This window comes from Sphingobium wenxiniae (genome assembly GCF_007830065.1).
In the GTDB taxonomy this organism is placed as follows: Bacteria; Pseudomonadota; Alphaproteobacteria; order Sphingomonadales; family Sphingomonadaceae; genus Sphingobium; species Sphingobium wenxiniae.
The window spans coordinates 56,930-140,825 of the sequence record NZ_VLKK01000003.1; the positions used below are offsets into that span (position 1 = coordinate 56,930).

At 64.3% G+C, this 83,896-nt stretch carries 73 protein-coding genes, 5 tRNA genes and 6 pseudogenes (1 of these 84 only partly in view); 36 read left to right on the forward strand and 48 right to left on the reverse strand.

Features of this window, described 5'->3' with window-relative positions; translation table 11 throughout:
* Positions 1 to 668, forward strand: partial view of an Asp-tRNA(Asn)/Glu-tRNA(Gln) amidotransferase subunit GatB gene (gene gatB / locus IQ35_RS04595; protein ID WP_145072110.1) — the final stretch only. Its footprint begins 835 nt before the window's first position; 668 of the gene's 1,503 nt are visible here — the last part of the coding sequence; its start codon lies beyond the left edge, outside the window; it ends in the stop codon at positions 666 to 668.
* A gap of 269 nt (positions 669 to 937) precedes the next feature.
* Here gatB and IQ35_RS04600 read toward each other — a convergent pair whose 3' ends face one another.
* From IQ35_RS04600 to IQ35_RS04620, 5 genes are all read right to left on the reverse strand, one after another.
* Positions 938 to 4,159 (reverse strand): autotransporter outer membrane beta-barrel domain-containing protein, encoded by a 3,222-nt coding sequence (locus tag IQ35_RS04600; RefSeq protein ID WP_145072111.1) that lies wholly within the window; start codon positions 4,157 to 4,159, stop codon positions 938 to 940.
* A gap of 94 nt (positions 4,160 to 4,253) precedes the next feature.
* Positions 4,254 to 6,686 (reverse strand): TonB-dependent receptor, encoded by a 2,433-nt coding sequence (locus IQ35_RS04605; protein ID WP_145072112.1) that lies wholly within the window; start codon positions 6,684 to 6,686, stop codon positions 4,254 to 4,256.
* Positions 6,670 to 7,608 (reverse strand): FecR family protein, encoded by a 939-nt coding sequence (locus IQ35_RS04610; protein ID WP_145072291.1) that lies wholly within the window; start codon positions 7,606 to 7,608, stop codon positions 6,670 to 6,672. The genes IQ35_RS04605 and IQ35_RS04610 overlap by 17 nt, the downstream gene beginning before the upstream one ends.
* A gap of 55 nt (positions 7,609 to 7,663) precedes the next feature.
* Positions 7,664 to 8,176, reverse strand: a complete 513-nt coding sequence (locus IQ35_RS04615; protein ID WP_145072290.1) for an RNA polymerase sigma factor — start codon at positions 8,174 to 8,176, stop codon at positions 7,664 to 7,666.
* A 94-nt stretch (positions 8,177 to 8,270) separates the two neighbouring features.
* Positions 8,271 to 8,489, reverse strand: coding sequence for a hypervirulence associated TUDOR domain-containing protein (locus tag IQ35_RS04620; RefSeq protein WP_021246730.1), 219 nt, complete (start codon positions 8,487 to 8,489; stop codon positions 8,271 to 8,273).
* A gap of 125 nt (positions 8,490 to 8,614) precedes the next feature.
* Between IQ35_RS04620 and IQ35_RS04625 the strand changes: the two genes are divergently transcribed.
* The 5 genes from IQ35_RS04625 to rnr all read left to right on the forward strand — a co-directional run bounded on the left by IQ35_RS04625 (position 8,615) and on the right by rnr (position 14,494).
* Entirely contained in the window at positions 8,615 to 9,793 is a 1,179-nt protein-coding gene (locus IQ35_RS04625; RefSeq protein ID WP_021246729.1) for a glycosyltransferase family 4 protein, read from the forward strand.
* A 28-nt stretch (positions 9,794 to 9,821) separates the two neighbouring features.
* The gene (locus IQ35_RS04630; protein ID WP_021246728.1) at positions 9,822 to 11,132 is read left to right on the forward strand and encodes a replication-associated recombination protein A; all 1,311 of its coding nucleotides are present in this window, start codon (positions 9,822 to 9,824) and stop codon (positions 11,130 to 11,132) included.
* Complete coding sequence (locus tag IQ35_RS04635; RefSeq protein WP_145072113.1) at positions 11,129 to 11,983, forward strand: hypothetical protein; 855 nt, start codon at positions 11,129 to 11,131, stop codon at positions 11,981 to 11,983. The genes IQ35_RS04630 and IQ35_RS04635 overlap by 4 nt, the downstream gene beginning before the upstream one ends.
* A 26-nt stretch (positions 11,984 to 12,009) precedes the next feature.
* Positions 12,010 to 12,084 (forward strand) — tRNA-Thr (locus tag IQ35_RS04640).
* 79 nt (positions 12,085 to 12,163) lie between these two features.
* Positions 12,164 to 14,494 (forward strand): ribonuclease R, encoded by a 2,331-nt coding sequence (gene rnr / locus IQ35_RS04645; protein ID WP_145072114.1) that lies wholly within the window; start codon positions 12,164 to 12,166, stop codon positions 14,492 to 14,494.
* Positions 14,495 to 14,497: 3 nt separating this feature from the next.
* Here the strand turns inward: rnr and IQ35_RS04650 are convergent, their stop codons facing one another.
* A complete protein-coding gene (locus IQ35_RS04650; protein WP_021246725.1) occupies positions 14,498 to 14,953 on the reverse strand; it encodes a universal stress protein in 456 nt (151 codons plus the stop codon).
* 193 nt (positions 14,954 to 15,146) lie between these two features.
* Between IQ35_RS04650 and IQ35_RS04655 the strand changes: the two genes are divergently transcribed.
* The 4 genes and pseudogenes from IQ35_RS04655 to IQ35_RS21790 form a co-directional block, all read left to right on the forward strand.
* Positions 15,147 to 16,454 (forward strand): pyruvate dehydrogenase complex dihydrolipoamide acetyltransferase, encoded by a 1,308-nt coding sequence (locus tag IQ35_RS04655; RefSeq protein ID WP_021246724.1) that lies wholly within the window; start codon positions 15,147 to 15,149, stop codon positions 16,452 to 16,454.
* Entirely contained in the window at positions 16,454 to 16,855 is a 402-nt protein-coding gene (locus IQ35_RS04660; protein ID WP_021246723.1) for an acyl-CoA thioesterase, read from the forward strand. The genes IQ35_RS04655 and IQ35_RS04660 overlap by 1 nt, the downstream gene beginning before the upstream one ends.
* A gap of 30 nt (positions 16,856 to 16,885) precedes the next feature.
* Positions 16,886 to 18,301 (forward strand): dihydrolipoyl dehydrogenase, encoded by a 1,416-nt coding sequence (lpdA, locus tag IQ35_RS04665; RefSeq protein WP_021246722.1) that lies wholly within the window; start codon positions 16,886 to 16,888, stop codon positions 18,299 to 18,301.
* A gap of 283 nt (positions 18,302 to 18,584) precedes the next feature.
* Positions 18,585 to 18,836 (forward strand): annotated as a pseudogene (locus IQ35_RS21790) (phosphatase PAP2 family protein); the annotation flags it as partial.
* Positions 18,837 to 18,890: 54 nt separating this feature from the next.
* Here the strand turns inward: IQ35_RS21790 and IQ35_RS21390 are convergent.
* From IQ35_RS21390 to IQ35_RS04725, 11 genes are all read right to left on the reverse strand, one after another.
* Positions 18,891 to 20,375, reverse strand: coding sequence for a DUF2142 domain-containing protein (locus tag IQ35_RS21390; RefSeq protein ID WP_145072116.1), 1,485 nt, complete (start codon positions 20,373 to 20,375; stop codon positions 18,891 to 18,893).
* A gap of 224 nt (positions 20,376 to 20,599) precedes the next feature.
* Positions 20,600 to 21,550: a hemolysin family protein gene (locus IQ35_RS04680; RefSeq protein ID WP_145072117.1), complete on the reverse strand. Its 951-nt coding sequence runs from the start codon at positions 21,548 to 21,550 to the stop codon at positions 20,600 to 20,602.
* 8 nt (positions 21,551 to 21,558) lie between these two features.
* Positions 21,559 to 22,071, reverse strand: a complete 513-nt coding sequence (gene ybeY, locus IQ35_RS04685) for an rRNA maturation RNase YbeY (RefSeq protein ID WP_145072118.1) — start codon at positions 22,069 to 22,071, stop codon at positions 21,559 to 21,561.
* Positions 22,064 to 23,062 (reverse strand): PhoH family protein, encoded by a 999-nt coding sequence (locus tag IQ35_RS04690; protein WP_021246718.1) that lies wholly within the window; start codon positions 23,060 to 23,062, stop codon positions 22,064 to 22,066. The genes ybeY and IQ35_RS04690 overlap by 8 nt, the downstream gene beginning before the upstream one ends.
* 102 nt (positions 23,063 to 23,164) lie before the next feature.
* Complete coding sequence (gene miaB, locus IQ35_RS04695; protein ID WP_145072119.1) at positions 23,165 to 24,526, reverse strand: tRNA (N6-isopentenyl adenosine(37)-C2)-methylthiotransferase MiaB; 1,362 nt, start codon at positions 24,524 to 24,526, stop codon at positions 23,165 to 23,167.
* Between the two features lie 9 nt (positions 24,527 to 24,535).
* On the reverse strand, positions 24,536 to 25,294 hold the full coding sequence (locus IQ35_RS04700) for a lysophospholipid acyltransferase family protein (protein ID WP_145072120.1): 759 nt from the start codon (positions 25,292 to 25,294) through the stop codon (positions 24,536 to 24,538).
* A 4-nt stretch (positions 25,295 to 25,298) separates the two neighbouring features.
* Positions 25,299 to 25,721, reverse strand: coding sequence for a Fur family transcriptional regulator (locus IQ35_RS04705; RefSeq protein ID WP_021246715.1), 423 nt, complete (start codon positions 25,719 to 25,721; stop codon positions 25,299 to 25,301).
* A gap of 111 nt (positions 25,722 to 25,832) precedes the next feature.
* Entirely contained in the window at positions 25,833 to 26,255 is a 423-nt protein-coding gene (locus IQ35_RS04710; protein WP_021246714.1) for a Ros/MucR family transcriptional regulator, read from the reverse strand.
* Between the two features lie 108 nt (positions 26,256 to 26,363).
* The gene (locus IQ35_RS04715) at positions 26,364 to 26,843 is read right to left on the reverse strand and encodes a GNAT family N-acetyltransferase (RefSeq protein WP_145072121.1); all 480 of its coding nucleotides are present in this window, start codon (positions 26,841 to 26,843) and stop codon (positions 26,364 to 26,366) included.
* Positions 26,840 to 27,466, reverse strand: a complete 627-nt coding sequence (gene tsaB, locus IQ35_RS04720) for a tRNA (adenosine(37)-N6)-threonylcarbamoyltransferase complex dimerization subunit type 1 TsaB (RefSeq protein ID WP_021246712.1) — start codon at positions 27,464 to 27,466, stop codon at positions 26,840 to 26,842. The genes IQ35_RS04715 and tsaB overlap by 4 nt, the downstream gene beginning before the upstream one ends.
* 63 nt (positions 27,467 to 27,529) lie before the next feature.
* Complete coding sequence (locus IQ35_RS04725; RefSeq protein WP_021246711.1) at positions 27,530 to 28,105, reverse strand: NifU family protein; 576 nt, start codon at positions 28,103 to 28,105, stop codon at positions 27,530 to 27,532.
* A 102-nt stretch (positions 28,106 to 28,207) separates the two neighbouring features.
* Here IQ35_RS04725 and IQ35_RS04730 point away from each other — a divergent pair, with 102 nt between their 5' ends.
* From IQ35_RS04730 to IQ35_RS04740, 3 genes are all read left to right on the forward strand, one after another.
* Entirely contained in the window at positions 28,208 to 28,678 is a 471-nt protein-coding gene (locus IQ35_RS04730) for a pyridoxamine 5'-phosphate oxidase family protein (RefSeq protein ID WP_021246710.1), read from the forward strand.
* A gap of 243 nt (positions 28,679 to 28,921) precedes the next feature.
* Positions 28,922 to 30,295 (forward strand): DEAD/DEAH box helicase, encoded by a 1,374-nt coding sequence (locus IQ35_RS04735; protein WP_021246709.1) that lies wholly within the window; start codon positions 28,922 to 28,924, stop codon positions 30,293 to 30,295.
* A 211-nt stretch (positions 30,296 to 30,506) separates the two neighbouring features.
* A complete protein-coding gene (locus IQ35_RS04740; RefSeq protein WP_145072122.1) occupies positions 30,507 to 33,395 on the forward strand; it encodes a M16 family metallopeptidase in 2,889 nt (962 codons plus the stop codon).
* A gap of 41 nt (positions 33,396 to 33,436) precedes the next feature.
* On the opposite strand, the gene IQ35_RS04745 is transcribed toward IQ35_RS04740, so the two are convergent.
* Positions 33,437 to 34,024, reverse strand: a complete 588-nt coding sequence (locus IQ35_RS04745) for a TetR/AcrR family transcriptional regulator (RefSeq protein ID WP_021246707.1) — start codon at positions 34,022 to 34,024, stop codon at positions 33,437 to 33,439.
* A 122-nt stretch (positions 34,025 to 34,146) separates the two neighbouring features.
* Here IQ35_RS04745 and IQ35_RS04750 point away from each other — a divergent pair, with 122 nt between their 5' ends.
* The 6 genes from IQ35_RS04750 (at position 34,147) to IQ35_RS04775 (ending at position 42,021) form a co-directional block, all read left to right on the forward strand.
* On the forward strand, positions 34,147 to 35,295 hold the full coding sequence (locus tag IQ35_RS04750) for an efflux RND transporter periplasmic adaptor subunit (protein WP_021246706.1): 1,149 nt from the start codon (positions 34,147 to 34,149) through the stop codon (positions 35,293 to 35,295).
* A gap of 3 nt (positions 35,296 to 35,298) precedes the next feature.
* Positions 35,299 to 38,451, forward strand: coding sequence for an efflux RND transporter permease subunit (locus IQ35_RS04755; RefSeq protein ID WP_145072123.1), 3,153 nt, complete (start codon positions 35,299 to 35,301; stop codon positions 38,449 to 38,451).
* Positions 38,452 to 38,458: 7 nt separating this feature from the next.
* Positions 38,459 to 39,886, forward strand: a complete 1,428-nt coding sequence (locus IQ35_RS04760) for an efflux transporter outer membrane subunit (RefSeq protein WP_021246704.1) — start codon at positions 38,459 to 38,461, stop codon at positions 39,884 to 39,886.
* A gap of 33 nt (positions 39,887 to 39,919) precedes the next feature.
* Positions 39,920 to 40,411 (forward strand): methylated-DNA--[protein]-cysteine S-methyltransferase, encoded by a 492-nt coding sequence (locus IQ35_RS04765; RefSeq protein WP_145072124.1) that lies wholly within the window; start codon positions 39,920 to 39,922, stop codon positions 40,409 to 40,411.
* Between the two features lie 313 nt (positions 40,412 to 40,724).
* Positions 40,725 to 41,120, forward strand: coding sequence for a hypothetical protein (locus IQ35_RS04770; protein WP_158636582.1), 396 nt, complete (start codon positions 40,725 to 40,727; stop codon positions 41,118 to 41,120).
* Positions 41,121 to 41,205: 85 nt separating this feature from the next.
* Positions 41,206 to 42,021, forward strand: coding sequence for a universal stress protein (locus IQ35_RS04775; RefSeq protein WP_021246701.1), 816 nt, complete (start codon positions 41,206 to 41,208; stop codon positions 42,019 to 42,021).
* A 20-nt stretch (positions 42,022 to 42,041) separates the two neighbouring features.
* Here IQ35_RS04775 and IQ35_RS04780 read toward each other — a convergent pair.
* The 5 genes from IQ35_RS04780 to aroA form a co-directional block, all read right to left on the reverse strand.
* Positions 42,042 to 42,127 (reverse strand) — tRNA-Leu (locus IQ35_RS04780).
* A gap of 46 nt (positions 42,128 to 42,173) precedes the next feature.
* Positions 42,174 to 42,461, reverse strand: coding sequence for an integration host factor subunit beta (locus IQ35_RS04785; RefSeq protein WP_145072126.1), 288 nt, complete (start codon positions 42,459 to 42,461; stop codon positions 42,174 to 42,176).
* A 162-nt stretch (positions 42,462 to 42,623) separates the two neighbouring features.
* On the reverse strand, positions 42,624 to 44,336 hold the full coding sequence (gene rpsA, locus IQ35_RS04790; RefSeq protein WP_021246699.1) for a 30S ribosomal protein S1: 1,713 nt from the start codon (positions 44,334 to 44,336) through the stop codon (positions 42,624 to 42,626).
* 176 nt (positions 44,337 to 44,512) lie between these two features.
* Entirely contained in the window at positions 44,513 to 45,145 is a 633-nt protein-coding gene (locus tag IQ35_RS04795) for a (d)CMP kinase (RefSeq protein WP_145072127.1), read from the reverse strand.
* Positions 45,142 to 46,482: a 3-phosphoshikimate 1-carboxyvinyltransferase gene (gene aroA, locus IQ35_RS04800; RefSeq protein ID WP_145072128.1), complete on the reverse strand. Its 1,341-nt coding sequence runs from the start codon at positions 46,480 to 46,482 to the stop codon at positions 45,142 to 45,144. Before aroA ends, IQ35_RS04795 begins: the two co-directional genes overlap by 4 nt.
* 149 nt (positions 46,483 to 46,631) lie before the next feature.
* Here aroA and IQ35_RS04805 point away from each other — a divergent pair, with 149 nt between their 5' ends.
* The 3 genes from IQ35_RS04805 (at position 46,632) to IQ35_RS04815 (ending at position 47,271) form a co-directional block, all read left to right on the forward strand.
* Positions 46,632 to 46,967 (forward strand): TIGR02300 family protein, encoded by a 336-nt coding sequence (locus IQ35_RS04805; RefSeq protein WP_021246696.1) that lies wholly within the window; start codon positions 46,632 to 46,634, stop codon positions 46,965 to 46,967.
* A gap of 91 nt (positions 46,968 to 47,058) precedes the next feature.
* A tRNA-Ala gene (locus tag IQ35_RS04810) sits at positions 47,059 to 47,134 on the forward strand.
* A gap of 61 nt (positions 47,135 to 47,195) precedes the next feature.
* Positions 47,196 to 47,271, forward strand: a tRNA-Ala gene (locus tag IQ35_RS04815).
* A gap of 233 nt (positions 47,272 to 47,504) precedes the next feature.
* Here IQ35_RS04815 and IQ35_RS04820 read toward each other — a convergent pair.
* Positions 47,505 to 49,781 (reverse strand): ATP-dependent helicase, encoded by a 2,277-nt coding sequence (locus IQ35_RS04820; RefSeq protein ID WP_145072129.1) that lies wholly within the window; start codon positions 49,779 to 49,781, stop codon positions 47,505 to 47,507.
* A gap of 104 nt (positions 49,782 to 49,885) precedes the next feature.
* On the opposite strand from IQ35_RS04820, the gene IQ35_RS04825 reads away from it, so the two are divergent.
* On the forward strand, positions 49,886 to 50,281 hold the full coding sequence (locus IQ35_RS04825) for a GFA family protein (RefSeq protein ID WP_021246694.1): 396 nt from the start codon (positions 49,886 to 49,888) through the stop codon (positions 50,279 to 50,281).
* A gap of 132 nt (positions 50,282 to 50,413) precedes the next feature.
* Positions 50,414 to 50,776, forward strand: coding sequence for a hypothetical protein (locus tag IQ35_RS04830; RefSeq protein WP_031292096.1), 363 nt, complete (start codon positions 50,414 to 50,416; stop codon positions 50,774 to 50,776).
* Positions 50,777 to 50,854: 78 nt separating this feature from the next.
* On the opposite strand, the gene rsmD is transcribed toward IQ35_RS04830, so the two are convergent.
* Both rsmD and IQ35_RS04840 read right to left on the reverse strand, forming a co-directional pair.
* Positions 50,855 to 51,394: a 16S rRNA (guanine(966)-N(2))-methyltransferase RsmD gene (gene rsmD, locus IQ35_RS04835; RefSeq protein ID WP_021246692.1), complete on the reverse strand. Its 540-nt coding sequence runs from the start codon at positions 51,392 to 51,394 to the stop codon at positions 50,855 to 50,857.
* Between the two features lie 88 nt (positions 51,395 to 51,482).
* Positions 51,483 to 52,397: a pseudouridine synthase gene (locus tag IQ35_RS04840; RefSeq protein WP_145072130.1), complete on the reverse strand. Its 915-nt coding sequence runs from the start codon at positions 52,395 to 52,397 to the stop codon at positions 51,483 to 51,485.
* A gap of 172 nt (positions 52,398 to 52,569) precedes the next feature.
* Here IQ35_RS04840 and IQ35_RS04845 point away from each other — a divergent pair, with 172 nt between their 5' ends.
* Both IQ35_RS04845 and IQ35_RS04850 read left to right on the forward strand, forming a co-directional pair.
* Positions 52,570 to 53,028, forward strand: coding sequence for a response regulator (locus IQ35_RS04845; RefSeq protein WP_145072131.1), 459 nt, complete (start codon positions 52,570 to 52,572; stop codon positions 53,026 to 53,028).
* A 68-nt stretch (positions 53,029 to 53,096) separates the two neighbouring features.
* The gene (locus tag IQ35_RS04850; RefSeq protein WP_021246689.1) at positions 53,097 to 54,422 is read left to right on the forward strand and encodes an AmpG family muropeptide MFS transporter; all 1,326 of its coding nucleotides are present in this window, start codon (positions 53,097 to 53,099) and stop codon (positions 54,420 to 54,422) included.
* Here the strand turns inward: IQ35_RS04850 and IQ35_RS04855 are convergent.
* The 7 genes from IQ35_RS04855 to IQ35_RS04885 all read right to left on the reverse strand — a co-directional run bounded on the left by IQ35_RS04855 (position 54,407) and on the right by IQ35_RS04885 (position 60,696).
* On the reverse strand, positions 54,407 to 54,847 hold the full coding sequence (locus IQ35_RS04855; protein ID WP_021246688.1) for a DUF6628 family protein: 441 nt from the start codon (positions 54,845 to 54,847) through the stop codon (positions 54,407 to 54,409). The two genes, IQ35_RS04850 and IQ35_RS04855, sit on opposite strands and share 16 nt — an antisense overlap.
* Positions 54,848 to 54,911: 64 nt before the next feature.
* A complete protein-coding gene (locus IQ35_RS04860; protein WP_145072132.1) occupies positions 54,912 to 56,234 on the reverse strand; it encodes a bifunctional folylpolyglutamate synthase/dihydrofolate synthase in 1,323 nt (440 codons plus the stop codon).
* Positions 56,235 to 56,263: 29 nt separating this feature from the next.
* Positions 56,264 to 57,115, reverse strand: coding sequence for an acetyl-CoA carboxylase, carboxyltransferase subunit beta (gene accD, locus IQ35_RS04865; protein WP_021246686.1), 852 nt, complete (start codon positions 57,113 to 57,115; stop codon positions 56,264 to 56,266).
* Complete coding sequence (trpA, locus tag IQ35_RS04870) at positions 57,112 to 57,933, reverse strand: tryptophan synthase subunit alpha (RefSeq protein ID WP_145072133.1); 822 nt, start codon at positions 57,931 to 57,933, stop codon at positions 57,112 to 57,114. Before trpA ends, accD begins: the two co-directional genes overlap by 4 nt.
* The gene (gene trpB, locus IQ35_RS04875) at positions 57,930 to 59,159 is read right to left on the reverse strand and encodes a tryptophan synthase subunit beta (RefSeq protein ID WP_145072134.1); all 1,230 of its coding nucleotides are present in this window, start codon (positions 59,157 to 59,159) and stop codon (positions 57,930 to 57,932) included. Before trpB ends, trpA begins: the two co-directional genes overlap by 4 nt.
* Positions 59,156 to 59,800, reverse strand: coding sequence for a phosphoribosylanthranilate isomerase (locus tag IQ35_RS04880; protein ID WP_145072135.1), 645 nt, complete (start codon positions 59,798 to 59,800; stop codon positions 59,156 to 59,158). Before IQ35_RS04880 ends, trpB begins: the two co-directional genes overlap by 4 nt.
* Before the next feature lie 32 nt (positions 59,801 to 59,832).
* Positions 59,833 to 60,696 (reverse strand): lysophospholipid acyltransferase family protein, encoded by an 864-nt coding sequence (locus tag IQ35_RS04885; protein ID WP_021246682.1) that lies wholly within the window; start codon positions 60,694 to 60,696, stop codon positions 59,833 to 59,835.
* A 52-nt stretch (positions 60,697 to 60,748) separates the two neighbouring features.
* On the opposite strand from IQ35_RS04885, the gene IQ35_RS04890 reads away from it, so the two are divergent.
* Positions 60,749 to 61,864 (forward strand): glycosyltransferase, encoded by a 1,116-nt coding sequence (locus IQ35_RS04890; RefSeq protein ID WP_021246681.1) that lies wholly within the window; start codon positions 60,749 to 60,751, stop codon positions 61,862 to 61,864.
* A gap of 62 nt (positions 61,865 to 61,926) precedes the next feature.
* On the opposite strand, the gene IQ35_RS04895 is transcribed toward IQ35_RS04890, so the two are convergent.
* Together IQ35_RS04895 and gyrA are read right to left on the reverse strand one after the other, a co-directional pair.
* Positions 61,927 to 62,274 (reverse strand): DUF952 domain-containing protein, encoded by a 348-nt coding sequence (locus tag IQ35_RS04895; protein WP_145072136.1) that lies wholly within the window; start codon positions 62,272 to 62,274, stop codon positions 61,927 to 61,929.
* A complete protein-coding gene (gene gyrA / locus IQ35_RS04900; protein ID WP_145072137.1) occupies positions 62,271 to 64,976 on the reverse strand; it encodes a DNA gyrase subunit A in 2,706 nt (901 codons plus the stop codon). The genes IQ35_RS04895 and gyrA overlap by 4 nt, the downstream gene beginning before the upstream one ends.
* Before the next feature lie 266 nt (positions 64,977 to 65,242).
* Here gyrA and IQ35_RS04905 point away from each other — a divergent pair, with 266 nt between their 5' ends.
* Positions 65,243 to 66,511 (forward strand): hypothetical protein, encoded by a 1,269-nt coding sequence (locus IQ35_RS04905; RefSeq protein WP_145072138.1) that lies wholly within the window; start codon positions 65,243 to 65,245, stop codon positions 66,509 to 66,511.
* Between the two features lie 108 nt (positions 66,512 to 66,619).
* Positions 66,620 to 67,861 (forward strand): hypothetical protein, encoded by a 1,242-nt coding sequence (locus IQ35_RS04910; protein ID WP_242003283.1) that lies wholly within the window; start codon positions 66,620 to 66,622, stop codon positions 67,859 to 67,861.
* Positions 67,862 to 67,952: 91 nt separating this feature from the next.
* Here the strand turns inward: IQ35_RS04910 and IQ35_RS04915 are convergent, their stop codons facing one another.
* Positions 67,953 to 68,426 carry an Lrp/AsnC family transcriptional regulator gene (locus IQ35_RS04915; protein ID WP_021246675.1) on the reverse strand — a complete coding sequence of 158 codons (474 nt, stop codon included), beginning with the start codon at positions 68,424 to 68,426 and terminating at the stop codon, positions 67,953 to 67,955.
* A gap of 211 nt (positions 68,427 to 68,637) precedes the next feature.
* Between IQ35_RS04915 and IQ35_RS04920 the strand changes: the two genes are divergently transcribed.
* The 3 genes from IQ35_RS04920 to IQ35_RS04930 all read left to right on the forward strand — a co-directional run bounded on the left by IQ35_RS04920 (position 68,638) and on the right by IQ35_RS04930 (position 71,504).
* The gene (locus IQ35_RS04920; RefSeq protein WP_221442089.1) at positions 68,638 to 70,320 is read left to right on the forward strand and encodes a sensor histidine kinase; all 1,683 of its coding nucleotides are present in this window, start codon (positions 68,638 to 68,640) and stop codon (positions 70,318 to 70,320) included.
* A gap of 45 nt (positions 70,321 to 70,365) precedes the next feature.
* Complete coding sequence (locus IQ35_RS04925; protein WP_021246673.1) at positions 70,366 to 71,403, forward strand: polysaccharide deacetylase family protein; 1,038 nt, start codon at positions 70,366 to 70,368, stop codon at positions 71,401 to 71,403.
* Positions 71,404 to 71,428: 25 nt separating this feature from the next.
* Positions 71,429 to 71,504 (forward strand) — tRNA-Ile (locus IQ35_RS04930).
* A gap of 473 nt (positions 71,505 to 71,977) precedes the next feature.
* Here IQ35_RS04930 and IQ35_RS04940 read toward each other — a convergent pair.
* Both IQ35_RS04940 and IQ35_RS04945 read right to left on the reverse strand, forming a co-directional pair.
* Positions 71,978 to 72,208: pseudogene (locus IQ35_RS04940) on the reverse strand (transposase domain-containing protein); the annotation flags it as partial.
* Complete coding sequence (locus tag IQ35_RS04945) at positions 72,199 to 72,522, reverse strand: hypothetical protein (RefSeq protein ID WP_145072141.1); 324 nt, start codon at positions 72,520 to 72,522, stop codon at positions 72,199 to 72,201. The pseudogene IQ35_RS04940 and the gene IQ35_RS04945, both read right to left, overlap by 10 nt.
* On the opposite strand from IQ35_RS04945, the gene IQ35_RS04950 reads away from it, so the two are divergent.
* On the forward strand, positions 72,521 to 72,706 hold the full coding sequence (locus tag IQ35_RS04950; protein ID WP_037487474.1) for a hypothetical protein: 186 nt from the start codon (positions 72,521 to 72,523) through the stop codon (positions 72,704 to 72,706). The genes IQ35_RS04945 and IQ35_RS04950 overlap by 2 nt on opposite strands.
* Positions 72,693 to 74,762 (forward strand): recombinase family protein, encoded by a 2,070-nt coding sequence (locus IQ35_RS04955; RefSeq protein ID WP_037487473.1) that lies wholly within the window; start codon positions 72,693 to 72,695, stop codon positions 74,760 to 74,762. Before IQ35_RS04950 ends, IQ35_RS04955 begins: the two co-directional genes overlap by 14 nt.
* A gap of 27 nt (positions 74,763 to 74,789) precedes the next feature.
* Here IQ35_RS04955 and tnpC read toward each other — a convergent pair.
* Positions 74,790 to 75,536 (reverse strand): annotated as a pseudogene (gene tnpC, locus IQ35_RS04960) (IS66 family transposase); the annotation flags it as partial.
* 71 nt (positions 75,537 to 75,607) lie between these two features.
* Here tnpC and IQ35_RS04965 point away from each other — a divergent pair.
* On the forward strand, positions 75,608 to 76,645 hold the full coding sequence (locus tag IQ35_RS04965) for an IS110 family RNA-guided transposase (RefSeq protein WP_047820959.1): 1,038 nt from the start codon (positions 75,608 to 75,610) through the stop codon (positions 76,643 to 76,645).
* A gap of 220 nt (positions 76,646 to 76,865) precedes the next feature.
* Here IQ35_RS04965 and IQ35_RS04970 read toward each other — a convergent pair.
* The 8 genes and pseudogenes from IQ35_RS04970 to IQ35_RS05005 form a co-directional block, all read right to left on the reverse strand.
* Positions 76,866 to 77,450: pseudogene (locus IQ35_RS04970) on the reverse strand (transposase domain-containing protein); the annotation flags it as partial.
* 60 nt (positions 77,451 to 77,510) lie between these two features.
* Complete coding sequence (gene tnpB, locus IQ35_RS04975) at positions 77,511 to 77,858, reverse strand: IS66 family insertion sequence element accessory protein TnpB (RefSeq protein WP_145072142.1); 348 nt, start codon at positions 77,856 to 77,858, stop codon at positions 77,511 to 77,513.
* Complete coding sequence (locus IQ35_RS04980) at positions 77,855 to 78,238, reverse strand: transposase (RefSeq protein ID WP_145072143.1); 384 nt, start codon at positions 78,236 to 78,238, stop codon at positions 77,855 to 77,857. Before IQ35_RS04980 ends, tnpB begins: the two co-directional genes overlap by 4 nt.
* A 191-nt stretch (positions 78,239 to 78,429) precedes the next feature.
* Positions 78,430 to 79,926, reverse strand: coding sequence for a DUF389 domain-containing protein (locus IQ35_RS04985; RefSeq protein WP_158636583.1), 1,497 nt, complete (start codon positions 79,924 to 79,926; stop codon positions 78,430 to 78,432).
* A gap of 452 nt (positions 79,927 to 80,378) precedes the next feature.
* Entirely contained in the window at positions 80,379 to 80,705 is a 327-nt protein-coding gene (locus IQ35_RS04990; protein WP_145072145.1) for a type II toxin-antitoxin system RelE/ParE family toxin, read from the reverse strand.
* Complete coding sequence (locus IQ35_RS04995) at positions 80,702 to 80,941, reverse strand: ribbon-helix-helix domain-containing protein (RefSeq protein WP_067104890.1); 240 nt, start codon at positions 80,939 to 80,941, stop codon at positions 80,702 to 80,704. The genes IQ35_RS04990 and IQ35_RS04995 overlap by 4 nt, the downstream gene beginning before the upstream one ends.
* Before the next feature lie 706 nt (positions 80,942 to 81,647).
* A complete protein-coding gene (locus tag IQ35_RS05000; RefSeq protein WP_221442156.1) occupies positions 81,648 to 82,676 on the reverse strand; it encodes a site-specific integrase in 1,029 nt (342 codons plus the stop codon).
* An 80-nt stretch (positions 82,677 to 82,756) separates the two neighbouring features.
* Entirely contained in the window at positions 82,757 to 83,218 is a 462-nt protein-coding gene (locus IQ35_RS05005) for a GNAT family N-acetyltransferase (protein ID WP_145072146.1), read from the reverse strand.
* Between the two features lie 168 nt (positions 83,219 to 83,386).
* Here IQ35_RS05005 and IQ35_RS21395 point away from each other — a divergent pair.
* Positions 83,387 to 83,590: pseudogene (locus tag IQ35_RS21395) on the forward strand (hypothetical protein); the annotation flags it as partial.
* A 106-nt stretch (positions 83,591 to 83,696) separates the two neighbouring features.
* On the opposite strand, the pseudogene IQ35_RS21310 reads toward IQ35_RS21395, so the two are convergent.
* Positions 83,697 to 83,896 (reverse strand): annotated as a pseudogene (locus IQ35_RS21310) (integrase); the annotation flags it as partial.

Sequence of the window (83,896 nt, forward strand, 5' to 3'; positions counted from 1 at the left end):
AGGAAGACGCGCATGATTATCGCTATTTCCCCGATCCCGACCTGTTGCCGCTGGAACTGGACGACGCGTTTCTGGAGGAATGCCGCCAGTCGCTGCCCGAACTGCCGGACGCCAAGCGCAAGCGGTATGAGAAGGATCTGGGCCTTTCCGCCTATAATGCCGCCGTGCTGACGGCCGAGGCGGACACGGCGCGCTGGTTCGAGGCGCTGCTGGCCGAAGGCGCGCGGGTCCAGAAGAAGAGCGAGGGCGAAGTCGCCAAGGCTTCGGCCAACTGGCTGCTGTCGGAGCTTTATGGGGCGCTCAACCGGCTGGGCCGGACGCTGGAGGACAGCCCGGTGACGCCGGAGGACGGCGCGGAACTGCTTGCACTGGTCGCGGACGGCACGATTTCAGGCACCATCGCCAAGCAGGTGTTCGAGATCATGCTGGAAAGCGGCGGCAAGCCCGCGCAGATCGTCGAGGAAAAGGGCCTCAGGCAGACGTCCGATACAGGCGCGATCGAGGCGGCGGTGGCCAAGGTGCTGGCCGGCAATGCCGACAAGGTCGAGCAATATAGGGGCGGCAAGGAAGCGCTGTTCGGTTTCTTCGTGGGACAGACCATGAAGGCGATGCAGGGCAAGGCCAACCCGCAAGTGGTGAACGAATTGCTGAAGAAGGCGCTGGCCTGACGGAGCGGTCCACGGTGCACGATGGCTGTTTTGGGCCATTTTCTGCCGTTCAGTGAAGAGAGACGGTGCAACGTCCGCAAACCACGCAAAGCCGCCGTCCAACGCACGGGCCGTGCCAAGCTGCATAATCCCTAAATAAAGAAAGGGCGCCGCCATGGGGGACGGCGCCCTTTCCGTTTCAAGGCCATGTCCCCGGGGGCGGGGGCATGGCATGATCGGCGAACCGGGAGGGTCTGTGGGGTCTGGCCCGCCGATCCATTCCCAAGACGTCACAGGATGAAGTTTACCGTCGCGCGAAAGGCGATGGCGACGTGATTTTGCTGTTCTTCGGCGCTGAACTCTCCGCCGACGCGGAAGCTGTCATTGCCGCCGACCAGCCGCGCGCGTCCGGTCCAGCCGTTTGTGCGGTCGTCCGGGATCAGCGTGAACTGCTCGCCGCCCTTGAAATAGGCGACGGTATCGCCCAGCGATCCGCCGATGATCTGGCGGCGCCCGCCCTCCAGTTCGAAGCGGACCCAGCCATCCTGCGGGTCGAGGCTGCCGAAATCATAGCCTGCGGTGATCGTGCCGTTGGCGGTCAGTTCATCGCTGGTGCGGCCCAGCACGGTGAGGTTGAACGCATCGCCGCCGCCGCTTTCGGAATAGCCCTTTTCCTTGAGGCGGTAATAGTCGATCCCCGCCGCCGGACGCAGCGACAGGCGGCCCATGCGCTTTTCCCAGGAAATGCCCGCCATGGCGGAATAGAGCTTGCCCGACCAGTCGCCTTCGGCCGAGCGCGATACCGTGCCGCTGGCGAAACGGCGCGTGCCGTTGAAGTCGATATGCGCGGCCGAGGCGCGAGCGAACGCCTGGACCGGGCCGAAATCGCCGCGCCAGTGCGCCGCCAGTTCGAACTGGTCGGAATCGACGGCCAGATTGCTGCCGCCCTTGGAATCGCTCCCATGGATATAGGCGAAGGAACCGCCGAATGCGCCGATGCCGGTCAGATATTCGACGCCGGCATTCGCGCCCCAGCCGTTGATGTCGTAGGATGCGGTGCTGCCCACGCTCTTGGAACTGCCGAACGCCACCTGTTGCAGCCAGAAGCCCAGCCGCCCGTCCTTGGCGCGGTAGATGCCGCCCGGATCGGACAGGACGCGCGCGGTGGCGCGGGAACCGGACGTGACCGCTTCGAACGTGCCGCCCGCATGATCCGGCAGCATCTGTTGCAGATTGGCCTTGAGCGCTTCGCCGTCCGCCACGGCCAGATAGGCATTGGCGACCGCGCTGTCATTGTCGAGCGCGTTGAAGACCGCCTGATAGGCGCGCGCCTGAGAGCCTGACAGGCCCAGTTCCGCCACGCTTTTCGCCGCGACGCTCAGGGTGACTTCGCCCGTGCCGTTGTCGGCGGTTACGCTGCCCTTGAACATATAGGGAAGCAGTGTCGTGCCGGACAGCGAGGGCGAACCGCTGAGCGATCCGGCGCGGACGATGACATAATCGCCCGCCGCGCCCTTGACGTTGGTCATGGTCGCCTTGACCTGCGAGCCGTCCGCGAAGCTGGCCGCGCCCGCCACGTCATAAGTGGTGTGCGTGCCGTTCGCGCCGTCGATGGTCACGCCGAGGACGGAGCCGGACCCCGCCTGAAGCGAGCCCAGCGCCACCGATCCGGCGTTGGTGGCATTGAGCGTGCCGCCGTTCAGCACCAACGCTGTCTGGCCGCTGTTCAGCAGCTTTCCGGTGAAGATCGCCGTGTCGGACAGCGTCATGCCGCTGCCCTGACCCGCGAAGTCGATATCGCCTGTCACCTTTGACGTGTCGGCAAGGCTGAGCGCGCCCGTCCCCGCGCCGAAAGCGATGTTGCCGCTGTGGCTGGCGCTGCCCGACAAAGCGAGACTGTCATCGCCCGCGCCCATGCCGATGTCGCCTGCGATCGTGCCCGCCGAGACGGTCATGACGTCATTGCCCGATCCCAGCCGGACATCGCCGACGATGGACGGCGCGGCGGCATCCGCCGACGCGAGCGATTGCCCCAATGTCACGCCGGAGCCGTTGGCGCTGAGGTCGATGGCGACGTTCGATCCCGCCTTGCCGCCGCTCGCGCTGATCTTGCCCGTGTTGGTGAGCGTGGAGACGGTGCCGGAGGAATCGAGAATGGCGACGGCCGCGCCTTTCTCGCTGCTGCCCGCCGTGGCCTGCACCGTGCCGCTGACCGCGATGGCGCCGCTATGCGCGCCCGCGTCGATCACGATGGCGCGGGCGGCGGTCCCGTCCTTGCTGGAGCCGGTGGCGCCGACATTGCCGGAGATTTCCAGCCGGTCGGCGCGCGCGCCCGACCCAAGGCGCAGTGCGGTGGCGTTGCTGTCATAGGAGACCGCCGAGATGGTCCCGGCGATCAGCGCGCCCTTCGTGACGGTGACGCCGCCGCCGAGACCGCCGATGACAAGACCGTTCGCGTCCACCCCGTCATAGACGCCGTTGGCTCCGATCCCGCCCTTGACGATCAGGCCGTAGCCGGAGCTTTCGGTCGCGACCGCGCCGATGCTGGTGTCGCGGTCCGCCGCGCCAACCTGGACGGCGGCGGCGGAACCGTAGGTGACGATGGAGGCGCTGCCTTCGCTGCTGTCGGTCAGGCCGTCATTGTCGATGTCGGTGTCGTCCTCGTCATCCTCGTCGGTGCGGGTGGGGGGAATGTCGAAGATGATGCCGCCCGTCACGTTGCCCGCGATGCGGACCGCCGACCCGCCCTGGAGCAGATCGTCCGCGTCCAGCTTGCTCGTGTCGGTCGGACGAGTGGTGGAGCGATAGCCGGTGCTGGCGATCGTGCCCTGGATCTTGACCGCGCCGTCGACATCGCCCAGCAGCGCCGCGCCCACGCTGCTTGCGCCCTGCACCGACGTCGTTCCGCGCAACGTGACATTGCCGGTCACGTCATTGGCGATCACGCCATAGCCGTTGTCGCCCACCACATTGATGGTGCCGCTGGTTGAAAGATTGCCCGTCAGCGGCGCGTCGACGCGAATGCCCGCCGACTGGTTGCCTTCGATGGAGATGGTGCCGCTATGGTCGATGGCGCCGGTATGGGCCGCGCCCGGCTGGACCCAGATGCCCTTCTTGTTCGATCCCTTGGCGAAGGGGCCGTCCAGGTCGCCGTCATCGTCGTCATCCTTGGCCGTATAGTCTTCGGTCAGCGTTATCGTGCCGCTGTCGGTGATCGCGCCCGTGGTGCCGGGCGTCACCGCTATGCCGGTCACGTTGTTGGCGTCGTTGATCGTCAGCTTGCCTGCGTTGGTGATCTTGTTGCTGCTGTCCAGCGTGATGGCCGCGCCGCCGGTGAGCGTGATCGAGCCTTTCGCCGTGACGTTGACGTCGTCCGCCGCGCCGTTGGCGGCGGTCGACGTCTTGACCGGGGCGGTGGTGCTGGAATCGATCTTGGTTTCGGCCGAAGCATGGGTAGCGGCCAGCGCCGCCAGAACCGGCGTGATGGCCGTGCAGGCCAAAAGATGTCGCATGATGTCTCCTCTGCGTGGGCGCTGTTTTCTGCGCGCCTATGCGGGAGTGACGTTGCCGTCCGGGCGTTCCCGTGCCGAAAAATTCACCTGTCGTTCAGAAGGCGAAGTCGAGGCCGATCCTGACGGTGCGCGGGCGCAGCGGCGTGTAATAATCCGTCCGCAGGTCGAACGGCGTGCCCAGCGAGAAGCGGTTGCCGTTGCTGTCCAGCAGGTTGGCGAGGGACAGCGACAGTTCGGCCGGCCCGCGCGTCAGGCTGGCCGACAGGGCGGTGTCGACATAATCGCCCTGCTCGCGGCCCAGGATCGGGCCGACGCCCAGCCGCGACTTGCCGACGTAGCGCGCCGAGGCAGACAGATGGAGCGACAGGAGGCCGTTCACCGGCGTGCGATAGTCGACCGCCAGCCGCCCGCTGAGATCGGCGACATTGGGCAGCGAAAGCCTGCGCCCGTCATAGGAGAGCATCCGCAGGAACTGCGCCGGCTGATCGAGGCGGCTGTCATTGTAGATCATGCTGGCGTCGAGCGTGATCTTCGGCATGGGACGGAGCACGATGCGCCCCTCTATCGTATAGATGCGCCCGTTGCCGACATTGGCCGTGGTCGGCAGCCCGATCCGGTCGGTCACGTCCGCCTGTATGTCGCGCCAGTCGGTATAGGCGAGGTTGGCGGAAATCGCGACGGGATCGCGGCCCGGCACGCCCTTGCGGAATCCCGCCTCCAGCGTGGAGACGCGGTCATTGCGGAAACGCTCGATCCGCTGATCGTCCATGGCCAGGCCGCCGGGACGAAACCCCTGCTGGAACCGGGCATAAAGCGTGACGCCGGGGATCGCGTCGGTCAGCAGCGAGGCGGAGGGCAGGAAGATGGTTTCGCTGCGGTCGGCCTGCGCTTCGGCATAGGCGATGTCGGCGGCGGCGAGCGTGGAGATCGGATCGTTCGCCTCGCCCGACAGGCGGCTGTTGGTCAGCCGCCCGCCCAGCGTGGCGATCAGCCCCTCGACCGGCTCGAAGGAGGCTTCAGCGAAGATCGTGGCTTCCTTGATCCGGTTGCGCACGCCGGTCGTCGTCGCGGCCATGCCCCGGCCCAGCATGGGGACGCCGGGAATGATCTGATGCTGCGATTCCATGATGCCGTAGGAGGTCAGCGAGCGATGGATGTCGGACGTGCTTTCCAGATAGGACGCGCCCAATATCCAGCCCAGCCCATTGTCGAGATCGCGCACCAGGCGGTTTTCGGTCGAAAATATCTCCACCTTGTTCCTCTGACGGAACAGGGCGGGCGGTCCGCCGGGCTGGGTCGCGTCATAGCTTTCGGACAGGATGTCGCGGACATAGCCGGTGGACGACACGAAGCGCAGGTCGCCCCATTGCCGCTCGACCCGCGCGTTCAGCAGCAGATAGTCGGAATGATAGGGCTGGGCGACGCTGGAATCGCGAGTCAGCCGCCCCGCGCCGCGGGTCGCATATTGGGCGTCCCTGCCGTCGATCCGCTGGTAAAGGCCGCTGACGTCGATGGTCCAGTCTTCGTCCGGGACAACGCGCAGCGCCGCGCGCGTACCGTAGATGCGGGTGCGGTTGACGTCCCGCCGGTCCCGCGCCCGGTCGTCGATATAGCCGCCTTCCTGCACGCCATAGCCGACGACGCGCAGCGCGATCTTCTCGGGCAATATGGGCAGGTTGAGCACGGCGGACAGGTCGCCGCCCGGATCGCCATGCTGCGTGGCGGAAAGGCCGGTCGACATCTGGCCGCCGGCCTCGCCCAGATTGGGCGCGTTGGGGATCATGCGGACGATGCCGCCCAGCGATCCCGCGCCGTAAAGCGTGCCCTGCGGCCCTTCCAGCACCTCCACCCCGCGCATGTCGTAAAGGCGCAGGTCCGGGTCGGGCGCGGCGTAGTTGAGGCGCATGTCGCCCAGATATTGCCCCGTCGTCGCCTGGGTCGGGCCAGCCACGCCCGAATCCGCCATGGCGCGGATGAACAGCTTGTTGCGGCCCGCCCCGGCATGGGTGGAACTGAGGCTCGCCACGCGGGAGAGGAGCGCCGCCGTTCCGCCCGCCGCTTCGCCGCCGTCGAACAGGGAAGCGTCCACCAGATCCACCATGCCCGCATAGCGCGGCAGCGGCAGGTCGCGCTTGGAGGCGGTGACGACGATTTCCGCTGGCGGAGGGGGCGGCGGAACTGATGCGGCGCCGGTGGGATGGCGGGGCGCCGGGCGCGCGGGAGGGGACGCGCGCACGATGCGGAACGTCCGCTCGTCGATCCGCTGGATGGAGGCGTCGCTGCCCTTGAGCAGGCGCTTGAGCGCGGCCTCCGCCGACATGCGGCCGCGCACGGCGGGCGTGGCGATGCCCGCGAGCGACTGGTCCGACATGCCGATGCTGGCGCCCGTTTGACGGCCGAGCGTTATCGCCGCCTCGCCCAGCCTGCCGGGAGCGAGGTCTATGGTCTGTCTGTCCGCCGCCCGCGCGGGCGTTGCGGCCGCTATGGCGAGGGCGGTGACGAAAAGGACGTCAGCTTTGCGGACCATCCCCTTCTTTCAGCAGCCATCCATCCCCTTGGCGGACGGCGGTAAGGCCCATCAGCGGCGCGGCTCCGGCGAAGAAGCGGACCGGATCGCGATCCAGCGCGATGGTGCCGGTGAAGCGCATCGCCGCCGCGCCGGGCGTGGCGGAAAGGCGGATGCCGATGGAGCGGGCGATATCCTCGCCTATGTCGCCGATCCTGGCATTGGCATAGACCAGCCGGCCGCCGCGCCAGCTCGCCACGGCCTCAGGCGCGATGTTCATGACGTGGATGCCGGCCGCATCCTCGGTCAGCGCGCGGCCTGCGGGAAGGGCGATGGCCTGCGCGGAGGGGTTGTAGATCACCTTGCCTTCCGACACGCCGATGCGCGTGGACGTGCCGCTGCGCACGATGTTGAAGACGGTGCCCGCATCCTCGAACACAGCGTCGCCCACGTTCACGCGGAAAGGATCGGCTTCGTCATGCCGCACGGTGAAGGCCGCTTCGCCCTTGTCCAGCGCGGCGAAGCGCAGGTCCTTCCGATCCAGCCGAAGGGTCGTGCCGCCGTTCACGTCGATCCGCGTGCCGTCGTCCAGCGCGACGGTGCGGGTCTGGCCGGGCGCGGTCGTGACGGTGTAGATATCGCTGCGGTTCATGACGCCGAGCGATACCGCCCCCACCAGCGCCGCCGCCGCCGCGCCGCCGCCGATCCAGCGCATCGGCCGCCAGCGGCGCTCGCGCGGAGGGCCGGCATCGTTGGCGGGGGCAGGCATGTGCACGGGGTCGGCGGGGATCATCTCCCCCAGCGCCGCGTCCTGCGCCATCAGCGCATCATAGGCGGCCGCATGGGCCGGATCGACCTCCAGCCATGCGGTGAAGCCTTCCCAATCGGCAAATTCCGGATCGCGCGTGCGGATCATCCACATGAGCGCATCCTCCTGGATCATGGCATCGGCCCTGTTCATTGTTCACCCCTTGCAGGCTGTGACGCCGCCGCCGCGCTCATTCCGTATCCAGCCTCTGCTTGAGGGCCAGCATGGCGCGATAGGCCTTCTGCAAATCCTTCTCCACGGTGGTGAGGCTGACGCCCAGTTCCTGCGCGATCTGGCGCTGGCCCACGCCTTCGATGCGGAAACGGCGGAATACCAGTTCGGCGCGCGGGCCAAGGCCGCGCAGCACGGCGCGCGCTTCCTCCAGCCGTTGCGTCAGGATCATCCGTTCGTCGACGGCGATGTCGCCGGCGGGATCGGCCATCACGCCGCCCGCGCTCTCCGCCCAGCCCTGCTCGCGCCTTTCGCGGCGGATGGCGGAGCGGTAGCGGTCCAGCATGAGATTATTGGCCATGCGGTAGAGATAGGGCAGCGGATCGGCGACCGGACCCAGATCCTTCGCCTCCAGCTTCATCCACATATCCTGCAACATATCCTCCGCATCCTCGCCCGCGCCGCGCCCGCGCAGGAAACGCAGCAGGGCAGGGCGGTTCTGGAGGAAGATCGCGGAAAGGCCGTCGGCCATGTCCATTCAGGGTCCAGTGCTTGCCGTTCAGGCGCGATGCAATAGAGGCGCGGGCGGGGTCTTGGCAAGCTGATGACGGTTTGCCGGAGCGCAATCAACCGGCGCTCAGTTCCGACCGCAGCTTGAGCACCTGCGCGCCCGTGTCCGTGATGACGAGGCAGGCCGGATCGTGCCGCGAGCCGTTGCGGCGCACCCGAACGCCCTCGATCGTCCGTTCGACCTCATGATCGAAACATTCCGAGATCCGCCCTCGGGCGACGCCCTGACCGCGGTTCCATCTGACGCGCATTCCCTTGCGAAGGCTGTCGAGCATGAAGGACCATCCTTTCCCGACGGGGCATCGGCATTTCCATCATCCTTTGCGCCGGCGTCGGGAAAATGTCCGAAGACGGGACCGGTTCCCTTGGGTTTTGGGTCCGGCTGGGTTAAGGGGCCGGGATGGATGCAACCGGGCTGCGCGTGGCGCTTTTCAGCGGCAATTACAACTATGTGCGAGACGGCGCGAATCAGGCGCTCAATCGTTTCGTGGGCTATCTGCTGCGGCAGGGGGCGGCGGTCCGCGTCTATTCCGCGACGATCGACACGCCCGCCTTCGAACCGACCGGCGATCTGGTGAGCGCGCCCTCCATCCCCGTTCCGGGGCGCACGGAATATCGGATTCCCTATCGCATGTCGGGCGCGATGAGACGCGATCTGGCGGCTTTCGCGCCCAATCTGGTCCATGTGTCCAGCCCCGACCCGCTCGGCCATCGCGCGGTGAGCTGGGCACGGCAGCGGGGATTGCCCGCCGTCGCCTCCGTCCATACCCGATTTGAGACTTACCCCCGCTATTACGGACTGGCCTTTCTGGAGCCGGTGATCGAATCGATGCTGCGCCGTTTCTATCGCCGGTGCGACGCCATCGTCGCGCCGTCCGAATCCATGGCGCAACTGCTGCGCGAACAGCGGATGAGCTATGATGTCGGCATCTGGACGCGGGGCATCGACCGGGAAATCTTCCATCCGGGCCGCCGTGACATCGCCTGGCGGCGCGCGGTCGGGATCGAGGATGACATGCCCGTCATCGGTTTCGTCGGGCGGCTGGTGATGGAAAAGGGGCTGGACGTCTTTTCCGACGCCATCGACCAGCTCGTCACGCGGCAGGTACGGCATAAGGTGCTGGTGGTGGGCGAAGGCCCGGCGCGGGAGTGGTTCGAGAACCGCCTGCCGCGGGCGATCTTCACCGGATTCCAGAAAGGCCCCGACCTGGGCCGCGCGGTCGCCAGCATGGACATGCTGTTCAACCCGTCCGTCACGGAAACCTTCGGCAATGTGACGCTGGAGGCGATGGCCTGCGGGCTGCCCACCGTCGCGGCGCGCGCGACGGGCAGCGAAAGCCTGGTCACGGACGGCGTGACGGGGCGGCTGATCCGGCCGGGTGCCATCGGGGCCTTCGCCGACGCCTTGCAGGGCTATTGCACGGACGGCGCCGCGCGCGCGCAGGCCGGACGGGCGGCGATGGCGGAAGCGGAGCGTTATGGCTGGGATCAGGTCAATCAGGCGCTGGTCGACACTTATCTGCGGATCATCCGTCAGCGCGCGCACGGCGCGATGATGAAGGCCAGCCCGGTTCCCTGAACGGCAAAGCATCCCTATATCGGGAGCGATGGCAGATCTTTTCGCACAGGATGACGTTTCGGCGGAGGCCGAGGGCGGCCCGCTGGCCGACCGACTGCGCCCGCGCACGTTGACCGACGTGGTGGGGCAGGATCACCTGACCGGCCCGGACGGCGCGATCGGGCGGATGGTGGCGGCGGGGCGGCTGTCCTCCATCATCCTGTGGGGACCGCCGGGGACGGGCAAGACCACCATTTCCCGCCTGCTCGCAGATGCGGTGGGCATGCGGTTCGAGCCGATTTCAGCGGTGTTTTCCGGCGTCGCGGACCTCAAGAAGGTCTTTGCCGCCGCGAAGGATCATGCTCGGATGGGGCAGCGGACATTGCTGTTCGTGGACGAGATCCACCGTTTCAACCGGGCGCAGCAGGACAGCTTCCTGCCCTTTGTCGAGGACGGCACGGTCACGCTGGTCGGCGCGACGACCGAGAATCCGAGTTTCGAGCTGAATGCCGCGCTTCTTTCCCGCGCGCAGGTGCTGATCCTGCGGCGGCTGGACGCGGCGGCGCTGGAATTGCTGCTGGACCGGGCCGAAGCGCTGATGGAGCGCCCTTTGCCGCTGGACGCCGCCGCACGGGAGGCGTTGATCGCCAGCGCGGATGGGGACGGGCGCTTCCTGCTCAATCAGGTGGAGACGCTTTATTCCATCGATTTGCCCGAGGCGCTCGATCCGGCGGGGCTGTCGGCGCTGCTCCACCGGCGCGTCGCCGTCTATGACAAGGATCGGGAGGGGCATTACAACCTCATCTCCGCGCTGCATAAATCCTTGCGCGGGTCCGATCCGCAGGCGGCGCTTTACTATCTCGCCCGGATGCTGACGGCGGGGGAGGAGCCGCTCTATGTGCTGCGGCGGCTGGTGCGTTTTGCGAGCGAGGATATCGGCCTCGCCGATCCGCAGGCGCTGGTGCAGTGCCTTGCGGCGAAGGATGCCTATGACTTCCTGGGCAGTCCCGAAGGCGAACTCGCCATCGTGCAAGCGTGTCTCTATTGCGCCACCGCGCCCAAATCCAACGCGGCCTATAAGGCGATGAAATCCGCGTGGAAATCGGCGCGGGACACCGGATCGTTGATGCCGCCGCAGAATATCCTCAATGCGCCGACCAAACTGATGAAGCAGGTCGGCTACGGCAAGGGATATGAATATGACCATGACGCGGCCGACGGCTTTTCCGGCGCGAATTACTGGCCGGAGGAAATCGGGCCGCAGACCTTCTACGAGCCGACCGAGCGCGGCTTCGAGGCGCGGGTGGCCGAACGCATCGCCTATTGGAACAAGCTGCGGCGGGAGCAGGGAGAGGCGTGACGCCCCGTTTTGAACGGTTCGTCGCGATTGACTGGTCGGGCGCCAAGGGCGCGCGGCATAAGGGGATCGCGGTCGCGGCCTGCGAAGGGGGCGGCGCCCCTGCCATGGTGGAAGCCCCCGGCGGCGTCTGGTCGCGGATTGATGTCGCGGACTGGGTGATCGAGGCCGCGAAGGACAAGCCAACGCTGTTCGGCTTCGATTTCAGCTTCGCGCCGCCCTTCGTGGCGCGGGGCGGCTATCTGCCGGGAGAAGCGACGCCGGAAAGCGGACCGGACTTCTGGGCCTATGTCGACCGGATTTGCGAGGATATCGACCTGGGCGCGGCCAGCCTGCTGGAAAGCACGCATCGCCGCCATTTCTATTTCGGCAAGGCGGATGGGGTGAAGGCCGACTTCATGCACAACCGCGTCTGCGAAGCGCATTACAATGCGGGCGGCGGCGGCAAGCCCTCCACCGTCTATGACGCCATCGGCGCGGCGCAGGTGGCGAAGGCGAGCTTTGCGGGAATGCGCCTGCTGCACCGGGTCCGGCCGCATGTGCCGATATGGCCTTTCGATCCGCTTCCGGGCCAAGGCTCGCTGGTGGTCGAGATATATACCAGCATCGCCGCCCGCGCCGCCGGACGGCCCAAAGGGCGGACCAAGATGCGCGACATGGCGGCGCTGAACGACGCCCTGTCGGTGCTGGGCTGCGCGCCCTATGCCGGGCCGGCGCCGGACGATCATGGCGCGGACGCGCTTCTTACCGCCGCATGGATGCGCGGCGCGGCGGGAAGAAGCGCGCTTTGGCGGCCCACGCCGCTCGATATGCAAATCGCCGCGACTGAGGGCTGGACGTTCGGCGTCATCTGATAGTATGGGCGTCCCCGGACAGCGAGGCCGGATTAGCACAGCGGTAGTGCAGCGGTTTTGTAAACCGAAGGTCGGGGGTTCGATCCCCTCATCCGGCACCATCTTCAAATAGCCTGGCGCTGTCCGTCTTTATTCCCCGTCGCACTGGCGCGGGGGCCGGGCGCTCCCTATAGCAGGGCCATGGCATCTACCCAGAAGCAGAAGAAATCCGCGCCTCCGCGCGACAAGGTGCGCCCCGCCGGATTCCCGACCCGCGATCAGGTGATGGAATTCATCACCTCCTCCGACCAGCCTGCGGGCAAACGCGAAATTGCCAAGGCGTTCGGCCTCAAGGGGCAGGAGAAGATCGCGCTCAAGGCATTGCTCAAAGACATGGCCGACGAAGGGCTGATCGACATCGGCCCCGCGCGCGCCTTTCACAAGATGGGCGGCGTGCCCAAGGTGACGGTGCTGCGGATCGTCGATGTGGACGACACGACCCTGATCGCCACGCCCGAACGCTGGGAGGCGGAGGGCCAGCCCGCGCCGCGCCTGCGCGTGGTGGAGCGAGGGAAGCGCGGCGCGCTCACCATCGGCGACCGGATATTGGCGCGCACCGAGGAAGCCGGGCGCGGTTGGGTCGCGCACCCGATGAAGAAGCTCGCCAAGGCCAGCGAGGAACTGCTGGGCGTGGTGGAGGAAGGGCCGAAAGAACAAAATGGCGTCGGCAAGCTGTGGCTGCGCCCCGTCGACAAGCGCATCCGCCGGGATACACCCATTTCCGACGCGGGCACGGCCAAGCCCGGCGATCTGGTGCTGGCCGAGCCGGTCGGACGCCCGCCCCGCATCACCGCGCGGGTCACGGACATATTGGGCGATCCCTTCGCGCCCCGCAGCTTCAGCCTGATCGCCATTCACAAGCATGGCATCCCCCATGTCTTTCCCGAACAGGCGGAGGAGGAGGCGGTCACGGCCTCGAAGCTGCCGCTGCATGAGGACAAGCGCGAAGACCTGCGCCACCTGCCCATCGTCGCCATCGACCCGGCGGACGCGCGCGACCATGACGATGCCGTATGGGCCGCGCCGGATGACGATCCCGCCAATCCGGGCGGCTATCGCGCCATCGTCGCCATCGCGGACGTCAGCTATTATGTCCGCCCCGGCAGCGCGCTCGACCGGGAAGCGCGCAAGCGCGGCAACAGCGTCTATTTCCCCGACCTCGTCGTGCCGATGCTGCCGCACCAGCTTTCCTCGGACATGTGCTCGCTTCGCGCGGGGGAGGACAGGGCGGCCATGGCCTGCCACCTCGTCGTCGATGCAAAGGGCAAGGTGACGTCATGGCGCTTTTCCCGCGCGGTGATCCGCGTGGCGGCGGTGCTCGCCTATGAGGACGCGCAGGCGGCGATTGACGGGACGAAGGAGCACGACCTGCTGGAACCGGCGCTGAGGCCGCTTTGGGCGTGCTGGGCGCTGCTCCGCAAGGCGCGGGAGAAGCGCGATCCGCTGGCGCTGGACCTGCCCGAACGGCGCGTGGTGCTGGACGAATGGGGCAAGATCACCAGCGTCGCCGTGCGCGAACGGCTCGACGCGCATATGCTGATCGAAGACTATATGATCGCCGCCAATGTCGCCGCCGCCAAGGCGCTTGAGGCCAAGAAGGCGCCGGTCATGTATCGCGACCATGAACCGCCCAGCCGCGACAAGCTGGTGGCGCTCAAGGATTATCTCGCGACCTTCGACATCGATTTCGCGCTGGGGCAGGTCATCAAGCCGTCCACCTTCAACCGCCTGATCGAGCGTGTCGGGGAGGCGGAGGAAAAGCCGCAGATCATGGAGCAGATCCTGCGCAGCCAGACGCAGGCCTATTACAGCCCGCAGAATATGGGGCATTTCGGGCTGGCGCTGGGCAGCTACGCGCATTTTACCTCGCCGATCCGCCGCTATGCCGACCTGCTGGTGCACCGGGCGCTGGTGGGCGCCCATGGGCTGGAACTGCCCGCGCCCAAGGGCGGCGCGCTGCCCGACCGGACCGCGCTCAGCGGCGAGGATTATGAGAATATGGGCCGCGTGGGCGAGATGATCAGCCAGCATGAACGCCGCGCGATGGAGGCGGAGCGGGAAACCGTCGACCGCTATGTCGCGGCCTTCCTGGCGGCCCATGTCGGCGAACTGGTCGAGGCGCGGATCACCGGCGTCCAGAATTTCGGCTTCTTCGCCACGGTCGAAGGGCTGGGCGGCGACGGGCTGGTGCCGGTATCGACGCTGGGCGACGAGCGTTTCTATTATGACGAAGCGGCGCGCGCGCTCGAAGGCGTGGAAAGCGGCGAGCGTTATACCGTGGGCCAGCGTCTGCAATTGCGGCTGGCGGAGGCTGACCCGATCAACGGCGCGCTGCGCTTCGCACTGCCCGATGCGCCGCCGCAGCGGCCGAGTTTCAGGAAGGATCGCGCGCGGCCGGGGGGCATCAAGCGCGGCCGCCCCGCCAATATCCGCCATATCGGCAGCGCGCGGGGCAGGCACAAGAAGCGCTGAGGATCAGCTCAGCCGGTCGATCGCCTCCGCGTCCAGCCCGCCGGGGATGACCATGATGGGACAGGGCAGCTTGCCCGCGTCCGCGCCCGCGAAGTGCGACACGAGCTTGCCCGGATTGCCGCTCGCCGCCGCGCCCAGCACCAAAGCGGCGACATCGTCCATTTCGTCCAGCGTCGCGCGGACGACGGCGACGGGATCGCCCTGCTTGACGGTGATGGTGGGGCGGATGCCGGATTCGTCGGTCAACGTGCCCGCCGCGCTCGTCACCAGCGCTTCGGCGCGTTGAAGCGCTTCGTCCTCCATCGTGGCCTGCACGCCGCCCCATTGCACGAATTCCGAAGGCGGGACGAGGGCGAGGATGCGGACCGATCCATTGGTCTTCGCCGCCCGGCGCGCGGCGAAGCGCAACGCCGTTTCCGCTTCGGGCGATTCGTCCACGACAACCAGATATGTCCGCACAATCCATGCCCCTCAAATGCCGCCGACTGCCCCAAAACCCCTCTGCGTCGGCCCGGCGAACCAACTGGGTGAAATGTGCTGCATAATCGCACCGGGCGCAAGGCGCGCCCTTGACCGCTTCCCTTAAAGGGCCGAAACGACCTGTGAAGGCTTTGAGCTGACCGAATATGCGACAAGAAAAAGGCCCCACCGCATGAGCAAGACGATCCAGATGCCTGCCCTGTCCCCGACCATGGAGGAGGGGACACTGGCGAAGTGGCTGGTGAAGGAAGGCGACGCCGTGTCATCGGGCGACCTTCTGGCGGAGATCGAAACGGACAAGGCGACGATGGAGTTCGAAGCCGTCGATGAAGGCACCATCGCAAAGATATTGGTCGCCGAAGGGACCGAAGGCGTGAAAGTCGGCGCCGTCATCGCCATTCTGGCCGAAGAGGGAGAAGATGTGGCCCAAGCCGCGAAGGACGGCGGCCAGCCGGACGCCGCGCCCGCGCCCAAAGCGAAGGCCGCCCCTGCGCCCAAGGCTGAGGAAGCGCCCGCCGCTGCGCCCGCGCAGGCGGCTGCTCCGGCCCCCGCGAAGCAGGACGGCGACCGGGTCAAGGCCAGCCCGCTGGCCCGCCGCCTGGCGCAGGAAAAGGGTGTCGATCTGGCCAGCGTCGCCGGCTCCGGTCCCAATGGCCGCATCGTGAAGGCCGATCTGGAAGGCGCGAAACCCGGCGTGGCCGCGCCTGCCGCCGCTCCCTCCGCACCCGCTCCCTCCGCGGCGCGCGCGCCCGCCACTGCGGCCGCGCCTGCCGCCGTGCAGGACTTCGGCATCCCGCACGATGTGGTCAAGCTGTCGAACATGCGCAAGACCATCGCGCGCCGCCTGACCGAATCCAAGCAGCAGGTGCCGCACATTTACCTGACCGTCGACATTCAGCTCGACAAGCTCTTGAAACTGCGCGGGGAACTCAACGACGGATTGGCGCCGCGCGGGGTCAAGCTGTCGGTCAACGATCTGCTTATCAAGGCATTGGGGGTCGCCTTGATCCAGGTGCCCGAATGCAATGTGCAGTTCGCCGGCGACCAGATGCTGAAGTTCCAGCGCGCCGACATTTCCGTCGCGGTGTCGATTCCGGGCGGCCTCATCACCCCGATCGTGACGCAGGCGGACAGCCGGGGCGTCGCCGCCATCTCCACCGCGATGAAGGACCTGGCCGGGCGCGCCAAGGAAGGGAAGCTCAAGCCGGAGGAATATCAGGGCGGCACCGCGTCGCTGTCGAACATGGGCATGTTCGGCATCAAGCAGTTCGAAGCCGTCATCAACCCGCCGCAGGGCATGATCATGGCCATCGGCGCGGGCGAGAAGCGGCCCTATGTCGTCGACGACAGCCTCCAGATCGCGACCGTCATGTCCGCGACGGGCAGCTTCGATCACCGCGCCATCGATGGCGCCGACGGCGCGCGCCTGATGCAGGCGTTCAAGCAATTGGTGGAAAATCCGCTGGGAATGCTGGCCTGATGCCGCAGGCGGAAGAACAGCCCCCTGCCGGCAGTCCCGCCGTCCGCGTCATCGCCATGCCCGCCGACACCAATCCCTATGGGGATATTTTCGGCGGCTGGCTGATGAGCCTCATGGACTCCGCCGCCGGATCGGTCGCGGCCCGCCATTCCAAAGGGCGCGCCGTCACCATCGCCGTGGAGGGCATGACCTTCCTGCGCCCCGTCGTCGTGGGGGATGAAGTCTCCGTCTATGCCAAGCTGGCGGGCGTGGGCCATACGTCGATGCGGATCGACGTGGAGGCATGGCGGCGGACGCGGCATGACGACCGATCCTATCGCGTGACGCGGGCGACCTTCACCTTCGTCGCCATCGGCGAAGACCGGAAGCCCCGCCTTGTCCCGCCGATCCCGGCTGAATGAAACAACCCGATCAAGAAACGAGTGTGATCTATGGCTGAGAATTACGATGTGATCGTTCTGGGTTCCGGTCCCGGCGGCTATGTGGCCGCGATCCGCTGCGCCCAACTGGGGCTGAAAACGGCGATCGTCGAGCGCGAGAATCTGGGCGGCATCTGCCTCAATTGGGGCTGCATCCCGACCAAGGCGCTGCTGCGCTCCGCCGAAATCTTCCACTATATGCAGCACGCCAAGGATTACGGTCTTGCCGCCGAGAAGATCAGCGCGGATCTGGACGCCGTGGTGAAACGCTCGCGCGGCGTCGCGAAACAGCTCAATCAGGGCGTCACGCACCTGATGAAGAAGAACAAGATCGCCGTGCATATGGGCGACGGCAAGCTGACCGGCAAAGGCAAGCTGTCCGTCACGAAGGACGGCAAGAGCGAGGAACTTGGCGCAAAGCACATCATCGTCGCCACGGGCGCGCGCGCGCGCGACCTGCCGCGGCTCAAGGCGGACGGCAAGCGCGTGTGGACCTACCGCCACGCCATGACACCGCCGGAAATGCCGGGCAAGCTGCTGGTCGTCGGTTCAGGCGCGATCGGCATCGAGTTCGCGAGCTTCTACAACGACATGGGCGCGGACGTCACCGTGGTCGAGATGATGGACCGGATCGTGCCGGTGGAGGATGCGGATGTGTCCGCCTTCCTCGAAAAGGCGCTGATCAAGCAGGGCATGAAAATCCTGACCGGCGCGAAGATCGAGAAGATCGAGACCGGCGACAAGGGCGTGAACGCGACCATTAAAGACAAGGCGGGCAAGGACATCACGGCCGAATATAGCCATGTGATCGTCGCCATCGGCATTGTCCCCAATGTCGAGAATCTGGGTCTGGAAGATGTCGGCGTGGAGCCGGATCAGCGTTACCACATCAAGACGGACGCTTTCGGCCGCACCAATGTCGACGGCATCTGGGCCATCGGCGACGTCACCGCGCCGCCATGGCTGGCGCACAAGGCGAGCCATGAAGGTGTCATCGTTGCCGAGGCGATCGCGCAGGCGCTGGGCAACAAGGATGTGCATCCCCATGCCATGGACGTCCGCAACATTCCCGGCTGCACCTATTGCCATCCGCAGATCGCCTCCGTCGGCCTTACCGAAGCCAAGGCGAAGGAAGCGGGTTATGAGGTCAAGGTCGGCAATTTCCCCTTCATCGGCAACGGCAAGGCGATTGCGCTGGGCGAAGCGGAAGGGTTCGTGAAAACCGTGTTCGACGCCAGGACCGGCGAATTGCTGGGCGCGCACATGATCGGCGCGGAAGTGACCGAGATGATCCAGGGCTATACCATCGGCAAGACGATGGAGACGACCGAGGCGGAACTGATGGAAACGGTGTTCCCGCACCCGACCATTTCCGAAGCCATGCATGAAAGCGTGCTGGCGGCTTATGGACGCGCGCTCCATATCTGAGGGGCGGGCATGGAAAAGGGGCGCGGGGGCCTTGGCTCTGGCGCTTCTTTGTATTGTCCTCATCGCGCTGCTTCATCGGCAAGGCGCGCTCGCTGGGCTGAATGAGGGGGTGATGACGGAAGCCGGCCGCCTGCGAGACAGCGCGGCCGGACAGCATTTCACCGCCTTCATGCAATTCGCTTCGGCGATGGGAGGCACGGGCGGGCGGCTGTTGTTGCTGGGCATCGCGCTTGCCGTGCTGATCTGGCGTGGGCGGCGGCGCGGGGCGGCATGGCTTGCTTCGATGGCGGCGGGAGGAACGCTGCTTAACCTTTTGTTGAAGCAGATTTTTTCCGCGCCGCGTCCCGATCTGTTGCCGCATCTGGATATTGTGCACAGTTACAGCTTTCCCAGCGGCCATGCGGCGGGAAACATGATGTTCTTTGGCGCGCTTGCGATTCTGGCGGGACGGTGGCCCGCTTATGTTGCGGCGTCCGTGGTCATTGCGCTGATCGGCGCCAGCCGCGTATGGCTGGGCGTGCATTGGCCCAGCGACGTGATCGCGGGATGGATCGAAGGATTGGGCTGGCTGGCCCTGTGCCGCGTCTGGCTACCAGCGGGGGGAGGGCAGGAGGAGCGCCCGCACCAGACTTTGATGCGGAGGCATTCCGTCGGTGGTGACGAAGCCATGGACCCAGAAGCTGTCCACCACGCACAGCGCCGCGACCGCCAATAGGATCATCGCCGCCCCGGCAAAGACCGCGCGCGCGCCCCGCACCGGATCGCCGGGCATGAGGGCGAGCAGCACCAGCGGCAGAACCGGCAGGAAATAGCGCCCCTGCGTCCCCTGGATATAATCCGCGCCGAGCGCCGTGCCCGTCAGATACATGGCGGTTTCGACCAGCAGCGCGACCCCCGCCGCGACAGCCAGCCACCATAGCCTCTGCCCGAAACCGAAGCGCGCGCCCGACCCGCTCAACACCGCCGCGCCAAGCATGACCGCGCCCAACGCATAGGCTGCAAGCGGCAGCAGGATGGCATTCCACCCGAAACGCCCGACGATCTGGAGTGCATAGACCGGTGCACGCTCGACCACGCTGGAACAGAGGATGCGGACATAGGCAAGTGGATCATGCAGGATCACCGCCAGTTGATCGGCCAGCGGCGCGGTCGTGACCGCCTCGCCGGTCTTGCGCGAAACGATGTGATAGAGCGCCTGGCTGCCGCCCGACATCTTCATCCACAGCATGAAGGCCGCGCCGCCCGCCGCTATCGCGGCGATCAGCAGCAAGGCGCGGCGGTCCCGCCGCCCCTGCGGCCAGCGCAGCCCCGCCATCATCAGCGGCAGATAGACGCCCTTGGCCAGCGCCAGCAGCGGCGCGATGGCAAACAGGCCCGCCGAACGCAGCGGCGCGCTGCCCATGAATCCCACCCGCAGCGCCAGCGCCAGGCCCAGAAAGCCGAGGCCGTTGATGACGGCATCCGGCGACAGCGATCCATTCTGATAGCAGAATGTCGGCAGCAGGGCCGTCGCGAGCAGGGCAATCCGGCCGAAAGGCAACAGGCGGAGCGCGGCAATCAGCATCGCCAACGCCGCCAGCGCATTCACGAACCGCCCGGCATAGAAAGCGCCCAGCCGCGGCAGCCCCAGCGCATCGCCCGCGACCAGCCCGAGCGCGCCCGGCGCATAAAGCGTCGGCGCATAATTGGCGACATTGGGGAAATCGGCAAAATATCTGCCCGGCCGCGCGGCATCGGCCGCCCAGGCATGGGTGAGCGTTCCCCGCTCGAAACGGCGCGGCGCGGGCGGCACATCGCTGGGGAAATCCACGGCATGAAGGTCCAGCGCCGCGCGGGGAAGCTCAGCGCCGATCCTCTCGCCGCGCTGCTCCGCCAGCGTCCGCCCCTCGGACAGCAACAGCGCCTTCATATAATGCTGATTTTCATCGGGAGCCTGGAAAGGCGGCGTCACCAGCGCGAAAAACAGCGTCGCGGCGCAGATAACGGCCAGCAGCAGCTTTTCCAGCGTCGACCATGCCGGCGCCACCAGCATATCCGCCCGCGTCGCCGCCCAAGACATCCGCTCCTGCCGCATCACCCCGCTCCCCAAACACCGCCAGTGCGGTCATCCGGGCGAATGGTAGGGCGGAAATCTTAATATTTGGAAATGGCGATTATCGCGTTTGCACACCCAAATGCTGCGATGGCCGATTGCGGCCATTTGCGGTTATTTGTTTTATCGTCATGCTGAACAAGTTCAGCATGACGACCGGATATGGCGGCAGCGGCAGGAACGTCCTTCGCGGCAATCCGAAGCCTCTACACCTCCCCCAGCTCCACCCGTTCTTCCGGCGGATGCAGCCGCAGACGCGTCACGCGGCGGCCGTCGCTGGCCAGCACTTCCAGCCTCCAGCCGCTTTGCTGATGCTCCATGATTTCGCCCGGTTCCGGCACATGGCCCGCCAGCACGAAGGCAAGGCCGCCCAGCGTGTCGACATCTTCCTCGACGTCGCCCAGCTTCTCGTCGATTTCCTCGGCCACGTCGTCCAGTTCGGCGCGAGCGTCCGCTTCCCACAGGCCGCCTTCCAGCGGCACCAGCATCGCTTCGGGCTCCTCGTCATGCTCATCCTCGACCTCGCCGACGATTTCCTCGACCAGATCCTCGAAGGTCAGCAGCCCTTCGGTGCCCGAATATTCGTCCAGCACGATGGCCAGATGCGTCCGCTTCGCCCGCATTTCGGCGAGCAGGTCCAGCGCCCCCATGCTTTCAGGCACATAGAGCGGTTGCCGGATCAGCGGCTCCAGCGTGTCCGGCACCGGCGACTTGCCCGCCATTATGGCGAAGGCGTCGCGGATGTGGATCATCCCGACGATGGTGTCGAGTGTTTCCCGATAGACTGGGATGCGGCTGTGCCCGGCTTCCGCGAACAGTGCGGCAAGGTCCGCGAAGCTCGCCTTTTCCTCGATGGCGATGATGTCCGCGCGGGGGACGGCGACGTCATCGACCGTATGTTCGGAAAAATGCAGGAGATTGCGGACCATCTGCCGTTCGATCGCCGACAGGTCGCCTTTGGAGGGGGAGGGCGCGCCCTGCTCCTCATCCTCGTCATATTCGTCGAGCGCTTCCTCCAGCTCGCGCCGGAGGCTATGCCCCTCATCCTCGCCAAAGAGCAGCGCCTTCAGGCCGCTCCATAAACCGCCCTCATGGCTACTACTGTCCGGTTCCTTGGAGCCGTTGCCATTGCCGTCCTTCGGGCTGCCCTCAGCCATAATCGTCCCTAGTCCCCTGTTTCGCGATCCCCATAGGGATCAGGCAGGCCAAGATTGGCAAGCGCGCGGATTTCCAGCGCCTCCATCGCCTCGGCTTCGGCATCGACCATATGGTCATATCCCAGCAAATGAAAAGTCCCATGCACGATCAAATGCGCGGCGTGATCGGCGATGGAGATGCCCTTGCCCTGCGCTTCACGGGCGCAGACGCCTTCGGCCAGCACGATATCGCCCAGCAGCACCTCGCCATCGTCGGTATTCGCGGTGCCCTCCAACAGGTCGCGTTGCACCATGGGGAAGGAGAGGACGTTGGTCGGCTTGTCCTTGTCCCGATAGGCGCGGTTCAACTGATGCACTTCCTCGTCGGACGTCAGCTTGACCGCGATCTCATAGGTGGCCGCGCTGTTCACGAAGGCGGCGTAGGGGCTGTGCGCGATGGCGGCGGTCACGGCCCGTTCCGCCAGCTCTTCCCAGTCGATGCCTGGCCAGCCGTCTTCCAGCAATATGGCAATATCAAGCATCAGGGCCCTCATAAGCCTGAACAATCCGGCCGACGACTGGATGGCGCACGACATCGCCGACATTGAAGGGCACGATCGCGATGCCCTCCACGCCCTGCAAACGCGACACGGCATCGGCCAAGCCCGAAATGCCCGGCTGCGGCAGGTCGACCTGTCGCGGGTCGCCGCAGATCACCATGCGGCTGTTCTCGCCGAAGCGGGTGAGGAACATCTTCATCTGCGCGACGGTGGTGTTCTGCGCCTCGTCCAGCACGATGAACGCGTTGGAGAGCGTCCTCCCGCGCATGAAGGCGAGCGGCGCGATCTCGATCTCCCCGCTCGCGATCCGCCGTTCCACCTGTTCGGCGGGCAGCGTGTCGTAAAGCGCGTCGTAGATGGGCCGCAGATAGGGATCGACCTTCTCCTTCATGTCGCCGGGCAGGAAGCCCAGCCGCTCGCCCGCTTCCACGGCGGGGCGGGAGAGGATGAGGCGGTCGACCGAGCCGGAGATAAGCTGGCTCACCGCCTGCGCGACCGCTAGGTAGGTCTTGCCCGTGCCTGCCGGTCCCAGCGCGAAGATGATGTCGTTGCGCGTCAGCGCCTCCATATAAGTGACCTGCGTGGCGGAGCGCGGCACGATGGTCTTCTTGCGCGTGCGGATCATAACCTTGGGCGGTTCGGCGACGTCATGGCGGATGATGCCGTCCAGCGTCGGTTCGGCGGACATGGCGATGACGGCCTCCACCGCGCCGCCGTCGATCTCCTGCCCCGCGGCGATGCGGTTGTAGAGGCCGGTCAGCACGTCGCGGGCGCGGGCGGCGGCTTCGGCGTCGCCCTCGATCTGGAGCTTGTTGCCGCGCGCGGCGATATAGACGCCCAGCCGGTTTTCAATGGCCACGAGGTTCTGGTCATATTGCCCGAACAGCGCGCCCAGAAGGTGCGGGCGCTCGAAGGTGACTTCGAGCCGCGCGCGTTCGCCCGCTTCGGCCCGTTGATGCGGTTTCTTACTCATGTCAGCAGCCTCCCTCGCTCGTCTTCCATCTCTGTGTCAGGGCGCATCGCCATGGTCGGGGGAGATGGTTTCCCGCCGGTGCGGGATTGACGAGGCTTTGGTTCAAGCGGCTTTCCTCCTGCTGGGTTCACCGGCCAGACTGTTGGGGCCGGCGCTGACGATATCGACTTCCACCATGTCGCCGATGGCAAGGTCCGGCGCGGTGACATGGACCGACTGGAGCCACGGCGTCTTACCGATGAGCTGGCCGGGATGACGGCCTTTGCGCTCCAGCAATATGTCCGTGCGGCGGCCTATGGCGGCGGTGTTGAACGCCACTTGATGCTGGTTGATGAGCGCCTGAAGCCGCGCCAGCCGCTCGTCCATCACCTCGGCCGGAATCTGGCCGTCCATGTCGGCGGCGGGCGTGCCGGGGCGGGGGCTGTATTTGAAGGAATAGCATTGCGCGTAACGCACTTGCTCGACGATCTTCAGAGTATCTTCGAACTCCGCGTCCGTCTCGCCGGGGAAGCCGACGATGAAGTCGCCCGACAGGGCGATGTCGGGCCGCGCTTCCCGCACCCGCTCGATGATCCGCAAATAACTGTCCGCGCTGTGGCTGCGGTTCATGGCTTTCAGGATGCGGTCATTGCCCGACTGCACCGGCAAATGGAGGAAGGGCATCAGCTTTTCCACCTCGCCATGGGCGGCGATCAGGCCGTCGCTCATGTCGTTGGGATGGCTGGTGGTGTAGCGAATGCGTTTAAGGTCGTTGACCTTCGCCAGTTCGCGGACAAGGCCGTCCATGCCCTGCATCCGGCCCTTGCCGTCCTCTCCGGTCCAGGCATTGACGTTCTGGCCCAGCAGCGTGATTTCGCGCACGCCGCCCTCGACCAGCGCCTTCGCCTCGTCAAGGATCGCATCCCACGACCGGCTGATCTCAGCGCCGCGCGTATAGGGCACCACGCAATAGGTGCAGAATTTGTCGCAGCCTTCCATGATGGTGAGGAAAGCCGTGGGCCGCGCCTGCTTGGTCCGAGCGGGCAGGGCGCCGAATTTGGACGCGAGCGGCATGTCGGTGTCGACCGCTTCCTCACCGCGACCAGCCTTGTCGATCAGGTCGGGCAGGCGGTGATAGGCTTGCGGGCCGACGACGATGTCGACGCTTCTGGCGCGGCGGCTGATCTCTCTGCCCTCGGCCTGCGCGACGCAGCCCGCGACCGCGATCATCGGCCGCGTGCCGTCCTCCCGGCGCAGGCGGCCGATATCGGAGTAGACCTTGTCCACCGCCTTTTCGCGGATGTGGCAGGTGTTGAGGATAACGAGATCCGCGTCCGTGCCCTCGGCTGCGGGGGTCATGCCGCGCTCGCCCAGCATCTCGGCCATGCGCTCGCCATCATAGACGTTCATCTGGCAGCCGAAGGATTTGACGTGGAAGGTGGCCGGGGCTTTGTCTGGCTTTGGGGGCGTGTCGTTACGATTCATGCGGTCCAGCTATACAGTGCCATCGTGCGGAGCGGAAGGCGGCAGGTGCATTGCGATGCTCGCCACGATATGTTCGCGCGCGATGGCGGCAATGACCTTGCGGTCGCCGCAGCGCGTGGGGTCGAAAGGCTCCAGGAAACGCAGCGTCACATCCAGCCGTCCCCTGCGCTCCAGCAGCCGTTTCATGTTGCTCCCCGCCGGTTCGTTACCGTGCCACGCGATATCGGGAGCCGCGAGGCCATAGTCGATATGCACCGGCTGGATCAGCACATTGCGCGGCGGCGGGAGCAATACGGCCAGCAAGGCGGGCTTGAAGGGCAGGAGGGCGCGCCCGTCGCCGGTCGTGCCTTCGGGGAAGATCGCCAGCGGCTGATGTCCCGCCATCGCGTCCCGCAAAGCCTCTATCTGTGCCGCCAGCGCGCCGCGCCTTTCGCGTGAGACGAACAGCGTGTTGTTCTGCGCCGCCAGCCAGCCGATCACCGGCCAGCGCGCCACGCCGTCATGCGAGACGAAGGCGGTGCCGGTCGCGCCGCCCAGCGCCAATATGTCGACCCAGCTCACATGATTGGCGATCAGGAACAGGTCGCTCGCCACCGGTTTTCCCGCGACCTTGACCCGCGCGCCCACGGACCGCGCCGCCAGCGCCAGGAAGCGGCGCGGCCATGGCGACGAACGCCCGAAGGCGCGCCACAGCAGATGAAGCGGAAGGCAGAGGAGGAGGCTGGCCGCCAGCGCGACCAGACGCAGGAAACGGCGTATCCGGCCCAAGCGATCAGCTCTTGCGGTCGATCGCCACGCCGTACAGTTCCATCCGATGATCGACCAGGCGGAAGCCCAGCTTTTCGGCGATCTGCTTCTGGAGCTGTTCCAGTTCAGGATCGACGAATTCGATCACATTGCCCGTCTCCACGTCGATTAGATGATCGTGATGGGATTCGGGCGCCGCTTCATAGCGCGCGCGGCCGTCGCCGAAATCGTGCCGGTCCAGGATGCCCGCTTCCTCGAACAGGCGAACGGTGCGGTAGACCGTGGCGATGGAGATGCCGGCGTCGATCGCGGCGGCGCGCCGATGCAGTTCCTCGACATCGGGATGGTCCTCCGCATCGCTCAGGACCTGAGCGATTACCCGGCGCTGCTCGGTGATGCGAAGGCCCTTTTCATGGCACAGGGCTTCTACGTCGATCTTGCGGTTCATTTTTGTTCGCCGGCTGAATGGGACAATATAGGTCGGAGAACCTAACGCCTTTTGCCGTCAGGTAAAAGGGGGCGGGTCCGCGCCCCCTCCGTTTCTCGTCGGGCGAACCGATTACTTGCCGCGCGCGCGGCGGCGCTTGGTGCCCAGGCCGATCTTCTTCGCCAGCGTGCGGCGCTGTTCGGCATAATTGGGCGCGACCATCGGATAGTCGGCGGGCAGACCCCATTTGGCGCGATAATCTTCCGGCGTCATCTGATAGTGGGTCATCAGGTGACGCTTGAGCATCTTGAGCTTCTTACCGTCCTCCAGACAGACGATATAATCCGGCTTGATGGAAGAACGCACGGAAACGGCGGGTTCCGGCTTTACTTCCGGCGCGGGCGCGGGAGCAGACAGATTGGTCAGGGCCGTATGCACATTCTGAATAAGTGTCGCGACGTCCGAAACGGCCACGCTGTTATTGGAAACATGCGCCGCGACGATGTCCGAGGTCAAAGTAATCAGCAGTTCGTTCTGGGCGGATTCGTTTTCCATTTTCTTTTCCTGCAAAGCTTCAACTAGATGCGACCCGCCCTGCGAAAGCTTATGGATGAGCGGCCAGTGTCCGCTATACTTTTCCGTCTAATCTGGCAAGGGGGCCGGTCATATCGTCATGTCCCGCCGCAAACTCAAAGCATCGTGAAGTTGTCCATCATTACCGCGATAATAACCAGGGCGCCGATGTACATACTCGAATCCGAATTTTTCGTAAAGTTTGATTGCGCTGTTGGTGGCGCGCACTTCCAGATTCATGGACGTGATTCCCCTACGGCGGGCGGTGGAAAGACTGCTGGAGAGCAGCGCGTCGCCGATGCCGCGGCCCCTCCATGCGGGATCGACGGCCAGCAGCAGCAATTCGCACTCGTCGAGCACCGACCGGACGAGCGCGAAGCCCAGCGGCGTGGCGTCCAGCCGCGCGATGGTGAGCCAGGTTCCCGGCATCAGCATCACGCCCGATATCTGCGGCAGCGTCCACGCCTCGCCATAGACGGGGTCGAAAGCGCGGACCATGACGTCCATGGCGTCCGCCAGCGCGTTGCGCTCGCCCTCGTCATAGGTGTCGAGGACGATGTCGGGCATCATGGCGCGACGCTCCCCGCCATCGGGCGCGCATCGGCGTCGCGCCCATAGACCGGCGTAGGCGGGAGAGGCGGCAGCGATGCGATCAGGGGATAATCGGCCGCGTCGGGATAAAGGGCGACAGCCGTGCCCATGCCCTTTGCCGTGACCAGGGCGTCCGCGCCGGGACCATAGAAGATGGAAGCGCCGGTGTGTTCGGCGAGCGCGGCAATCGGCATGGAGGCGGGCTGGGTCAGGGGCGTCAGACCGTCTGGAGCAAAGCTCTGCCAGAACAGTTCGCCGTGCCCGCCCGTGATGGTGACGACCAGCGGACCATCCTCATGCTGCCGCGCAGCCTTCGCCGCGACCAGCGCCAGCGCGCTATAGCCGTGGACGGGAATGCGCCAGGCCAGCGCCAGCGCCCTGGCCGCCGCGATCCCTATGCGGACGCCGGTGAAACTGCCGGGGCCGCTGTCCACCGCGATGGCATCGGCGCGGCCTCCGCCGGGCAGGGCGGCGATCACCGGCAGCAACGCTTCGGCATGGCCGCGCCCGACAATGTCGTGGAAGCGCCCGACGGGCTTCCCGTCATCCAGCAGCGCGACGGACAGCGCCTGTGTCGCGGTGTCGATGACGAGCAGTCGCAAGCAAAACTCCCTTGAGCGTCGAGGATTCGCCCAATGCCGCGATATGCGGGCGGGCGCAATGCCTCAGACGGCGCGGACTTCCGTCACTTCGGGCACATAATGCTTCAAAAGCTGCTCGATGCCGTTCTTGAGCGTGGCGGTGGAGGACGGGCAACCCGAACAGGCGCCATGCATCCGCAGGTAAACCGTGCCCTTGTCGAACCCGCGATAGACGATATCGCCGCCGTCATTGGCGACCGCCGGACGGACCCGCGTATCGATGAGTTCGCGGATCTGCGCGACGATTTCCCCATCTTCGGGATCGTCGGCGAAGTCCTCCTCATCGGCGGGGACCGTGATGTCCCCTGCGCTGCCCGGCGTGAACAGCGGCATGTTCGCTGAAAAATGATCGAGCAGGATCGATAATATTTCAGGCTTCACGTCGCTCCATTCCGCGCCCGGCGCGATGGTCACGGAAATGAAGTCGCTCCCGAAAAAGACGCCCGTCACATCGCCCAGCCCGAACAGGGCTTCGGCCAGCGGGGATGCTTCGGCTTCCTCCGGGCTGGCGAAGTCGCGCGTGCCGCTGCCCATGACGGGGCGGCCGGGAAGGAATTTGACGGTCGCCGGGTTGGGCGTGTTTTCAGTCTCAATCAACATGTGCGCTATGTGGCGTCGGAAAGGCCGAAGATCAAGCGCCGGCGGAACTTCCCCGCATGGCGGACATTGATCGATAGACCCCATGAAAGAGGAGAAGGGCGCATGAGCACCGAGACCGAAATTCGGGACCGTTTCTGGAAGGAGTTGTCGCACAGTCCTTTTCTGATGGTTTCCCTGCAAGGAACGCAGGACCACGCCATGCCGATGACGGCGCAACTGGACGCGAACGCCAACCATTGTTTCTGGTTCTATTCCAGCAAGGGCAACCGGCTGGCTACCGGCGGACCCGCCATGGCCCAGTTCGTTGCGAAGGGCCATGATCTTTTCGCCTGCATCGACGGAACCCTGGCGCTGGAAAGCGATCCGGCGATCGTCGAGCGCTATTGGTCGCAGGATGTCGCCGCATGGTATCCGGGCGGACGCGACGATCCCGACCTGCTGATGCTGCGTTTCGACCTCGATACGGCGGAAATCTGGTGCGCGGACAGTGCCGCAAGCGGCCTCTTCCACAAGCTGTTCGGCGGCGACGCGCGCAGGGGGATGCAGGAAAAGCACGCCGAAGTCCCGCTTTGACAGTGCAAGCAGCCGCCGGATTCGCGCGGCTGCTTGCTTTTTCCTTATATTTGCATCATATGCCATGCGGCTGAGGAGCCGATGGCTCCGTTCTCTGGCGGCGTGAACGTCCCTGCGGGGACTAGCCGGAGCAGTTCCTGTGTTTTCGTTTTTGAGGCTTCCCTTGTCACGCGGGTCGTTTCGTCACCCGCCCCGCGCCCGCATCTTGCGAAGGCGCGGGCTTTGCAATGGAAGTCATTTTAAATGCAGTTCACCGAACTTGGCCTTGCCGAACCGCTTCTGAAGGCCCTTTCCGCCAAGCAATATGCCGTTCCCACGCCGATCCAGCAAAAGGCGATCCCCGTCCTGCTGGAGGGGCACGACCTGTGCGGCATCGCCCAGACCGGCACCGGCAAGACGGCGGCCTTCGCGCTGCCCAGCCTCGACCATTTCGCCCGCAATCCCAAGCAGACGCCGCTCAACGGGTGCCGGATGCTGGTGCTGTCGCCCACGCGGGAACTCGCCGCGCAGATCGCGCAGAGCTTCCGCGACTATGGGCGTTTCTTGAAACTCTCGGTCGAAGTCGTCTTCGGCGGCGTACCCATCAACCGCCAGATCAAGGCGCTGAGCCGCGGCGTCGATATCGTCGTCGCCACGCCGGGCCGCCTGCTCGACCTGATGGAGCAGCGCGCCTTCACCATCAAGGATACGGAAATCTTCGTCCTCGACGAAGCCGATCAGATGATGGACATGGGCTTCATCCATCCGTTGCGCCGCATCGCGAAGCTGCTGCCCAAGGAGCGGCAGAACCTCTTCTTCTCCGCCACCATGCCCAAGGAGATCGAGGCGCTCGCCGCGCAGTTCCTGAACGATCCGGTGAAGGTCAGCGTCGCGCCCCAATCCACCACGGCCGAGCGCGTGCGCCAGCAGGCGACCTTCGTCAATCAGGCGGAAAAGCAGGCGCTTTTGACCCTGACCGTCAAGAATGAGCCGATCGACCGCGCCCTTATCTTCACCCGCACCAAACATGGCGCGGACCGCGTCGTGCGTTTCCTGGAAGGGGCGGGCATCCAGGCCGTCGCCATCCATGGCAACAAGAGCCAGGCCCAGCGCACCACCGCGCTCCAGGCTTTCCGTCACGGCCATGTGAAGCTGCTGGTCGCGACCGACATCGCCGCGCGCGGCATCGACGTGTCGGGCGTGTCCCACGTCATCAATTTCGAGCTGCCCAATGTGCCCGAGCAATATGTCCACCGTATCGGCCGCACGGCCCGCGCCGGGGCGGAAGGCATTGCAATCAGCTTCGTGGCGGATGACGAGCGGCCCTATCTCAAGGCCATCGAGCGGACCGCAAAGGTCAAGCTGGAGATCGTGCCGCTGCCCGATAATTTCATGGAAGCGGTCCGCAACCTCCCCAAGGCAGCGCCCCCGCGCAAGGGCAAGCCGCAGACTTCCGAGCAGCAGGCCAGGCGTGCCGACGGCCAGCGCCGCTATCAGGACCAGCAGCAGCGCGGCACGCCCGACCGCGCCCATCGCCCGGACGGCGAAGCAGCGCCCGCCAAGAAGAAGCCTTTCCGCCGCCGTCGCAGCGGCGTGGGCGCGCATAAGGGCGCGGTGCAGCGGACGGGCCAGCGCTAAACCTTCTCCCTGCCGCGAAGGCGGGAGCGTGCGGCACTTTTGGATCATGCGAGGCGCGGAGATCAAATCCCGAAGGCGCCTCGCGGCGCCTATATCCTCCGCGCCTTCGCGCCTTCGCGTGAATCAATGCCCGGTCCTGCGCCGCGCGTCCCGTTCGGAACGGCGCTTTGTCAGTGGTCATTCAGGAAAATGTCGTTAGGCTCCCGTGCCTATGACTTTTCCTTTCCGGCGTTCCGCCGCCTCGCTGTCCGTCCTCGCTCTCTTGCTCGCAGGTGCGCCCGCGCCGCTGGCGGCAAGGACGGAAACGCCTTCCACTCCTATCGCGGGTTCCACCAAGGCCGAAACGCGCCCCTGGCTGTATGAGAACAGCGACGTGCCGATCGACACGGCGTGGCATTTCGGCACGCTGTCCAACGGCCTGCGCTACGCCATCCGCCGCAACGGCGTGCCGCCGGGGCAAGTGTCCATCCGCCTGCGCATCGACGCCGGATCGCTGATGGAGAATGCCGACGAGCTTGGCTATGCGCACTTCATGGAGCATCTGACCTTCCGGGGATCGCGCCATGTTCCCGACGGCGAATCCAAACGCATCTGGCAGCGTCTGGGCGTTACCTTCGGCAGCGACAGCAATGCCCAGACCACGCCCACCGGCACCACCTATGCGCTCGACCTGCCGCAAGCGACGCAGGCCAGTCTGGGCGAAAGCCTCAAGATACTCGCCGGCATGATGGCCGATCCCAATATCGTCGAGAGCGCCGTCAATGCCGAGCGCGCCGTGGTCCTCGCCGAGCGCCGCGAAAGCGACGGGCCGCAGATGCGGATTTCCGAAGCCAGCCGGAAACATTTCTTCGCGGGCCAGCCGCTTGCCGACCATAGCCCCATCGGCACCGTCGCGACCCTGAACGCCGTGACCGCCGCGAAGATGGAAGCGTTCCACCAGCGCTGGTATCGCCCGGAGAATGCCGTGGTCGCGCTGGCGGGAGACATCGATCCCGCGCTCGCCGAACAGCTCATCAAGGATAATTTCGGCGCCTGGACCGTGGCGGGGAAGGGGGCTGCGCTCCCCGATTTCGGCGCGCCCGACCCCAAGGCCCCGGCCACCGCCGTCGCCGTGGAGCCGGGCGTTCCGCTGGGCGTCACGATGGCATGGCTGCGGCCATGGAAACCGCGTGCCGACACGATCCTTTACAATCAGGACAAGCTGACCGACATGCTGGCGCTCCAGATCGTCAGCCGCCGTCTGGAAGCGGCGGCGCGCGGCGGCGGCAGCTTCCTCCAGGCGAGCGCCGAGCAGCAGGATATCAGCCGCTCCGCCGACGGCACCTTCGTCACCATCCTGCCGTCTGGCGAGAATTGGGAAAAGGCATTGCAGGACGTTCGCGCCATTATCGAGGACGCGAAGACCACGCCGCCCAGCCAGCAGGAAATCGACCGCGACTATGCCCAGATGGACACGGCGCTCGCGATCCAGGTTGAAAATGCCGATACGGAGGCGGGCGCGAAACAGGCGACCGATCTGGTGAGCGCGGTCGACATCCGCGAAACCACGGTCAGCCCGCAGGCCGCGCTCGACATCTTCCGGTCGGGCAAGCCCGCCATGACGCCGCAGAAGATCCTCGATTCCACCCGCCGGCTGTTCTCCGCAGGCGTGTTCCGCGCGCTGCTGATCACCGGCAAGGCGCAGCCGGGGCTGGACGCGCGGCTTGCTTCGGCGGTGGCGGCTCCCGTGCAGGCCGCCGCCAATGCGCGGCTGGCCGACAAGGCGGTGACGATGGACGACCTGCCGCCGCTCGGTCCCCCCGGCACGGTCGTGTCGCGCGCGCCCATCGGCCTCAAGGGGATGGAGAGCATCACCTATTCCAACGGTGTCAAGCTGACCCTGTTCGCCAATGACGCCGAAACCGAAAAGGTGCGGATCAACGTCCGCTTCGGCCATGGCCAGCAGGCCTTTTCTCCCACCAGACCAGTGCCGAGCTGGGCGGCGGACTATGCGCTGGTGGCGAGCGGGATCGGCAAGCTGGGCCAGCGGGAACTGGACGATCTGACCAACGGCCGCCGGATGGGGATGCAGTTTTCCATCGACGACGACGCCTTCGAGTTTCAGGCCGTCACCCGTCCCGCCGACTACAAGGACCAACTCCGGCTCTTCGCGGCCAAATTGGCGGCTCCCGGCTGGGACCCCGCCCCGATAGCGCGCGTCAAGACCGGCGCGATGGTTGCCTATGATGCGATGTCGCGTTCCCCCGATTCCGTGCTGGGCCGCGATCTCAACTGGCTGCTGCATGACAAGGATGTGCGCTTCCGCACGCCGTCCCGCGAGGAAATCGAGAAGCTGTCGCCCCAAAACTTTCGCGCGACATGGGAGCCGATCCTGGCTTCTGGGCCGATCGAGGTGCAATTGTTCGGCCAGGTGGATGCGGAGGACGCGATCAAGGCCGTGGGCGCGACCTTCGGCGCGCTGTCTGCCCGCCCCGATACGCCGGCACCGGCCAGGAACCGGGTGATGCGCTTCCCCGCCCATGTCGAAAAACCCGTGGTGCTGCGCCATGAAGGCGACAAGGAACAGGCGGCCGCCGTCATGGCCTGGCCGACCTCGGGCGGCTTTGCCCTGACCAGGGAGGCGCGGCAGCTTGAGATATTGACGCAGATATTCAACGACCGCCTGTTCGACAAATTGCGGTCCACGGAGGGTTCGGCCTATTCGCCCAACGTCCAGAACAACTGGCCCTTTTCCCAGGAAAGCGGCGGATATATCCTGGTGTCGAGCCAGGTGCGGCCCGACCGGGTCAAGTATTTCTACGATGTGGTGAAGGAAACGGCGGCCGATCTCGCCGCAACGGCAGTGACGCAGGACGAATTGCAGCGGGCGGTTGCTCCCATGCAGCAATTGTTGATGCGGGCGGGGACGGGCAATGCTTTCTGGATGAACCAGATGGAAGGCGCCACCCATGATCCGCGTTATGTCCAGGCGATGCAGACGATGGCCAGGGATATGCTGAGCGTCACGCCGGGCGACATTCAGAAGCTGGCCGCAAAATATCTGGTGCCGGCGAAAAGCTGGTCGGCCGTGGTCCTGCCGGACGGCGTTGCCGCACAATGAAAGGCAGGCGCCGGATCACGGCACAGGAGGAGGAGGGGCCGTCAGCTAACGCCCTTCAATGCGGCGACGATCATCTGCGCGGCATGGCGCGCCGTGCATTCGTCGGACAAATTGGGCAGGGACAGGCTTCGGTGCCCCAGCCCGAAAATACAGGCGAGAATGACTTCTTCCGCTCCGTCAAGCGCTTCGCCCGACAGGGCGGGATTGGCCACGCACGCGAAATCCCGGAGGAAATGGCGGAAACGCTGGAACATGGCGCTTACGGTTTCGCCCACGGGCCGATTGCGCAACGCCTCTGCGAGAATGTCGAAGGACAGCGCTTCATCCTTGTCGCGAAGACTCAGCAGAACGAGATGCTCGAACGTCTGTTCGATGTTGATCCGCCCTGCTTCGAGGCGGAGACGGAGTTCCTCTATCTTCCCGATGCGGTCTTTCATATCCGCGCCTATCAGGGCTTCTATGATGTCTTCCTTGCCCTTGAAAAGCCGATAGATCTGTCCGACCGAAATTTTTGCTGCGGCTGCGAGTTCGGCCATCGAGGTTTGATGAAAACCGTGAGTGGTGAACAGGTCGCGGGCCGTATTCAGGATATGCTCCCGCCCGCTCCGTTCCTGTTGCACTGCAACCATTTTTATTTCCAGCCCCTCTTTAACCCCTTGAATTGATAATGGCAGTTTCTTACCTGACCGGCAAGCGGAATGAATGTTCATTCCGGAATCCAACAAACTCCATCGGAATGGATAGACGATCGATGCAAAAGGGGACAATCATCGGACTGCTGGCCTGCGCGTCGGCTCTGGCCCTGACTGGTTGTGGCAAGGAAGCGCCGCCCGCTCCACCGCCGCCTGCCGTCGGCGTCGTGACGTTGAAGGCCGAAACCGCCCCTTTGACGGCGGAACTGCCGGGGCGGATCGCCGCCATGGAAACGGCCGAAGTGCGGCCTCAGATCAGCGGCGTGATCCGCCGCCGCCTCTTTACGGAAGGCGGCTATGTAAAGGCGGGGCAGGTCCTCTATGAGATCGACGATGCGCCCTATCGCGCCGCGCTCGCGCAAGCGCAGGGCAATCTGGCACGGGCGCAGGCGTCGATCAGCGCCACCAGCCTGCAAGCGCAGCGTTACCGGGAACTGGTCGGCATCAATGCCGTGAGCCGGCAGGAGGCGGACAACGCCATGGCCGCCGCGCAGCAGGCGCGCGCCGATGTCTCCGCGCAGCGGGCGGCCGTTCAGGCGGCGCAGGTGAACCAGGATTTCACCCGCATCAAGGCGCCGATTTCCGGCCGGATCGGCCGTTCCCTGTTTACTCCCGGCGCGCTCGTGCAGACGGCGCAGGCGGACCCGCTCGCGACGATTCAGCGGACAGACATGGTCTATGTCGACGTGACGCAATCCGCCGCCGACATCATCAACCTCAAGCAGGCATTGAAGCGCGGCGGCGTGAGCGAAGCGGACGGCGCGCGCGTGCAGCTCCTGCTCCCCAACGGCAGCGTCTATCCGATCGAGGGAAGGATGCAGTTTTCCGAAGTTACCGTCGATCCGAGTTCGGGCGCCGTCACCTTGCGGGCGACCTTCGCCAATCCGGACGGCCTGCTGCTGCCGGGAATGTATGTCCGCGCCAGGCTTGTCGAAGGCCAGCGGCGCGACGCGATCCTGGCTCCTCAGCAGGGCATATCGCGCGATGCGCGGGGCCGCGCCACGGCCCTGATCGTCAACGCCGGGAACAAGGTGGAGATGCGCGAAGTCCAGCTCGACCGCGCCGTAGGGGACAAATGGATCGTGACCAGCGGCCTGAAGGCAGGCGATCGCCTGATCGTGGAAGGGCTGCTGAACCTGCGCCCCGGCGCGGATGTTCGTCCCGGCGCGCCCCAACAGGTAACGCGGCCCGCAGGCGGAGCGCGATAAGTCATGGCACGCTATTTCATCGACAGGCCCATCTTTGCATGGGTCATCGCCATCGTCATCATGCTGGCCGGATTGCTGTCCATCCAGCGACTGGCGGTGGCGCAGTTTCCTGAAATCGCGCCGCCGACCGTTTCCATCAGCGCCATCTATCCCGGCGCCAACGCAGAAACGCTGGAAAGCACGACGACGCAGATCATCGAACAGCAGCTCAAGGGCATCGACAATCTGCGCTATTTCTCGTCGACGAGCGATTCGGCGGGCAATCTCGCCATTACGCTGACCTTCGAGCAGGGAAGCGACGCCGATATCGCGCAGGTCCAGGTCCAGAATAAACTGGCGCAGGCCACGCCTCTGCTGCCTCAGGAAGTGCAGCAGCAAGGTCTGCGGGTCACGAAGTCCAGCTCGACCTTTCTGATGGTCATGGCCATCTATGCCGACGACGGCATCCATGACCAGATGGACGCGGGCGATTTCATCGCGTCGACGCTTCAGGATCCGTTGAGCCGCGTCGAGGGCGTGGGGGATACGCAGTTGCTGGGCGCCCAATATGCCATGCGGATCTGGCTCGATCCCTACAAGATGGCAAATCTGGGGATCACCACCGGCGACGTGAAAAACGCCATCAGGGCGCAGAATGCGCAAATTTCCGCCGGGCAGATCGGGGGCGCGCCCTCGCCGGCGGGGCAGGCGCTCAACGCCACGGTTACGGCGCAATCCCGGCTTCGCACGCCGGAGGAATTCCGGCAAATCCGGCTGCGCAGCAACAGCGATGGATCGGTCGTCTATCTTTCTGACGTCGCGCGCGTCGAACTGGGCGCGGAAAATTACAGCTTCGGAGCGAAGTTCAACGGTCATCCGGCGGCGGGATTCGGCATCAAGCTCGCTCCGGGCGCGAATGCGCTGGATACGGTGGAAGCCGTCAAGGCGCAGGTCAAGGAGCTTTCGAGGAATTTCCCGATCTGGGTGAAATATGACTTCCCGATAGACAATTCGACATTCGTCAAGCTGTCGGTCGAACAGGTCATCCACACCCTGGTCGAAGCGATCATGCTCGTCTTCGTCGTCATGTTCATCTTTCTCCAGAACTGGCGGGCCACTCTTATTCCGACCATCGCCGTTCCGGTCGTGCTGCTGGGGTCGCTGGCGGTATTGTATGCCGCCGGTTTCACCATCAACACCCTGACGCTGTTCGGCATGGTTCTGGCCATCGGGCTGCTGGTCGACGACGCCATCGTCGTGGTCGAGAATGTCGAACGCATCATCCAGGAGGAGGGGCTTAGTCCCAAAGAAGCCGCCAAGCGGTCCATGGATGAGATCAGCGGGGCATTGGTCGGCATCGGGCTGGTGTTGTCGGCGGTGTTCCTGCCCATGGCATTTTTCGGCGGGTCGACCGGTGTCATTTTCCGGCAGTTTTCCATCACCATCGTTTCGTCGATGGTGCTGTCGGTTCTCGTCGCGCTGATTTTAACTCCGGCCTTGTGCGCCACCATCCTGCGGCCCCAACGCGAAGGCCATGGCGCGCAGAAGGGCTTTTTCGGCTGGTTCAACAGAACATTCGACCGCAGCGTCGTTCGCTATGGCCGGGGTGTCGAGAAAGTGGAGCGGCGCTGGGGCCGGACCATGCTGGTCTATGCCGCCATCATCGTCGGCATGGGCGTCCTGTTCCTGCGTCTGCCCACGGGCTTCCTGCCCGGCGAGGATCAGGGCCGGATGGTCAATCAGGTCGCGCTGCCGGCTGGAGCCACCATGGAGGAGACGGAACGCACCCTGGCGAAGGTGCGCGACTATTATCTGAAGGATGAAAAGCACGATGTGCAGTCGATCTTCACCCTCGCCGGCTTCGGCTTCGTGGGGCAGGGGCAGAATGTGGGCGTTGCCTTCGTAAAATTACGCGACTGGTCCGAACGCAAAGGCAAGGACCATAGCGTCGATGCCGTCGCACAGCGTGCAAACGCCGCCTTCCGCAAGATTTCGGCGGGCACGGCCATCGCCTTCGTTCCGCCCGCGGTTCAGGAATTGGGCAATGCGTCGGGCTTCGACTTCCAGTTGAAGGACGTGGGCGGCATAGGCCACGAAAAGCTGCTGGAAGCGCGTAACCAACTGCTCGGCATGGCCATGGCCGACCAGCGCCTGGCGCAGGTCAGACCCAATGGACTGGAAGATACGGCCCAGTTGAAGCTGAATGTCGATCAGGCCGCGGCCGGCGCGCTCGGCATGGCGCAGGCTGACGTCAACGACACGATCAGCACCGCGCTGGGCAGTTCCTACGTCAACGACTTCATAGACCGCAACCGCGTGAAGCGCGTCTATCTTCAGGCCGATGCGCCCTTCCGCACGAGTCCGGACTCCATCGGCGCCCTGCACGTTCGCGGAAGCAGCGGAACCATGGCGCCGCTCTCGGCCTTCAGCACGACGGAATGGACACATGGCCCGGCCCGGCTGGAGCGCTTCAATGGCGTTCCTTCCATGCAGATCATGGGCGCGCCCGCGCCCGGCGTCAGCAGCGGCGAGGCGATGAAGGCGATGGAAGAACATGCCATGAAGCTGCCGGCGGGCGTCAGCTATGAATGGAACGGCATTTCCTACGAGGAAAAGACTTCGGGCGGACAGGCGCCGGCGCTCTACGCGCTGTCGATGCTGATCGTGTTCCTCTGTCTTGCCGCGTTGTATGAAAGCTGGTCGGTTCCTCTGGCGGTGATGATGGTCGTTCCCCTGGGCGTGATCGGGGCCGTGCTCATGGCGGCGTTGGCCGGGCTGGAAAATGGCATCTACCTTCAGGTCGGCCTTATCACGACCATCGGCGTGTCGGCGAAGAACGCCATTCTGATCGTGGAGTTCGCCGAGGAAAAGATGCGGCAGGGCCTTGCGCCGGCGCAGGCCGCGCTGGAGGCGGGCAAGCTGCGTCTGCGTCCCATTCTGATGACCAGCTTTGCCTTCATCTTCGGCGTCCTGCCGCTGGCGGTGTCCACGGGCGCCGGCGCGGGCGGTCAGAATGCGATCGGTCTGGCTGTCGTCGGCGGGATGCTGTCCGCTACCGTGTTGGCGATCTTCTTCGTGCCGGTCTTCTTCACCGTCGTGAAGCGGCTGTTCCGCCAGCATCATGATCCGTCGGGACATTCTCAGGACGATGCCGCGTTGCGGCCGCAGGAAAGCTGATAGAAAGATGAACGGTCTCAAGGGAAAAGCGCTGTTTTCGATGAGTCTGGCGGTCACGCTGTCGGCTTGCGACATGGCGCCCAAATATGTGCGTCCCGAACTGCCGGTTCCAGTCGCCAGCCCCGACGGAGCGGCCTATCCCGCCGCCGGTTCGCAAGAAACGATGGTTCCGGCCGATACGGCGTGGAGGGACTTCTTCGTCGATCCGCGTCTCGTCCGGGTCATCGGCACGACGCTGGCGAACAATCGCGACCTCCGCATAGCGCTGGCCAATGTGGAACAGGCGCGGGCGCAGTTCAAAGTGCGGCGTGCCGATATATTGCCCACGGTCGGCCTTAACGGCAGCGCAACCTATCAGGACACGCCATTCGTCCAGCAACAGGGGGCAGGAGCGGGCGGGTCCGGCCGCACCGACATCTATTCCGCTTCGGTCGGAATATCGGCTTGGGAAATCGACCTGTTCGGACGGGTGAGGAACCTCACCAAGGCCGCGCAGGAGCAATATTTCGCGTCCATCGAAAATCGCAATGCCGCCCAGACGGCCTTGATCGCGGAAGTGGCGTCGGCATGGATGATCATGGCCGCCGATCAGGAAAGGTTGCGAATCGCCCGCGATCTGGAAGGGGTATTCGGCAAGACGTTTGAGTTGACCAAATCCCGCTTCGCAAAGGGCATTGCATCGGAACTGGAAGTCCGGCAGGCGCAGACCAGCTACGATCAGGCACGCGCCGATATAGCGCAGGCGACGACGCTGGTGGCGCAGGATCAAAATGCCCTGAACCTTCTGGCGGGGACGACGATCGGGGTTGATGATCTGCCCGAAGCCATGCCGCAAGGCGATGTGGTGCTGGGCAACCTGCCGGACGATCTGCCATCCTCGCTCCTGCTGAGACGGCCTGACATTGCGGCGGCGGAGCATCAGCTGCGCGGGGCCAATGCGAATATCGGAGCGGCGAGGGCGGCTTTTTTCCCGACGATTTCCCTTACGGCAGCGTTCGGCACGATGAGCCTGGGTCTTTCAAACCTGTTCAAATCCGGCAGCGATTATTGGTCGGTCGCGCCGTCGGCCAGTGTGCCTATCTTCGATTTCGGTCGGAATCAGGGCAATTTGCGTTATGCGCGCGCTACTTACGACGCGATGCTCGCTACATATGAGAAGAGCGTGCAGACAGGTTTCCGCGAAGTGGCCGACGCCTTGGCGCGCCGGGGCACGATGACGGAGCAGTTGAACGCCCAGACTTCCCTGAGGGATTCCGCCCGCGTCGCCTATACATTGTCGGAGGCCCGCTTCCGAGCGGGAATCGACGGATTTCTGGCCACTCTCGACGCCCAGCGCGCGCTTTATGCGGCGGAACAGAGCCTTTTGGCCACCCGCTTGGCGCGGACAGCCAATATGATCGAATTGTACCGGGCAATGGGAGGAGGTCTGCAATAGGACTTCCCACGATGCGCGATTCTGATTTCGGCCATGCTGGCGCATAAGGTCATTGCGACTCCCGTAGGCCTGCTCACGCTGGTGGCGAGCGAGCGGGGGCTGAAAGCTGTTCTGTGGGAGGATGACGATCCCCGGCGCGTCCCTGTGGCCCTGTCGAGGGAATCGGCCAGCCATCCTTTGCTGGTGCGGACGCAAACGCAGCTTGGCCAGTATTTCGCGGGAGAACGGCGCGGCTTTCAATTGCCGCTGGATTTAGCGGGAACGCCTTTTCAACGGGCGGTCTGGCAGGCATTGCTGGACATCGGTTATGGGGAAAGGTGGAGCTATGAAGAGCTTGCCCACCGGATCGGCAAGCCCAAGGCGCAACGTGCGGTGGGCGCGGCGAACGGCCGGAATCCCATTTCCATGATCGTGCCCTGCCATCGTGTGCTGGGCAAGAACGGGTCCTTGACCGGCTTTGCGGGCGGATTGGGCGCCAAGACCTTCCTGCTTGATCTGGAGCGTCGATATGCCGGTTCGGCATAATTTGCGAATTTTGCGCAGATGGTAAGGCGTGGCGGAAAGCCATCGATTTAGGTTCAGACCAAAATTACCCGTTTCCAATATATTGTGCGTCGTTTTTCAGATTTTTCCCGGCTATCCGAAATGCGTGAATTCCGCATGGCGCGGTAAGAACCTGCCTAAGGGGAGGTTTGAAATTTGATGGGAGATTCTGCTGGCCCATCAACCAATCAGATGAGACTGGATCATGAATCAGCCGAGATTCGCGAAACCGCTTGAAACGGGAAAAAGCGCCGAACCGAGTAATTGCGTGCATTTCCGTTGGGGCAGGGAGCCGTTGGAAAAGGGACCGCCGCAGGCTCTGCGGGGCGAGTTTGCCCGTGCGGCCTATTTCGGAGCCTTGGCCGTTTCGGCCCGCCTCACCGCACAATCGCTCCCTGACCCGCAACTCAGTATTTTGACGGACATCTACATCCATGCGTCGCACGGCGTGCCTTATACCGTGGCGGACGCGTCCGATGTTTCCGGTTTACGGGAGGAGCGCCTGTTCACGCTGATAAAGCAGATGTATTCCAACGCGTCCTTGCGCCTTTATCGCAGGCGCGTGGGCGATGCGGAGATCGAAATGCATCTCCGCATCGACCTCATGCCCGCAAAACATGCCGAATTGAGCGGATATTTCGCCCGAGCCTGTCAGGAGGGCATGGCGATACCCCACGCCGCTTCCCTCTGATAGCTGGAGCGGCCTTTCCTGATGGTGAAAAAGCGCCGTCATTCTGCTAAAAGGGAGGAAAGAGGATTTAGCCGGGAGACGAAGGATGAAATCGGCTCTGCTGCATATTCATGACGATCTGGGGGCGGAAAGCCGCCTTCAGGCGGCGTGCGATCTGGCCCGTAGCTGCGAAGCGCATATTCAATGCGTGCAGGTTCGATCGGCCCCGAGCCTTATGGCAGCGGATATATATGGCGGCGCCGCTTTCGCTCCAGCCATCACCGAGGAGTTGCGGCAGATCGACGACCGGCTGCGCATACAGATCGAGGATCGGTTGAAGCGGGAAGGGGTAAGCTGGGAGTGGCGGCACGTGGACGGCGAAACCGTTAGCGCGCTGTTGAGGGCGGCCAGACTGTCCGATGTCATCGTTGCGACTTTGCCGGAAGGCGCGCGCAAGGATTTCCAGGACCCTCTCCCGATTGTTCCCGACCTGGCGCTGGGCGGCCGGACGCCCGTACTCGCCATGCCGCAATCCGCGAAATCCTTCGCAATTTCAGGACGGGCCGTCGTTGCCTGGGATGGGTCCCAGGAAGCCGCATCCGCCATCAAGGCGGCGATCCCCCTGTTGCGGCTGGCGCGGGAAGTGCATGTGGTGACGGTTGAGGAAGCCGACAAGCGGGCATTTCCCTCGACCGAGGCGCCGGAATATCTTTCCCGGCACGATGTTTCCGTTCAGATGCACAGCTGGCCGCGCGGGGGGGACGCGGTGGAGGCGGTTCTGCTTGATGCGATAAGTTCGCTGGCGGCGGATTGGGTCGTCATGGGCGCTTTTGGCCATAGCCGTTTGCGCGAACTGGTTTTCGGCGGGGTCACACGGCGAATGTTGCGGGAAACGCGTATCCCGCTTTTGCTCGCGCATTGAAGCAGGGCCAGAGCACCAGTTGGTGCGGACGGCGGGACTCGAACCCGCACTTCCAGGGGAAAGCGGATTTTAAGTCCGCTGCGTCTACCGATTTCGCCACGTCCGCGCGCTGCTTCCCTGAAGCGTCCAGGACGGGACGTCAAGCGACGCCTTCAGGCGGATGCTTTGTTGAGACGTTCCCGCATTTCCTTGCCGGGTTTGAAATAGGGAACACGCTTGGCGGAGACGGGCACCGGCTCACCCGTGCGCGGATTCCGGCCGGTTCGCGCCTCTCTTTCGCGCGTCGTGAAGGCGCCAAAGCCGCGCAATTCGACTCTTCCGCCCGACGATAGCTGATCCACGATCTCCTTGAAAAAAAGATCGACGATCCTCTCAACATCCTGAAGTCCAAGCTCCGGATTTTCTTCGGCTAACTTCTGGATCAGTTCAGAACGGATCATCTGACCCTCCCTCATCCTTTTGGTTTCGCCCCATTTAATAGGGAATCGGCAAAGATATTAACGACTACGTTATTCGTTTCGCCCGAAAAACGATATAAAAAATGCTCATCGGACTAAATATCCGATGAGCATTTTTTCTTCAATATCTCAAAAGAGTAAGGCTTAGCCTTCGCTCTTCGCCTTGAGCGCTTCGCCCAGGATGTCGCCCAACGACGCGCCGCTGTCGGACGAACCGTACTGCGCCACCGCCTGCTTCTCTTCGGCGATCTGCATCGCCTTGACCGAGAAGGTCGGCTTCTTGGCGCGGTCGAAACCGGTTACCATGGCGTCGAACTTCTGGCCGATCTGGAAGCGTTCCGGACGCTGTTCGTCGCGGTCGCGACCCAGATCGCTGCGCTTGATGAAGCCAGCGGCGCCATCTTCGCCAGCCTGGACTTCCAGGCCGCCGTCGCGCACTTCCAGAACCGTCACGGTGACGATCGAGTTCTTCGACAGGCCGGCGGCAGCGGCGGCGGTGCCCCCAGCGGCCGGACCGCCACGCTCAAGCTGCTTCATGCCCAGGCTGATGCGTTCCTTCTCGATGTCGATGTCGAGAACGACGGCCTGAACCATCTCGCCCTTGCGGTGCAGCGCCAGCGCGTCTTCGCCCGAAATGCCCCAGGCGATGTCGGACATGTGGACCATGCCGTCCACATCGCCGTCGAGGCCGATGAACAGGCCGAATTCGGTTGCGTTCTTGACTTCGCCTTCGACGGTCGAGCCAACCGGGTGCTTCTCGGCAAAGCTGTCCCAGGGATTCGACTGGGCCTGCTTGAGACCAAGCGAGATGCGGCGCTTTTCCGGATCGACTTCGAGGACGATGACCTCCACTTCCTGGCTGGTCGAAACGATCTTGCCGGGGTGGACGTTCTTCTTGGTCCAGGACATTTCGGAGACGTGGACCAGGCCTTCGATGCCCGGCTCCAGCTCCACGAACGCACCATATTCGGTGATGTTGGTGACGCGGCCCGACAGCTTCGCGCCGACCGGGTACTTGGCGGCGGCGCCTTCCCACGGATCGCTTTCGAGCTGCTTCATGCCGAGGCTGATGCGCTGCGTGTCGCGGTTGATGCGGATGATTTGCACGCGGACGGTATCGCCGATGTTGATCATTTCGCTCGGATGGTTGATCCGCTTGTAGCTGAGGTCGGTGACGTGCAGCAGGCCGTCAATGCCGCCGAGGTCAACGAACGCGCCGTAATCGGTGATGTTCTTGACCACGCCTTCGATGATCTGGCCCTCGGCCAGCGTCTGGATGAGACCGCTGCGCTGTTCGGCGCGGGTTTCTTCGAGGATGGCGCGGCGCGACACGACGATGTTGCCGCGACGGCGATCCATTTTGAGGATCTGGAAGGGCTGGGGAATGTCCATCAGCGGCGTGACGTCGCGCACGGGGCGGATATCGACCTGCGAACCGGGCAGAAAGGCCACGGCGCCGTCGAGGTCGACGGTGAAGCCGCCCTTGACGCGGCCGAAGATGACGCCTTCGACGCGGGCGCTTTCGGTGAATTCTGCTTCGAGCTTGTCCCAGGCGGCTTCGCGGCGGGCGCGGTCGCGCGACAGCATCGCTTCGCCATGGGCGTTTTCGACGCGGTCGACATAGACTTCGACTTCGTCGCCGACCTTGAGGTCAGCCTTCTGGCCCGGCGCGGCGAATTCGCGCAGCGGCACGCGGCCTTCGCTCTTGAGGCCGACGTCGATGACGGCGAGGTCGTTTTCGATGCCGGTAACGGTGCCTTTGACGACGCGGCCTTCGAAGCCGCCATCCTCGCCACCGAGGGAATCATTGAGAAGCGCGGCGAAATCGTCGCGCGAGGGGAATGCCGTAGAGGCCATTAAGTCGGTCCTTCACTCATCATTGCTGGCCAATCGGTTGTGTCCGATGGTCTTTGGCCAAACTGCCCATGCCGCCGAACGCGCCACAGGCATCCGCGGGACATGGCGTGCGGACGCACAGGCGAGAAAAGCGAAAAGGGCGCGCGGAAGCACCGCACGCCTTGACGGGTCAGACCTTACCGGCGACCTTCAAGCTGAGCATCCACAAGCGCGATGGCCTGCCGGATGGCTGCTTCTATAGTCAAATCGCTCGTATCTAGCAAGTCCGCTCCGTCCGCCATGCGGAGCGGGGCGTGATCGCGGCTCATGTCCCGCGTGTCGCGCGCCTGGATGTCGGCGATCAGGCTGTCCATATCAGGGTGGCCGCCATGGGCCAGGGCGTCGTCATAGCGGCGGCGGGCCCGCACATGGACGCTGGCGGTCACGAAGATCTTGGCGTCCGCGTCGGGCGCGATGACCGTGCCGATATCCCGCCCGTCCAATATCGCGCCGCCCGGCTGCGTGGCGAAATCGCGCTGGCGCTGGACCAGCGCCTGCCGAACGCCTGGATGAACGGAAACGCGCGAGGCGAGCGATCCCACCGCTTCGCTGCGCAGGGCCGGATCGTCGAGAAGGGGGGCGTCGAAATCACAGGCCGCCAGCGCGTCGGCCTCGTGATCGGGATCGCCGCCCGCCTTCAGAACGGAAAGCCCGACCGCCCGATAGAGCAGCCCGGTATCAAGGCAGGGCAATCCATAGTGGCGGGCAAGCGCCCTGGCGATCGTGCCCTTGCCCGAAGCGGCGGGGCCGTCGACGGCGATAATGGTCATGCCATCGCTCCCAGGGAGTGGAGCAGGGCGGTGAAACCGGGAAAGCTCGTCGCCACCGGCCGCATATCGTCGATGGTGACGCCTTTCGCCGATACGAGGCCGGCGATGGCGAAACTCATGGCGATGCGGTGGTCCAGCCGGGTGGCGATGGGGCCGCCTCCCATAAGCGGCGTGCCGCCGCTTCCTTCGATGATGATGCCGTCTTCCAGTTCTTCGACGGAGACGCCGATGGCGCGCAGACCGGCGGCCATGGTGGCGATGCGGTCCGATTCCTTGACGCGCAACTCTTCCAGGCCGCGGAAGACGCTGCGCCCCTCCGCCAGCGCCGCCGCGATGAACGCTACCGGATATTCGTCGATCATCGATGGCGCGAGCGCCGGGTCCGGTTCGATGCCCTTGAGGCTGGAGGCGCTGACGATCAGGTCGCCGACCGGTTCGCCGCCGACTTCGCGCGCATTCTCCACGACGATATCGCCGCCCATGTCGCGCAGCAGGTCGATCAGCCCCGCGCGAGTCGCGTTGAGGCCGACATTGGCGATGAAGATGCGCGAACCGGGCACCAGCAGGGCCGCCACCATGGGAAAGGCGGCGGAGGAGGGATCGCCGGGCACGATGATGGACTGCGGCCGCAGTTCCGCTTCGCCGCGCAGGGTGATGATGCGCGTGCCGTCGCCCTCGATCTCCACGTTCAGTTCCGCGCCGAAGCCCTTGAGCATACGCTCGCTATGATCCCGGGTAGGAATGGGTTCCACGATGCGCGTGATGCCCGGCGCGTTGAGCCCCGCCAGCAGGATGGCCGATTTGACCTGCGCCGATGCGACGGGAAGGCGATAGTCAAGCGGCACGGCGGGGCACAGGCCGCGCATGGTCAGGGGCAGGCGGTCGCCGGGGCTGGCCGTGAAGCGCGCGCCCATGCGGGAAAGCGGCTCGGTGACTCGGCCCATCGGCCGCTTGCTGAGCGAGGCGTCGCCGGTGAAGGTCGCGGTGATGGCATGGCCGGCGATCAGGCCCATGAGCAGACGGGTGGACGTGCCGCTGTTGCCCATGTCGAGCGCGGACTGCGGCTGGAGCAATCCGCCCACGCCGACGCCATGGACGTGCCAGATGCCGCTATCGGCGCGCTGGATGTCGGCGCCCATGGCGCGCATCGCGGCGGCGGTGGCCAGCACGTCCTCGCCCTCCAGCAGCCCCTCGATCCGGCTTTCGCCGACGGCGAGGGCCGACAGCATGAGGGAGCGATGCGAAATGCTCTTGTCTCCCGGCACGGTGACGGAGCCGGCCAGCGGAGGCGCGGCGGTGAAGGTCATGGGGGCGGGCTGGTCTAAGGAAGCGGTCACATGCAATCCGTTACAAGGATAAGGAAAAAAATGCGCCCGGCTTTTGACAGCGCGGTTCCGCTATGGCAAGGCGCCCGACGCTTCGCGGGCGACGTTGTCGCGCCGCGTGATTTCTATTTGAGCACTTTCGAAGAAGGACAAGGCCGGACATGGTCAAGGCTGAATGGGGCACGAAGCGTACCTGCCCGAAATGCGCCACGCGCTTCTATGACCTGGGCAAGGACGACCCGGTCACCTGTATCAACTGCGGCAACGCCTGGGAACCCGAGCCGGTGCTCAAGTCGAAGCAGCCGCTGCCTTATGAGGAAGCGCCCAAGAAAGTCATCGAAACCGCCGATGGCGAGTTGGAAACGGCCGATGACGATCTGGATCTGGATCTGGACGTCGATGACGACGGCGATTCGCCGGACAATGATGTCGATCTGGGCGGCGATGACGACCTTGGCGTCGACGCCGCCAAGGACAGTGGCGACGACGACAACTAAGTGATTTTTGCACTTGCCAATGGGACCGCTGCCCTCTAGAGGCAGCGCTCCCAAGACGCTGCTTCCCAGGCGGCGTTTCGAAGATGGGAACGGGGCCTTAGCTCAGCTGGGAGAGCGCCTGCATGGCATGCAGGAGGTCAGCGGTTCGATCCCGCTAGGCTCCACCATCTTACTATTTCAAAGTCAGCCGGTTGACCCCAAGCGTTCGATCCTTGGGCTGCATCGGATGGGGCCTTAGCTCAGCTGGGAGAGCGCCTGCATGGCATGCAGGAGGTCAGCGGTTCGATCCCGCTAGGCTCCACCAGGCTTCCCCTTACATCGGTTCATCAAATCGTGGTGGCCATGCCGTCTTGCCTATCCGTGCGGAGCTTATTGAGGGGCCCGTGAAGCGCCGGCTCTCATATTTGGAGAGAGGAGTGGGAATTGCCGGCCACGACCATGTCCCATCCTGCAAAAATATGCGAAGTTAAGCCTCAGGACTTCTATTTGGCGGGCCTCGCCAGGGTAACGCATCCTTCCCGGCGCATTCCTGTAAGGTCAGGCCGGGTTGACGAAGCTGTCCATCACCCGCTTGCGTCCCGCGGTTTCGAAGTCGATTTCCAGCTTGTTGCCCTCGATCTCCGCCACTGTCCCATAGCCGAATTTCTGGTGGAAGACCCGCAGTCCCACCGCCATGTCGTCCCGTCCCTTGTTGCCCAGCGAAACGGCTGAAGCGCGGGCCTCCACGATTCGCACCGGCTCACGCGTGAATTGTCCGCTTTGCTGGGCGCGCTGCCAGCCCGGACCACGGCCGGTCCCGCGCTGCACATCGGCGAAGGGATCGGCCCGCTCCGACCAGTTGGCGCGCCAGAGCGACGCGCCGCCCGCCATGCTGCTTTCCTCCTCTACATGCTCGCCCGGCAATTCGCCGACGAAACGGGAAGGGATGGAACTGGTCCACTGGCCGTAGATGCGGCGGTTCGCGGCGTGGAAGATGACGCACCGCCTGCGCGCGCGCGTGATTGCGACATAGGCGAGGCGGCGTTCCTCCTCCAGCGCGTTGAGTCCCCCTTCGTCGAGCGCGCGCTGCGAAGGGAACAGCCCCTCTTCCCAGCCCGCAAGGAAGACCGTGTCGAACTCCAGCCCCTTGGCGGCGTGCATGGTCATGATCGTGACCTTGCGTTCTTCCGCCTGCGCCTCATTGTCCATGACCAGCGACACATGCTCAAGGAACGCGCCCAGCGTCTCATATTCCTCCATGGCGCGCGTGAGTTCGTTGAGGTTTTCAAGCCGTCCCGCGCTTTCGGCCGTGCGTTCAGCCTGGAGCATCGCGGTATAGCCGCTTTCGTCGAGGATCTGGCGGGCGAGTTCCGCATGGGGAAGCTGCGCCGCCCGGTCGCGCCAGCGGGCGAGATCGCCGATGAACGCCCCCAGTGACCGGCGGGCCTGCGGCGTCATCTCGTCCGTGTCGAGGATGCGGGCGGCGGCGAGCGCAAGGGGGATGGCTTCGGCCCGTGCGAGGCGGTGAAGCTTCTCCACGGCCTTATCGCCCAGCCCGCGCTTGGGGACGTTGACGATCCGTTCGAAGGCAAGATCGTCGGCAGGCTGGTTGACGAGGCGCAGATAGGCCAGCGCATCCCGGATTTCAGCCCGCTCATAGAAGCGGAAGCCGCCCACGATCCGATAGGGCAGGCCGATCTGGATGAAGCGGTCTTCAAATTCGCGGGTCTGGTGCTGGGCGCGGACGAGGATGGCGACGTCGTCCAGCGAGCCGCCGTTGCGTTCCACCGCTTCGATCTCGTCCCCGACGCGGCGGGCTTCTTCCGGGCCGTCCCAGACACCGATAACCCGGACTTTCTCCCCCACGTCGATGTCGGTCCAGAGCGTCTTGCCGAGGCGGTTGCCGTTTTCCGCGATCACGCCCGACGCCGCGCCCAATATGTGCGGCGTCGAACGGTAATTCTGTTCCAGCCGGACGATCTTCGCGCCGGGGAAATCCTTCTCGAAACGCAGGATATTGGCGACTTCCGCGCCACGCCATGAATAGATCGACTGGTCGTCGTCACCCACGCAGCAGATATTCTTGCGCTGCTGGGCCAGCAGGCGGAGCCAGAGATACTGGCTGCTGTTGGTGTCCTGATATTCGTCCACCATGATATAGCGGAAACGCTGCTGATACTGCTCCAGCACGTCGCGATGGCGTTTCAGGATCGTCAGCACATGCAGCAGCAGATCGCCGAAATCGCAGGCGTTGACGTCCCGCAGACGGGCCTGATAGGCTGCGTAGAGCTTTTGCCCCTTGCCATGGGCATAGGCTTCGCTTTCGCCCGCGCCGACCTCTTCGGGCGTCAGGCCCTTGTTCTTCCACTGGTCGATCAGGCCGCCGAGCTGGCGGGCAGGCCAGCGCTTCTCGTCGATGCCCTCCGCCTGGATAAGCTGCTTCATCAGGCGCAACTGGTCGTCGGTATCGAGGATCGTGAAATTGGATTGCAGGCCCACAAGCTCCGCATGGCGGCGGAGCATCTTCGCCGCGATGGCATGGAAGGTGCCGAGCCAGGGCATACCCTCTACCGCCGGCCCGATCATCCGGCCCACGCGCTCGCGCATCTCGCGAGCCGCCTTGTTGGTGAAGGTGACGGCGAGGATTTCGGATGGCCATGCGCGCCGCGTGGCGATGAGGTGGGCAAGGCGCGCGGTCAGCGCCGCGGTCTTGCCCGTACCCGCGCCGGCGAGGACGAGCACCGGCCCTTCGGTCGTCAGAACCGCTTCGCGCTGCGGCGCATTCAGCCCCTGTAGATAGGGGGGATCGGTGGGCGAGGGAGCGGCTGGCGTCATGGAGTGAACAACTAGGGTGCGTGGGATGAAGGAGCAAGGGACGGCCCTTGCGGTGACTGGCGAATTATGAGAACAAAAAGAGAATCATGCAAGGAGAAAGGCCCATGGCCACGGGACGATGCCAGTGCGGCGACATCCGCTACGAAGCGCGGGGAGCGCCGGTGCACAGCGCGCTCTGCCACTGCGCCGACTGCCGCCGGAGCGCGGGCGCGCCGATGGTGGGATGGGCATTGTTCGCCCAGGCGGAGGTGACGATCAGCGGCCAGCCGGTGCGCTATCAATCTTCGGAAGATGCGACGCGGCATTTTTGCGGCCGGTGCGGAACGGGGCTGTTCTATACCAATCCGGCGATCTTCCCCGACATGATCGATATCCAGACCGGCACGCTGGACGATCAGTCGCTGTTTCCGCCCATGGCGCACATCCAATATGCGGAAGCCGCCCCCTGGATGGAAAGCGCGCATGACCTCCTCAAATTCGATCGCTTCCCTGCGGGTTGAGGGCAGGCCGCATTTGATGGCGCCTGAGCAACGCTTCGTCGCCATGGCCGGAACGTCAGCGTCATGATTCCGGTTCTTGATCCGCCCGAATAGCAGAACGGGGCGACATGAGAACAAGGAAGGATGATCCTGATGAAACCGATGATGCTGGCAGCCGCCGCCATGATGTCCGTCGCCGCCGCGATGACCGGCGGAGCGATCGCGCAGGACACGCCCATGACGGCGGCTCCTCCTCCGCCTCCGGCCGATCCCAATGCGGGTCAGCCCACGGGTTCCGTGCCGCCCGGTGAGGACATGCAGCCCGCGCCCGCCGGGGTTCCCAATGACCCCAGCGCGCCCGTCGGTTCATCCGCCAATCCCGTGACGACGGGCGGCAATATGACGCCGCCTCCAACCGATGCGAAGGATTATCCGGTTTGCAGCAGGACCGTGCAGGATAGCTGCATCAATCCGGGTGATGCGAGAAAGGTGAAGAAGGCGCGCAAGCCGCGGTGATCGGACTATCCGGGCCAGGTGGGAGGCGATGATCGCCGCCTGCCCGGCTCGATCCATTGTTGTCGTTCGCGAGGACGGCTATCCTTCGATCCGAAGCAGGGTGAGGCGCGCTTTCCCTATGTCGCGCGTGGTTTCCACCGTGAAGCCCTTGACTTCCACATCCTCGCGCCGGTCCGTTTCGATGCTGATCCACGTGGCGGGGCCGGTCCACCCCAGACGGTGAAGCTTGTCCAGCGCCACCACGCCCGCACCCGTGCCATAGGGCGGGTCCATGAAGATCAGGTCCAGCGGCGTGCTCGCCAGACCGAGCGAAAGGACGCTGCTCTGGCGGATGTCGGGGCGGACGCCCAGCCGGTCGCCATTGGCGCGGATCGAGTCGATGGCGGCGCGATCCTGCTCCACGAAAAGGCAGCTTGCCGCGCCGCGCGAGAGCGCCTCGAATCCGAGCGCGCCGGATCCGGCGAAGAAATCGCCGACCGCCAGCCCCTCGAACGATCCGAGACGGCTCAAGAGCATCGAAAAGAGGGTTTCGCGGGTACGGTCCGCCGTAGGGCGCGTAGCGTCGCCCTTCGGAGCGGCAAGGGGGCGTCCGCGCCACTGTCCTGCGATGATTCTCATGATTCCAGTTTCCGTGTTGCTGGTGTTGTATGAAAGATCGGGCGGCGGACGTTGCGCAGGCCTCTTCCGCCGTGCCGGCCAGGCTGATTCAGCCCTTCGTCCCCTTCAAGCTTTTGCGGAAGAGGATGAGGTCGTGCTGCCGCACCTCCTCCACCGCTCCGGAGGCCAGCTCGCCCAGATGGAAAGGGCCATAGCTGGTGCGGATCAGGCGATTCACCTGAAGGCCCAGATGCTCCAGCACCCGGCGGACCTCGCGGTTCTTGCCCTCCGTCAGGGTCATTTCGATCCATTGGTTGCGGCCGGTTCGGCGCTCCAGATTGGCTTCGATCTGGCCGTAGCGGATGCCGTCTATCTCTATCCCCTCGAACAGGTCTTCCAACTGGTTCTGGCTGACTTCGCCGAAGGCGCGGGCGCGATAGGTGCGGGGGACGCCCGTGGCGGGCAGTTCCATCTGACGCTTGAATTCGCCATCGGTGGTGAGGAGCAGCAGCCCTTCGGTCGTCATGTCGAGCCGCCCGATCGGCATGACGCGCGGCAGGTCGGCTGGCAGCTTGTCGTAGATGGTGGGGCGTCCCTTCGGATCGCGCTCCGTGGTCAGGAAACCCGACGGCTTGTGGAACAGGAAGAGGCGCGTGGGCGCAGGCTGATTCACCGGCACGCCGTCGACCGTCACGCCATGCAGCGAGGCGAGCAGGGTCGCGGGCGTGGCGACGGCCTCGCCGTTCAGCGCGATGCGGCCTTCCGCGATCATCCGCTCGATTTCGCGGCGGGACGCCACGCCGGCGCGGGCGAGCAGCTTGGCGATGCGCTGCGGTTCCGCCTTGCCGCCGGCGCTGGCGGCAGCGCGGGCCGGGTGCGGATTGGCGGCGTGGGGAGCCGCTGCCCTGGGTTTGCCGGGAGCAGGACGGGGCGAACGCGGGCCGGTGCGCGCGCGACCGTCGCCGGGCTTTTGAGCGCCGGAGCGCGGCCGGTGGCGCGGTCCTGATTTTTTTGGCGGTTCCACGGCTCAATTCCTTTTCGCGGCAACTGGCTCTCCCCATATCGGGAGAGTGCCGGCAATGTGACGAACGGTGCCGAGCGGGCGCTTGCGCGAGGCTGGATGGCCCGCGGGACGGAAACCAAGCGCATGGGCGCGGCGTTGGTTGGCACATGGCGCAAACGGGGCAGGTCGGCAAATGTTTTTCGGGCTGGTCAAAGAGGAAAAGACGGCGGCGGGCCGGGGACGCGCGATCCGCACGGTGCTGGTGGTCGAGGACGAGCCGCTGGTCGCCTTCGACAATGAACATGCGTTGCGTCAGGCGGGTTATCGGATCGCGGCGACCGTCGATGATTATGACCATGCGGTCCGGGTGATGGATGGGGAGGATGTCGACCTCGTTATCGCGGACGTGACCCTGCATGGGGAAAAGACCGGGATCGATGTTGCCCGCCGCGCGCATGAAAGGGGAGTGCCGGTCCTTTTCGTGACGGGCGCCTGCCCCGCCCATGTGCGCCATCTGGCCGTCGGCTGCCTTGCCAAGCCTCACGATCCGCGTGCGCTGGTGGCCTCCATCCGCACGATCGACCGGGTGCTGCGCGGACGCGGGGCGACGCGATTGCCGTTGGGGTTGAGGCTGTTTGCCGAAGCGGTCTGACGCCAAGCGGCTTGTTTCCCATATTTTTGTCCATATGGTGCCCCGACACGCGCAAGATCGGGGGACGAATGACGGACATAGCGCAGGGCACCGGAAGCTGGCTGGACGCCGTGAAGCCCTATGCCGAAAAGGCGCCGTTGGCCGCTCTTTTCCTTGGCATCTCATCGGGGTTCCCCTTCGCCATGATTGGCGCCAATCTGGCATCGCGGCTGGCGCAGGATGGAATCGACAAGAAAAGCGTGACGGCGTTCAGCCTCGTCCTGCTGGCCTATAACCTCAAATGGCTGTGGGCCTGGGTGATCGAGGGCGTGAAGCTGCCTCTGTTGCACCGGCTAGGCCAGCGGGTGTCATGGATGCTGCTGGCGGGTGTGCTGGTGATGGCGGCGGTCGTCAATCTGGCGCTGGTCGATCCGGGCGCGGACCTCATGGCGACGGTGCGGGCGGCGATCCTGCTGGGGATCGCGGGCGCGACCTTCGACATCATCATCGACGGTTATCGCATCGAGATATTGACGCCCGAACAGCTCGGCATCGGCGCGGGCATGTCGCAATATGGCTGGCGCATCGGCGCGGCGGCGGCGGGCGCGGTGGGATTGGTGGTCGCGCAGCATTGGGACTGGACGACCGCCTATATCGTCTGCGCGCTCTTCGCGCTGCCCGCGATGCTGGCGGCGCTGATCGTGGGCGAGCCGGAACGGCATAAGGAGATTGCGGGCCGCAAGAGCAGCGGCGAACTGGTGCAGGCGATTATCGGACCGTTCGTGGATTTCTTCCAGCGCAAGGGCGCGCTGCTCGTGCTGCTGTTCATCCTGGTGCACAAGATCGGGGATACGCTGGCGAACCTGACCTTTCGCCTCCTGTTCAACGATCTGGGCTACAGCAATGACGAGATTGCGATCTATGATGTGGGCGTCGGGTTCTGGGCGCTGCTGGCGGGGATTTTCGTGGGCGGCGTCCTCTATGCACGGTTGGGGTTGAAGCGGTCGGTGCTCATCAGCCTCATCCTGATGGCCGTTTCCAATTTCAGTTTCGCGGCGCTGGCGGCGGCGGGCAAGAGCAATATCGGCATGGCGGGCGCGATCGGCTTCGAGAATTTCGCGAGCGGCATCGGCGGCGTGGCGGTCGTCGCCTATTTCTCGGCGTTGTGCGACCTGCGCTTCACAGCGGCGCAATATGCGATGATTTCGGCGGCGGCGAGCATCGTCGGGCGCTTCCTGACCGGGACCACCGCTGGCGCGATGATCGAGCGGTTCGGCTATGTCGACTTCTATCTGCTGACGACCGTGGCGGCGCTGCCGGGCATCGTGCTGTTCTGGCTGATGATGCGCGCCGGGCTCGTCGAAACGAGCGTCGGCAGCGCGGCGAGCGACGAAGGCGGTCAGCGCACGGCGTAGAGGTCGAGCGGGCGGCCGAGATCCGCATGAGCCTGCGCAACGGCCTGAAGGCAGGTGAGCGCGCCAAGGGCGTCATCGCTGCCCAGCAGGGAAGAGAGCTGCTCATAGGCTTCATGGGGCGCGCGCAGGGCATTGCCGATGGCCTCCATCGTCAGCGCCTCGTCGGCGGTCATGCGGGCGCAGCAGCAGGGTGCGACCATGATCTTGCGGCTCGACGCCCGCGCCAGTTCCAGCATCATCGCCCGCATCAGGATCAGCGGCCGGCGATAGCTGCGCCCGAAAGCGCCCAGCATGGCATTGGCGGCGTGGGCGTCATTGACCCCCGCGCTCGCCATGCGGCGCAATATGAAGAGAAACAGGCGGTTGCCATAGCCTCCCGGAAGGGGCCGGGACAGGTCGACGGACGGGGACTCTCCATATGCCATGTTGTGCGCCTTTCTCTGATAGCGAGGTGCATGTTACGCTATTGAGAATGAATCGCAATACTAATCAGTCAGGAAATTGCCCATTCGCCCGTAAAATTTCTCCAGCGAGATAGAGCGAGCCTGCTATCAGCAGCTTGGAGCCGGCTTCGCGCGAGGACGCGATAGCGGCGATGGCTTCGTCCGGCGTATCGTGGGCGGTGCAGTCTATGCCCCAGCGCGCCGCCACGGCGGCAAAGCGTTCGGGCGGATGATGCTCATGCCCCTTGACCGGCAGGGCATGGATGTGCGCCACCTGCCCTGCGAAGGGAGCGAGATAGGCGTCCAGATCCTTGTTGGCGAGCATTCCGATGATGAGGTGAAGCCGCCGCCCCTCCAGACGATCAGGCGTGAAGAAAGCGCTGATGGCCTCGCCCGCGCCCGCATTATGGCCGCCGTCCAGCCACACCGTCGCGTCGTCGGGCAGCGGAGCCACCAGGGGGCCGCGATCCAGGCGTTGCAGCCGTGCGGGCCAATGCGCCCAGAGCGGAGCGGCCTTCAACGCGGCTTCGCTGACAGGCACGGCCTGCTGATGGCGCAGCATGGCGAAGGCGAGCGCGGCATTTTCCACCTGATGCGCGCCGGACAGGCGGGGAAGGGGCGTGTCTATCCGCCCTTTGTCATCGCGATAATGGAGGCGGTCGCGATAGGGCGCGGCATCCCAGTCCGTGCCCATGGCGAACCAGGTCGTGCGCGCGCGCATGGCTGCGTCGATCATCACGGGGAAAAGCGATTCGGGGTAGCGCTGGGTGACGAGAGGCGCGGAGGATTTCGCGATAGCCGCCTTTTCCGCCGCGATTTCCCGAAGGCTGTCGCCCAGGAACGCCTGGTGATCGATGCCGAGCTGGGCGATGCCGCAGGCAACCGGATCGGCGATCACATTGGTTGCGTCGAGTCGGCCGCCAAGGCCCACTTCGATGATGGCGGCGTCGGCGGGATGCTCCGCGAAGGCGAGGAGGGCGGCGGCGGTGGTCACTTCGAAGAAACTCGCGCCGATCCCTTCGGCCACGTTCAGCACGCGCTCCAGATAGCGGGCCAGCATGGGGTCGTCGATCAACTGGCCCGCGATGCGAATCCGCTCGTTGAAGCGGACGAGGTGCGGGGAGGTGAAGACATGCACGCTCCTGCCGTCTGCCTCCATCGCGGCGCGGAGGAAGGCGCAAGTCGATCCCTTGCCATTGGTGCCCGCCACATGAAAGACCGGCGGCAGCGCCCGATGAGGATCGCCGAGGCGGTGGAGCAGGCGGGTGATCCGGTCGAGGCCCAATATGTCCGCGCCGGGCGACAGGGTGGTCAGCCGGTCCAACTGGGCCTGGACCTGCGGATCATCGGAAACGGCGTGATCGGCCATGGCGCGTTCCCTGTTCGTGCGGTCGAAGCTCAGGCGGCGGCGCGCGGCGTCAGATAGGTGATGACCCGCGCCAGCGTCTCGCGCAGGTCGCGGCGGTGCACGACCATGTCGAGCATCCCGTGATCCAGCAGATATTCGGCGCGCTGGAATCCTTCAGGCAGCTTTTCACGGATGGTGCTTTCGATGACGCGCTGGCCCGCGAAGCCGATCAGGGCGTTCGGCTCGGAGATCTGGATATCGCCCAGCATCGCGTAGCTGGCGGTGACGCCGCCGGTCGTCGGATCGGTCAGCACGACGATATAGGGCAGGCCCGCCGCGTGCAGCTTCCGGATGGCGACGGTGGAGCGCGGCATTTGCATGAGGGACAAGATGCCCTCCTGCATCCGCGCGCCGCCCGCCGCCGTGAAGATCACATAGGGGCATTTGTGGCCGATGGCTTCGTTGATGCCCTGGATGAAGGCCGCGCCCACGCCCATGCCCATGGAACCGCCCATGAAGGCGAAGTTCTGGACGCCCATCACCACCGGAATATCCTCGATGGCGCCGCGCGCGTTGATGAGCGCTTCCTGATCGCCGGTCGAATGACGGGCGGCCTTGATACGGTCGGGATAGCGTTTGGAATCGCGGAACTTGAGCGGGTCTTCCTGCACCGGCGGCGTGGGCAGCAGAATGAAGCCCGCGTCCAGTATCTGCTCGAACCGTTCGGACGGGCCGATGCGGCCATGATGGTCGCAGCGCGGGCAGACGGAGAGGTTTTCCTCCCACTCCTTGATGAACACCATTTCAGCGCAGGAAGGGCATTTGTGCCACAGCGTTTCGGCGGTGGTTTCCTTCTTCGCGATAAAGGGGATGGCGTTGCGAACGCGGTTGATCCAGCTCATGCGGCTGTCTCCCGTGACTTGGCGGTGAGCGCACCGCGCAGGGCGGCGACGAATTCCTGGACGAAGGGTGCGGCGGCGTCGCCATGCGACCCGATGATGTCGACGATGGCCGATCCGACGACCACGCCGTCCGCAACGCGGCCGATGGCAGCCGCCTGCTCCGGCGTCCGCACGCCGAAGCCCACCGAAACGGGTAGGTCGGTGGCGGCCTTGAGGCGGGCGACGGCCTGCTCGACGGCGGCTTGCGCGGCTTGCTGCTTGCCTGTCACGCCCGCGACGGAGACATAATAAAGAAAGCCGCTGGCGCCGTCGAGGACGGCGGGCAGGCGCGCCGCGTCGGTGGTCGGCGTCGCGAGCCGGATGAGGTGGACGCCCGCCGCGCGCAGGGCGGGGCCGATCTCCGCATCTTCCTCCGGCGGCACGTCGACGCAGATCACGCCGTCCACGCCCGATGCCTTGCACTGATCCGCGAACCAGTCCGGCCCGCGCACCAGCATCGGGTTGGCATAGCCCATCAGGACCACCGGCACGTCGGGATGGCGCGCGCGGAAAGCGGTGGCGATGGCGAAGATATCCTTCGTCTTCGTGCCTGAACCCAGGCTGCGGAGATTGGCGAGTTCGATCGCGGGGCCGTCCGCCATCGGATCGGTGAACGGCATTCCCAGCTCGATCACATCCGCGCCGCCCGCGACCAGCGCGTCGAGGATGGCTCCTGTATCGGCGGCTGTCGGATCGCCCGCCGTGACGAACGTGACAAGCGCCGCGCGGCCCTGCGCCTTGCAGGCGGCGAAGCGGGCGGACATGCGGTCGGCGCTCATATCTCGACCCCCAATGCCTGCGCCACGGTGAAGATGTCCTTGTCCCCCCGGCCGGAGAGATTGACGACGAGCAGCTTGTTCGTGTCCAGCGTCGGCGCGACCTGCTCGGTAGCGGCGATGGCGTGGGCGGATTCGAGCGCCGGGATGATGCCTTCGAGCGCGGAGAGGCGCTGGAAAGCGGAAAGCGCTTCGCCATCGGTGACGGGCATATATTTGACCCGGCCGATTTCATGGAGCCAGCTATGTTCTGGCCCGATGCCGGGATAGTCGAGTCCCGCCGAGATGCTGTGCGCCTCGGTGATCTGCCCGTCCTCGTCCTGGAGCAGATAGGTGCGGTTGCCGTGCAGCACGCCGGAGGAGCCGCCCGTCAGGCTCGCGGCGTGCTTGCCGTCCAGCCCTTCGCCCGCCGCCTCGACGCCGATCATGGCGACGTCCGCGTCATCGAGGAAGGGATGGAACAGGCCGATGGCGTTGGAACCGCCGCCCACCGGCGCGATCAGCATGTCGGGCAGGCGGCCTTCGGCTTCCATGATCTGCTCGCGGGTTTCCTTGCCGATCACCGACTGGAAATCGCGGACCAGCTCGGGATAGGGGTGCGGTCCCGCCGCCGTGCCGATGATGTAGAAGGTGTCGTGGACGTTCGCGACCCAGTGGCGCAGCGCTTCGTTCATCGCGTCCTTGAGCGTCTGCGCGCCGGACATCACCGGGATCACCTCCGCGCCCAGCAGCTTCATGCGGAACACATTGGGCTGCTGCCTCGCCACGTCCTTCGCGCCCATGAAGATGGTGCATTGGAGGCCGAAGCGCGCCGCCACGGTCGCGGTCGCCACGCCATGCTGGCCCGCGCCGGTTTCCGCGATCACGCGGGGCTTGCCCATGCGGCGGGCGAGCAGCACCTGGCCGACGCAGTTGTTGATCTTGTGCGCGCCGGTGTGATTGAGTTCCTCGCGTTTCAGGTAGATTTTCGCGCCCTTGCCCTGCGGGGCTTGCGCGCGCAGCGCCTCGGTCAGGCGTTCGGCAAAGTAAAGCGGGCTGGGGCGGCCGACATAATGTTTGAGGAGGTCGGCAAATTCCGCCTCGAACGCCGGGTCCTGTCGCGCGTCCTTGTAGACCTTTTCCAGTTCAAGGATCAGCGGCATCAGCGTTTCGGCGACATAACGGCCGCCGAACGATCCGAAATGGCCGCTCGCGTCGGGCTGGGAGCGGAGGGAGTTCTGAATGGTCATGATAGCTCAGCCGCTTTGCAGAAGGCGACGATCTTGTCCACATCCTTGATGCCCGGCGCGCTTTCCACGCCGGAAGAAATGTCGACCAGAGGCGCGCGGGTGATGGCGACGGCCTGCGCGACATTGCCGATGGAGAGGCCGCCCGAAAGCCCCCATGGCGCGCCGATGGACGCGCCGCGCAACAGCGTCCAGTCGAAGCGAAGGCCCATGCCGCCGGGCAGGGCGGCGCCTTCGGGCGTCTTCGCGTCGAAAAGGAGGAGGTCTACCGCGCCCGCATAGGCTTCGGCGGCGTCGATATCCGCGCCGGTCTTCACCGAAATGGCCTTCCAGACTGGAATGCCGAAGCGCGCACGGACGGCGGCGGCGCGTTCGGGCGTTTCCTTGCCGTGGAGTTGCAGCGCGGTGAGGGCGTTGGTGGCGACCAGCGCCGCGATGGTTTCGTCCGCTGGGTCGGCCACCACGGCCACGCGCCCGACATGCGGTGGCACGAGAGCCGCGAGCGCGCGAATCTGCTCCGCCTCGACATGGCGGGGGCTTTTCGGGAAGTGGACGAAGCCCAGGTGCGATGCGCCCGCCCGCACGGCGGCGCCCACCGTGTCAGGCGTTGAAAGGCCGCAGATCTTGATTGCGAGTCGGGACATGGGAGCGGCTTTAGACCCGATGCACGCGCAAGTCACATGGCCCGCGCGACAGGTTGGGTCAGGTCCATGTCATGCAGGGCGAGCCATTGGTCGGCATGGTCGATGCACGCCTGCCCCAGGAAGCCGTCGATGCTGTCGAGCAGGGCCGCGTCATCCATTTCGGCCGGATCGAGCGGGGGGTGCCAGTGCAGGCGGAACTGCACGCCCTTCTCCCGTGCAAGATAGAAGGGCAGGAACCGCGCATTGCTGCGGCGGGCAAGGCGCAGGGCAATGGAGAGATTGCCGGATGCCCCGACGTCCCGGCCAAGGCGCGGGAAGGCGACCTGCATGTCGCGCCGTTCGTCGATCAGCATGTAGAGCATCGCGCGGTCGCTGTCCGACAGGTGCCGCACGATGGCGCGGGCCGCCCCGCCGCCGGTGATGGCCTCCCCCATATAGCTTTGGCGGGCGCGCTGGAGCATTTTCGCCTGCACCGGATCGGCGGGCGGGTCATAGACGCCCAGCGGGGCGCGGTCGCAGGATGCCTTGAGATGCGCGGCCAGCAGATCCCAATTGCCGATATGGACCGTCAGGAAGATCATCGGGCGCGGGGAATCCAGCGCCTCCCGATAGGCGGCTTCGTCCTGGATGGCGACCCGGCGGGGGTTGACCAGCCGGTCGACATTGGTGAGTTCCGCCATGGTGCGGCCAAGGTTGAACCAGCGGCGCGTCAGGATTTCCTCCCGCGCGGCGTCGCTGAGATCGGGACGCAACAGCGCAAGGTTGGTCCGGGCGCGCCGGTCGCGCAGCTTCATGCCCCTGCGCGCGACGGAGGCCGACAGCCAGCCGCCGATCCATGACGCCATGGCGGCGGGCAGCAAACGCAACAGGATGAAGAGAAAAGGGTTGGAGAGCATCGTCCTTTGCTCAATACAGCAGCCGTCGAAGCGGTAAAGGGCGGGAAGCGCGATGAGTTGGGCCTTGGGGCTTTGGCTGTTGTTGCAGGGGGCGACGGTGCTGGGCGTCGTCAATTATCTGCGGCATTTGCCCATGGACGGGCAGGAGGAAGCCCCCGGTGGCGTGGCGGTGCTGCTTTGCGTCAGGGACGATTGGGACGGCGGGCCGGACCTGATGGGGCGGCTGGCGGCGCAAAGCGTGCCTTTTCGGTTGATCGTGGCGACGTCGGGGGCTTGCCCCGCGGCGGAGTCGCTGGATTTCCCCAATGTGGAGATCGTGCGCGCAGGGGTCGCGCAGGATGAAGGGCAGAAGGTGCACAAGCTTCGGGCCGCGCTCCGCGCGTTGGGTCCGGACGACCGCTATCTGGTTTTCATCGACGCGGATATCGAGCCGCCTTCGCGGTTGCTGGGACGGCTGCTGTTTCCGTTGGTGCGGGACAAGGCGGATATCGTGACCGGCTATCGCCTGCTGCTGCCGGACGCGAAGCCCGCGCTGGCGCTGGTGGGCGCGGTGGAGATGCAATTGGCGACATTGCCCCGTGCGGCCGGTTCGACCATGCCCTGGGGCGGGGCGATGGCCATGACGCGGGCCGTGGCGGATCGGCTGGAACTGGACCGGGTGCTGGCGGGCCGGTTGTCCGACGACATGAGCATCGGTCTTGCGGGCTGGCGCGCGAAATTGCGCCTCCGCCCGGTGCGCGATCTGCTGGTGGGCAGTCCGTTGCAGGGAAGCGGCGAGGCGGCTTTGCGGTTCGCGACGCGCCAATATCGGCATGTCGTCACCAACAGCCCCGGCATGTGGCAGGCCGCTGCGCTGGTCGTTGCGGTTCAGGCGCTGGGGTGGCTGTGGGCGATCGGTTGGGGCGGCTGGGGCGCGGTCGCCATCGGCTATGGCGCGGCGTGGAGCCGGGCGCTTGTCCGCAGGCGGATCATCGCCGGGACGGTCGAGCCGGAGCAGGCCCGCAAGGCCCGCCGTTCGCTCGTCTGGGATGCCGTCGCGCCCTTTGCGGTGACATGGGCGCATCTGGCGGTGCAGATCGTTGGCGCGCTGTCCAGCCGGATATGCTGGGGCGGCTATGAATATTGGATGAAACGCGGGAAAGTCGTGCGGATGAAGAGGGCGGGATAGGCATCGGCCGCTTGCGGACGTGGGGAAGCCGACGCTCCGCTTCCCACCCATAACCGCCGGGGCTAAAACCCCGCCGGGAACTGATGCCGCCCCTGATCGTCCAGCCGCAGGATCACCTTCCCCGCGATCGCGCTCATCGGCAGGGGCGCATAGAGGTGCGGGAACAGCGCGCCGCCGCGCGACGGCTCCCATTTCAACGCGTCGTCGAAGGGTGCGAGGTCGATCATCACCATGACCAGATGGTCCTGCCCCGCGAAATGCCTGGCCGCCGTTTCGGCCGCCTGCTCGCGGGTGGACAGGTGGATATAACCATCCTCAAGGTCGACGGGCGCGCCATGGAAGACGCCCTCGGCCTTGAGCTGGTCGAATTGCGGCCGGGTCAGGATCTTGTAAGCGAAAAGCTCGCTCACGCCTCGGTGGCTTCCTGCGCCTCGCCGTCGCTTGCAAGGGCGCCATCCTCCTCGCTCTCCTCGATCCGCGCGGCGCTGACGACATGTTCGTCATCCGCCACGTTGAAGAGGCGCACGCCCGCCGAGTTGCGGCCGATGACGCGCAAGGAGTCGAGGCCCATGCGGATCAGCTTCGCCTGATCGGTGACAAGCATGAGTTGATCCTGCCGCGTCGCGGGGAAGCTGGCGACGACCGGCCCATTGCGGCCGATATTGTCGATATTGGTGATCCCCTGGCCGCCGCGGCCCGTCCGGCGATATTCATAGGCCGACGACAGCTTGCCATAGCCATTGGCGCAGACCGTCAGGATGAACTGTTCCCGCGCCTGCAATTCCTCGAAGCGTTCGGCGGTCATCTGGCGCGCGCCTTCCTTCTCCGCCTTCCACGGGGCGAAGCGGAGATAATCGTCGCGCTCCTCCTGATCCGTGATCCCGGCGCGATGGAGGATGGATAGCGACATGACCTCATCCCCTTCGCCAAGGCGGATGCCCCGCACGCCGGTGGAGTTGCGGCTCTGGAATTCGCGCACGTCGTCGCCGGGGAAGCGGATCGCCTTGCCCTGACGGGTCGCGAGCAGCACGTCGTCGCTTTCGTCCAGCAGGGCGACGCCGATCAGGCGGTCGTCGGTATCCTCGCCTTCGAATTTCATGGCGATCTTGCCGTTCGATGGGATGTTGGTGAAGGCGTCCATGCTGTTGCGGCGGACCGATCCCCTGGCCGTCGCGAACATGACGTGGAGCTTGCTCCATTCCGCCTCATCCTCGGGCAGCGGGAGGACGGTGGAGATCGTCTCGCCGGGACCAAGGGGCAGGAGGTTCACCATCGGGCGCCCACGGGTCGCCGGCCCGCCTTCGGGCAGGCGCCAGACCTTGAGGCGATAGACCTTGCCGATGGTGGAGAAGAACAGGACCGGCGTATGCGTCGACGTCACGAACAGTTCGGTGACGGCGTCCTCATCCTTGGTCGCCATGCCGGACCGGCCCTTGCCGCCGCGCGCCTGCGCCCGGAAAGTGTCGAGCGGGGTGCGCTTGATATAGCCCTGCATGGTCACGGTGACGACCATGTCCTCGCGCTCGATCAGGTCTTCGTCCTCGATGCCGTCGGCGGCGGCGGTGATTTCCGAGATGCGCGGCGTGGCGAAATCGCGTTCGATGGCTTCGAACTCTTCGCGCATCACGCCATAGAGCTTCACACGATTGCCCAGGATTTCGAGATATTCGGTGATGGCGGCGGCCAGTTCCGCCAGCTCGTTGCCGATCTCGTCGCGGCCAAGCGCCGTCAGACGGTGAAGCCGCAGGTCCAGGATGGCGCGGACCTGGATGTCGGACAGGCGGTATGTGTCGCCGGTCGCTTCGGTTTCGATGGCTTCGACGAGGCGCAGATAGGGCGCGATCTGCTCCACCGCCCATTCGCGGGACAGCAGGGATTCGCGCGCTTCGGCGGGGCTGGCGGAACCGCGGATGATGCGGACCACTTCATCGAGGTTCGTGACCGCGATGACGAGGCCCAGCAAGATATGCGCGCGGTCGCGGGCCTTGTTGAGTTCGTACTTGGTACGGCGGGTGATGACCTCTTCACGGAAGCGGACGAACGCTTCGATGATGTCGCGCAGGTTCAGGATTTCCGGGCGGCCGCCGCGAATGGCGAGCATGTTCGCCGGGAAGCTCGACTGGGCGGGCGTGTTCCGCCAGAGCTGGTTGAGCACGACTTCGGGCGTGGCGTCGCGCTTCAGGTCCATGACGATGCGCACGCCTTCGCGGGTCGATTCGTCGCGAATGTCGCTGATGCCCTCGATCCGCTTGTCCTTGGCGGCTTCGGCGATCTTTTCGACCAGGCCGTTCTTGCCCACCTGATAGGGGATGGCGGTGAGGACGATGGAGCGGCGGTCGCCGCGCCCTTCCTCGATCTCGTGACGCGAGCGCATCATGATCGACCCGCGCCCCGTATGATAGGCCGAGCGCGCGCCCGACTGGCCCAGGATCAGCGGCGCGGTCGGGAAATCGGGACCGGGGACGATCTGGATCAGTTCGTCCACCGTGATGCCGGGATTGTCGATATAGGCGAGGCAGGCGCGGATCACTTCGCCCAGGTTGTGCGGCGGGATGTTGGTCGCCATGCCGACCGCGATGCCGCCCGCACCGTTGACCAGCAGGTTGGGGAAGCGGGCGGGCAGGACCTGCGGCTCGCTTTCGGAGGCGTCGTAGTTCGGCTGGAAATCGACGGTGTCCTTGTCGAGATCATCGAGCAGCGCGGTCGTCACCTTGGCGAGGCGCGCTTCGGTGTAACGCATGGCCGCCGGCGGATCGGGGTCCATGGAGCCGAAGTTCCCCTGACCGTCGATCAGCGGCACGCGCATCGACCAGTCCTGCGTCATGCGCGCCAATGCATCGTAGATCGCGCTATCGCCGTGCGGGTGATATTTACCGATCACGTCACCGACGATGCGGGCCGATTTGCGATAGGGCTTGTTATGGTAGAATCCGCTCTCATGCGCCGAAAAGAGGATGCGGCGATGCACCGGCTTCAGGCCGTCGCGGACATCCGGCAGGGCGCGGGCGACGATGACCGACATGGCATAGTCGAGATAGCTCGCCTTCATCTCGTCGACGATGCTGACTGGGCTGATATCCGAAGGGTCGGCGAGGATTGTCTCGTCGGTCAAGGCGACTCTCTTTTTTGCGGGTGGATGTAGTCGCGTCTGCACTAGCGGAGCGAAACGAATCTGTCACCCCTTGGACGGATTCACGCGCAATCCGCATGGCGCGGAATTTTCGGCGATTATTGAAATATGGAACGAAGCCCGACGCATGACGGTTGCAAAATCCGCCGATATAGGCTTGTTCAATGCGCGTTCACGCGTTGACCCCTAATCGACGCACAACATGGAAGGTCGCCTGGCCCCCTTCAGGCGAAAAGGAGATGAGGATCATGCGTTTTGTAACCCCGGTGGCGCTTGCGCTCGCCCTGGTGTTGACCGGCGGCGCCGTTTCGGTTCCCGCCTTGGCGAAGGACAAGAAGGCGAGCGCGCCCAAGCTCAACGTGTCGCCTGACGTCATCAAGGCTCTCCAGACCGCGCAGGAAGCCACGGGCAAGCAGGATTTCGCCGCCGCCAAGGCCGCGCTGGCCGATGCGGACAGTAAGGCCAAGTCGAACGACGACAAATATCAGATCGGCGCGCTCAAGCTGAACACCTCCATCGCCGCGAAGGACGCGGCCTTGCAGAGCGAAGCCCTCACCCAGATGCTCGACAGCGGCAAGACCCCGGCGGATCAGGTCGGCCAGTTCAATGCCGTGGCGGGCGAGCAGGCGCTGGAGGCCAAGAATTACGATCTGGCGATCCAGCGCGCGCAGGCAGCCGCGCAGGCGGGCTATAAGCCCGAAGCGGCGAATGTGACGCTGGCGCAGGCCTATTTCGGCAAGGCCGGCACGGCCAATCCGTCGGCCGAGCCGGCCCGCGGCCTCAACCAGCAGGGGCTGGCCGCGCTCAAGGCGGCGATCGACGCGAGCAAGGCAGCCGGGCAGCAGCCGCCCGCGCAATGGTATCAGATCGGCGTCAGCCGCGCGGCTGCGGCGAAGCTTCCCGAAGTCACGGATTGGGCCAGGCAGGCTTATGAAGCCGCGCCGAACGGGGAAAATCTCCGCACGCTGGTCCGTCTGTTCCAGCAGGCGAATCCCAGCATCACCAACCGCGAAAATCTGGACGTGCTGCGCCTGATGGCGGCGTCCGGCGGACTGGTCGTCGCGGGCGACTTCACCGAATATGCGGAAATGGCGTCGAAGACCGGCATTTACGGCGAAGTGAAGTCCGCCATCGACGCGGGCCGCGCCAAGGGCGTGCTGAACGCGTCGCAAGGCGGCGACCTGTATCAGGGAGCGGTTTCGAGGATCGCCGGGGACAAGAGTTCGCTGGGCGCGGCTGAAGCCGATGCGCGCAAGGCGGCCAACGGCAAGATCGCGGCGGCGACTGCGGACGCCTATCTGGGCTATGGCGACTATGCCAAGGCGGCGGCCATGTTCGAACTCGCCAAGCAGAAGGGCGGCGTCGACGCGGACGAGGTCAACACGCGTCTGGGCATCGCCAAGACGCTGGCGGGCGACACGGCTTCGGCCAAGGCGGCCTTCCAGGCCGTGCAGGGCGGCGCGCGCAAATCGATCGCAGGACTGTGGCTGTCCTATCTGGCAAGTAAAGGCGCCTGAATTCAAAGCGGGCGGAGGCTTATTATTCAGCCCCCGCCCGTTGCAAGGCTGACTGTTTTTTTTGGGGGAGGCCGATCGGCCATGCGGAAAAATTCGAAATTGGGATATATGTTGGCCGCTGCGATGGGCGTGGCCGTGCTGGCGGCGCCTGCCATGGCCAAGAAGAAGCCAGGCGGTCCGGCAATCCAGATGTCGGACGACTTCCGCGCCAATGTGCAAGCTGCTCAGGCGGCGTTGAAGACAGGGGATACGGCCACGGCCAGCGCTCGGATTGCCGCCTTGAATCCCGCCACGGATTTTGAGGCATATGCCGCGGCGGGGCTGCGATTTGAGCTGGCCGTCAAACGTCAGAATATACAGGCCGAGCGGCTCGCGCTGACGGATATGTTCAAGACGAATTCCGTCCCCAAAAAGGATGCCCCGCGATTGCGCTATGTCGCTGGCTATCTTTCCTATACCGTCGGCAATTATGACGATGCCGTCGCGCAGCTCGATTATGCGCGCACCCTTGGCTATGACAATATCGATGCCAGCCTGTTGAGGGCGGACATCTATCTGCGCAAGAACAAGCCGAAAGAAGCCTGGCCGTTCGTGCAGGACGCGATGGCCCGCAAGCGGGCGGCGGGAGAAAAGATACCTGCTCCCTGGTTCGATCGCGCCATTTCCCTGGCCTATCAGGCGGGAAGCTGGGCGGACATGGGCGCGCTCTATCGCGAAAGGCTGAGTCTCTATCGCACCACGCGCGACTGGCGTTCCGCGCTGAGCAATTATCTGCCTGCGGCGGCGCTTGATCCGCAAATCCAGTTGGACTTGTATCGCTTGCAGGCGGCCAGCGGGGCCATGGCAAGCGAACGGGACTATCAATCCTATGCTCAACTGGCCGACAAGACGGGCTATCATGCCGAAACCAAGACGATTATCGAGGCAGGGCGGTCGGCAGGCAAGCTGATGCCGGCCCAGGCCGCCACCGCGCAATTGCTGAAGGCCGCGACGCCGAAAGCGACGAAGGAAATGGCGGCGCTCCCTGCCGCCGCGAAGAAGGCGGCATCGGAGCAAAATGGCGCACAGGCCCTTGCCGCTGCCGATACCTATTTCTCGCTCGCGCAATATCCCAAGGCGGCTGAACTCTATCGGCTGGCGCTGACGAAGGGCGGAATCAACGATGATCAGGCCAATGCGCGATTGGGCATTTCGCTGGCCCGGTCAGGCGACCTTGTCGGCGGCAAGGCGGCCCTTGCCAATGTGAAGGGCAATTGGGGCGATGTAGCGGGATTCTGGTCGATCTGGATCGAGGAGCAAAGCCAGAAGACGGCGCAGGGCGCGCCGTCCATGCCCCACACCAACAGCTAGGGTGGGACAGGTCGCGCTGTAATTCTTTGGGTATCGGGAACGGCGGATTTGGGGGAATGTCGCTCCTTGCTCGAAAACAACCATTGTAAGTTCAAACGGGAAGGGGAACACCCGGCAGATTTTTGGCGGTTCGGATGGTGAGCGAGGTTTTTACGCTCACCACATTAGGCGCGGGCGTCAGTTTCGATGTCAGGAATTGCTGAAAGCTCTGAAGGTCCTTTGCCACGACTTTCAGGATGAAGTCGATTTCGCCGTTCAGCATATGACATTCGCGCACCTCGGGCAGGGTGGCGATATGATCTTCGAAGGCTTTCAGATCCGCCTCCGCCTGACTGCGAAGGCTTACCATGGCGAAAACCGTAATCATGTAGCCCAGCATCGCGGGGGCCACCACCGCATGATAGGATGTGATCGCCCCGGCCTCTTCCAGCGCGCGCACGCGCCGCAGGCACGGCGGCGCCGTCAGTCCCACCTTCCGGGCGAGTTCCACATTGGTCATCCTGCCATCCTTCTGCAACTCTCCCAGAATTTGCAGATCGATGTCGTCGATATTCGGGCTCGCCATTATCCTGATTATTTCCTTACGTGGTTGTTGCGCGCTATCATAATAATGTTTCAGAACAATGCAATTGTCCCACAATGCTACGACGGTCCGGGAAAGCGCCGCACCCCCTTTCGTTTGGCGTGGGGAAGGCTTATCCATAGGACGAACATATGGTCGCGGAACGTGACGCCGACCGTGCAGACAAGGATTTGGGGTGCGCTTCAACGATCTCATGCAGACGGTGCTGTCCGCTGAAAGCAGAAGCGGTCCGGGGGCGGTAACTCTTTGGCGCCAATGCGTGGACCTTCTGGCCCAACATGACCGGATGGAACGCCCGATGCCGTTGGATGATCGGGACGCGCTGCTGGGACGTTTGATCGATCTGCGGCCCCAGCTATCCGAAGCCCAGCGGATCGCGACGGTCGTGGAACTGGGACCGCGGCTGTCCTCGCCGACGCTGGTGGAGTTTTTCGCCGGCGACCGGCCTTCGATTGCAGCCGCCGCCATCGCCCGTGCCAGATTGGCCGACCGCGGCTGGGCTTCATTGATGCCGCGCCTTACCCCGACCGCGCGCGGCGTACTTCGTGGACGGCGTGACATTGGGCCGGAAACCCGGCGAGCGCTGGAATCCTTTGGCCCTGCCGATCTGGTGCTCACGACGGAGCGCGCTGACGCATTTCCGGGCCAGGCGATGCTGCTGACACCCGAAATGGCGGTCGGCGGAAATATGGAGGAGGGCGCGGCCGTTCCGGAAGGAAAAAGCCAGATCCGCAATCTGGTGGACCGGATTCAGCGCTTCACGAAGACGAAACGGCAATCCGTCCCTTCGGAAACCTTGCAGCACGATGGCTCCGAAATGGCGGCGACACGCGCCTTCGCCTTTGAAACGGATGCCTATGGCACCATTGTCTGGGTGGATCAAAAGCCGCGCGCCGCCCTCATTGGCCTTTCCCTCAATGAAATAGCGCTGGATGGCGGCAGCGGGCCCGACGGGCATGTGGCGGGCGCTTTCGCGCGGCGGAGTGGATTTCGCCATGGCCGATATCAAATTGCCGGCGGCCTCCTCTCCGGTGAGTGGCGATTGTCGGCTATGCCTTTCTTCGATCCTAGATCGGGGCGATTCCAGGGCTATCGCGGGCAGGCGCGCCGTCCCTATATTCATGAGGTGGCGATCCCGTCGGATGCGGCGTCGGCTTCGATTGCGGGATTCCCGGCCGATTCCCTGCATCAGCTGGTTCACGAACTCAGGACGCCGCTCAACGCGATCCTTGGCTTTGCCGAAATCATCGAACAGGAGCTGTTCGGCGCGGCGGGCGCGAACTATCGGGAAATGGCCGGCAAGATCGCTGTCGATGCACGCCGTCTGCTCGCCGCGTTCGATGAACTGGATCTGGCCGCGAAAGCCCATCGAAGCGATGCGCCCGTCACGTCCCATGTCATCGATCCGGCGCTGTTGATAACGCAGGTCGTTGCGCGTTTTTGCGACCAATCGCATGAATCGGGTTCCCGGGTGAACATTCGGATGTCGGCTGATCTTCCTTCCGTACGGATCGATCCGGTTCAGGGCGAACGAATGGTGCAGCATCTGCTGCGGACTTTGATTTCGGTCGCTCCTCCGGAAGAGGGTTTGAAAGGAACCTGCTGGTTCCAACCCGATGGAGGAGCGGGCCAGGTGCTGTTGGCCCTTGACCGGCCATCCTCGCTCAAGGGGATGGAGGAGAAGGAATTGTTGGACCCCGGTTATACGGCGGGGGGGGACTGGGCGGACGGTCCATTGCTTGGGCTTGGCTTCTCGCTCCGATTGATACGCAGTCTTGCAGCAGGCTGCGGCGCTACGTTGGAAATCGATGCCGACCGATTTCTTTTGTCGGTGCCCGCGCTGGCCGAAGCGGAAGATCAGGCGGGGCGGGGGTAGGGCCGCGAAACCCTATCGCAACCATTGCGCGATAGACCGGCAGGCATGACCATGGCTTCCCACGATGGCAATCTGCTGCTTCCGCCCCGGCCGGAAGACATGATTTCGCTCGATCCGGATTTCGGCACGCGTTTCATGCTGTTCGTCGATACCGAAGAGGAATTCGACTGGACGGCGCCTTTCAGCCGAACCGGGCACAGTGTTTCGGCGTTGGGCGGGTTGGCGCGCGGACAGGCTTATTTTGCGGCGGCCGGGATCAGGCCGATCTATGTCACGGATTATCCAGTGCTCGACAATGATCGCGCTGCCGCGATGATGGGGCAGTGGGTCCATGATAAGGTAGCCGATATCGGCGCGCATTTGCATCCCTGGGTAAATCCGCCCCATGTGGAAGTGGTATCGGAAGCAAACAGCTATGCCGGCTTCCTGCCCGCGGCGGTAGAGCAGGCGAAACTGGAAGCGCTATCCCAGAGAATCGCTGACCGTTTCGGACAAAGGCCGATCGCATACCGGGCGGGGCGTTACGGTCTGGGGCCTAATAGTGCCCGCCTGCTGGAAGAGATCGGCTTCATCGTCGATAGCTCCGTCCGGAGCCGATTCGATTACAGTGCCCAGCATGGCCCTGACTTCCGTGGATTGCCGCAGCATCCCTATTGGGCCGGTCCGGGCAGGACATTGATCGAATTGCCGTTGTCGACTGCCTTTGTCGGTTTGCTGAGAAGTGGAGGCGAACGTCTATACAGGGCGTCGCAAGCCGTGGCGCCCCTCGCCGGCGCGCTGGCACGGGGAGGGTTGTTGAGCCGGGTTCCATTGACGCCGGAAGGCGTGCCTTCCGCCGCGGCTGTCACGGCGATCGATGCCCTGCTCGACGAAGGGGTGCCGGTGCTGAATTTCAGCTTTCATTCTCCCACGCTGGAACCCGGCCACACGCCGTATGTCCGGGATGCGGAAGATATGGACGGCTTTTACAGATGGTGGGACATCGTCCTCGATCATCTGGCGCGACGCGGGGTTCGTCCAGCCCATCTGGCGGAGTTTGTCCAAAGCGTGTCCCAAAATGGACGGGCTTGCAAAGCGGCCTGATGCCCCTTATCGCCCGCATCGGGTGGGGCCTGTAGCTCAATGGTTAGAGCTGGCCGCTCATAACGGCTAGGTTGCGGGTTCGAGTCCTGCCGGGCCCACCATTGTTCACTATGAAATCCGGCGCGGAACGGTGAAACCTTCCGCTCCATCCCGTTCGCCATCGACCCGCCGGAACATCGTAAGTACCGCCTGTTCCTCACCCCATTCTTTTCGCCCGCGCGCCTCAACAAGATGCAGGGCAACATCCGGGCCGTGGTGACCGGGATGATCGATGACATCGCCGTCACTTCACCTTTGTCGGTGGCGTCCACATTTGTCTGGGCGCGGCGCTCGCGCGGCGGGAATTGCGCATCCTGCTTGAAGAATGGTTCCGGCGCATCCCGCAATTCGACCTTGTGCCCGGATCGGACACCAGTTGCTATCCGGGATTGATGTCGGCCCGCCATTTACGGATTAGATGGGGAGGGCGGAGATAGGGATTTGCGGCGGGGCACGTCTCGCAATTGAAGAACTGTCGGCCGGAATATCGGACGTCAGGCCGCGCGACTCGTAAGCGTGGCCTGAGGACCGCGGTTCAGGCGGCTTCGGCGATTACCTGATTATCTGGCTGCCAGTTCCACGGCATGAGTTCATCCCAGCGGGCAGCAGGCCATTCGCCCGCAATTCTGGCCATGACGTCGGCGATATAGGCCTGTGGTTCGAGGCCGTTGAGCTTGGCGGTCTCGATGACGGAGTAGATGGCAGCGGCCCGATCGCCGCCTGCTTTTGAGCCTGCGAACAACCAGTTTTTGCGGCCTAGGGCCATCGCAGGGTCATTCTGCCCATGTCGGGCAGATGGTAGAGTTTCATTATCGCTGGCATCCATATTACGGCGGTCGTTTTCGGCATGAAGGCCGCGAGGACCGGGCCAATGGCGCGATCATCCGGGTAGAGATCAGGCCGGGTGAGATCATCCAGGTCGCAGAGTGGATGCTGGACAGGGCGTTGTGCGCCGACATGGAGATGGGCGAACCGCGCGTTGCGGTGATTGGGCTTGTAGAGCTTCATGGACTGCTTACCGATCGCGGTTTCAGGCAGACTTCGACGGATGGACTCACGGCCATCCAGGAGGCGCGCCATGAAGGCACTACCACGACCCTCGTCGCTACCGATGCTGACCCAGCAGCTGAGCATGCCGCTCGATACGCCGCAGATGCGAGGCCTGAGCGAGGCGCAGCGAAGCGCCGTTGTTGCCAGGCTGGCGACCCTCTTGATGGCCGCAGCCGGCGTCGCGGCGAAGGAGGCCAGCGATGACGGGCAATGATCTCCTTCCAGTCACGGTGCTCAAGCGCAAAGCTGTGGTGTATGTCCGACAGTCGACCCCGGGTCAGGTCCAGAACAACCTGGAGAGCCAGCGCCGACAATATGAGCTTGTCGATGTTGCGCGACGCTGGGGATTTCACGATGTCGAGGTGATCGACGATGACCTTGGTCGGACCGCCAGCGGCACTGTCGACCGCCCCGGTTTCGAACGACTGGTCAGCGGCCTGTGCACGGGCAAGGTTGGCGCGGTGCTTTGCTTGGACGCATCGCGCCTTTCCCGTAATGGCCGGGACTGGCACCACCTTTTGGAGCTGTGTGGCCTGGTTGAAGCGCGCGTGATCGATCTCGACGGGGTATACGATCCCTGTCGACCAAACGATCGATTGTTGTTGGGCATGAAGGGCAGCATCAGCGAGTTTGAGCTTGGCATTTTGCGAACACGCATGCTTGACGCGGCGCGCGCCAAGGCAAGGCGGGGAGAACTGCGCCTCAGTGTTCCGATCGGCTATATCTGGCACCGCGAATACGGCCTGGGGCTGGATCCCGATATCCGGGTACAGGAGGCGATCCGCCTCATCTTTTCGCGTTTCCGCGAGCTTGGCAGCGCCCGCCAGGTGCTGATTTCGCTGACAGCTGACAATTTCCATTTTCCCCGCCCTTCTGACGGCCGCAAAACGGTGTCCTTCGACTGGGTGCCGGTTCGCTATCGAAGCGTTATTTCGATCCTGAAGAACCCCTTCTACGCTGGGGTCTATGTCTATGGTAAAAGCGAGAAGCGAACCGAGATTGTCGATGGCAGGGCACGCAAAAGTTACGGCCACAGCAAGCCCTTTGGAACGTGGGAAGTGCTGCTCCAGGATCATCACGAAGGCTATATCGATTGGAGTGAGTTTGAGAGGAACCAGAGCCATATCGCCGTCAACGCGTTCGGACAGAAGGGCGGCATCAAGTCGGGTCGTGGTGGCCGCGCGTTGCTCGCGGGCCTGCTCACCTGCGGCCGATGTGGAAGACGGTTGGGCGTTGTCTATTCGGGCCGGCCTCCGGGTCATCCCTATTACCGCTGCGAACGTATCAACCAGATGCTGGCCAAGCCACGATGCATGACTTTTGGCGCATCTCGCATCGACCCTGCCATAGGCAAAGAGATATTGAGAGCCGTGACGCCGATGGCGATCGAGGCCGCAATGGAAGCTGATCGGGCGCATCGGGATAATCTGGAAGAACGGCACCGCATGGTGGAGCTGGACTTGCAGCAAGCCCGATACGAGGCATCTCTCGCTGAACGTCGCTATGCTGCCTGCGACCCTGATAACCGCCTGATCGCTGCCCAACTTGAGAATAGCTGGGAAGCAGCGCTCAGGCGTGTTGAAGCCTATGAAGCGGGTTTGGCCCAAGCGCGACAAATCGATCTGGCCGCGCCGGCGCCCGATTTTGCTGGCATTGCCACCGACCTGGAGACCGCTTGGCGCTCGCCTAACGTCGACATGCGTTGTCGTCAGCAGCTCCTCCGCACGCTCGTGACCGATATCATCGCTGATGTCGATGAAGAGCAACGTGAAGTCATTTTGACGATCCACTGGAAAGGTGGCCAACATTCTCAGCTGCGCATTCGCAAACCCAAAGCAGGCGAACATGGCCAGAGTACGCCCGAAGCCGCCCTTGCCATCATCCGCTCCATGGCCACCCGGTGGTCCGATGCAGACATTGCCGCCACTCTCAACCGGATGGGAATGCAAACCGGACAAGGCAAGACCTGGACAGCGCGCCGTGTCGGCTCGCTGCGCACTGTCCACAAAATCCACGGCTACCGATCCGCCGAAAAGAATGGAGAGTGGCTCACGCTGACCGAAGCCGCCAAAAAGCTTGGGGTTACTGCCCATCGGGTCCGTCGACTGATCAAGGAGGGCGTGCTCCCTACCGAGCAAGTTGTACCCGATGCGCCGCACCAAATCCGAGCCACGGACCTGGAAAAGGACGAAGTGACCCAGTTCCCGCGTCACAGAGGCCCGTGTCGCATCAAAATGGAAAACCAAAAGTCCCTGTTTCCGGACATTTGAAGAGGAGGTGTAGTATGAATCGGTCGTTGCCACGCAGCGCATGGCGCGCTCGGCTATGTTATTATCAATCTCCAGGCGGCCATCGTCGAGGAAGCGCGTCAGCGCGATCCAGCGCTTGCGGCCATAAGCGATCGCCTTGGCCATCTCCGACTTGGGCGAAAGAAGGCGCAGGGCATCGTCGAGCGCCTCGCGCAGTTCGTCGATCAGCGGCTTGGTGCGGTTCTGTCGGCTTTGTCGTCGGATATCGGGCTGATGGCCGCGAACCTCTGCTTCGATCTCATAGAGTTGCCCGATGCGTTCCAGCAGATCAGTGGTGAGCGGTGTCGGCTTGGTCGCGTGGATGTCGAATATCTTGCGGCGGAAATGCGCCCAGCAGGCGACCTCGGTGACGCGGTTGGTGTCGTAGAGCTTGTCGTATCCGGCATAGCCGTCCGCCTGAAGATAGCCGGTGAAACTGGCCAGCTGCCGTTGGGGATGTGCGCCGGTCCGATCGGCGGTGAACTCGTACCAGACCAGCGGCGGGGTCGTGGCGCCGCAGCCGCGATCGTCGACGGCGTAAGCCCAGAGCCTGCCAGTCGCCGTCTTACCCCGACCCGGATCAAGCATGGGCACCGGCGTATCGTCGGTATGGATCTTTGCGGCGGTCAGGCCGACCTCGCGGATACGACTGATGATCGGGTCGAGCAGCACGGATGCTTGCCCGACCCAGCCTGCCAGCGTCGAGCGGTCGATCTCGATACCCTGCGCTGCCATTATCTCGGCTTGGCGGTAGAGATGCGGTGATCGGGCTGAGGCCTGGATCTGCCGATGAGTTATGTTGGAATTGGTCAACCAGGAGAGAAGCAATGCAATTCTTCGTTGGAGTCGACGTTTCGCTGGAAAGCTCAAGCATCTGCGTCATTGACGAGCGCGGTGTCGTGATCAAGGAAGGCACGGCTGCCAGTGAACCCGAAGCAATAGGCCGTTTTATCCGCCACCAAGGCCGCAAGGTCGAGCACGTTGGCTTGGAGACCGGGTCGTTGTCGCAATGGCTTCACGCGGGCCTGGTGCGGCAAGGCTTCAAGGTCTCGGTCATGGAAGCTCGGCATGTACATGCGGCGTTCGGCGCGATGCGGGTCAAAACCGACCGCAACGATGCACGTGGTCTCGCGCAGCTGATCCGACTCGGATGGTTCAAGTCCGTGCACGTGAAGGCGCCGAGCGCCCAAGAAACCCGGGCGCTGCTCAATGCCCGGCAGTTTCTTGTCGATAAAGTCACGGGCATAGAGAACTCGATGCGAGCGAACCTACGGAATTTCGGGCTGAAGATGGGCGTGGTGTCCCGGAAGACATGGCCGACGCGAGCACGCGATTTGGCCAGCGGCATCCCAGCGCTGGAGATGTTGGTTGAAGCTCTGCTCAAAGTGCGCGACGTCCTGCTCCAGGAACTGCGCACGCTGGATCGCAAGCTGCTGGAGACTGCACGCGCCGACCCTATTGTACAGACGCTTATGACCGCGCCGGGCGTCGGTGCCATCGTGGCACTGACATACCGGAATGCGATCGATGACCCTAACCGCTTCAAGCGGTCCAAAGATGTAGGTCCGTGGCTGGGTTTGACGCCGACCCGATATCAGTCCGGGCAGATCGACAGGCGCGGCCACGTGACCAAGGCTGGCGACGGCTCAGTGAGAACAGCATTATACGAGGCGGCAACGACGTTGCTCGGCCGCGTCGTGAGATGGTCAGCGCTGAAGAATTGGGGCCTGCGGGTCGCGCGGCGAAGTGGAATGAAGAAGGCCCGCGTCGCTGTGGCGCGCAAGCTCGCCGTCATCCTCCACAGCATGTGGCGGACACAATCGCCATTTGCCTGGGCCGCCGACAAGGAGGAGGTCTTCGCCTAATTAGAGATACCGCCTGCCACGGAGCTGGTAGTCGGTGACGAGGTCCCGAGCAGGGACGAAGGTTGATTGAGCACGCATCTGCCGGAGTCGCCTCGAGCACGGGGTAGAGATAGTGCCATCCGCCTCCTTAGTTCGCATCATGTGACGGCCTCGCCGATCACGGACAGAAGCATGGCCCTGCTCGTGGATTATGTCGTTGACGAAAACAGCCCGATCACAGAAGCGGCAGATGATGGTCGAACTTGGAGACGACGACATGGGCCAGCGTGCCGAAGGTCGCCTTGCCCCGCGCTATCGCCTTTACCGGCGCGGGTGCCTGCACGATCTTCTCGCAGGATCGGCAGCTATACTTGGGGCGGATGGTCCGAACGACGCGCCACTGCACCGGCACGGCATCGAGCATCTCATCGCTATCCTGCCCCAACGGCCGCAGCGCGCCGCCGCAGTCCGGGCAGGTGCAACTGCCCTGCTCGGGCTCGATCCGCTGCTCCTCACGCGGCAGATGGGCGGGCAGTGCCCGAACCGGTGATGGCCGATCTGCCTGGACTGGATCGGCCCGCCGCACGGCGGCGACGATGGCCTCGCCTTCGAGCTCTTCCAGCGCCAGCTCAAGCTGCGCGATCTGGGTGTCCAGCTTCTCCGACGACTTGCCGAACTGCATCCGCTTGAGGCGTGCAATCTGCACGCGCAGCGTATCAATCAGGATGTCACGTGCGGAAATATCGGCGCGGGCAGCCGCCAATGCGGCTTCAAGCTCGGCGATCCGAGCATCTTTATCAGGGGTGGAAAAGCCTGCATCCGACACCGCGATCGTATAGCGGATCGGCCGTCTTCATGCCAGAAAAAGCGCCATAATCCGGGCATTTTATCCTGCCAGTGACGGGATAAATGTACGCTCTGGGCGCCGCCAGTCGATGCCTTCCAATAGCATCGAAAGCTGCGCCGCCGTCATCACCACCGACCCCGTCTTGGTCGAGGGCCACACGAACCGGCCACGGTCCATCCGCTTGGAAAACAGGCACATGCCCTGGCCATCATACCAGAGCAGCTTGACCAGATCGCCCCGCTTGCCCCGGAAGGCGAACAGCGCACCGGAATGCGGGCTCTCCTCCAGAACCTGCTGCGTCATCACCGCCAAGCCGTCGAAGCCCTTGCGCATGTCCGTCGCGCCGCAGGCCAGGAATATCCGCGTCGATGGCGGCAGCGGGATCATCGCGCCAGAACGCCGATCACCCGCGACAGCGCATCGGCATCGACCGTGGCGTCCACACTCACTTTGATGCCCGATGGCAACTCGATCCCGATCACGCTGTTGCTGCGCGCCGCAATCGTTGGGGCGGGCAAGGCCAGCTGCTCGCTGATCTGCACCTCTGCAAATGCAGGCTCGATCGGCTTGCGCACCCCGGTCAGCTCGCCGGACATCGCCTGTCGCCGCCATGTGTAGATCGAGCCGCTGCCAACCTCATGGCGTTCACAGGCCGTGCGCACGCAACCTTCTGGACCAAATGCATCCCGCAGCGCGGCCAGCTTCTGCTCCACCGTCCAACGGCGACGGCCCGACACTCGGCTAACGACCTCAATCCGACTACTCATACGACCACTCATATGAGTAGTCGCTGCACCGCTTGCTGAATCCTCGATCCCGTCCGACACCGGCCACCCCGCTCAAAGAGCGGCAATCAACCCGTCGGACCCTGAATGCGCAAGGCGGCCGTCAGACCTCGCTTACGTATCACCCGCTGAGGCTAGCCAGGCAGAACCTCTGAACTTGCATGGTTCCTACTTCAAGGTTGAGTAGTGGTCGGAGGAGGTCCTACAATCTCAATGATTGCGGTTCCGGCGTCGACTGTCTCAACCAACAGCGGGCGGGTGCTGATGCCAGCATTTTCAAACGCAGAGATCAATGCATCGGCGGCTTGCTCCGGCGGCATGGCCAGACCAACTTGCTTCATCCCCCAGCGTTGGATCGCCCAAATTGCCACATCCGTTGGAACAGTGTCCTTGGCAATCGGTGCTTCACCATGCCCGACCAGCAAGCGCGCCGTGACGGGAGGTATGACCCGGATCTGCCAACCCTCTGAACTGGTATTCGCCACACGCTCCGCATGCCGATAGTCAGTCAGGGTCCAGTCAGGCGCTGCCATCGGTTCAACATTCACGACCCGATCAGCTTGATTGGTCCAGATTCCCCGCGTCGGGATAGCAATGCTCGCGCGGATACGATCGACCGGCGGCGCATCTGCTGCGATTCCTGCTGCTGCCCGTTCCAGTGCCGCATCAATCATTGTGCGTGTTTGGGATGGCGTATCGGCCGCAACGATTTGCTGGAGGAGGATCGTCGCTTCACGATCCTGGTGGGACAAAAGATTGCGTACAATGTCTTCCGCGCCTTCTTTGAACCGCGGCGTCACGACCACGGCATGAACCTGTGGTGAGCCGAACAAAGGCCAATCGATATCGAGTTGTGCGATGCTGAGGGTGTTCGAGCCGATCGCATCTGCAATTGCACTGCGCGCGGCGCTGCGTAGCGATGTTTCCTCACTCACCCGCATAAGAGTAAATGCTAATGGTGTCGCCAGAACAAAAAAGGCCGCTAAACCTGCGATGATGTAGCGCGGCTTCCATTCAACGTTGGTTATTGGACGAGCAGAACCGCTCAGTCGAGCAATGAGTGCAAAGGCAAATGCAATCGCTGAGAGGTTGGTCAAGAAAAGCAGAAATGCACCAAGCGCGTAGGCAGGGTTCATGACCCCAAGGCCATAGCCGACCGTTGCAAGTGGTGGCATCAAGGCTGTGGCAATTGCAACGCCGATCGCGGTGCCGCCCTTACCCAGAACTGTTGCATAACCACCGGCAATTCCTGACAGGAGCGCCACGGCCAGATCGAGCAGCGTAGGTTCGGTGCGTGCGAGAATCTCGGGTGTAGCCGTACGTATTGGGCTGATGAGAGTTAGCAGCATGCCCGTAGCGACGCCAATGAGCGCACCGACAAGGACAACTTTCGCTGCATCACGAATACGCTGGCCATCGATTGACGCAAAGCCGAACCCCAGTGCCGCAATCGGGCTCATCAGCGGCGAAATGAGCATTGCACCGATAACAACAGCGGTAGAAGATTGCAGAAGCCCTAAGGTCGCAATCCCTGCCGATAGCGCGCACATCAGCACATAGCCTTGAGTTAACGCCCCTTCGTCTATGACCTGATGCCGAAGCTCATAAGCATCCTTCGGGGACAATTCGGGGAGAAGTATCGCGTTCGCGAAACGGATACGCCAGCGCATCACGTTTCTCCGAAACTTCTTCAAGCGATCGGACTTTTCTGCTGATAGGCTAGGGCGCATTTCTCTCTCTATCGTTCGATCATTCTTATCCGCTCCCGACTCTTAACTCGACTCAGATTTCAGACAAGCAGCCTGACAATAGGAACAGTCACGACGTCAGTGCTGCCGACCTCCAGGGAACTTTGAATCGCAGAGAATTCGTGGCGGTCCACCTGCGTCTCGAAGGGGCGAATTGCAGCGGTCTATTCCCGGCCCTCCTCTGGTCGTTCAGTGATAGCCGGGCGGCACAGCGCTGGATGTCGGTTCCTGGCGGGACCTGACGTTGAGTGCGTTGCCTCGGAACGGCAAGAATGTCCCAAAGCCGGTTGCTCGCGCCAACGCAGCCGCGAGATGAACAGAGGGCAGTTATCAGGAAGCGTCTTGAGTGCCGCGAACGGAAGCTATGTCGGCGGTTAATCATCTACATCAGCCAACCAAACTGGCATGTCCCGCTTGGCATGAAGCACGCGCCAGACATCCACATGGGTCTCGAATTCAAGGTAGAAAACAAGCCACGGGAATCCATTCAGCCCTATGGTCCTCAAACTGGGTAAGCTCAGCGCATGAGACCACCGCGGAGACCCTGCCGCCAGCATTTCCCCGATGAAGCTATAGGCCTGTTCAAGTGCATCAATGAAGCTGAAAGCCACATCTGCACCGGCTTCGTCTGCGTAATACTCGACCGCAAGGGAGACATCCTCCCGCGCTTTGGCGCGCGGTATGACCGGTTTTGCAGTCACGACCCCGCGCGTTGCGTCACACGGTCACGAAGGCCTTGGAAATATCCGGCATCGACCGGCGCGGTGGGGGTAGAACTGGCGCCGTCAAGGAGCATTTCGCGAAGGCGCTGAATGTCCTGATCCTTGCGGATCAACTCCCGCACATACTCGCTGCTCGTGCCGTAACCACGCATGTTGACCTGTTGGTCGACAAACGCCTTGAGCGCAGCCGGAAGCGAGATGTTCATCGTCGACATAAGCTATGATTTAGCGTTTTGGCAAAATTTGGCAAGATATCACAAAGCTCAATTCGCCGCACAAACGGCTATTATGCGGGCGCCAAGGTCGAGCGCGTCACTCCTGCCCCATCGACGCCAGGAATGTTTCTCGCCCTGATCGAGCCTGGCGGCTACCTGAATTTCGCGACGCCGATGCCGTTTGCCGACAAGAGTGGCCCGCTTGAACAGGGCATCCTCAACCAGGCCGGGCATATTTCCAGGCGGCCTCAGGCAGCCGTTCGGGGGTTGTCGCAGCCGGTCTGGCCGATGAAAATCAGCTTCTGCCGCGCACGGATTTCGCCGTCGTCGATCCGGTTGTTCGCGAAACGCGAGCCTCCTTCATTTCCGATGAGGCGCGGGAAAGAGTTGCTGTGGTCGTATCGCACGTTGTGCGCGATCGCGTGTTCCTGCGGATCGTGTTACGAGCCTAAGACGCGCTGTAAGGTCTCCGGATTGAAGCTCATCAACGGCGGCGGACGTGCCGAGGTGGTGGCGGCTCACATCCGCCCCATCGACAGGCGCCCGTTTCGGACGAGCCCAACTGCGCGCCCGATAGCTGCTCGAACGTGTCAAAATTTCCCGGTTTTCTTTGCATTTTCGCAGGATCTGCAAAGCGATTTGCAGTTCATATGCTCAGGCTATTTGGTCCCAAATTCAGACCAAACACAGAATATCGAACGCACTTTCACGAACTGTCGGCAAATCGCGCCGCCATGCGCGCGCCCGCGCCGCTTTTCGCCGCGAGCTTCTTGCCGTAGCGCAGCACCGTCCGGGGATCGCGCCACCGATAGGCCTGCATGATCGCCGGCAGGCTTTCATCGGCCGCAAAATTGTCCTGCGCCACCCCGACCCGGATCGAATGCGACGATACCGCCTTCACCCAACGCTCGAGTTCAGCCTCGCTCATCGGCCCGAGCAGCTTTTTCGCATGTGCGGCGCGGATCAGCCGCCGGTAGATCAGCGTGATGGAGTTGGGATGGAGCGCGTCCCGGCCGACACCCGCGACCGAGCCGTCAAAATGCGTCTCGACGCGCCGGAACAGCGCTCCCCGATCGATATGTCCCGCATCGCGCCAGCGGGCGATTGCGACCATGGTCGCGGGCGCAAGATAGGCATAAGCCCCCTCCCCCGCCTGGTCGGTCTTGGATGACGGAATGAACAGCGTCCCAGCCCCTTCCGCGTCACGCTCGATATGCTCGGCGCGGATCGCCACCAGCTCCGAACGCCGGCCCGCGCTGTCATAGGCGACGCGGAGCAGCGCCGCGTCACGCAGGCCCAGCAGGTCGCGGCGACAGGCCTTCAGCAGATGCGCCAGACAGACGCCGCTGGCGGGGCTGTCGAAATCGGAGACGTCGCCCTTGAACCGGATCGCGCGGGCCTGGCGCTGGCGCACGCCGAGCGCCTTGCGCGCCGCCTTCTTCTCAAGCCTGACCAGCGGCGGCGCGGTCGGATCATCGAGCCCGGCTATCCGGTAGGCCCAGCCCACATTGACGACATAGCGCTCGATCGTCGCCATCGCGCGCACGGTCTCCTCCGACGGATCGGCGCCCGACAGCGCGCGGATCCACGCGGCGACGTCCCCCGGCCCCGCGCGCGCCGGCACCATGCGGCGGCGCCGGCACCATGTTCCCCAGAGAATGAGGTCCGAACGGAAGGCGCGCCGGGTGTTGTGCGACCAGCCCCTGATCGCCGCGTCGAGCAGCGCCTCGTCCATCACCGCCGACGCCCCGACCAGCGCCCGCACCTCGCCGGCGAGATCGGCCGGCTCGACCGCGATAAGGGCACGGCCCGCCGTCACGGCGCGAGGCTCCGCACCATATGCACCGCGACCATGCCGGGTTCGCTTTCGGTTTCCTTCTCGCGAACATAGCCCAAACGCTCGTAGAGCGCGATGTTCGTGGCCATCAACCGGTTGGTGTAGAGCCGCGTCCCCTTCAGCTTGTCCGCGCGCGCGAGGGCCTCGGCATGCCGCAGCAGCCGCACCCCATGCCCCTCCCCCTGCCGGTCGGGATGGACCGCGACATTGACGATCAGCAGTTCATCGCCCTCGGCCACGGTTTCAACGAGACCAACCAAGGCGCCGTTCTCAACCAGCAGATCGAAGCGATGCGCGCGAAACGCGCGGCCATAGTCGGCGCGCACCGGCTGCGGCGGGCGCGGCGTCACGCCCTCCCAGCGGGCATAGGCCGCGAGGACCAGCGCGCGGATCTCGTCGACATCTTCAAAAACCGCGCGGCGGAGGACGGGATGGGTCATGGCGACGAGGCTTAGCGCGGCGGCTTTCTATTGTATAGGGTGTCGATAACGATCCATTATCAACACTAGACGTATGAGCATAGTTTACTCAGAGTTTATTTCGGTTCACTATTAGGTGTGAACCTCGTGCCCTCCCCTGCCCGTTTCGGCCCCGATTATACCCCGAAAATGGTCGCAGCCATGGCCTCGTGTTCTGCAGCGATTGCTCGCCTCGATGTCCGGATTTCCGTGAGTTCGGTGGCTTCAGCATGGGCCAGGCGAGCGGCCTGGTCCGGCTATACGCGGGCGCTCCAACTACAGTCCGCCGAGATCGACGAGATCGACGTATTTTCCTGGGGCTGCGGGCTCCAGATCCCGGGTCGGCCACTGCGCTTGTGAGCGGACGGAATTGACTGCAACGAGCCGATTTTGAAGCGCCCCAAGGACCGACAAAATTACCTGCAGTGGCCACGGCTACATTTCCGTTCGGCTTCACTTGTCACCTTCTCACCTTCCCCAGCATAGCCGCTGCGGCATTCGAGGCAGGGGCGAGCTTGCGTCCATAGCGCAGCGCGGTCGATGTCGATGTCCAGCGCAGCGCCTGGGCAACAGGGCCTGCATCGGCCCCGCTGGCAAATAGATCCTGTGTCAGCCCGACCCTCAACGAATGCGTACTGAGCGCAGCTATAGCGCGATCGA

Excerpts from the sequence above, each read along its gene's own strand:
- IQ35_RS04600 (WP_145072111.1), bottom strand. The coding sequence starts at position 4,159 with ATGCGACATCTTTTGGCCTGCACGGCCATCACGCCGGTTCTGGCGGCG.
- IQ35_RS04605 (WP_145072112.1), bottom strand. The coding sequence starts at position 6,686 with ATGGTCCGCAAAGCTGACGTCCTTTTCGTCACCGCCCTCGCCATAGCG.
- IQ35_RS04610 (WP_145072291.1), bottom strand. The coding sequence starts at position 7,608 with ATGATCCAGGAGGATGCGCTCATGTGGATGATCCGCACGCGCGATCCG.
- IQ35_RS04615 (WP_145072290.1), bottom strand. The coding sequence starts at position 8,176 with ATGGCCGACGGCCTTTCCGCGATCTTCCTCCAGAACCGCCCTGCCCTG.
- IQ35_RS04620 (WP_021246730.1), bottom strand. The coding sequence starts at position 8,489 with ATGCTCGACAGCCTTCGCAAGGGAATGCGCGTCAGATGGAACCGCGGT.
- IQ35_RS04625 (WP_021246729.1), top strand. The coding sequence starts at position 8,615 with ATGGATGCAACCGGGCTGCGCGTGGCGCTTTTCAGCGGCAATTACAAC.
- IQ35_RS04630 (WP_021246728.1), top strand. The coding sequence starts at position 9,822 with ATGGCAGATCTTTTCGCACAGGATGACGTTTCGGCGGAGGCCGAGGGC.
- rnr (WP_145072114.1), top strand. The coding sequence starts at position 12,164 with ATGGCATCTACCCAGAAGCAGAAGAAATCCGCGCCTCCGCGCGACAAG.
- IQ35_RS04655 (WP_021246724.1), top strand. The coding sequence starts at position 15,147 with ATGAGCAAGACGATCCAGATGCCTGCCCTGTCCCCGACCATGGAGGAG.
- IQ35_RS04660 (WP_021246723.1), top strand. The coding sequence starts at position 16,454 with ATGCCGCAGGCGGAAGAACAGCCCCCTGCCGGCAGTCCCGCCGTCCGC.
- lpdA (WP_021246722.1), top strand. The coding sequence starts at position 16,886 with ATGGCTGAGAATTACGATGTGATCGTTCTGGGTTCCGGTCCCGGCGGC.
- IQ35_RS21390 (WP_145072116.1), bottom strand. The coding sequence starts at position 20,375 with ATGCGGCAGGAGCGGATGTCTTGGGCGGCGACGCGGGCGGATATGCTG.
- IQ35_RS04680 (WP_145072117.1), bottom strand. The coding sequence starts at position 21,550 with ATGGCTGAGGGCAGCCCGAAGGACGGCAATGGCAACGGCTCCAAGGAA.
- ybeY (WP_145072118.1), bottom strand. The coding sequence starts at position 22,071 with ATGCTTGATATTGCCATATTGCTGGAAGACGGCTGGCCAGGCATCGAC.
- IQ35_RS04690 (WP_021246718.1), bottom strand. The coding sequence starts at position 23,062 with ATGAGTAAGAAACCGCATCAACGGGCCGAAGCGGGCGAACGCGCGCGG.
- miaB (WP_145072119.1), bottom strand. The coding sequence starts at position 24,526 with ATGAATCGTAACGACACGCCCCCAAAGCCAGACAAAGCCCCGGCCACC.
- IQ35_RS04705 (WP_021246715.1), bottom strand. The coding sequence starts at position 25,721 with ATGAACCGCAAGATCGACGTAGAAGCCCTGTGCCATGAAAAGGGCCTT.
- IQ35_RS04710 (WP_021246714.1), bottom strand. The coding sequence starts at position 26,255 with ATGGAAAACGAATCCGCCCAGAACGAACTGCTGATTACTTTGACCTCG.
- IQ35_RS04715 (WP_145072121.1), bottom strand. The coding sequence starts at position 26,843 with ATGATGCCCGACATCGTCCTCGACACCTATGACGAGGGCGAGCGCAAC.
- IQ35_RS04725 (WP_021246711.1), bottom strand. The coding sequence starts at position 28,105 with ATGTTGATTGAGACTGAAAACACGCCCAACCCGGCGACCGTCAAATTC.
- IQ35_RS04730 (WP_021246710.1), top strand. The coding sequence starts at position 28,208 with ATGAGCACCGAGACCGAAATTCGGGACCGTTTCTGGAAGGAGTTGTCG.
- IQ35_RS04735 (WP_021246709.1), top strand. The coding sequence starts at position 28,922 with ATGCAGTTCACCGAACTTGGCCTTGCCGAACCGCTTCTGAAGGCCCTT.
- IQ35_RS04740 (WP_145072122.1), top strand. The coding sequence starts at position 30,507 with ATGACTTTTCCTTTCCGGCGTTCCGCCGCCTCGCTGTCCGTCCTCGCT.
- IQ35_RS04745 (WP_021246707.1), bottom strand. The coding sequence starts at position 34,024 with ATGGTTGCAGTGCAACAGGAACGGAGCGGGCGGGAGCATATCCTGAAT.
- IQ35_RS04750 (WP_021246706.1), top strand. The coding sequence starts at position 34,147 with ATGCAAAAGGGGACAATCATCGGACTGCTGGCCTGCGCGTCGGCTCTG.
- IQ35_RS04755 (WP_145072123.1), top strand. The coding sequence starts at position 35,299 with ATGGCACGCTATTTCATCGACAGGCCCATCTTTGCATGGGTCATCGCC.
- IQ35_RS04760 (WP_021246704.1), top strand. The coding sequence starts at position 38,459 with ATGAACGGTCTCAAGGGAAAAGCGCTGTTTTCGATGAGTCTGGCGGTC.
- IQ35_RS04765 (WP_145072124.1), top strand. The coding sequence starts at position 39,920 with ATGCTGGCGCATAAGGTCATTGCGACTCCCGTAGGCCTGCTCACGCTG.
- IQ35_RS04775 (WP_021246701.1), top strand. The coding sequence starts at position 41,206 with ATGAAATCGGCTCTGCTGCATATTCATGACGATCTGGGGGCGGAAAGC.
- IQ35_RS04785 (WP_145072126.1), bottom strand. The coding sequence starts at position 42,461 with ATGATCCGTTCTGAACTGATCCAGAAGTTAGCCGAAGAAAATCCGGAG.
- rpsA (WP_021246699.1), bottom strand. The coding sequence starts at position 44,336 with ATGGCCTCTACGGCATTCCCCTCGCGCGACGATTTCGCCGCGCTTCTC.
- IQ35_RS04795 (WP_145072127.1), bottom strand. The coding sequence starts at position 45,145 with ATGACCATTATCGCCGTCGACGGCCCCGCCGCTTCGGGCAAGGGCACG.
- IQ35_RS04805 (WP_021246696.1), top strand. The coding sequence starts at position 46,632 with ATGGTCAAGGCTGAATGGGGCACGAAGCGTACCTGCCCGAAATGCGCC.
- IQ35_RS04820 (WP_145072129.1), bottom strand. The coding sequence starts at position 49,781 with ATGACGCCAGCCGCTCCCTCGCCCACCGATCCCCCCTATCTACAGGGG.
- IQ35_RS04825 (WP_021246694.1), top strand. The coding sequence starts at position 49,886 with ATGGCCACGGGACGATGCCAGTGCGGCGACATCCGCTACGAAGCGCGG.
- IQ35_RS04830 (WP_031292096.1), top strand. The coding sequence starts at position 50,414 with ATGAAACCGATGATGCTGGCAGCCGCCGCCATGATGTCCGTCGCCGCC.
- rsmD (WP_021246692.1), bottom strand. The coding sequence starts at position 51,394 with ATGAGAATCATCGCAGGACAGTGGCGCGGACGCCCCCTTGCCGCTCCG.
- IQ35_RS04845 (WP_145072131.1), top strand. The coding sequence starts at position 52,570 with ATGTTTTTCGGGCTGGTCAAAGAGGAAAAGACGGCGGCGGGCCGGGGA.
- IQ35_RS04850 (WP_021246689.1), top strand. The coding sequence starts at position 53,097 with ATGACGGACATAGCGCAGGGCACCGGAAGCTGGCTGGACGCCGTGAAG.
- IQ35_RS04855 (WP_021246688.1), bottom strand. The coding sequence starts at position 54,847 with ATGGCATATGGAGAGTCCCCGTCCGTCGACCTGTCCCGGCCCCTTCCG.
- IQ35_RS04860 (WP_145072132.1), bottom strand. The coding sequence starts at position 56,234 with ATGGCCGATCACGCCGTTTCCGATGATCCGCAGGTCCAGGCCCAGTTG.
- accD (WP_021246686.1), bottom strand. The coding sequence starts at position 57,115 with ATGAGCTGGATCAACCGCGTTCGCAACGCCATCCCCTTTATCGCGAAG.
- trpA (WP_145072133.1), bottom strand. The coding sequence starts at position 57,933 with ATGAGCGCCGACCGCATGTCCGCCCGCTTCGCCGCCTGCAAGGCGCAG.
- trpB (WP_145072134.1), bottom strand. The coding sequence starts at position 59,159 with ATGACCATTCAGAACTCCCTCCGCTCCCAGCCCGACGCGAGCGGCCAT.
- IQ35_RS04880 (WP_145072135.1), bottom strand. The coding sequence starts at position 59,800 with ATGTCCCGACTCGCAATCAAGATCTGCGGCCTTTCAACGCCTGACACG.
- IQ35_RS04885 (WP_021246682.1), bottom strand. The coding sequence starts at position 60,696 with ATGCTCTCCAACCCTTTTCTCTTCATCCTGTTGCGTTTGCTGCCCGCC.
- IQ35_RS04890 (WP_021246681.1), top strand. The coding sequence starts at position 60,749 with ATGAGTTGGGCCTTGGGGCTTTGGCTGTTGTTGCAGGGGGCGACGGTG.
- IQ35_RS04905 (WP_145072138.1), top strand. The coding sequence starts at position 65,243 with ATGCGTTTTGTAACCCCGGTGGCGCTTGCGCTCGCCCTGGTGTTGACC.
- IQ35_RS04910 (WP_242003283.1), top strand. The coding sequence starts at position 66,620 with ATGTTGGCCGCTGCGATGGGCGTGGCCGTGCTGGCGGCGCCTGCCATG.
- IQ35_RS04915 (WP_021246675.1), bottom strand. The coding sequence starts at position 68,426 with ATGGCGAGCCCGAATATCGACGACATCGATCTGCAAATTCTGGGAGAG.
- IQ35_RS04920 (WP_221442089.1), top strand. The coding sequence starts at position 68,638 with ATGCAGACGGTGCTGTCCGCTGAAAGCAGAAGCGGTCCGGGGGCGGTA.
- IQ35_RS04925 (WP_021246673.1), top strand. The coding sequence starts at position 70,366 with ATGACCATGGCTTCCCACGATGGCAATCTGCTGCTTCCGCCCCGGCCG.
- IQ35_RS04950 (WP_037487474.1), top strand. The coding sequence starts at position 72,521 with ATGAAGGCACTACCACGACCCTCGTCGCTACCGATGCTGACCCAGCAG.
- IQ35_RS04945 (WP_145072141.1), bottom strand. The coding sequence starts at position 72,522 with ATGGCGCGCCTCCTGGATGGCCGTGAGTCCATCCGTCGAAGTCTGCCT.
- IQ35_RS04955 (WP_037487473.1), top strand. The coding sequence starts at position 72,693 with ATGACGGGCAATGATCTCCTTCCAGTCACGGTGCTCAAGCGCAAAGCT.
- IQ35_RS04965 (WP_047820959.1), top strand. The coding sequence starts at position 75,608 with ATGCAATTCTTCGTTGGAGTCGACGTTTCGCTGGAAAGCTCAAGCATC.
- tnpB (WP_145072142.1), bottom strand. The coding sequence starts at position 77,858 with ATGATCCCGCTGCCGCCATCGACGCGGATATTCCTGGCCTGCGGCGCG.
- IQ35_RS04980 (WP_145072143.1), bottom strand. The coding sequence starts at position 78,238 with ATGAGTAGTCGGATTGAGGTCGTTAGCCGAGTGTCGGGCCGTCGCCGT.
- IQ35_RS04985 (WP_158636583.1), bottom strand. The coding sequence starts at position 79,926 with ATGCGCTGGCGTATCCGTTTCGCGAACGCGATACTTCTCCCCGAATTG.
- IQ35_RS04995 (WP_067104890.1), bottom strand. The coding sequence starts at position 80,941 with ATGTCGACGATGAACATCTCGCTTCCGGCTGCGCTCAAGGCGTTTGTC.
- IQ35_RS05000 (WP_221442156.1), bottom strand. The coding sequence starts at position 82,676 with ATGGACGAGGCGCTGCTCGACGCGGCGATCAGGGGCTGGTCGCACAAC.
- IQ35_RS05005 (WP_145072146.1), bottom strand. The coding sequence starts at position 83,218 with ATGACCCATCCCGTCCTCCGCCGCGCGGTTTTTGAAGATGTCGACGAG.